The 113,103-nt window shown below is 63.1% G+C and carries 104 protein-coding genes and 3 pseudogenes (2 of these 107 only partly in view); 67 read left to right on the top strand and 40 right to left on the bottom strand.

Features of this window, described 5'->3' with window-relative positions:
- The 7 genes from FHP91_RS06960 to xseA all read right to left on the bottom strand — a co-directional run.
- Nucleotides 1-462, bottom strand: partial view of a sodium:solute symporter family transporter gene (locus FHP91_RS06960; RefSeq protein WP_144308887.1) — the 5' end (the start) only. 936 nt of this gene lie to the left of the window's left edge; only the first 462 of its 1,398 coding nucleotides appear in the window; the start codon lies at nt 460-462; the stop codon falls past the left edge of the window.
- Between the two features lie 24 nt (nt 463-486).
- Complete coding sequence (gene arsS / locus FHP91_RS06955; RefSeq protein ID WP_144308886.1) at nt 487-1,452, bottom strand: arsenosugar biosynthesis radical SAM (seleno)protein ArsS; 966 nt, start codon at nt 1,450-1,452, stop codon at nt 487-489.
- A 102-nt stretch (nt 1,453-1,554) separates the two neighbouring features.
- Nucleotides 1,555-2,316: a pseudouridine synthase gene (locus FHP91_RS06950; protein WP_144308885.1), complete on the bottom strand. Its 762-nt coding sequence runs from the start codon at nt 2,314-2,316 to the stop codon at nt 1,555-1,557.
- A 1-nt stretch (nt 2,317) separates the two neighbouring features.
- Nucleotides 2,318-2,515, bottom strand: a complete 198-nt coding sequence (locus FHP91_RS06945; RefSeq protein WP_144308884.1) for a zf-HC2 domain-containing protein — start codon at nt 2,513-2,515, stop codon at nt 2,318-2,320.
- Nucleotides 2,509-3,114 (bottom strand): sigma-70 family RNA polymerase sigma factor, encoded by a 606-nt coding sequence (locus tag FHP91_RS06940; RefSeq protein WP_246116242.1) that lies wholly within the window; start codon nt 3,112-3,114, stop codon nt 2,509-2,511. The genes FHP91_RS06945 and FHP91_RS06940 overlap by 7 nt, the downstream gene beginning before the upstream one ends.
- A gap of 146 nt (nt 3,115-3,260) precedes the next feature.
- Nucleotides 3,261-3,845, bottom strand: coding sequence for a superoxide dismutase (locus tag FHP91_RS06935; RefSeq protein WP_144308883.1), 585 nt, complete (start codon nt 3,843-3,845; stop codon nt 3,261-3,263).
- Between the two features lie 87 nt (nt 3,846-3,932).
- Nucleotides 3,933-5,303 carry an exodeoxyribonuclease VII large subunit gene (gene xseA, locus FHP91_RS06930; RefSeq protein WP_391527562.1) on the bottom strand — a complete coding sequence of 457 codons (1,371 nt, stop codon included), beginning with the start codon at nt 5,301-5,303 and terminating at the stop codon, nt 3,933-3,935.
- Nucleotides 5,304-5,660: 357 nt separating this feature from the next.
- Between xseA and FHP91_RS06925 the strand changes: the two genes are divergently transcribed.
- From FHP91_RS06925 to FHP91_RS06895, 7 genes are all read left to right on the top strand, one after another.
- Nucleotides 5,661-6,269, top strand: coding sequence for a MotA/TolQ/ExbB proton channel family protein (locus FHP91_RS06925; RefSeq protein WP_144172753.1), 609 nt, complete (start codon nt 5,661-5,663; stop codon nt 6,267-6,269).
- Between the two features lie 13 nt (nt 6,270-6,282).
- Nucleotides 6,283-6,699: an ExbD/TolR family protein gene (locus tag FHP91_RS06920; RefSeq protein WP_144308882.1), complete on the top strand. Its 417-nt coding sequence runs from the start codon at nt 6,283-6,285 to the stop codon at nt 6,697-6,699.
- 16 nt (nt 6,700-6,715) lie between these two features.
- Nucleotides 6,716-7,732 (top strand): tetraacyldisaccharide 4'-kinase, encoded by a 1,017-nt coding sequence (lpxK, locus tag FHP91_RS06915; protein WP_144308881.1) that lies wholly within the window; start codon nt 6,716-6,718, stop codon nt 7,730-7,732.
- A complete protein-coding gene (locus FHP91_RS06910) occupies nt 7,713-7,898 on the top strand; it encodes a Trm112 family protein (protein WP_144172759.1) in 186 nt (61 codons plus the stop codon). Before lpxK ends, FHP91_RS06910 begins: the two co-directional genes overlap by 20 nt.
- Nucleotides 7,895-8,671 carry a 3-deoxy-manno-octulosonate cytidylyltransferase gene (gene kdsB / locus FHP91_RS06905; RefSeq protein ID WP_144308880.1) on the top strand — a complete coding sequence of 259 codons (777 nt, stop codon included), beginning with the start codon at nt 7,895-7,897 and terminating at the stop codon, nt 8,669-8,671. The genes FHP91_RS06910 and kdsB overlap by 4 nt, the downstream gene beginning before the upstream one ends.
- Nucleotides 8,672-8,741: 70 nt before the next feature.
- Nucleotides 8,742-9,395 carry an adenylate kinase gene (gene adk, locus FHP91_RS06900; protein ID WP_144308879.1) on the top strand — a complete coding sequence of 218 codons (654 nt, stop codon included), beginning with the start codon at nt 8,742-8,744 and terminating at the stop codon, nt 9,393-9,395.
- An 82-nt stretch (nt 9,396-9,477) separates the two neighbouring features.
- On the top strand, nt 9,478-10,734 hold the full coding sequence (locus tag FHP91_RS06895) for a 6-phosphofructokinase (RefSeq protein WP_144308878.1): 1,257 nt from the start codon (nt 9,478-9,480) through the stop codon (nt 10,732-10,734).
- A 46-nt stretch (nt 10,735-10,780) separates the two neighbouring features.
- Here FHP91_RS06895 and FHP91_RS06890 read toward each other — a convergent pair whose 3' ends face one another.
- Together FHP91_RS06890 and murJ are read right to left on the bottom strand one after the other, a co-directional pair.
- Nucleotides 10,781-11,410: a YbhB/YbcL family Raf kinase inhibitor-like protein gene (locus FHP91_RS06890; RefSeq protein ID WP_144308877.1), complete on the bottom strand. Its 630-nt coding sequence runs from the start codon at nt 11,408-11,410 to the stop codon at nt 10,781-10,783.
- A 67-nt stretch (nt 11,411-11,477) separates the two neighbouring features.
- On the bottom strand, nt 11,478-13,013 hold the full coding sequence (gene murJ / locus FHP91_RS06885) for a murein biosynthesis integral membrane protein MurJ (RefSeq protein WP_144308876.1): 1,536 nt from the start codon (nt 13,011-13,013) through the stop codon (nt 11,478-11,480).
- Between the two features lie 137 nt (nt 13,014-13,150).
- Between murJ and rpsT the strand changes: the two genes are divergently transcribed.
- Nucleotides 13,151-13,417, top strand: a complete 267-nt coding sequence (rpsT, locus tag FHP91_RS06880) for a 30S ribosomal protein S20 (RefSeq protein WP_144172771.1) — start codon at nt 13,151-13,153, stop codon at nt 13,415-13,417.
- 84 nt (nt 13,418-13,501) lie between these two features.
- Here rpsT and FHP91_RS06875 read toward each other — a convergent pair whose 3' ends face one another.
- Nucleotides 13,502-13,795, bottom strand: coding sequence for a DUF3579 domain-containing protein (locus tag FHP91_RS06875; RefSeq protein ID WP_144172773.1), 294 nt, complete (start codon nt 13,793-13,795; stop codon nt 13,502-13,504).
- Between the two features lie 288 nt (nt 13,796-14,083).
- On the opposite strand from FHP91_RS06875, the gene FHP91_RS06870 reads away from it, so the two are divergent.
- The 11 genes from FHP91_RS06870 (at nt 14,084) to FHP91_RS06820 (ending at nt 22,486) form a co-directional block, all read left to right on the top strand.
- Complete coding sequence (locus tag FHP91_RS06870) at nt 14,084-15,256, top strand: aspartate aminotransferase family protein (RefSeq protein ID WP_144308875.1); 1,173 nt, start codon at nt 14,084-14,086, stop codon at nt 15,254-15,256.
- Nucleotides 15,257-15,275: 19 nt separating this feature from the next.
- Nucleotides 15,276-16,199 (top strand): ornithine carbamoyltransferase, encoded by a 924-nt coding sequence (gene argF, locus FHP91_RS06865; RefSeq protein ID WP_144308874.1) that lies wholly within the window; start codon nt 15,276-15,278, stop codon nt 16,197-16,199.
- 63 nt (nt 16,200-16,262) lie between these two features.
- Nucleotides 16,263-17,492: an argininosuccinate synthase gene (locus tag FHP91_RS06860; RefSeq protein ID WP_144308873.1), complete on the top strand. Its 1,230-nt coding sequence runs from the start codon at nt 16,263-16,265 to the stop codon at nt 17,490-17,492.
- Nucleotides 17,493-17,504: 12 nt separating this feature from the next.
- Nucleotides 17,505-17,735 carry a DUF2788 domain-containing protein gene (locus FHP91_RS06855; protein WP_144308872.1) on the top strand — a complete coding sequence of 77 codons (231 nt, stop codon included), beginning with the start codon at nt 17,505-17,507 and terminating at the stop codon, nt 17,733-17,735.
- Nucleotides 17,736-17,764: 29 nt separating this feature from the next.
- On the top strand, nt 17,765-18,088 hold the full coding sequence (ppnP, locus tag FHP91_RS06850; RefSeq protein ID WP_144172796.1) for a pyrimidine/purine nucleoside phosphorylase: 324 nt from the start codon (nt 17,765-17,767) through the stop codon (nt 18,086-18,088).
- 96 nt (nt 18,089-18,184) lie between these two features.
- Entirely contained in the window at nt 18,185-18,670 is a 486-nt protein-coding gene (locus FHP91_RS06845) for a YajQ family cyclic di-GMP-binding protein (RefSeq protein WP_144172799.1), read from the top strand.
- Nucleotides 18,671-18,674: 4 nt separating this feature from the next.
- Nucleotides 18,675-18,863 carry a putative motility protein gene (locus tag FHP91_RS06840; RefSeq protein ID WP_144308871.1) on the top strand — a complete coding sequence of 63 codons (189 nt, stop codon included), beginning with the start codon at nt 18,675-18,677 and terminating at the stop codon, nt 18,861-18,863.
- Nucleotides 18,864-18,979: 116 nt separating this feature from the next.
- Nucleotides 18,980-19,627, top strand: a complete 648-nt coding sequence (locus FHP91_RS06835) for a retropepsin-like aspartic protease family protein (protein WP_144308870.1) — start codon at nt 18,980-18,982, stop codon at nt 19,625-19,627.
- A gap of 89 nt (nt 19,628-19,716) precedes the next feature.
- On the top strand, nt 19,717-20,241 hold the full coding sequence (locus FHP91_RS06830; RefSeq protein ID WP_144173729.1) for a CoA pyrophosphatase: 525 nt from the start codon (nt 19,717-19,719) through the stop codon (nt 20,239-20,241).
- 112 nt (nt 20,242-20,353) lie between these two features.
- On the top strand, nt 20,354-21,280 hold the full coding sequence (locus tag FHP91_RS06825; protein ID WP_144308869.1) for a CobD/CbiB family protein: 927 nt from the start codon (nt 20,354-20,356) through the stop codon (nt 21,278-21,280).
- A gap of 21 nt (nt 21,281-21,301) precedes the next feature.
- Entirely contained in the window at nt 21,302-22,486 is a 1,185-nt protein-coding gene (locus FHP91_RS06820; RefSeq protein ID WP_144172806.1) for an acetyl-CoA C-acyltransferase family protein, read from the top strand.
- Between the two features lie 69 nt (nt 22,487-22,555).
- Here the strand turns inward: FHP91_RS06820 and rsgA are convergent, their stop codons facing one another.
- Nucleotides 22,556-23,446, bottom strand: coding sequence for a ribosome small subunit-dependent GTPase A (rsgA, locus tag FHP91_RS06815; protein ID WP_144308868.1), 891 nt, complete (start codon nt 23,444-23,446; stop codon nt 22,556-22,558).
- A 10-nt stretch (nt 23,447-23,456) separates the two neighbouring features.
- Nucleotides 23,457-24,710 carry a M48 family metallopeptidase gene (locus FHP91_RS06810; RefSeq protein WP_144308867.1) on the bottom strand — a complete coding sequence of 418 codons (1,254 nt, stop codon included), beginning with the start codon at nt 24,708-24,710 and terminating at the stop codon, nt 23,457-23,459.
- Nucleotides 24,711-24,804: 94 nt separating this feature from the next.
- Here FHP91_RS06810 and orn point away from each other — a divergent pair, with 94 nt between their 5' ends.
- A complete protein-coding gene (gene orn, locus FHP91_RS06805; protein ID WP_144308866.1) occupies nt 24,805-25,356 on the top strand; it encodes an oligoribonuclease in 552 nt (183 codons plus the stop codon).
- 40 nt (nt 25,357-25,396) lie between these two features.
- Here the strand turns inward: orn and FHP91_RS06800 are convergent, their stop codons facing one another.
- The 3 genes from FHP91_RS06800 to arsC form a co-directional block, all read right to left on the bottom strand.
- Complete coding sequence (locus tag FHP91_RS06800) at nt 25,397-26,986, bottom strand: ArnT family glycosyltransferase (RefSeq protein WP_144308865.1); 1,590 nt, start codon at nt 26,984-26,986, stop codon at nt 25,397-25,399.
- A 139-nt stretch (nt 26,987-27,125) separates the two neighbouring features.
- On the bottom strand, nt 27,126-27,344 hold the full coding sequence (rpmE, locus tag FHP91_RS06795; RefSeq protein WP_144172817.1) for a 50S ribosomal protein L31: 219 nt from the start codon (nt 27,342-27,344) through the stop codon (nt 27,126-27,128).
- 139 nt (nt 27,345-27,483) lie between these two features.
- Nucleotides 27,484-27,837, bottom strand: a complete 354-nt coding sequence (arsC, locus tag FHP91_RS06790; protein WP_144308864.1) for an arsenate reductase (glutaredoxin) — start codon at nt 27,835-27,837, stop codon at nt 27,484-27,486.
- Between the two features lie 54 nt (nt 27,838-27,891).
- On the opposite strand from arsC, the gene FHP91_RS06785 reads away from it, so the two are divergent.
- From FHP91_RS06785 to FHP91_RS06765, 5 genes are all read left to right on the top strand, one after another.
- Complete coding sequence (locus FHP91_RS06785; protein ID WP_222105129.1) at nt 27,892-28,872, top strand: tRNA dihydrouridine synthase; 981 nt, start codon at nt 27,892-27,894, stop codon at nt 28,870-28,872.
- A gap of 9 nt (nt 28,873-28,881) precedes the next feature.
- On the top strand, nt 28,882-29,559 hold the full coding sequence (trmB, locus tag FHP91_RS06780) for a tRNA (guanine(46)-N(7))-methyltransferase TrmB (protein WP_144308863.1): 678 nt from the start codon (nt 28,882-28,884) through the stop codon (nt 29,557-29,559).
- A 78-nt stretch (nt 29,560-29,637) separates the two neighbouring features.
- Entirely contained in the window at nt 29,638-30,276 is a 639-nt protein-coding gene (locus FHP91_RS06775) for a UPF0149 family protein (RefSeq protein WP_144308862.1), read from the top strand.
- A gap of 170 nt (nt 30,277-30,446) precedes the next feature.
- Nucleotides 30,447-31,676 carry an ABC transporter substrate-binding protein gene (locus FHP91_RS06770; RefSeq protein ID WP_144308861.1) on the top strand — a complete coding sequence of 410 codons (1,230 nt, stop codon included), beginning with the start codon at nt 30,447-30,449 and terminating at the stop codon, nt 31,674-31,676.
- Nucleotides 31,677-31,867: 191 nt separating this feature from the next.
- Complete coding sequence (locus tag FHP91_RS06765; RefSeq protein WP_144308860.1) at nt 31,868-32,227, top strand: YkgJ family cysteine cluster protein; 360 nt, start codon at nt 31,868-31,870, stop codon at nt 32,225-32,227.
- Here FHP91_RS06765 and FHP91_RS06760 read toward each other — a convergent pair whose 3' ends face one another.
- On the bottom strand, nt 32,228-33,076 hold the full coding sequence (locus tag FHP91_RS06760; protein WP_144308859.1) for an ATP adenylyltransferase family protein: 849 nt from the start codon (nt 33,074-33,076) through the stop codon (nt 32,228-32,230).
- 179 nt (nt 33,077-33,255) lie between these two features.
- Here FHP91_RS06760 and FHP91_RS06755 point away from each other — a divergent pair, with 179 nt between their 5' ends.
- Entirely contained in the window at nt 33,256-33,645 is a 390-nt protein-coding gene (locus FHP91_RS06755) for a response regulator (RefSeq protein WP_144308858.1), read from the top strand.
- On the opposite strand, the gene FHP91_RS06750 is transcribed toward FHP91_RS06755, so the two are convergent.
- From FHP91_RS06750 to acnA, 4 genes are read right to left on the bottom strand one after another with little or no spacing between them, the layout of a single operon-like run.
- Nucleotides 33,607-35,325, bottom strand: coding sequence for a potassium channel family protein (locus tag FHP91_RS06750; protein WP_144308857.1), 1,719 nt, complete (start codon nt 35,323-35,325; stop codon nt 33,607-33,609). The two genes, FHP91_RS06755 and FHP91_RS06750, sit on opposite strands and share 39 nt — an antisense overlap.
- A complete protein-coding gene (locus tag FHP91_RS06745; protein WP_144308856.1) occupies nt 35,322-35,705 on the bottom strand; it encodes a DUF6394 family protein in 384 nt (127 codons plus the stop codon). Before FHP91_RS06745 ends, FHP91_RS06750 begins: the two co-directional genes overlap by 4 nt.
- A 57-nt stretch (nt 35,706-35,762) precedes the next feature.
- Nucleotides 35,763-36,158, bottom strand: a complete 396-nt coding sequence (locus FHP91_RS06740; RefSeq protein WP_144308855.1) for a YchJ family protein — start codon at nt 36,156-36,158, stop codon at nt 35,763-35,765.
- A 29-nt stretch (nt 36,159-36,187) separates the two neighbouring features.
- On the bottom strand, nt 36,188-38,875 hold the full coding sequence (gene acnA / locus FHP91_RS06735) for an aconitate hydratase AcnA (protein ID WP_144308854.1): 2,688 nt from the start codon (nt 38,873-38,875) through the stop codon (nt 36,188-36,190).
- A 241-nt stretch (nt 38,876-39,116) separates the two neighbouring features.
- On the opposite strand from acnA, the gene FHP91_RS06730 reads away from it, so the two are divergent.
- A complete protein-coding gene (locus tag FHP91_RS06730) occupies nt 39,117-41,714 on the top strand; it encodes a bifunctional aconitate hydratase 2/2-methylisocitrate dehydratase (protein WP_144308853.1) in 2,598 nt (865 codons plus the stop codon).
- A 232-nt stretch (nt 41,715-41,946) separates the two neighbouring features.
- Here the strand turns inward: FHP91_RS06730 and aspA are convergent, their stop codons facing one another.
- Nucleotides 41,947-43,350: an aspartate ammonia-lyase gene (aspA, locus tag FHP91_RS06725; RefSeq protein ID WP_144308852.1), complete on the bottom strand. Its 1,404-nt coding sequence runs from the start codon at nt 43,348-43,350 to the stop codon at nt 41,947-41,949.
- A gap of 76 nt (nt 43,351-43,426) precedes the next feature.
- On the bottom strand, nt 43,427-44,347 hold the full coding sequence (locus FHP91_RS06720) for a LysR substrate-binding domain-containing protein (RefSeq protein WP_186301470.1): 921 nt from the start codon (nt 44,345-44,347) through the stop codon (nt 43,427-43,429).
- 87 nt (nt 44,348-44,434) lie between these two features.
- Between FHP91_RS06720 and FHP91_RS21105 the strand changes: the two genes are divergently transcribed.
- From FHP91_RS21105 to FHP91_RS06710, 3 genes are all read left to right on the top strand, one after another.
- A complete protein-coding gene (locus FHP91_RS21105; RefSeq protein ID WP_186301469.1) occupies nt 44,435-44,593 on the top strand; it encodes a hypothetical protein in 159 nt (52 codons plus the stop codon).
- 18 nt (nt 44,594-44,611) lie between these two features.
- Complete coding sequence (locus tag FHP91_RS06715; RefSeq protein WP_222105128.1) at nt 44,612-45,955, top strand: dicarboxylate/amino acid:cation symporter; 1,344 nt, start codon at nt 44,612-44,614, stop codon at nt 45,953-45,955.
- Between the two features lie 109 nt (nt 45,956-46,064).
- Nucleotides 46,065-47,528, top strand: coding sequence for an amino acid racemase (locus FHP91_RS06710; protein WP_246116240.1), 1,464 nt, complete (start codon nt 46,065-46,067; stop codon nt 47,526-47,528).
- 255 nt (nt 47,529-47,783) lie between these two features.
- Here the strand turns inward: FHP91_RS06710 and FHP91_RS06705 are convergent, their stop codons facing one another.
- Together FHP91_RS06705 and FHP91_RS06700 are read right to left on the bottom strand one after the other, a co-directional pair.
- Nucleotides 47,784-48,206 carry a hypothetical protein gene (locus FHP91_RS06705; RefSeq protein ID WP_144308849.1) on the bottom strand — a complete coding sequence of 141 codons (423 nt, stop codon included), beginning with the start codon at nt 48,204-48,206 and terminating at the stop codon, nt 47,784-47,786.
- A 102-nt stretch (nt 48,207-48,308) separates the two neighbouring features.
- Nucleotides 48,309-48,680 carry a cupin domain-containing protein gene (locus FHP91_RS06700; protein WP_144308848.1) on the bottom strand — a complete coding sequence of 124 codons (372 nt, stop codon included), beginning with the start codon at nt 48,678-48,680 and terminating at the stop codon, nt 48,309-48,311.
- Between the two features lie 315 nt (nt 48,681-48,995).
- Here FHP91_RS06700 and FHP91_RS21435 point away from each other — a divergent pair.
- A pseudogene (locus tag FHP91_RS21435) lies at nt 48,996-49,886 on the top strand (integron integrase); the annotation flags it as partial.
- A 300-nt stretch (nt 49,887-50,186) separates the two neighbouring features.
- On the opposite strand, the gene FHP91_RS06690 reads toward FHP91_RS21435, so the two are convergent.
- The 4 genes from FHP91_RS06690 to FHP91_RS06675 all read right to left on the bottom strand — a co-directional run bounded on the left by FHP91_RS06690 (nt 50,187) and on the right by FHP91_RS06675 (nt 53,289).
- Nucleotides 50,187-51,620, bottom strand: a complete 1,434-nt coding sequence (locus FHP91_RS06690; protein WP_144308847.1) for an aldehyde dehydrogenase family protein — start codon at nt 51,618-51,620, stop codon at nt 50,187-50,189.
- 147 nt (nt 51,621-51,767) lie between these two features.
- Nucleotides 51,768-52,169, bottom strand: a complete 402-nt coding sequence (locus tag FHP91_RS06685) for a tautomerase family protein (protein WP_144308846.1) — start codon at nt 52,167-52,169, stop codon at nt 51,768-51,770.
- 47 nt (nt 52,170-52,216) lie between these two features.
- Nucleotides 52,217-52,825 (bottom strand): glutathione transferase GstA, encoded by a 609-nt coding sequence (gene gstA / locus FHP91_RS06680; RefSeq protein WP_144308845.1) that lies wholly within the window; start codon nt 52,823-52,825, stop codon nt 52,217-52,219.
- A gap of 32 nt (nt 52,826-52,857) precedes the next feature.
- The gene (locus tag FHP91_RS06675; protein ID WP_144308844.1) at nt 52,858-53,289 is read right to left on the bottom strand and encodes a DoxX family protein; all 432 of its coding nucleotides are present in this window, start codon (nt 53,287-53,289) and stop codon (nt 52,858-52,860) included.
- A 107-nt stretch (nt 53,290-53,396) separates the two neighbouring features.
- On the opposite strand from FHP91_RS06675, the gene FHP91_RS06670 reads away from it, so the two are divergent.
- Together FHP91_RS06670 and scpB are read left to right on the top strand one after the other, a co-directional pair.
- Nucleotides 53,397-54,296: a LysR family transcriptional regulator gene (locus tag FHP91_RS06670; RefSeq protein ID WP_144308843.1), complete on the top strand. Its 900-nt coding sequence runs from the start codon at nt 53,397-53,399 to the stop codon at nt 54,294-54,296.
- A gap of 153 nt (nt 54,297-54,449) precedes the next feature.
- Nucleotides 54,450-55,202 carry a methylmalonyl-CoA decarboxylase gene (scpB, locus tag FHP91_RS06665; RefSeq protein WP_186301468.1) on the top strand — a complete coding sequence of 251 codons (753 nt, stop codon included), beginning with the start codon at nt 54,450-54,452 and terminating at the stop codon, nt 55,200-55,202.
- A gap of 56 nt (nt 55,203-55,258) precedes the next feature.
- Here scpB and FHP91_RS06660 read toward each other — a convergent pair whose 3' ends face one another.
- On the bottom strand, nt 55,259-56,752 hold the full coding sequence (locus tag FHP91_RS06660; RefSeq protein WP_144308842.1) for a CoA-acylating methylmalonate-semialdehyde dehydrogenase: 1,494 nt from the start codon (nt 56,750-56,752) through the stop codon (nt 55,259-55,261).
- 23 nt (nt 56,753-56,775) lie between these two features.
- A complete protein-coding gene (locus FHP91_RS06655; RefSeq protein WP_144308841.1) occupies nt 56,776-58,083 on the bottom strand; it encodes an aspartate aminotransferase family protein in 1,308 nt (435 codons plus the stop codon).
- 93 nt (nt 58,084-58,176) lie between these two features.
- Here FHP91_RS06655 and FHP91_RS06650 point away from each other — a divergent pair, with 93 nt between their 5' ends.
- On the top strand, nt 58,177-59,145 hold the full coding sequence (locus FHP91_RS06650) for a LysR family transcriptional regulator (RefSeq protein WP_144308840.1): 969 nt from the start codon (nt 58,177-58,179) through the stop codon (nt 59,143-59,145).
- 19 nt (nt 59,146-59,164) lie between these two features.
- Here the strand turns inward: FHP91_RS06650 and FHP91_RS21705 are convergent.
- A pseudogene (locus FHP91_RS21705) lies at nt 59,165-59,353 on the bottom strand (transposase); the annotation flags it as partial.
- Between the two features lie 95 nt (nt 59,354-59,448).
- Between FHP91_RS21705 and FHP91_RS06640 the strand changes: the two are divergent.
- The gene (locus tag FHP91_RS06640; RefSeq protein WP_186301467.1) at nt 59,449-63,144 is read left to right on the top strand and encodes an nSTAND1 domain-containing NTPase; all 3,696 of its coding nucleotides are present in this window, start codon (nt 59,449-59,451) and stop codon (nt 63,142-63,144) included.
- Nucleotides 63,145-63,181: 37 nt separating this feature from the next.
- Here the strand turns inward: FHP91_RS06640 and FHP91_RS06635 are convergent, their stop codons facing one another.
- The 4 genes and pseudogenes from FHP91_RS06635 to FHP91_RS06620 all read right to left on the bottom strand — a co-directional run bounded on the left by FHP91_RS06635 (nt 63,182) and on the right by FHP91_RS06620 (nt 66,817).
- Complete coding sequence (locus FHP91_RS06635; RefSeq protein ID WP_144308838.1) at nt 63,182-64,189, bottom strand: hypothetical protein; 1,008 nt, start codon at nt 64,187-64,189, stop codon at nt 63,182-63,184.
- Nucleotides 64,190-64,200: 11 nt separating this feature from the next.
- Entirely contained in the window at nt 64,201-64,683 is a 483-nt protein-coding gene (locus FHP91_RS06630; protein ID WP_144308837.1) for a glycine zipper domain-containing protein, read from the bottom strand.
- A gap of 284 nt (nt 64,684-64,967) precedes the next feature.
- A pseudogene (locus FHP91_RS21430) lies at nt 64,968-65,254 on the bottom strand (polyphosphate kinase 2); the annotation flags it as partial.
- Between the two features lie 333 nt (nt 65,255-65,587).
- Complete coding sequence (locus FHP91_RS06620) at nt 65,588-66,817, bottom strand: MFS transporter (protein ID WP_246116239.1); 1,230 nt, start codon at nt 66,815-66,817, stop codon at nt 65,588-65,590.
- A 103-nt stretch (nt 66,818-66,920) separates the two neighbouring features.
- Here FHP91_RS06620 and FHP91_RS06615 point away from each other — a divergent pair, with 103 nt between their 5' ends.
- Nucleotides 66,921-67,817, top strand: a complete 897-nt coding sequence (locus FHP91_RS06615; RefSeq protein ID WP_144308836.1) for a LysR substrate-binding domain-containing protein — start codon at nt 66,921-66,923, stop codon at nt 67,815-67,817.
- Nucleotides 67,818-67,883: 66 nt separating this feature from the next.
- On the opposite strand, the gene rho is transcribed toward FHP91_RS06615, so the two are convergent.
- Both rho and trxA read right to left on the bottom strand, forming a co-directional pair.
- Nucleotides 67,884-69,140, bottom strand: a complete 1,257-nt coding sequence (gene rho, locus FHP91_RS06610) for a transcription termination factor Rho (protein WP_144308835.1) — start codon at nt 69,138-69,140, stop codon at nt 67,884-67,886.
- 151 nt (nt 69,141-69,291) lie between these two features.
- Entirely contained in the window at nt 69,292-69,618 is a 327-nt protein-coding gene (gene trxA / locus FHP91_RS06605; protein WP_144172880.1) for a thioredoxin TrxA, read from the bottom strand.
- A gap of 268 nt (nt 69,619-69,886) precedes the next feature.
- Here trxA and fdxA point away from each other — a divergent pair, with 268 nt between their 5' ends.
- The 7 genes from fdxA (at nt 69,887) to ilvN (ending at nt 80,747) form a co-directional block, all read left to right on the top strand.
- Complete coding sequence (gene fdxA, locus FHP91_RS06600; protein WP_144308834.1) at nt 69,887-70,210, top strand: ferredoxin FdxA; 324 nt, start codon at nt 69,887-69,889, stop codon at nt 70,208-70,210.
- Nucleotides 70,211-70,219: 9 nt separating this feature from the next.
- Nucleotides 70,220-72,892 (top strand): PD-(D/E)XK nuclease family protein, encoded by a 2,673-nt coding sequence (locus FHP91_RS06595; protein WP_144308833.1) that lies wholly within the window; start codon nt 70,220-70,222, stop codon nt 72,890-72,892.
- A complete protein-coding gene (locus FHP91_RS06590; protein ID WP_186301466.1) occupies nt 72,885-76,124 on the top strand; it encodes a UvrD-helicase domain-containing protein in 3,240 nt (1,079 codons plus the stop codon). The genes FHP91_RS06595 and FHP91_RS06590 overlap by 8 nt, the downstream gene beginning before the upstream one ends.
- 101 nt (nt 76,125-76,225) lie before the next feature.
- Nucleotides 76,226-76,675: a CBS domain-containing protein gene (locus FHP91_RS06585; RefSeq protein ID WP_144308831.1), complete on the top strand. Its 450-nt coding sequence runs from the start codon at nt 76,226-76,228 to the stop codon at nt 76,673-76,675.
- A gap of 152 nt (nt 76,676-76,827) precedes the next feature.
- Complete coding sequence (locus tag FHP91_RS06580) at nt 76,828-78,504, top strand: long-chain-fatty-acid--CoA ligase (protein ID WP_144308830.1); 1,677 nt, start codon at nt 76,828-76,830, stop codon at nt 78,502-78,504.
- Between the two features lie 257 nt (nt 78,505-78,761).
- On the top strand, nt 78,762-80,426 hold the full coding sequence (ilvB, locus tag FHP91_RS06575; RefSeq protein ID WP_144308829.1) for an acetolactate synthase large subunit: 1,665 nt from the start codon (nt 78,762-78,764) through the stop codon (nt 80,424-80,426).
- Nucleotides 80,427-80,438: 12 nt separating this feature from the next.
- On the top strand, nt 80,439-80,747 hold the full coding sequence (gene ilvN / locus FHP91_RS06570; RefSeq protein ID WP_391525495.1) for an acetolactate synthase small subunit: 309 nt from the start codon (nt 80,439-80,441) through the stop codon (nt 80,745-80,747).
- 47 nt (nt 80,748-80,794) lie between these two features.
- Here the strand turns inward: ilvN and FHP91_RS06565 are convergent, their stop codons facing one another.
- From FHP91_RS06565 to FHP91_RS06555, 3 genes are read right to left on the bottom strand one after another with little or no spacing between them, the layout of a single operon-like run.
- Nucleotides 80,795-82,222 carry an efflux transporter outer membrane subunit gene (locus FHP91_RS06565; RefSeq protein WP_186301465.1) on the bottom strand — a complete coding sequence of 476 codons (1,428 nt, stop codon included), beginning with the start codon at nt 82,220-82,222 and terminating at the stop codon, nt 80,795-80,797.
- A complete protein-coding gene (locus tag FHP91_RS06560; RefSeq protein WP_144308827.1) occupies nt 82,215-85,412 on the bottom strand; it encodes an efflux RND transporter permease subunit in 3,198 nt (1,065 codons plus the stop codon). The genes FHP91_RS06565 and FHP91_RS06560 overlap by 8 nt, the downstream gene beginning before the upstream one ends.
- Before the next feature lie 2 nt (nt 85,413-85,414).
- Nucleotides 85,415-86,584 (bottom strand): efflux RND transporter periplasmic adaptor subunit, encoded by a 1,170-nt coding sequence (locus FHP91_RS06555; protein WP_144308826.1) that lies wholly within the window; start codon nt 86,582-86,584, stop codon nt 85,415-85,417.
- A gap of 130 nt (nt 86,585-86,714) precedes the next feature.
- On the opposite strand from FHP91_RS06555, the gene FHP91_RS06550 reads away from it, so the two are divergent.
- The 24 genes from FHP91_RS06550 to FHP91_RS06435 form a co-directional block, all read left to right on the top strand.
- Complete coding sequence (locus tag FHP91_RS06550; RefSeq protein WP_186301464.1) at nt 86,715-87,335, top strand: TetR family transcriptional regulator; 621 nt, start codon at nt 86,715-86,717, stop codon at nt 87,333-87,335.
- Between the two features lie 75 nt (nt 87,336-87,410).
- Complete coding sequence (gene aroC, locus FHP91_RS06545) at nt 87,411-88,565, top strand: chorismate synthase (protein WP_144308824.1); 1,155 nt, start codon at nt 87,411-87,413, stop codon at nt 88,563-88,565.
- Nucleotides 88,566-88,639: 74 nt separating this feature from the next.
- Nucleotides 88,640-88,888: a YdcH family protein gene (locus FHP91_RS06540; protein WP_144172904.1), complete on the top strand. Its 249-nt coding sequence runs from the start codon at nt 88,640-88,642 to the stop codon at nt 88,886-88,888.
- Nucleotides 88,889-88,986: 98 nt separating this feature from the next.
- Entirely contained in the window at nt 88,987-90,144 is a 1,158-nt protein-coding gene (locus FHP91_RS06535) for an MFS transporter (RefSeq protein ID WP_144308823.1), read from the top strand.
- Complete coding sequence (locus tag FHP91_RS06530; protein ID WP_144172908.1) at nt 90,137-90,955, top strand: M48 family metallopeptidase; 819 nt, start codon at nt 90,137-90,139, stop codon at nt 90,953-90,955. Before FHP91_RS06535 ends, FHP91_RS06530 begins: the two co-directional genes overlap by 8 nt.
- A gap of 89 nt (nt 90,956-91,044) precedes the next feature.
- The gene (leuC, locus tag FHP91_RS06525; RefSeq protein ID WP_144308822.1) at nt 91,045-92,457 is read left to right on the top strand and encodes a 3-isopropylmalate dehydratase large subunit; all 1,413 of its coding nucleotides are present in this window, start codon (nt 91,045-91,047) and stop codon (nt 92,455-92,457) included.
- 10 nt (nt 92,458-92,467) lie between these two features.
- Nucleotides 92,468-92,599 (top strand): entericidin A/B family lipoprotein, encoded by a 132-nt coding sequence (locus FHP91_RS06520; protein WP_144308821.1) that lies wholly within the window; start codon nt 92,468-92,470, stop codon nt 92,597-92,599.
- Complete coding sequence (leuD, locus tag FHP91_RS06515; protein WP_144308820.1) at nt 92,599-93,237, top strand: 3-isopropylmalate dehydratase small subunit; 639 nt, start codon at nt 92,599-92,601, stop codon at nt 93,235-93,237. The genes FHP91_RS06520 and leuD overlap by 1 nt, the downstream gene beginning before the upstream one ends.
- Before the next feature lie 51 nt (nt 93,238-93,288).
- Nucleotides 93,289-94,350, top strand: coding sequence for a 3-isopropylmalate dehydrogenase (gene leuB, locus FHP91_RS06510; protein WP_144308819.1), 1,062 nt, complete (start codon nt 93,289-93,291; stop codon nt 94,348-94,350).
- A gap of 32 nt (nt 94,351-94,382) precedes the next feature.
- Complete coding sequence (gene asd / locus FHP91_RS06505) at nt 94,383-95,501, top strand: aspartate-semialdehyde dehydrogenase (RefSeq protein ID WP_246116238.1); 1,119 nt, start codon at nt 94,383-94,385, stop codon at nt 95,499-95,501.
- A gap of 285 nt (nt 95,502-95,786) precedes the next feature.
- Nucleotides 95,787-99,056: a FimV/HubP family polar landmark protein gene (locus tag FHP91_RS06500; RefSeq protein ID WP_144308818.1), complete on the top strand. Its 3,270-nt coding sequence runs from the start codon at nt 95,787-95,789 to the stop codon at nt 99,054-99,056.
- A gap of 13 nt (nt 99,057-99,069) precedes the next feature.
- Nucleotides 99,070-99,684, top strand: coding sequence for an energy-coupling factor transporter transmembrane component T (locus FHP91_RS06495; protein WP_144308817.1), 615 nt, complete (start codon nt 99,070-99,072; stop codon nt 99,682-99,684).
- Nucleotides 99,684-100,514 carry a tRNA pseudouridine(38-40) synthase TruA gene (gene truA, locus FHP91_RS06490; RefSeq protein ID WP_186301463.1) on the top strand — a complete coding sequence of 277 codons (831 nt, stop codon included), beginning with the start codon at nt 99,684-99,686 and terminating at the stop codon, nt 100,512-100,514. The genes FHP91_RS06495 and truA overlap by 1 nt, the downstream gene beginning before the upstream one ends.
- Nucleotides 100,481-101,104 carry a phosphoribosylanthranilate isomerase gene (locus FHP91_RS06485; protein ID WP_144308815.1) on the top strand — a complete coding sequence of 208 codons (624 nt, stop codon included), beginning with the start codon at nt 100,481-100,483 and terminating at the stop codon, nt 101,102-101,104. Before truA ends, FHP91_RS06485 begins: the two co-directional genes overlap by 34 nt.
- Nucleotides 101,091-102,302, top strand: a complete 1,212-nt coding sequence (gene trpB, locus FHP91_RS06480) for a tryptophan synthase subunit beta (RefSeq protein ID WP_144308814.1) — start codon at nt 101,091-101,093, stop codon at nt 102,300-102,302. Before FHP91_RS06485 ends, trpB begins: the two co-directional genes overlap by 14 nt.
- 39 nt (nt 102,303-102,341) lie before the next feature.
- Nucleotides 102,342-103,157 (top strand): tryptophan synthase subunit alpha, encoded by an 816-nt coding sequence (trpA, locus tag FHP91_RS06475; protein WP_144308813.1) that lies wholly within the window; start codon nt 102,342-102,344, stop codon nt 103,155-103,157.
- The gene (gene accD, locus FHP91_RS06470) at nt 103,154-104,023 is read left to right on the top strand and encodes an acetyl-CoA carboxylase, carboxyltransferase subunit beta (RefSeq protein WP_144172930.1); all 870 of its coding nucleotides are present in this window, start codon (nt 103,154-103,156) and stop codon (nt 104,021-104,023) included. The genes trpA and accD overlap by 4 nt, the downstream gene beginning before the upstream one ends.
- Nucleotides 104,016-105,296 carry a bifunctional tetrahydrofolate synthase/dihydrofolate synthase gene (gene folC, locus FHP91_RS06465; protein WP_144308812.1) on the top strand — a complete coding sequence of 427 codons (1,281 nt, stop codon included), beginning with the start codon at nt 104,016-104,018 and terminating at the stop codon, nt 105,294-105,296. Before accD ends, folC begins: the two co-directional genes overlap by 8 nt.
- A gap of 7 nt (nt 105,297-105,303) precedes the next feature.
- Nucleotides 105,304-105,987: an SPOR domain-containing protein gene (locus FHP91_RS06460; protein WP_144308811.1), complete on the top strand. Its 684-nt coding sequence runs from the start codon at nt 105,304-105,306 to the stop codon at nt 105,985-105,987.
- 16 nt (nt 105,988-106,003) lie between these two features.
- Complete coding sequence (locus tag FHP91_RS06455; RefSeq protein WP_144172936.1) at nt 106,004-106,495, top strand: CvpA family protein; 492 nt, start codon at nt 106,004-106,006, stop codon at nt 106,493-106,495.
- 8 nt (nt 106,496-106,503) lie between these two features.
- A complete protein-coding gene (purF, locus tag FHP91_RS06450) occupies nt 106,504-108,042 on the top strand; it encodes an amidophosphoribosyltransferase (protein ID WP_144308810.1) in 1,539 nt (512 codons plus the stop codon).
- 13 nt (nt 108,043-108,055) lie between these two features.
- Complete coding sequence (locus FHP91_RS06445; protein WP_144308809.1) at nt 108,056-109,237, top strand: O-succinylhomoserine sulfhydrylase; 1,182 nt, start codon at nt 108,056-108,058, stop codon at nt 109,235-109,237.
- 384 nt (nt 109,238-109,621) lie between these two features.
- Nucleotides 109,622-112,927: an HzsA-related protein gene (locus FHP91_RS06440; protein ID WP_144308808.1), complete on the top strand. Its 3,306-nt coding sequence runs from the start codon at nt 109,622-109,624 to the stop codon at nt 112,925-112,927.
- Nucleotides 112,905-113,103: the start of a hypothetical protein gene (locus FHP91_RS06435; protein WP_144308807.1), read on the top strand. 323 nt of this gene lie beyond the right edge of the window; the window shows 199 of its 522 coding nt (coding positions 1-199); it begins with the start codon at nt 112,905-112,907; the stop codon falls past the right edge of the window. The genes FHP91_RS06440 and FHP91_RS06435 overlap by 23 nt, the downstream gene beginning before the upstream one ends.

Raw genomic sequence — 113,103 nt, 5'->3', positions numbered from 1 at the left:
GAAGGAGCCGGACTCGCCGTAGTAACCGCCGACCACCGCGGTGTTGCTCCACACTTCGTTGTAGAGGCGGATCAGAATGGCGGCCGAAAAGGCCATGGCAGCGAAGCGCCCGTATTTGGCCATCAGGAAGGGCACCATTCCGGTCGCGCCTTCGCGTGTGCGCAGGCGATAGATGACCCAGCCGGCAAAGGGGATCGACAGCCAGTAAGTAGCGTAGGCCAGCCCGCCGACGATGCCATAGGCAGCGCCGAGGTTGGCCGCGTTGGTCACCGACTTGGCGAAGATCCAGCTGATGAAGATGCTCATCATCAGGGCCCAGGAGGACGCCGGCCGGCCTTCGGTGTCAGTGCCGCGGAAGAATCCGCCCTCGTCCTTGACCTTGGGGGAGATGAGATACATCACCACCCCGAAGACCACCAGAAAGCCCCAGAAATACACGCCTTGTGTGTTGGAGAAGTCCATTGTCGGCCTCGCGTCTTTCCGGGTTCAACTCAGCGCGCCGCCGCAGCTCGAGCCTTGCCCGGCCGTGCAGCCGTAACAGTGACCGGCTACCTGAATGCGCCCGCCTTCGAGTTGCTGTGCGGTGATCTGGCGAATGTTCAGGCGCCGGCCGTCGGCGTCTTCGGTATGCATTTCAAGCATCTGGTTGAAGTCGCAGTCATACAGATTGCCCTGCCAGTCGATGCTGATCTGGGTGCGGCACATCACGCCGGGCAGATTGTCGTCGCGGTGCGCGGACTGGAGCAGATCCATGTAGCGGTTGAAACTGCCTTTGGAGAGCAGGGTCGAGCCAAAGCGCTGGATGGGCATGTTGGCCAGCGTGAATAGCTGGTTGAAGACGATGCCGAAGTGTTCGTTGAGGTGGGTCTTGTAGGCCGCTTCGAGCGGTGCTTGCGGCGGCGGCAGGACGGCGCCCTGGGGGTTGAAGACCAGGTTGAGCGTCAGCGCATTGCCCGGCTGGCCGTAGCCCAGGGCGTTGAGCTGTTTGAGGCCGTTGATGCTCGCTTCGAACACGCCCTTGCCGCGTTGCGCATTCACATTGTCTTCGAGATAACAGGGCAGCGAGGCGACGACTTCCACGCCGTGCTCGGCCAGAAATTCGGCGAGAGTCTCGTAGCCCGGCTCGCTGAGAATGGTCAGGTTGCAGCGGTCGATTACACGCAGGCCGCGGGCGCGGGCGGCGGTGACCAGACGGCGGAAGTGCGGGTTGAGCTCTGGTGCGCCGCCGGTCAGGTCGAGCATGCGCACATCGGGGTTGGCGTCGACAAAGCGCAGGATGGCGTCGATGGTCTCGCTGTCCATCTCCTCGGTGCGCTTGGGGCCGGCGTTCACATGGCAGTGCAGGCACTGCTGGTTGCAGCGGTAGCCGAGGTTGATTTGAAGGGTTTCGATGCGGCTGCGGGTCAGCGGGGGAAAAGCGGTCTTGCGAAGCAGGGGCAAGGTGGCGAGCATGCGCCGTCTCCTTTATTTGGCGTTGTTCTTGGCCGATTCGAAGGATCGTCGGCCTGCTGTGGAGTCAGACCATCGCGGGGGCGAAAAGCTTACAGCGCTTCGCTATTTTTGTAATGCGGCGGTCCAGCCGAATTGCGCCAGCAGCGCCATGAAGTCGTCCGCCGGCGCGGCCTGCAGGTGCAGGCGTTCGCCGCTGTGCGGGTGGTCGAGCCACAGGTCGGTGCTGGCGAGCAACAGGCGGCGGCAGCCGAAGTGCTCGGCAAACATCCGGTTGTGCTGCCCTTTGCCATAGGTGGCGTCACCGATGATGGGATGGGCAATATGCTTGAGGTGGCGGCGAATCTGGTGTTTTCGGCCGGTTTCGGGCTCGACTTCAAGCAGCGCGTAACGGCTGCTTGGGTAAGGATCAACGGCGATTGGCAATTCGATGGTGGCCAGGCGTCGGTAGGCCGTGCGTGCTGGCTGTGGCGCCGATTGTGCACGCGGATCAACCCACTCGCGGTCATCGCGCTGTTTGCTGAGTGGGTGGTCGATCAGGCCGGATTCTAGCGGATGGCCGCGCACCACCGCGATATAGCGCTTGGCGACCGTTTGTGCTTCAAACTGCCGCCCGATGCGGCCGGCGGTATCGGCGTTGAGCGAGAACACCAGCACGCCGGAGGTGCCGCGGTCGAGTCGATGAGCCGGCCAGACTTGCTGGCCGATCTGGTCGCGCAGCAACTGCACCGCGAAACGGGTTTCGTGGCGATCCAGTGCGGTGCGATGGACGAGCAAGCCGGCGGGTTTGTGGATGGCAACGAGGCTGTCGTCGCGATACAGGATCTCCAGCGGCGCGTCGTCCGCCGGCGCACCGACCTCCGGCATGTCAGCGGTCGACCGGGGTGTCGTCGGTGGCGGATGGATAGCGGCGAATCGCGCCGCGCAGAAAATCCATTTGCTTGCGCAGGTTGCTGCAGCCCTTGCACATGGCCAGGTGCAACTCGAGTTGCATGCGCTCGACGATGCCCAGCTCGCGATCTTGCGCTTGGGAGATGAGTTGAGAGGTTTCCTTGCAGCTCAGCATGCCGGCGATCCTTCCGAAAACCAGTTGGACTCAAGACAGCGGCGCAGGCCGTTGCGTGCCCGGTGCAGGATCACGTGGCAGTTGCTCATGCTGATCGACAAGGTGTCGCAGATCTCGTTGCTGTCGAGCTCAAGGAACTCGCGCATCATGAACACGCGTGCGGTATTTTCGGGCAGGCGGGTGAGGCAGGCGTCAAACACCTTCCAGAATTGCTGCTCGCGCAGCGCGTCTTCCGGGTCGCCCCAGTCGGTGGGGCGGGCGGCGGGCGTCCAGTGTTCGTTGGCCTTGAACAGGGTGTCGAAGGCGCTGTCCATGCTCTCGCCTTCGGCAATGTAGTCGCCCGCATTGACAGTGCGAGAGCGCTGCTTGATGGCGTCGAGCACGTTGTTGCGCAAAATCGCGAAGACCCAGGTCTTGACCGAGGAGCGGCCGCCGAATTGTTCCGCTTTGTTGAGGGCGGCGATCATGGTGTCCTGCACCATGTCTTCGGCCAGATGGCTGTCGCGCAACTGCAGGGTGGCAAAGCGCAGCATGTCGTTGCGCATGGCTGCCAACGCCTCGGGGGTCACTTTTGGGGTGTCAGGGGCGGGTGAAGTCACGGGACATCCTTGGGGCTGCCGGGCAGCGCGTTGGGGCAGGGGGCAGGATACACCAATGCCCCGGATGTCCGCCGCCCGCCATGGCCGGAAAACAAAAAAGCCGCGACACGTGTCGCGGCTTTTTCGCCGGGCGTTTCGACAAAAAATCAGCCGAAGTTCTTTGCCGCAAAGTCCCAGTTCGCCAGGCTCTTCAGGAAGGTGGCGACAAAGTCCGGACGACGGTTGCGGTAGTCGATGTAGTAGGCGTGTTCCCACACGTCGATACAGAGCAGCGCGGTGTCGGCGGTGGTCAGCGGGGTGCCGGCCGCGGTGGTGTTGACGATGTCGACCGTGCCGTCCGCCTTCTTGACCAGCCAGGTCCAGCCCGAACCGAAGTTGCCCACGGCCGAAGCGGTAAAGGCCTTGGCGAAGTCTTCGAAGGAACCCCACTTGGCCTTGATGGCCGCAGCCAGTGCGCCGCTCGGCTCACCGCCACCGTTGGGGGTCATGCTGTTCCAGAAGAAGGTGTGGTTCCATACTTGGGCGGCGTTGTTGAACAGACCGCCGGCCGGTGCCTTCTTGATGATGGCTTCCAGATCCAGGCTGTCGTACTCGGTGCCTTTGATCAGGTTGTTCAGGTTGGTGGCATAGGCTTGATGGTGCTTGCCGTAGTGGAATTCCAGCGTTTCGGCAGAAACGTGCGGGGCCAGAGCATCTTTGGCGTACGGCAGTTGGGGCAAAACGTGTTCCATGGTTTCTCCTTGTTGAAGCCTTGACTGAAGTCAATTAACCCGACAATTCTAGTCGGGAATGAGGGGAAATGACAACCGCGCCGCGGCTCAGTCGCTATCGATCGCCGGTTGTTGCTGGATGACCCGCGCGCTCAGCTTGCCGCGATGTAGTTGCACCGTGATGTCACGATTGGTGGCCGTGGCAGCGGCGTCACGCAGGATGTGGCCATGTTCGTCGCGAGTGATGCTGTAGCCGCGAGAGAGCACTGCCTCGGGATTCAGATGGTCCAGGTGGGCGGCCAGGGCGTCGAGCTGTGTGCGTCGCTGACTGAGTTGGCGGCGGATGTTGCGTTGCAGTGCGTTCTGCAGCGCGTCGATGGCCGGCCGGTAGCACGCTGGCGTCGGCCGCAAGGCGTTGAGTCGTGCGCCCAGGTGCATGTTCTGGCGCGCCAGGGTTTGGGTGTGGCTGGCCATCGCCATGCGCATGCGTCGTGCCAAGGCGGTCACGGCGGCGCGGCTGTCTGCCAGACGTTGACGGGGATGGGTCAGACGCAGGGCGATACGGTCGGTTTGCTGTTGCAGGGTGTTGAGGCGTCGTTGCATGGCACGTTGCATGGCGATGTGACGCCGGTCCAGCAGATCGGGCGCCGCGTAAAACCCGGCACTGGCCAGCTCGGCAGCGGCGGTGGGCGTGGTGGCGCGCAGATCGGCGGCAAAGTCAGCAATGGTGAAGTCGGTTTCGTGGCCGACGCCGCTGATCACGGGCAGCGCGCAGCGACGAATGGCCCGCGCAACGACTTCTTCGTTGAAGGCCCACAGGTCTTCAATGCTGCCGCCGCCGCGCACCAGCACCACCACATCCAGACCTTTGACGGGCGCGATGCGCGCCAGCCGGTCGAGCGCCGCGGCAATGCGCGCACCGGCGCCGTCGCCTTGTACGGGGGTCGGCAGCAAAACGAGCTTGAGGTGCGGCGCGCGGCGCGCGAAGCTGGCGCACACGTCTTTGAGCGCCGCCGCCTGCGGGCTGCTGATGATGGCCACGCCGCGCGGATAGTGGGGGGGTGACCGCTTTTTGTCGTTGGCGAACAGGCCTTCGGCCTCGAGCTTGGCTTTGAGGCGGACAAAGGCGTCGAACAGATGGCCAACGCCGGCCTCGCGCACCGATTCGACGCTGAGCTGGTAGTCGCCGCGCGGCTCGTACAGCGTGACCTGCGCGCGCAACTCGACTTGCATGCCGGCCCGCAAGCTGATGCTGAGGCGTTGCGCACGGCTGCGCCACAAGGTACAGCGCACTTGGGCGCCTGCGTCTTTGAGCGTGAAATAGATATGACCCGATGGCGCGTGCGTCACGTTGGAGAGCTCGCCGCGCACCCATAAAGGAGGAAAGCTGGTTTCCAGTGTCTCGCGGGCAATTCGATTCAAGTCACTGACCGATAAGGTCATTGGCGGGGTGTTGGCGGGTGTTGGCTGGGTTTCCATGGCCGCGATTGTATCGGCAATCCACACAGGACTGGTATTGTCAAGGCTTGCTGCGGTGCACCAGCAAAAATGTAATGGAATACTTCGGGTGTTTTTCAAGTAACTGATTTTATTGATTTTTTATCACTGCCTCATTTTTAATCTAAGTAGGAAAAGCCCTTTCATTTAGCGGGTTTAGGGGCGTCACACCAAACTCATCCACAAAGTTATCCACAGATTTTGTGGATGTCTTTGCGAAGCCCTTGTGGCGACACGGTTTGCACTGCCTTTGCAATGCTTTGAGGTCACCGCGCTGGACGAGATCGCCTGCCCGGCGCTACAGTTCCGCCTTTGAAAGATTCGCAGGGGATTGCGCGCGTGTTCGAGATCATCAAGGCGGCGGGCTGGCCAATCTGGCCGCTGTTGTTTGCATCTGTCATTGCCGTTGCGCTCATTATCGAGCGATCCATCACGCTGCGACGCTCCCGGATTGCACCGCGCGGCTTGCTCGACAAGGTCGTTGCCGACTTGCGTCGTCAGGGCGTGAGCGCGGAAATGATTCAGCGCGTGTCCGCGCATTCGCCGCTGGGCCAAGTGCTGGCGGCCGGCTTGCGCAATGTGAAGAGTTCGCGCGAGGTGATGAAAGAGGCGATTGAGGAGGCCGGCCGCACGGTGGTGCACGACCTCGAACGTTTCCTCACCACGCTGGGTACGATTGCGTCCATCGCGCCGCTGATGGGCTTGTTTGGCACCATCGTCGGCATGATCGAAATCTTTGGTTCGCAGACGCCGGGCGGCGCTAACCCGCAGCAGCTCGCGCACGGTATTTCGGTGGCGCTGTACAACACGGGTTTCGGCTTGATCATCGCCATTCCGGCCATGATCTTCTGGCGGCATTTCCGCGCGCTGGTCAATAGCTTTGTGCTCGACATGGAACAGCAGGCCGTCAAGCTGGTTGAGGTCGTGCACGGCGAGCGCCGCGGCTGATCGGGAACGCCCAATGCGATTTCAGACCAACCGCCGGCAGGAAGAGCCCGAGATCAACCTGATCCCCTTGATCGACGTGTTGCTGGTGATCATCATCTTTTTGATGCTCACCACCACCTATGCGAAGTTTTCGGGGCTTGAGTTGAATTTGCCGACGGCCAGCGCCGACGCCATTCAGACGCAGGCCAATGAAATCAATATCGCGGTGACCGCCGATGGCGACGTGCTGATTAACCGCGTGCCGGTGATCGGGCGGGACATCGACGCAATCGCCGCGGCGCTTGGGCGCGCTGCGCCGGCCGATGCCGAGCCGCCGCTGGTGGTGATCAACGCCGACGCCAAGGCGCAACATCAGCGTGTGGTGGATGTGATGCAGGCGGCTCAACGGGTCGGCTTGCCGCAGATTACCTTCGCGACCCGCGGCGAGTGAGCCCGGGCGCGCACGCATGACGGCGACAGCGCCGGCCCTCTGGCAGCGCCGTGGCTGGCGCGCCGTGCTTCTTCTCCCGCTCTCTTTGGTCTTTGCCGCGCTCTCTGGCGTGCGCCGGCTGGCGTATCGCGTCGGCGTACTGTCGTCGCAGGCCGCGCCCGTGCCGGTGGTGGTGGTCGGCAACGTGGCCGTTGGCGGGAGCGGAAAGACGCCCGTGGTGATCTGGCTGGCCGAGCAACTGATGGCGCAAGGCTACCGACCCGGCATCATCAGCCGCGGGTACGGCGGCCAGCGCACCGACGCGCGTTGCGTGGAGGGATCCTCCCTGCCTGAGGAGGTGGGCGACGAACCGCTGTTGATGGCCCGACGGACCGGTTGTCCGGTGGCCGTCGGCCGAGATCGTCCGGCCGCGGCGCGTGCGCTGTGCGAGGGCCATCCCGAGGTCGACATCATCATCAGCGATGATGGTTTGCAGCATTACGCGCTGGCGCGCACTGCGGAAATTGTGGTGATCGATGAGCGGGTGCTTGGCAACGGCTGGTTGTTGCCGGCCGGGCCGTTGCGCGAGGTTGTCGGGCGCGCCCGGCAGGCTGATCTGGTGCTGACGCATGGTCCGGTTTCGTCCGGTCTCGCGAGGCGTTTGAGTGGTGTCGAGTGTGCAGCGATGACGCTCGTCGGCGAGCGCTTTGAGCGCATCGGACAGGCTACGCAGACAGTGGTCGCTGCCGATTTCGCCGGGCAAACAGTGCATGCCGTGGCGGGTATCGGACGGCCGCAACGTTTTTTCGATCAGCTGGCCGAGATGGGGCTGACGGTGATTGCACATCCGTTTCCCGATCATCACGCCTTCACGCCGGCCGATCTGGCCTTTGGTGAGGGCGAAGCAATGATTCTGACCGAGAAGGATGCGGTAAAATGCGCCGCATTCGCGCCGGCGAACACATGGGTGTTTCCGGTGCGCGCCTCGATCCCCGACGCTGCCCTGCAGCCAATTCTGGAGAAGCTTTCCCGTCATGGACGCCAAGCTGCTTGAAATTCTGGTCTGCCCCTTGTGCAAGGGGCCACTCGACTACCGCAAGACCGAGCAGGAACTGGTCTGCAAACCCTGCCGGCTGGCCTACCCGATCCGTGACGGCATCCCCGTCATGCTCGAAGACGAAGCGCGGACGCTGTCCGTGACCGAGGACGGCGGGCCTTGAACGGCTTCAAACTGGTCATTCCGGCGCGGTTCGCATCGAGCCGTTTGCCGGGCAAACCGCTGGCCGATATTGCCGGCAAGCCGATGATCGTGCGGGTGCTGGAGCGGGTGCAGTCCTCCGGCGCAGATGAAGTCTGGGTGGCGACTGATCACGCCGGCGTGGCAGATGCCGTTCGCGCGGCGGGCGGGCAAGTGGTGATGACTCGTGCGGATCATCCCAGCGGCACGGACCGCCTTGCCGAGGTTGTGGCACTGCAAGGCTGGGCGGATGACGACATCGTGGTCAATGTGCAGGGCGACGAGCCGCTGATCGATCCGGCGCTGGTGCGGGGCGTGGCCGAGGCGCTGGCGGCGGATCCGGCCGCGGCGATGTCCACCGCGGCGCATCCGATCGACTCGGCCGAGGACATGTTCAATCCCAACGTGGTCAAGGTGGTGACCGATGTGCGCGGTCGGGCCATGTATTTTTCGCGGGCGCCGATTCCCTGGGCGCGCGACGCCTGGGCGACCGCGCGCGAGGCCGTGCCCGCCGGGCTGCCGGTGATGCGGCACATCGGCTTGTACGCTTACCGGGCATCCTTTTTGCGCCGTTACACACGTCTCGACGCGTGTGCGCTGGAGCAGTGGGAGGCCCTGGAGCAGTTGAGGGCGCTGTGGCATGGCGATGTGATTCAGGTGTTACGCGTGGATCATCCGCCGGCCGCCGGCGTGGATACGGAAGACGATCTGGCGCGGGTGCGCCAAGTGTTTGACCGGTCCGGGGTTTGCAGGTAACTTCACGCGTTGGTCGGGAGCGGCAGGTGGCCGCATCCCGGTCGCATATCAATACAGGGAGGGGGTATTCATGCGATTGATTCTTCTGGGGCCGCCGGGGGCGGGCAAGGGCACACAGGCCAATTTCATCAAAGAAAAGTTCGGTATTCCGCAGATCTCGACGGGCGACATGTTGCGCGCTGCGGTCAAGGCTGGCACGCCGCTGGGCATCGAAGCCAAGAAGGTGATGGACGCTGGTGGTCTGGTGTCCGACGAAATCATCATCGGTCTGGTCAAGGACCGGCTTCAGCAGCCCGATTGCCAGGCCGGCTACATGTTTGACGGTTTTCCGCGCACGTTGCCGCAGGCCGATGCGCTGAAAGATGCTGGCGTGAAGGTCGATGTGGTGTTGCAGATCGATGTGCCCGATGAAGAGATCATTGAGCGCATGAGTGGCCGCCGCGCACATCTGCCCTCGGGTCGCACCTATCACATCAAGTACAACCCGCCCAAGGTCGAAGGCAAGGACGATGTGACTGGCGAAGACCTGGTTCAGCGCGATGACGACCGTGAAGAGACCGTGCGCAAACGTCTCGACGTCTATCATTCGCAGACCAAGCCGCTGCTCAACTACTACAGCAGCTGGTCGGCCACGGGCGAAGCCGCGGCCCCGACGGTGAAAGTCATTTCCGGGCAGGGCTCGGTGGATGCGATCACCGCACGTGTGTTCGACGCACTCGGCTGATATACCCGCAGGACCCAAAGCGCGGCGGTGCCCGGTTTCGACCGGCCCGCCGCGTTTTTTTTGATCGACGGAGATTCGCCTGATGGCGCCCAGAACCCTGTTGTATGCCCAGTCCGGCGGCGTGACCGCGGTCATCAACGCCACGGCGGCGGGGGTGATCACCGAAGCCCGCAAGCATCCCGCGCAGATCGGGTGCGTGCTTGGCGCGCGCCAAGGCATACTCGGCGTGCTGGGAGAAGACTTGGTGGATACGGCGGGCCTGAGCGTCCCGGATCTGGCGGCGCTGGCCGGGCAGCCGGGGGGCGCGTTTGGCTCCTGCCGTTTCGATCTCGATGCGCCGGACGATAACCCCGCGCAGTTCGATCGCCTGTTTGAAGTGTTTGCCGCCCATGATGTGGGTTATTTTCTTTACAACGGCGGCAACGGTTCGATGGACACCGTCCTCAAGCTGTCGGCCGCCGCGCGTGCCCGCAACTATCCGCTGAGCTGTGTTGGTGTGCCAAAGACGGTGGACAACGATCTGGTGGGCACCGATGTGTCACCGGGCTATGGTTCCGCCGCCAAATATCTGGCCACTTCCATGCGCGAGGCCGGTATGGACCTGCGTGCCATGAGCGGTCGGCGCGGGCGCATTTTTGTGATGGAGGTGATGGGCCGCAACTGTGGCTGGCTCGCGGCCGCCACCGTCCTGGCCCGGCAGGCACCGGATGACCCGCCGCATCTGCTGCTGTTGCCGGAAGTGCCTTTTGACCCCGATGCCTTTCTCGCATGTGTCGAGGCCTGCGTCGAACGCCTGGGCTATTGCGCGATCACCGCTGCCGAGGGCGTGCGAAACCAGGCGGGCGTGCTACTGGTCGAGCAGGACGAAGATGTCCGCGGCCATGTCCAGTTGGGGGGCATCGGCCAGTGGCTGGCGCGGCTGGTGCACGACAGGCTCGGCTACAAGCATCACTGGGCGGTGCCCGACTACCTGCAGCGCGCAGCGGGTCATCTGGTATCGGCAACCGACCGGGCGCAGGCCGAAGCGGTGGGGCAAGCCGCGGTGCGCTATGCGCTGGCGGGGCGCGACGCGGTGATGCCGGCGATCGTGCGTGAAGGGGATGCGCCCTATCGCTGGCGCATTGAGCCGGCGCCCCTGGGGCCGATCGCCAATGCCGAGCGACGGCTGCCGGCAGACTTTATCGCCGGCGCGGGTTTTGATCTCACCGGTGAGGCGCTGCGCTGGTTACGCCCGCTGATTGCGGGCGAGATCTACCCCGCGTTTTTTGAAGGCTTGCCCGACTACCGTCCGCCGACCTTTGTTGCCGTGGGAAAAAAGCTCGGCCCCTACATCGGCTGACGCCATGCCGCGCCCGACAAGGGCGCCGCATTGAGGCGAGCGCGGATCAGGCGGGAACGGCGGGATTCAGGCTGTAGCGAACCGTCAGCGCGGCTTGGTCCAGGATGTGACCCGCCAGTGCGTCACGGACTTGCTGGCCGGTAAAGCGCTCGCTCATCGGGCAACTGACCAGATCCGTGGCGAACAGCGTGAATACGTAGCGATGGACGATGCTGTCGTTCCAAGGCGGGCAGGGGCCGTCGTAGCCGTGATAGTCACCGCGCATGTCGGGGTCGCCCGCGAACCAGCCGGTGTAGTCATTGATCCCTTGCCGGGTGCCGTGGGGCGCCGCCGGGCCGCGTTTGCCGCGCGCGGTGACGCCGGACGAAAAGGCGCCTTCGGCCAGCTCACCGAGGGCGGGGTCGATGTCGATGAGCACCCAGTGAAAGAAATCGACGCGCGGCAGATCGGCCGGCACCGAGCGGCCTTCCTGATTGACATCATCGCCCTGGCTCGGCACATCCGGGTCGTGGCAGATCAGCACCAGCGAGCGGGTGCCGGCGGGCAGATCGGACCAGGCGATGTGCGGGCTGAGGTTGTCGCTGAGTGCGACATGACCTTCGGCCGCGGGCACGCAAAAGGCGTAAGCACCGTCGATCGGCTGGCCGTCCTTGAGACTACGACTGGTTATTTTCACGGGCATCTCCTGATGGCGTGTCGGGAAAACGATGCCTGCATTCTAGGACGACTTGGCCGCGATGTGCTCAGGCGGCCCGACGGGAAAAGTCGCGCGGTCGGAAGCCCAGCACGAACAGCGTGACGAAATAGGTCGCCATCCCTGCCAGTACGACCAGCGACAGGCGGATTGCGCGCGCCCAGCCGCCTTCGGCCGTCCAGCTCAGGTCGGTGCCTTTGGCAAACCACATGACCCCACCCAGTGCGACGAGGGCGATGAGCAGCTTGAGGGCGAACATCCCCCAGCCGGGACGGGGCATGAAGACACCGCGTCGGCGTAGTCCGCGATACAGCAAGCCCGCGTTCAGGCAGGCGGCAACCCCAATCGACAGCGCCAGCCCGGCGTGTTTGAGCGGGCCGATGAAAGCCAGGTTCATCAATTGAGTGGCCGCCAGGGTGACCAGCGCGATCTTGACCGGGGTGCGGATGTCCTGCCGCGCGTAGAAGCCCGGGGCGAGCACCTTCACCAGGATCATGCCGGTCAGGCCGACGCTGTAGGCGATCAGCGCGCTGCGGGTGTGGAAGACGTCGGTGGCGCTGAAGGCGCCGTAGTGGAACAGTGTGGCGATCAGCGGTACCGCCAGCATGGCCAGGGCGAGCGCCGCGGGCAGGGTGAGCATCAGGGTCAGGCGCAGGCCCCAGTCCAGCAGTTCGGAGAACTGGGTCGGGTCTTCGTCGGCATGGCATTTGGACAGGCTGGGCAACAGGATGGTGCCCAGCGCGACGCCGAGCAGACCGGCCGGAAACTCCATCAGCCGGTCGGCAAAATACAGCCAGGACACACTGCCGCTGGCCAGGAAGGACGCGAAGATGGTGTTGATGAGCAAGGAGATCTGGCTGACCGATACGCCAAGAATCGCCGGTGCCATCAGATACAGAATGCGGCGCACGCCGGGGTCTTTGGTGTCGAGCCGGAAGCGCGGCAGCATGCTGATGCGTGCGAGTGGGCGTAGCTGCAGGATCAACTGCAGTGCGCCGCCAAGGAACACGGCCCAGGCCAGCGCCAGCACCGGCGGGTCGAACAGCGGCGCGGCAAACAAGGCCATCGCGATGAAGCTGATGTTCAGCAGTACCGGTGTGAAGGCCGGAATCGCGAATCGACTCCATGTATTGAGGACGCCACCCGATAGCGCCACCAGTGACATAAAGAAAATATAGGGGAAAGTGATGCGGGTCAGTTCGACCGTCAGCGCAAACTTATCGGCGTCTGCCGAAAAACCGGGTGCCGACACATAAATGATGAGCGGCGCGGCAAAGGCCCCGATGATGGAGATCAGCAGCACGATCAGGCCGAGCAGTGTGGCGACCTTGCTGACCAGTTGCTGCGCTTCGGTTTCGCCCCGGCGGTTCTTGTATTCGGCCAGGATCGGGACGAAGGCTTGCGAAAACGCACCCTCAGCGAACATCCGGCGTAGCAGATTGGGGAGCCGGAAGGCGACAAAAAAGGCATCGGTTGCGGCGCCCGCGCCGAACGCGCGCGCGATCACGAAATCCCTGGCGAAGCCGAGAATGCGTGAAATCAGCGTCATGCTGCTGACGGTGGCGAGGGCGCGAAGCAGGTTCATCGAAAGAGGCGTCCGGCAAACTGCGCATGATACTGTGTTGTATCTAAATCAGTGGAATGCGGTTTTGGCTTGCGCTGTAGCGGGCTGACGCGCTATCATCTCGCGCTTTCAGTATCTACCAACACGGACGAAGACTTATGGCCAATACGGCACAAGCCCGCAAGCGCGCTCGCCAAAACGACGCCGCGCGTGCTCACAACGCAAGCTTGCGCTCGCGTCTTCGCACTGCGATCAAGGCTGTGCGTAAGGCAGTCGATGCAGGCGATCAGGACGTTGCACGCACACTGTTTCAAAATTCGGTGAAAACCATCGACACCATCGCTGATAAGCGAATCATCCACAAGAACGCTGCCGCGCGCCACAAGAGCCGCCTGTCCGCAGCGATCAAAGGGATGGCCGCTTAAGCACTGCTTGCGATGCAAAAAAGGCGACCTTCGGGTCGCCTTTTTACTTTGGGGCGCCAGCGTGTGGCGGTGCCGCCTGTTTGATTAAACCGCGCTTTGTTCTGGATCGATGGTTTCGATGCTCAGATTGTTGTCGTCGGCGAAGTTGATCAGGAATTTGTATGCAAGCGGTTCGATGTCGTAGAGACGGGCATCAACCACGACGCTTTTGTCGCCGGTGAGCGTGCAGCCAGGGCGAACATAGGGTGAATACATCATGCGGTTGTCGGAGCCAAACGCCGACATGATGCCGCACAGGCGATCGGCCCAGTCGCTGGGGCGGAATTTCTTGCCGTCCCGTGTGACGCCGATGATGACAAAGCTATCGATCTTTTTCATGTAGTTGTGTTTTCGCGCGACCGTGTTTGAGTCGCAGCCCCTCCCGAAAGCGCGACGGCTGAGACTCTGTACGGTCTCTGGTGAACGTCCCGCGACAGGGCGGGATTCTAGCAGAAATCATGGCACTTCCGTCGGCGCCGAGTGCGTGGATGGGCGTGGGTTTGGCGGGCAATATGTACATCAAAGCCTGTTTCACTTACCATCGAACGCTTACAGTTCACGGCGGCGACGGCCGCCGTACGTGTTTTGAACGGATCAATTTCTGATTCCTGATTTTGGGGCTTTTGCATGTCGCATGTCATGAACACCTATGGCCGCCTGCCGGTCGCTTTTTCCCACGGTGAAGGGGCCTACCTGTTCGACACCGAGGGCAAGCGTTACCTCGACGCGCTGGCCGGAATCGCGGTGTCCACGCTGGGTCATAACCATCCGGATCTGGTCAAGGCCTTGGCCGACCAGGCCGGGCGTGTCTTGCATACCTCTAATCTGTACCGGATCCCTGCCCAGGAAGCGCTGGCCGATCGTTTGGCCGAGCTGTCGCAGATGGATGAGGTGTTTTTCTCGAACTCGGGCTGCGAGGCCAACGAAGCGGCGATCAAGCTGGCGCGCTATTACGGTCACAAGCGTGGCATCACTCAGCCGGCTATTGTGGTGATGGAGCAGGCGTTTCACGGGCGGACGCTGGCCACCTTGTCGGCCACGGGTAACCGCAAGGTTCAGGCAGGCTTTGAGCCGCTGGTGCCGGGTTTCATTCGGGTGCCCTTCGACGACATTGCAGCAGTGGAGCAGGTGGCCAAGGCCAATTCCGATGTGGTTGCCGTGATGCTTGAGCCGATTCAGGGCGAAGGCGGCATTCGTGTGGCTCACACGGAGTATCTCAAGGCGCTGCGGGCACTGTGTGATGCACACCAGTGGCTGCTCATCGTTGATGAGGTTCAGTGCGGCGTGGGTCGGACCGGCAAGTGGTTCGGGCACCAGTGGTCGGGCATCAAGCCGGACGTCATGACCCTGGCCAAAGGCCTTGGCTCGGGCGTCCCCATTGGCGCATGTCTGACCGCCGGGCGGGCAACTGGTGTGTTCGGCCCGGGTAATCACGGCTCGACCTTTGGCGGCAACCCGTTGGCGTGTACGGCGGGTCTGACAACGATTGACGTGATGCTGCGCGATGGCCTGCTCGACAATGCCGCGGCGCGCGGTGTGCAGTTGCGCGATGGCATGGCGGCCGCTCTCGACGGCGTGGCCGGTGTTGTGGAAATTCGAGGTGACGGATTGATGGTCGGCATTGAGCTCGACCGACCCTGCGCCGAACTGGTGGGTCAGGCTCTCGAGGCTGGCTTGCTGATCAATGTGACGGCAGAGCGCGTGATTCGCCTCCTGCCGCCGCTGACGTTTACTGATGCCGATGTGACAGCGCTGATCGATGCGCTGACGCCGTTGGTGCGTAAGTTTCTGTCGGCGTAACCTACTCCAAGAGCGTGTCATGAACGCCATAAAACACTATTTGCAGTTCAAGGATTTTACTCGCGACGAGTACGCCTACCTGTTTGAGCGTACGCGCTGGATCAAGGAAAAGTTCAAGCGTTACGAGCCGCACCACCCCTTGTTTGATCGCACCCTGGTGATGATCTTCGAGAAGGCCAGCACCCGAACGCGCCTGTCGTTCGAGGCCGGCATGCACCAGCTCGGCGGCTCGGCGATCTATCTCAACACCCGTGATTCGCAACTCGGGCGCGGTGAACCGGTCGAAGATGCGGCCCAGGTGATCTCGCGCATGAGCGATGCGGTGATGATCCGTACCTTCGAGCAGTCGGTGATTGAGCGCTTCGCTGAGAACTCGCGCGTGCCGGTGATCAACGGATTGACCAACGAGTATCACCCCTGCCAGATCATGGCTGATATCTACACCTTCATTGAGCATCGGGGCGATATCAAGGGCAAGACCGTGGCCTGGATTGGTGACTCGAACAATATGTGCAACACCTGGCTGCAGGCCGCCGAGTTGCTCGATTTCAACGTGCATGTGTCGACGCCGCCGGGGTACGAAATTGAGCCGGAGCGTGCCGGTTTGTATGGCACGAATCATTTTGAACAGTTTGCCGACCCGATGGACGCCTGCAAGGGCGCCGACCTGGTGACCACCGACGTGTGGACTTCAATGGGCTTCGAGGCGGAGAACGAAGAGCGGATGAAGGCTTTTGCCGACTGGTGTGTCGACGAGGACATGATGCAGGTGGCGGCACCTGATGCCGTGTTCATGCATTGCCTGCCCGCGCACCGTGGCGAAGAGGTCACCGCCGGCGTGATCGACGGCGCCCAGTCGGTGGTGTGGGATGAGGCGGAGAATCGCCTGCATGCGCAAAAAGCGCTGCTGGAATACCTCGTTATTGGCCGTGTGGATAGTTGATCACACGGGTGAATTTGAATCTGGCCGCGTGATCCGCGGCATGTTTTATCGTCAGGGAATGCTATGAGCGATGTGAACAAGGTAGTGCTGGCCTATTCGGGCGGCCTGGATACTTCGGTGATCCTGAAGTGGCTTCAAGATACTTACCAATGCGAAGTGGTGACCTTCACCGCCGACCTGGGGCAGGGCGAGGAGCTCGACCCGGCACGCGAGAAGGCGCTCAAGTTCGGCATCAAGCCGGAGAACATCTTCATCGACGACCTGCGCGAGGAGTTTGTCCGCGATTTCGTGTTCCCGATGTTCCGTGCCAATACCGTGTATGAAGGCGAGTATCTGCTGGGTACCTCCATCGCGCGCCCCTTGATCTCCAAGCGCCAGATCGACATTGCCCGTCAGACCGGCGCCGACGCGGTCTCGCACGGCGCCACCGGCAAAGGTAATGATCAGGTGCGTTTCGAGCTCGGTTACTACGCACTGATGCCGAACGTGAAAGTCATTGCACCGTGGCGTGAGTGGGATCTGCTTTCGCGCGAGAAGCTGCTCAAATACGCCGAAGATGCGGGCATCTCCATCGACATGAAGCACCGCCAGGGCGGCGCACCGTATTCGATGGATGCCAATCTGCTGCACATCTCCTACGAAGGCCGTCACCTCGAGAACCCGGCGGCTGAAGCCGAAGAGTCGATGTGGCGCTGGACGGTGTCGCCCGAGGCGGCCCCGGATGCGGCTGAATACCTGGATCTGGAATTCGAGAACGGCGATCTGGTGTCGATCAACGGCAAGCGCATGAAGGCGCATGAACTGCTGGCGACCCTGAACCAGGTCGGTGGCAAGCACGGCGTCGGTCGGCTCGATCTCGTCGAGAACCGTTACGTCGGCATGAAGTCCCGCGGCTGCTACGAAACTCCGGGCGGTACCATCCTCCTCAAGGCGCACCGCGCGATTGAGTCGGTGACGCTGGACCGTGAAGTTGCGCATCTGAAAGACGACATCATGCCGCGCTACGCCAGCACGATTTACAACGGCTACTGGTGGGCGCCCGAGCGCCTGGCCATGCAGGCACTGATCGATCAGACCCAAAAGACCGTCAACGGCTGGGTGCGCATCAAGCTCTACAAGGGCAATGTGATTGTCGTCAGCCGCGATTCGAAAACCGACTCGCTGTTCGATCCGACCATCGCGACCTTTGAAGATGACCAGGGCGCCTACGATCAGAAAGATGCGCATGGCTTCATTCGTCTCAATGCATTGCGCTTGCGTATTGCGGAGAATGCGCGCAACAAGCGCGGCTAAGGATGTAGTGGCGTGGAAAGTGATGTCATTCTGTTTGGTTTGACCGTTGCGGAGTTTGAGGAAATCTCGCTCAAGGTCTGCTTCAGCGGATTGATCCTTTACATGCTGTTCATCATTGGCAATCTGGCCAAGGAATCGAAGGCCGGCAAGTACGGCACCGTGTGGATGTTTGCTGCCTTGGGGCTGGGTTTTGTCGGCTTCATTGCCAAAGGGCTTATCGCCCGTTTGTTGGGTATCGAGTGACCCCGGGGAGGGGTTTCAGGGAGAGTGTCATGACAGAAAAAACGCTGATCGAAGGCGTGTCGGTAGCCAAGGAAGCCAATGTGTATTTCGGCGGAAAGTGCGTCAGTCACAACCTGACCTTGGCCGATGGTACGCGCAAGTCGGTAGGAGTCGTCCTGCCGGCTACACTCACCTTCACCACGGCATCGCCCGAGGTGATGGAAATCGTGGCCGGTGCGTGCAGTGTGCGCATGGGCGGCGACGCTGAATGGCGCAGCTTCGAGGCCGGACAGACCTTCAAGGTGGCGGGTTCATCCAGCTTCGATATTCAGGTGGTTGGTTCGCCGATGCATTACGTTTGCCATTTCGGTTGATCCGGCGCTGACGAGCCGAGGTGCGGCGGCTCAGGCCGCCGTTGCCTTGTCTGCCGTTCGTGTGGCTTGAATAAATCAGTACAGACAGGAGTGCTTATGCCGTCGTTTGATATCACCTCAGAAGTGGATATGCCGTCGCTCAACAACGCAATTGACAGCACCAACAAGAAGATTACCAACCGGTACGACTTTAAAGGCACTGACGCGCGGGTCGAGCACAAGGACAAGATGCTCACCCTGCATGGCGACAACGATTTTCAGATCGATCAGATGAAGGCCATCTTGCTGCCGGAACTGACGGCCAAGAAAATCGACGTGCGCTGCCTTGAAGAAGAAAAACTCCAGAAAGTCGGCGGCAACAAGGTGAAGCAGGAGATTCGCGTTCGCGTCGGCGTCGAGCAGGATCTGGCCAAGAAGATCGTCAAGCTGATCAAGGACGGCAAGGTCAAGGTGCAGGCGGCGATTCAGGGTGAGTCGATTCGGGTGACGGGCAAGAAGCGGGATGACCTGCAAGACTGTATCGCCCTGGTCCGCAAGGAAATTACCGACTATCCTTTGCAATACGAGAACTTCCGGGATTGAACGCATGGATGTTTCAGCGGTATCGGCCAGCGCATTGACCAACGTGCAAAGTCAGGCGGCCTTGCTGATGCAACGCAAGGCGCAAGATATCGCCGCGAGCAATGCGGCGCAGTTGATTGAGGCATTGCCTCAACCGGCGGCTGCGCCCGATCCAAACGCGACGGTGGGTGGAAAGATCGACGTATTTGTCTGAATTCGCTCCACGAAGTTTATGACGCTCGGCCGGGCACCTTCAGGGTGGCCGGCCGTTTCATTTTATGAACTGACGCCAAGCGTTATGATGGACACTGATTCGGTCAGGAGAGGGTGATGTTGCAGCAGACCCGGTGGGTATTTTTTTGCGCCGCTGCATTGGTGGCTGGCGCCGCTCAGGCGACTGATGTCGCGGTGGTGGGTCTGTTTCCCGGCAAAGCCGTGCTGGTCATCGATGGCGGGCGCCCCGCGACGCTGGCGGTAGGGCGCAGCACAAAGAATGGTGTGAAGGTGGTGTCGGTCCAGGGCGAGCAGGTGATCGTCGAGATCAACGGCACACGTGAAACTCTGCACCTTGGCCAGCGGGTGGTGAAATCGGCGGCATCCACCGAGGCACCGACCGTCAATCTTACCGCAGATTCGCGTGGCCATTTTCTTGCCGTAGGCAGCATCAACGGCGCCCCCATGCGTTTCCTGGTTGACACCGGCGCGAGCATGGTCGCGCTTGGGCGGGCGGATGCCGAGCGCGCGCGTATCGACTATCTCAAGCATGGCCGCCCAAGCGTTTCCCAGACCGCCAATGGCATGGTGCGAACCTGGGTCGTCAAGCTTGCGGAAGTCAATCTGGCGGGTGTGACCCTGCATCAGGTGGACGCCGCCATCCATGATTCCGACCTGCCGGTCGCCTTGCTGGGCATGAGTGTGCTCAACCGCATGGAAATGCAGCGCTCGGGCGACACCTTGACCCTCCGAAAACGGTATTGATCGTGTCCCGGCCCGACGCACTCTCTGATCGACTACTGACCGCCGCAGCCCTGCGCGAGCGGTTTGCGCAGTCACCAGCACCTGCGGTGATGCGCGATGATGCTGCGCCGGATCGTCTGCGACCCGCAGCGGTGCTGGTGCCACTTGTTGATCGCGATGAGGGCTTGACGGTTTTGCTCACCCGGCGGACGGACCACCTGCATCACCATCCGGGTCAGGTGAGTTTCCCCGGTGGTCGGGTCGAGGCCGGAGATCGGGATGCGGAAATGACCGCGCTGCGTGAAACCCACGAAGAGATCGGCCTGCATCCCGAACGCGTCGAGTTACTGGGTGCGCTCTCCGAATACCATACCGGGACAGGCTTTCGGGTGACGCCGGTGGTGGGGCTCATTCAGCCGCCCTTTGATCTGACGCCGGACAGCTTCGAAGTTGCCGAAATTTTCGAAGTGCCGCTCAGTTTTCTGATCGATCCGGCGAATCGTCGTCAGGAGCAACTCTTGATCGACGGGCGGGCGCGAACCTACTACGCCATGCCATGGCAGCATCACCATATCTGGGGGGCGACTGCAGGCATGCTGGTCATGCTCTCGCGTTTTCTCGGTGAGCCCGATTAGCGTCGCCCGGCATCGGACGTCAAATTGCCGCGGCTTGCGCTTTGGGACGCAGGCAATTGTGGTATGTTTCCCGTCGATTCCCGTCTGTCCAGACGCCACGTAGTTGGCCTGAATGAAACTCCTTGCGATCGTGTTGGCCTTGTTGGTCGAACAAGTACGTCCCCTGTCGGTAGAGCGCTGGGTTCACGCGCCCCTGCACCGATTGGCCGATGCCTGCGCGGGCCGGTTCTATGCCGGTCGCGGCGGCAGCGCGGTGTTTGTCTGGCTCGCTTTTGTCGGTTCCGCCAGTCTTGCAACGCTGGGCTTGTATTGGTTGTTGTGGTCAGTGCAACCGGTGCTGGCCTTCGCACTCAACCTTCTTGTGCTTTATCTGACTCTGGGCTTCCGGCACGAAAGTCACTATTTCACTGATATTCATGTGGCGCTCGGCATGGGCGAGCTGACACGTGCCCGTGCCCTGTTGGGTCAGTGGCGGGGCGCATCGTATTCAGAAGCGACTGACACTGAAGTGGCACGTCTTGCCATCGAAGAAGCCTTGCTGGCCGCCCACCGGAACGTGTTCGGGGTGATGTTCTGGTTCGTGGTGTTGCCGGGGCCGGTGGGTGCGGTGGCGTATCGCCTGTCAGATTTCCTCGTGCGCCGCTGGCGCAAGGCGAGTGCTGATGAACCGAATGCATTCGATCGCTTCGCGCGTCGGGCCTTCAACGTGGTGGATTGGGCGCCGGCGCGTCTGACCGGTATCTCATTTGCGATCGTCGGAAATTTCGAGGATGCAATCCTCTGTTGGCGGACCCAGGCAGCCCTATGGGCCGAACCGAGTTCGGGTGTAGTATTGGCCTGCGGAGGCGGTGCGCTCGGCCTGAGGCTGGGCTTGCCAATCCGTCAATCGGGCACTTTGCTTGAGCGTCCGGAACTGGGCGCAGGTGAAGATGTTCGTGTTGAATCCATGCAGGGCGCGATCGGATTACTATGGCGTGCCTTGCTCATGTGTTTGCTCATGCTGACTTTGGGTAGCGTGGTGGTATGGGTGGCACCTTGAGTTTTCCAGGAGGGAGTGTAGATGGCTAATCGTGAAGTAGTGGTTTTGAGTGCCGTACGTTCGCCGATCGGCGCGTTCGGTGGCAGCCTGGCCGATTTCGAAGCATCGGAACTGGCCGGAATCGTCATGAAGGAGTCGGTCGCCCGTTCCGGCGTCGATCCTCAACTGATCAATTACGTGACCGTCGGTAACTGCATCCCGACCGACGCGCGTTACGCCTACGTTTCACGTGTTGCGTCCATTCAGGCGGGTCTGCCGATGGAGTCGGTGGCCATGCAGGTCAGCCGTCTGTGTTCGTCGGGTTTGCAGGGTATCGTGACCACCGCTCAGAACATTCTCCTGGGTGATGCCGACTACGGTATTGGCGGCGGCGTTGAAGTCATGTCCAAGGGTGCCTACATGTTGCCCGCGCTGCGTTCCGGAGCACGCATGGGTGACACCAAGGCCTTCGACAGCATGGTCGCGGTGCTGACCGACCCGTTTGGCGTCGGCCACATGGGTATCACCGCCGAAAACCTGGCCGCCAAGCATGGCTTCAGTCGTGAAGAGCAGGATGCCTTCGCGGTCGAGTCGCAGCGTCGCGCCGCCGCGGCGCAAGAGGCCGGCTATTTCGAGTCCCAGATCGTCCCGATCGTCAAGCAGACGCGTAAGGGCGAAGTCGTGTTCGCCGCTGACGAGCATCTCAAGCCGGGCACCACCATGGAATCGCTGGCCAAGATGAAGCCGGCATTCAAGAAAGACGGTACGGTGACCGCAGGTAACGCGTCGGGCATCAACGACGGTGCTGCGTTCTTTGTGCTGGCCGACAGTGAAGTGGCTGCCAAGGCCGGCCACAAGCCGATCGCCCGTCTGGTGTCGTATGCCATCGCTGGTGTGCCGAACGAGATCATGGGTGAAGGCCCGATCCCGGCAACCCGTCTGGCACTCAAGAAAGGCGGCCTGACGCTGGATCAGATGGACGTGATCGAGTCGAACGAAGCCTTTGCCGCTCAGGCACTGACCGTCACCAAAGTGCTCGGTCTGGATCCGGCCAAGACCAACCCCAACGGTGGCGCGATTGCACTGGGCCACCCGGTCGGTTGTTCGGGCGCCTTCATCGCGACCAAGGCGGTTTATGAACTGCAGCGCACCGGCGGCCGTTATGCGCTGGTGACCATGTGTATCGGTGGTGGCCAGGGTATTGCTGCCATTTTCGAGCGCATGTAATCGGTTCAAGGCATCAAGAAAAACCCCGCTTCGGCGGGGTTTTTTATGTCTTGTTCGCGCCAGCTTGAACTACCAGCCCTGCGACAAGCGTTTGGCGTTGTGAATCTCGTTGTGAAGCAGCCGGTAGTGCGAGAAACGTCGCGCCGAGATGACGCCTTCTTCGACCGCCGTGAGCAGTGCGCAACCCGGCTCGGCATCGTGTTTGCAATTGCGGAACCGGCACTGGCCAAGAAAGGGGGCGAACTCACAGAAACCGGCGAGCAGATCGTCTTCGGTCAGGTGGGCCAGGCCAAAGGCCTGCAGCCCGGGGCTGTCGATCAGCGCGCCACCGCCTGGCAGGGCGTACAGGCGGGTGGATGTGGTGGTGTGTTTGCCGGTGTCCAGCGCTTCCGAAATCTCCCGCGTAGCTGCATTGGCGTCCGGTACGAGTGCATTGGTGAGCGTGGATTTGCCCATGCCGGACTGCCCGACCAGTATGCTGGTCTCGCCGCTCAGGACAGCCGCCAGCGTGCTGACGTCCTGCATGGCCGACAGTTCGATCAGTTCATAGCCAAGGGTGGTGAACATGGCCAGACGGCGGCGTGCGTCGTCCAGGCCGGCGGTGACGTCGGCCTTGTTCAGCACGATGCGCGCTTTGAGATTCTGGTGCTCCGCTGCGCACAGGCAGCGGGAGATCAGCTCATCACTGAAGCTGGGCTCGGTGGCGACAACGATGAGAATCTGAGTGACGTTGGCGGCCAGGAGTTTTTGGCGAAACGCGTCGGAGCGGTGAAGCAGGCTTTGGCGCGCTTCATTTTTCTGGATGACCCCGTGGCCGGCGCTGGTGGATTTGAACTCGACCTTGTCGCCGCAGGCGAAATCGATTCGCTTGCCCCGGGTGACACATAGCCAGCGTTCGCCGTCGGTGTCGAGAACTTCAAACTGACGGCCAAAGGAGGCAACGATGGTGCCTTGGTTCATCGGGTGTTTCTCAAAGCGTTTTTCCCTGAAGGTGGGCGATTCGGATGCTGGCCGGGGGGTGTGAGTCGTAAATACGCGAGTAGAGCGGATCGGGGGTCAGCGTGCTGGCGTTGTCTCGGTAGAGCTTGACCAGTGCGCTGACCAGCGCTTCGCCGCTCGATTGCTCGGTAGCGTAGCGGTCGGCTTCAAACTCGTGCTTGCGTGACCAGGCGCTCATCAAGGGCGAGAAGGGGAAACTGAAGACGGGCAGGGCGATCATGAACAGCGCCAGTGCCATAGCGGTGCTCTGCGCCGTTACGCCCAGGCCGGTAAAGAACCACGGGGTCGCCATCAATGCCGAGAGCAGCCATAGCAGGCCCAGCATCATGGCGGACATCAGCACCAGGCGTTTGGTGACATGACGATGCTTGAAGTGCCCCAATTCGTGGGCCAGCACGGCTTCGACCTCAATGGGCTCGAGCGTGTTGAGCAAGGTATCGAAGAACACGATCCGCTTGCTCTGGCCAAAGCCGGTGAAATAGGCGTTGCCGTGGGCCGAGCGACGTGAGCCGTCCATCACGAACAGGCCGTTGCTGCGAAAGCCGCAGCGGGCCAGCAAGGCGTCGATGCGGCCGCGCATGCGTTCGTCTTCAAGGGGGGTGAAGCGGTTGAACAAGGGCGCGATGAAGGTCGGCCAGACGAGCAGCACCAACAGGTTGAAGCCAAGCCAGAACAGCCACACCGCCCACCACCAGTGCGCGCCCATGGCGACCATCAGCCAAAGCACGGCGGCGATGACCGGAAGACCGATGATTGCGGCCAGTGCCAGCGTTTTGGCGGTGTCCGCCACAAATAGCGCGGGAGTCATTTTGTTGAAGCCGAAGCGCGCTTCGGTGACGAAGGTGCGATACAGCGTCAGTGGCAGGTCGATGAGTGCGCCAAGTACCCCGATCGATGCAAGAAACGCCGTGCCATGGAGGAGCGAGCCCTCGGCGAAGACACCGGCCCAGGCCGCGTGCAGCCACTGCAGGCCGCCGCCGAGGGTCAGCACGAGCACCCAGACAGCGTTGATCAGCAGATCGATGCGGCCGAGCCCCAGGCGAGCAAGGGTGTAGTCGGCCGCCTTTTGATGTGCGCCCAGGGTGATCTGTTGAGCGAACTCGCGTGGCACCTCGCTGCGGTGATCGGCGACATGCTTCTGGTGGCGATAGCCAAGCCAGAGTTTGAATGCGGCGGTGGCCACAAGGACGGCAAGAAACAGGCTGGAGAACAGGGTGTCGGTCATGCGCTGTCTGGAAATGGGAGAGGGCTGCGGGCGGGCCGAAAGGCGCACGAACTATGACACAATGCGCGATTATCAATCGGTTTTTGGCAAAATTATGGCACAGGATTCTACCTACCTGATCTGGATTGACATGGAGATGACCGGGCTCGAGCCCGACACGGATCGCATCATCGAGGTGGCGATTGTGGTTACCAATAGCCAGCTCGAAACGGTGGCCGAGGCCCCGGTGCTGGCGGTTCATCAATCCGATGCTGTACTGAACGGCATGGACGAATGGAACACCCGTACCCATGGGCAGTCCGGCCTGACGGCGCGTGTGCGCGCCTCAGCGCTGGACGAAGCCGCCGTCGAAGCACAGATGTTGGCGTTTCTGGCCGAGCATGTGCCGGAGCGTGCGTCGCCGATGGCGGGCAATTCGATCTGCCAGGATCGCCGTTTCCTCGCTCGGCACATGCCCAAGCTCGAGGCGTGGTTCCATTATCGGAACCTCGATGTGTCAACGCTCAAGGAGTTGGCCAAGCGCTGGCACCCCGAGGTGCACAAGGGCGTTCAGAAGAAAGGCAAGCACGAGGCGCTGGCCGACATTTACGAATCCATTGAAGAGTTGAAGCACTACCGGGCAAACTTCCTGCGCTTGCCGGAGTGAGTTTGACGGGCTGAGTCGAGGCCGCGCTATGCGGCCTGTATCACTCGCCCCGGGCGTACAGGCTGAGGACTTCCTTGCGACTGCCACCGCCGCGCTCATAGCGCCACAATGGCTCGCCCATGTCGCGCACCTCGGTGCCGGCAATCAGTAGCAGCGGGCAGGTTTTGTCCGCCACGGCGTGGGGGCGGATGCCGGCGCGATAGTCCAGACTGACCTGCTGGCTCGGCGACAGGCCGAGGCCCGAGAGGCAGCCCGCGGGCTGATCCTTGAGCGCTTCGCGCAAGGACAGCACGGCCGGATCGAGGCTCTTGCTGTAGTCAAACCAGGGTTGCAGGAGAATCACCGCCAGGCACCACAGCATGGTCATGCCGAGTGCGGAGTTCTGGGCGCCGCGATACGGGCTGCGCTTCGTGGTGGCGACCAGCCAGGTCCAGCCCGCGCAAAGTGCAAGACCCAGTAGCGATGGCCACAGCAGGCTGTCGAGCGTGAAGGCAGGCGTCACTTTGGCAAAATGCCGGCCGAGCCCCGGCGGCCACTCGAAAGCCAAGGCGCTCCATGCGAGCCATAGTAGTAGCGCGAACGCAGCAAACGTCATGCCGCCAAACCAGTCGAACGCGTTGGCCGCGCCACGTCGCAAGGTGGTTACGCCGGCGGAGGCCATCAGCGCCACCGGTAGCAGCAAGGGCAGAAAGCTGGCGGGGCGGAGTGCGCCGGTCAGGCTGGTGACCAGTAGCGCGAGCAGGGCCGCCGCGCAGATGATCTGCCATGTGCGGCTGCCCAGATGTCGGCGCTCACGCCATAGCGCCCAGCCGGCGATCGGCCACATTGGCCAGATGAACCAGCCGAGCAGACCGAAGAGCGCCGCGGTGTCAGTAAATTTTTTGCCGTGCGGCACGGACGCTGCGACGCTCATGTCCCACCACTGGGCAAGCATGTCAGGCGCGGTCGCCGCCAGGGGGAGCAGCCACAGGCCGGCGACCGCGGCGGCAGCTACAAGACCGATCAGGCGAGCGGCCATCGACGGCAGCAACAACAGCAATGGCGCGGTCATCAACAAGGCGTTCAGGCCGTTGGCGAGGCAAGCCAGACCCACACCGATACCGGCGATCAGCGCGCCTTTGCGGGCATGTTTCATGGCCACGGCCATGCCCCAGAAGGTGATCGCCTGAGCGACCATGACAGCGAGCATGGGTTGGGTTTCATGGGCGTGAACCACGAGTCCCAGGCTCGCGATCAGCATCAGCAGGGCCGGGGCATGGCCACGCTCACCGTGCATGCGACGTGCGGCATCTGCGGTCAGGAGTAACGCGATCGCGGTGAGCAAGCCGCTGGCCAGGCGTGCGGCGTCATGCAGGGGCAGGATCGCGCCGAGCGCGGTAGCCAGTGCTGCCGCGATCCAGTAATACAGCGGGCCGAAATCCAGAAAGGCTTCGCCGGCAAGATGCGGCACCAGCCACTGTCCGTCGCGCACCATGCCGAGTACCGGTCCGAAGAATCGGCCATCGTCGCCGCGCCACGGGGCGTGGCCGGTGAGGCCCGCCAGCAGGTATACGCCCAGCAGAACCGCAATGAGGATCGCGGGGGGCGGTGGCGCTAGTGTGGGGGCGAAGGGGTCAGGGCGTGTTGTCATCCGGGGCGGTTAGTGGCCGTCGTGGCGTGCGAATTTTACGCCAGTGCGTGTTTTGTGGTGCGTCGAGCGGCGTGGATGGGCAACAAAAAAGGCAGCCGGGGCTGCCTTTTTTGCTGGCGCAAGACTGCGCAGGGCGAAATCAACCCAGGCGCTGAACGTTGCCGAACTTCTTGTTGAAGCGCTCGACGCGGCCGGCGGTGTCGACGATCTTCTGCTTGCCGGTGTAGAACGGGTGGCATTCGGAGCACACTTCGATCGTCATGGCTTCTTTGCCAGAGGTCGAGCGGGTCACGAAGGCGTTGCCGCAGCTGCAGGTGATGGTGATGTCTTTGTACTTCGGGTGGATGTCCGCTTTCATGGCGTTCGTCTCGTCTGGTTCGCGGGCGGCGATTGTGACCGCCCTAGGCTGTAAAGCCGAGCATTATCCTTGATCATTCCATGAAAATCAAGAAGGTGGCCCGGTTGCGGTACATTCGCCAGGTTAGAATTCGCTTTGCTCAGTCGAGCAGTTCGAGCACCTTCTCCGGTGGCCGGCCAATCACTGCGCGCTCCCCTCGAATCGCGATGGGGCGTTCGATCAGTTTCGGGTGGGCTGCCAGTGCGTCCAGCGCCGCGTCGGCGTCGAGGGTTTTGCCCTGATAGTCGGTCTTGAAGATGTCTTCGCCGCGGCGGATCAAGGCGTCGGGCGTGATGCCCAGTTGCGCGACGATGCGCGCCAGGGTGTCGCGGCTGGGCGGCGTGTCGAGGTAGAGCAGCACGCTCACGTCGGCGCCGGCATCCTGCAGCAGGGCAAGGGCGGCGCGGCTCTTGGAGCAGCGCGGGTTATGGAGCAGGGTAATTGTGTCGGACATGTCTGACGGTTTTTTAGTGAGAGAGAGCATGAGTTTACTGTGTTGGGGCGCGTCGTGAAGCTTTTGCTGGCGCCAATGGAGGGTTTGGCCGACGAGGTGCTGCGTGATGTGCTCACCCGGCTGTCGCCCTATGACCAGGCGGTGAGCGAGTTTGTGCGCATCTCGGCGACGGTGCTGCCGCAACGCAGTTTTTATCGCATCAGCCCGGAGTTGGCTCAGGGCGGCCGAACGGCGGCCGGCACGCCGGTTCAGCTGCAATTGATGGGGTCTGACCCGGATCTGATGGCACAGAATGCGGCGCGGGCGGCTCAGTGGTCGCCTGCTGGCATTGATCTGAATTTTGGTTGCCCGGCGCAGCAGGTGAACCGTCATCGGGGAGGCGCGGTCTTGCTCGATGAGCCCGAGACCCTGCATGCCGTGGCGGCGGCGGTGCGCGCCGTCATGCCGCGCGGTGGCCCGAAGCTGACCGCCAAAATGCGCCTTGGCGTGCGCGATACTGGCCTGACCCTGGCCTGTGCCGAGGCGCTGACCGAGGCGGGTGTCGAGCGGATCGTGGTCCACGCCAGAACCAAACTCGAAGGTTACCGTCCGCCAGCGCATTGGGTCTGGGTCGGGCGGATCGCCGATCATGTCAAGGTGCCGGTGGTGGCCAATGGCGAGGTGTGGTCAGTCGCCGATTGGCAGCGTTGTCGGCAGGAAAGCGGTGTGGCAGACGTGATGCTTGGTCGCGGTGCTGTGGCGGATCCCTTTCTGGCGCGCGATATTCGCGCCGGCCGGGTTCGGGATGCGGCGGACCCGCGAGAGGCCGACTGGGCCGAACTGTTGCCGGCGATCGCCTTTTTCTGGGCGCGTGTGCGTGGCAAGCTGGCGGCGCGTCATGCACCGGGCCGGCTCAAGCAGTGGCTGGCTTTTCTGAGTCGGCGTTTCGTGCAGGCTGAAGCGCTTTACCAAGCCTTGCGCCCCCTGAATGATATTCATGCAATCGATGCGGCGCTGGCAGCCGCCGGCGCCGATTGTCTCGCTCGCGCTGCATAGGCCAAAACCATGAGCTACGCCAATTCCCGGATTCCGACCAGTGCCCAGGAGGCTGTGCATGGCGATCTGGTTCGTCAGGTCGAGCGTCATCGCGAGCGCCCTTTCGCCAAGCCGTTCGCGCAGTACAACCGCGCCGCGTTTGATGTGGCCATGTCCGGATGGGACGCGTCCGCGCCTTTGATTCTCGATGCGGGTTGCGGCGTGGCGCACAGCACCATTGCCCTGGCGCGTGCGTATCCGGATCACTGGGTGATCGGCGTCGATCAGTCGGCCGACCGGCTGGCGCGGCGCAAGCCCTATCCGGACGCGTTGATGCCGAAAAACATGGTGCTGGTACGTGCTGATCTGCTGGATTTCTGGCGCTTGATGGAGCAGGCGGGTTTGCGTCTGGCCCGGCATTACGTGCTGTACCCGAATCCGTGGCCGAAAATTGGCCACCTTGGACGTCGCTGGCACGCACATTCGGTATTCCCGACGCTGCCGCGTCTGGGGGGCGTGCTTGAATGCCGTACCAACTGGCGGGTGTATATCCAGGAGTACGCGATCGCGCTGAGCCTGCTGATTGGTCGGCCGGTGGCATGGGAAACCTTTGAAGCCAAGGCGCCGCTGACCCCGTTCGAGCGCAAGTACCGCGACTCGGGGCAGCCGCTGTACCGCGCCGTGGTTGATCTGGATGCCGCGGGCTGAGTTGTTCTTGCGGGCGTTGCTGTCTTGCGGCATGCTGTCGGGCGCCGGTGGCTACCGGCAATATCCTAGGAGAGGCGCATGAACACCACGCAACAGGACGCTGTTTGCCTGAGCGAATCGGAAATGGATGCCTTTGAGGCGCTGCTTGCGTCGGATTCCGTTCCCGATGACTGCATGAGCCTTGAGATGCTCGATGGCTACCTGGCTGGCGTGATCGTTGCGCCCACGCCCCTGAAGCCCGTCGAGTGGCTGCCGTCGGTGTGGTCGGAGTCCGATGTCGACATGCGCGGCTCCGGGGTGCAAAAAGTCCTCTCCCTGGTCTTGCGCTACCACGATGAACTGGTCGAAACCTTGGGCGATCCCGAAGGGTGGGCGCCGTTTTTCTATGGCAGCGACGAGGAGCCCGACGGCACGCGCCTGGGGGATGAATGGATGACCGGCTTTGAGCTCGGACTGAGCCTCTGGGCCGAAGACTGGGCAGACGGTCTTGATGGTCACGATGCCGCGACCTTTGAAGGCCTGATCGAACAAGCCATGGCACCGTGGGCTGACGATGAGGTGGACACCGCGGATGACGACACGCGCATCGAATGGCTGACCACCACGGCCACCGCCGTGCGCGCCATGCGTCAATTGCGTGAGGACTGCGGCCTGCCGCCAGTGCCGCATGCCACCGCGGCGGCCGGTGCGCCGTCGCCCAGATCGCTGGACGCTTGAGCGCCGCTCGCATCACTCAAGCCGGCTGCTGAGGGCCGGGTCTTCGAAAAGTTCGTGTTATCACGGGTTTTCCCTGATGGGGAAAATCCTGATCGGGTGTCGGTCCGTCGACCGCCTACACTCGACGACGACCGTCATGTCCACAAGTGGCGGCATGACGGAGACAATTCATGATCACACCGCTTTTCCCACGACACCGGGGCCGCCTGCTTTTGGCCCTGTGTCTCTCCTTCGGCCTCGCCGCGAGTCCTGTGCACGCCGAAGACACCATCAAGATCGGCCTGTCTGGCCCGTTCAGCGGCGGTAGTGCGCCCATGGGCAACAGCATGCGCCTTGGCATCCGCATGGCGGTCGACGAAATCAATACCTATGTTGGTGGGGTGCTGGGGCGCAAGATCGAACTGATCGAGCGCGACGATACGGCCAACCCGGCCAAGGGGCTGGAGATCGCGGAGGAGCTTGTCGGCAAGCTGAAGGTGGTGGCCACGGTGGGTATCGTCAATACCGGTGTGGCGCTCAAGTCCATCGATGTGTATCAGAACGCCAAAGTGCCGTTGGTGGTGGCGGTGTCGACCGGCTCTGAGGTCACTCAGCGTTTTGCGCCGCCCAATGCGCCAGCCAGTTACGTGTTCCGCATGTCGCCGCGCACCGGTGTGTCAAACGCCTTTCTGGCGAGGCATCTGGTTGAGGCGCGGGGTTTGCGTCAGATCGGCATCGTGGCTGACGACACCGGCTACGGCGAAGCCGAGATGGGCGACCTGGTCAAGGCGCTGGCCACGCATGGCGTTACCCCGGTGCGGGTCGAGCGTTTTGGCATTGGCGACCGCGACATGCGCGCCCAGCTCGACGCGGTGCGTGCCGCCGGTGCCCAGGCCCTGGTGATGTATGGCATCGGCCCCGAGCTGGCGGCGATTGCAAAAACCAAGCTCGAGATGGGTTGGACGGTGCCCACGTTCGCCAGCTGGACGGTGTCGATGCGCAATTTTCTCGATCAGGCCGGGCCGGCCGGGGATGGTGTCATGACCGTTCAGTCCTTCATTCCGGGCAGTGAAAACACCCGGCATCGGCAGTTTGTCAGCGAGTTCGCGACCCGTTTCGGAAAAGATGCCATGGAGTCAGCCATGTCGGCGGCGCAAGGTTACGACGCCATGCGGGTCTTGTTCAATGCCATGTCGCTGGCAGGCGATACCGATGGCAACCGGATCCGCCTGGCGCTGGAGCAACTGAACCGCGGCGTGGAAGGCGTGGTGACGACCTATATCCGCCCCTTTACGCCGGAGGATCATGACGCGATTACCGAGAACATGCTGGTGCTCGGCGTCGTGCGTGGGGGCCGGATTGACTATGCGTTCAAGGAAGACGCCAGGCGCAGTTTCGCCGTGCGCCGAAAAGAACCGTAAACAGGTCGGGAAGCCATTGTTTTTCAGGCAGAAATCGATATAATCCGCGCGCCGGAATCGATGGATCGCAGTCACAATTAGCCCCCCGTGGTGCCCGTCCGGGCGGCCACAGTCCAGCAGGCGCGAGGCGTCGTCGATTTGGCGGTGTGTACCCGTGGTGCATGCCGGCATTTCCATTGCGTGTGTTGGACATGACAGAACCGAACCCGTGTCTTGAGTGCGGCATTTGCTGCACCCACTTCCGTATCTCGTTCTATTGGGCCGAGGCGGATGACGCCCCCGGCGGCTTTGTGCCGGCCCACATGACCGAGAAGCTCAACCATCATATGCGTTGCATGAAAGGCAGCAATCAGATGCCGCGCCGGTGCAGTGCGCTCGAGGGCGTGGTTGGTGAAGCGGTGTCGTGCAGCATTTACGAGAACCGGCCCACGCCGTGTCGTGAGTTTCCGGTGTTTTTCGTCGATGGCACACCCAATCCCAAGTGCGACGAGCTGCGGGCCTTGATTGGTCTGCCGGCGATCGAACCCTGGATTCTGCCGACGGCCGCCTGATCAGTCTTGCGCTTCGGCGACGGCCCTGAGCACCTCAAGCGGGCCGGTCTCCGTCAGCGCTTGGAGTTGATCCCGGGATTTGACGAACAAGGACCCGGCAAAGCCGAGGGCATTGATCGACATGTGCTGCCAGCGCTCGACCGAGCGGGGGATCACGCACATCCATTCGCGGGTCATCAACAGGTTGTATGGCGGCAGATCCGCGCGCGCCGGTGCGATGCCAAGTTGCGTGAGCAGCGTGCGATAACACTGCCCCAGACCGGAGCCGAGCCCGTCGGACGACCAGAGGGCGGTGGGGAGTGACGCGAAAGCGTGTCGAAACCCGAACCGCGCGACGGTGTCGTCCGGCTGCTCGGAGACGCGCTGCGCCAGCGGCGGCAGGTCGGGAATCCATTGCAGGTGTTTATGGTCCTGACTGGCGCCGGCGCGCTCGCCTGCGTTGTAGAAACCCAGCCCGCCGTGCGCCGCGAGAATCGCGCCGAGCGCAGCAAAGTCGTCGTCGGAGATGGGCCGGGTCTGCGCTTCGAAGTCGCGCGTCACGATCAGCAGGTGGCGCGCCATCACCGGGTACTTGTTCAACAACACCAGATGATGCTTGCCGATGGCGCCGAGCGTCAGTGTGGCCTCGGGCGGCAGGAAGGGGTTGTGGGTGGCTGAGCGGGTGGGTTTGTGGCGGTGCACCTGGCCGTCGCGCCGGGCGATCCACTTGACGACAAAGGGCGCGCCGCGGTCGCGCAGCTGCACCTGATCGGTTTCGATCGGTTGCAGCGCGCCGCATGCGTATGCCTCGCCAAGACGACGGTCGATGGTATCAAGGCTCAGGTCGGATGGGGCGGGCGGGGCAGTCATGGCCGGCTCATGATCCTAGAAGCCGCAGTTGACCGCTTGTGCCCATGAGCAAGGTATTGAACATGCGAACCTTTTCGGTTTCTAGGATGATAGCGATTTGTGTCGAGGCGGCAAGCCGGTTACGGTCAACTTCAGGCAAACTGCAAATCTTCGAAGCGATCCATTCACGAGAGCGACGCATGCGAATCCTGATAGTCGATGATGATTATGTGAATCGCAAGCTGCCTGCGGTCGTCCTGGGGCGTGTCGGGCATGAGGTTGTCGAAGCGGCTACAGGCACCGAGGCGCTGACGTTCGCGGCCAGCGATGCCTTTGATGTGGTGTTGCTGGATCTGACCATGCCGGACATGAGTGGTTATGAGGTCTGCCGCCAGTTGCGCGCCGCCGACAGCGGCGGTTGGTTGAGGGTGGTGGCCTATACCGCTTACGGGGTGGACGGGCTGCGCGATCAGGTGCTGGCGTCGGGCTTTGATGCCCTGCTGCTCAAGCCGGTGACGCCCGCCGAGATTCTCGAGGCGCTGGTGCCGCGCTCAGCCGGCGTCGGCGGCACGCCGCCGGCGCTCGGCTAACCACTCCCATACCCAGCCGCCGGGCCGGTCAGCGCCGGTCAGTACATAGTCGAGCGTGTGGCTGTTGGCCACCGTCAGCGCGAAGTCGCGCCTTGCGGCCGGCAGGCCGACCAGCAACAAGCGGTCTCCCGGGCGGATGATTTCGTCCGGTGATGGCCGGATGATGTGGTCGTCGTCATCGCGGCGCAGGTATAACACTGCAGCTTCGAGTGCGGCGGCGCGGTCATGCGGATTTCGCAGCAGGTCGCCCAGGCACACGCTGCCGCTGTTGCGCATCAGGTGCCGGTACAGCGCCGGCGCACGCCGAAGATTGAGGCGCACACTCCAGACGGCGGGCACCGTCCAGCCAAAGCGGTCGGTCAGTTGCTCGACCAGCTCGGCGGACCATGCGTCGTCTTTGGTGGCGATCTCGGCCAGGAAGGGTTCGAGCAGCGGCGTGGTCAGCACCGCCAGGCACTCATGGCCGATGATCTCGCTCGGCACCACCGTGACGTCGGATTCAAAGGCGTCGAACAATGCGTGATTGGCATAGGCGTTCATGCGCAGGATCACGAACAGGTCCGGATTCAGCTCGCGTGCGGTGACGGCGATCGACAGGTTGTCGATGTCGTTGCCGGTGCTGGCGACGATGCCCACCGCCTGTTGGATGTTGGCCCGCTCCAGCGTGGCACCGCCGGTGGCGTCGCCGCGCACCACGCGGTGACCGTGGCCGTCGGGCGCGTCGCGGTCGATGATGATCACCGGCACGCCTTCCTGGTCGAAGGCCTCGACCAGAATCTTGCCGAAGCCGCCGTAACCGCACAGCACCCATTTGCCGAGCGGCGGGTCGCGATGGCGTTCGACCGCGCTGCCGGGCAGGCCGGTCAGCCAGGTGAGCAGGTGGTAGGTATTGGGCGCATGCAGCGCCAGGGCCAGGTATTCGGCGAACTTGGCGAAGGGGTTGATGATGTGGCGGGTGCCGAAGGAGGCCATGTTGGCCGCCACGTCAGCCGAGCTGGCGCGGCACAAGGCGGGCAGCTTGGGTGCCAGCAGGCGCGCCGAGATGGCGATGGCCAGGTTGGCGTTGTCGTCGTCGGTCAGGGCCAGTACGCCGCGGCAATTCCGGTTGGTCAAGCCGGCAAAGCGCAGCGTCTCGGGTAGGCGTGCATCGGCGGTCAGGCAGGGGATGTCGGTCACATAGCCGTGCAGCTCCTGCTCGCTGGCCTTGATCGGGTCATGCTCGACCACCACCGCCCGCTCGCCGAGCCGGTCGAGCGCCTTGCATACCAGGCGGCCGGTTTCTCCGTATCCGCAGACCAGATAGAAGGGTTCGTGGATGCGGCGCACCTGGCGGGCGAAGTGCGCCGTGTCGACGGCATTGCGGAAGGTCTGGTTCTGCAACAGCGCAAAGACCGAACCGATGGTGTAGGCCCAGCCGACCACCGCCATGTAGATGCAGATCGTCACCCACAGCCGCTGCTGCTCGGAGAACACCTCGGGCACTTCGCCGAACCCGATGGTGGTGGCCGTGTAGCTGATGAAGTAGAAGGCGTGGAAAAAGCTCATCTGCTCGCCGTCGACGCCCGGCACCAGGGTGAGCCCCAGTACCGATACCGAGAAGATGACAATGAGCGTGAGCAGCGGCGCGCGCAGCCGCCGCAGGGCGAGAAACAGCGTGCTCTGGTGGCCGGCTGGCGTCATCGACGCTGCATGATGGTTTCGGCGATCAGGATGATGACCGACACCACGTTGGCAAACAGCGCGCCGCCCGACAGCGACACGACCTTGGCGGTGATGTCCGGTGTCATGCCGGTGCCGACCACATGGGCGCCGTAGCCCCACACCATGGCCGCCGCGATCAGTTGCAGGTCGGCCACCAGTGAGGTGGATAGATGCACCGCGCCGATCTGGGTGCGATCACCGAACTTGAGCACCGTGGCAATCAGGTTCACCACGATGGCAGCGAACAGTTCGTAGATGTCGTGGTGTTCGGGGTTGCTCAGGTCGCCGACAAAGAAACCAAAGTTGAGCGTGGCGGCGAGGACGATGAAGAAGCCGAAGATGACCTTCTCGAGATTCATGCGCGGGCGCTCCGGATGGCGGCAAAGCCTGATTATAGGCACCGCTCGGGTGCGCTGTCAGTCGTCCTGAAACTCGCCATCAACATAAAACCAGCGTCCGTTTTGGCGGCGGAAGCGGCTTCGCTCGCGAATCTGCCCAGCGCGACCGCCGCTGCGATAGCGCGCGATGAAGGTCACCGTGCCCACATCGCCATCGGTTGGCGGGGCGGAAGCGATTGTGAGCCCGAGCCAGCGCATGGGGGGCTCATCGTTCAGGCTGAGGCTGTCGGGGCGGGTGTCCGGGTGCCAGCTGGCAAGCAGGTAGGTCGCGTCGCCGCGCGTGAAAGCCGTGTAGCGGCTACGCATCAGCGTCTCGGGCGTGTCGGCGGACCGCTCGCCTGCGAGGACCGGCCCGCAGCAGGCGTCAAAGGTGGCGGGACGCCCGCAGGGGCAGGGGGTGGGCTTTTTTTTCATGGCGCGGGCCGGGCGAAATGGCGAGCGCGTCAGTCTGCCAGAATCTCCCGCAGTACATAGGGCAGGATGCCGCAATGCTGGTAGTAGGCGACCTCCACCTCGGTGTCGATCCGCGACAGCAGGGGCACTTCGTCGGTGCCGCCCGCGGCGCGATGAATGCGCAGCGTGACGGTCTGGCGGGGGGCCAGCGCGTCGGTGACGCCGACGATGTCGAATCGGTCGTCCGCACCGATCTTGAGTGATTGCCAACTGGCGCCGTCGGTGAATTGCAAGGGCAGCACGCCCATGCCGACCAGGTTGGAGCGGTGGATGCGCTCGAAGCTTTGCGCCACCACCGCGCGCACGCCCAGCAGTTGCGTGCCTTTGGCCGCCCAGTCGCGCGAGGAGCCGGTGCCGTATTCCTCGCCAGCGAAGATCACCGTTGGCGTGCCGGCTTTCATGTAGCGCTCGGCGGCGTCGAAGACCGTGGTCTGTTCGCCGTCGAAGAGTGTGAAGCCGCCTTCGATCCGTCCACCGTCGGCGTCGGCGGGCAGCATCAGGTTCTTGATGCGTACGTTGGCGAAGGTGCCGCGCATCATCACGTCATGGTTGCCGCGGCGCGAGCCGTAGGAGTTGAACTCGGCGCGCTCGACACCGTGCGCGCGCAGCCACTGACCGGCCGGTGTCGGCTCGCCGAAGGCGCCGGCGGGCGAGATGTGGTCGGTGGTGACCGAGTTGCCGAGCAGCATCAGGGCGCGGGCGCCGGTGATGTCGGTGAGCGGCGGGGGTGTCATGTCGAAGCCTTCGAAGAAGGGCGGCTGAGCGATGTAGGTGGACTCGGGCCAGGCATAGACATCGCCGGTCGGGGCGGGGATGTCGGTCCATAGATCGACGTCGCCGGAGAAGTCGGCATAGCGCTTGCGGAAGGTGGCCGGATCGAGCGCAAAGGGCAGCACGGCGTTGATTTCATCCGAGGTCGGCCAGAGGTCTTTGAGGAATATGGCGGTGCCGTCTTCCGCTGTGCCCAGCGGTTCGGAGGTGAGGTCGATGTTGGCGCGCCCGGCTAATGCATAGGCCACCACCAGCGGCGGCGAGGCGAGGTAGTTGGCGCGGATGTTGGGGTGAATGCGTGCTTCGAAATTGCGGTTGCCGGAGAGCACCGCGGCGGCCACCACATCGTGCTCGGCGATGGCGGCGTTGAGCTCCGGCGCCAGGTCGCCCGAGTTGCCGATGCAGGTGGTGCAGCCGTAGCCGGCGAGCGCAAATCCCAGCTCGGCCAGCGGTTCGATCAGGCCGGCGCGGGTCAGGTAGTCGGTCACCACCCGCGAGCCCGGCGCCAGCGAGGTCTTGATATGCGGCTTGACGTGCAGCCCGCGCGCCACCGCTTTTTGCGCCAGCAGGCCGGCGGCGATCATCACTGCCGGGTTGGAGGTGTTGGTGCACGAGGTGATGGCGGCGATGAGGATGTCGCCATGGCCCAGGTCGACGCCGGGCAGGGTGGTCGGGTAGCGCTTGGCCAGCGCCTCGGAACTGCGGTTAAAGCCGTTGTCGGCGGCCGGGGCGACGAACAGCGCCTCGAAGCGCTCGCGCATGGCGGGCATGGCGATGCGGTCTTGCGGGCGCTTGGGGCCGGCGAGCGAGGGCACGATGCTGGTCAGGTCGAGCTGCAGCGCGCGGGTGTAGTCGATCTCGTCGTGGCCGGGGATGCCGAACATGCCTTGCGCGCGAAAGTAGGCCTCGAACAGCTCGCAGTCTTTGTCGCTGCGGCCGGTGGTGCGCATGTAGTCGACGGTTTTTTCGTCGACGGGGAAGAAGCCCATCGTGGCGCCGTACTCGGGGGCCATATTGGCGATGGTGGCGCGGTCGGTGACCGACAGGCTGGCGGTGCCCGCGCCGAAGAACTCGACGAATTTGCCGACCACTTTTTCGCGGCGCAGCATCTCGGTCACGGTCAGCACCAGGTCGGTGGCGGTGGTGCCTTCGGGCAGCGCGCCGGTCAGTTCGACGCCGATCACGTCGGGCGTGAGGATGTACACCGGCTGGCCCAGCATGGCCGCTTCAGCCTCGATGCCGCCCACGCCCCAGCCGACCACGCCGACGCCGTTGATCATGGTGGTGTGCGAGTCGGTGCCGACCAGGGTGTCGGGGTAATACAGGTCGTCACCGCTGGAGCGCACGCCGTGGAAGAGATGCTCCAGATTGACCTGGTGCACGATGCCGATCCCCGGCGGCACCACCTTGAAGGTATCGAAGGCCTGCATGCCCCACTTCATGAACTGGTAGCGCTCGGCATTGCGCTCGAATTCCTTGTCCATGTTCTGGCGCAGTGCGTTTGGGGTGCCGTAGAAATCGACCTGCACGGAATGGTCGACCACCAGATCGACCGGCACCATGGGTTCGATGAGCTTGGGTGGCTTGCCCATGGCCTCGGCCACGTTGCGCATGGCGGCCAGGTCAACCAGCAGGGGCACGCCGGTAAAGTCTTGCAGCACCACGCGAGCGACCACAAACGGGATCTCTTCGGTGCGCTCGGCAGTGGCCTGCCAGTTGACGAGTTGCTGCACATGCTCCGACGTGATCCGTTTCCCGTCGCATTGGCGTAGCACCGCTTCGAGCACGATGCGGATCGAGACGGGGAGACGATCGACCGGGCCCAGTGCACGAATGTCGTGGAACCGGGCCGTCTGGCCAGATGGGGTGGTAAAGCGCGAGAGGGTGTTGTGCAGCGGCGTGGCCATGACGGACTCCGATCGGTTGGCGGATGCAGCATTGGAGCAAGTCGGACCCGGGATACGCCCCGGTGTTCCCGCAGGCGTTACGCCGGCGCGGCAAGCGCGCTACAATTGCTGCAGGTGCGTAAGCGTGCCGTAAGTCGCTTCGTCCAAACTGAGTCTTATAAAAGATATATAATTCGATCGTTTGCCCCAAAGTCCGCTGTTTTGGGGCGCCCTGCCACTGTGTTACAGGAAGGATATCGCCGTGCTACAAGCCTACCGTCAGCATGCCGCCGAGCGCGAAGCGCTTGGCATTCCCGCTCTGCCGCTGGACAAGCAGCAGACCGAAGAACTGGTTCAACTGCTTCAGAACCCGCCCGCCGGTGAAGAAGCGTTCCTGGTTGAGCTCCTGACCTACCGTGTTCCTGCCGGTGTGGATGATGCCGCCAAGGTCAAGGCCGAGTTCCTGGCCCAGGTCGCCAAGGGCGAGCTCGCCTGTGGCCTGATTTCGCGCGCCAAGGCCGTCGAACTGCTGGGCACCATGCTCGGCGGTTTCAACATCAAGCCGATGATCGACGTGCTCGACGATGCAGACGTCGGTGGCATCGCCGCAGAGGGCCTGAAAAAGACCCTGCTGATGTTCGATTACTTCCATGACGTCAAGGAACTGGCCGAGAAGGGCAGCGCCAACGCCAAGGCCGTGATGCAGTCCTGGGCCGACGCCGAGTGGTTCACCAGCCGTCCGGAAGTGCCGGCCTCGATGAAGGTCACCGTGTTCAAGGTCACCGGCGAAACCAACACCGACGACCTGTCGCCGGCGCCGGACGCCTGGTCCCGCCCCGACATCCCGCTGCACGCGCTGGCCATGCTGAAGAACCCGCGCGAAGGCATCACGCCGGAAGAAGCCGGTGTACGCGGCCCGGTCAAGTTCATCGAAGACATGCGCGCCAAGGGCAACCTGGTCGCCTATGTTGGTGACGTGGTCGGTACCGGCTCGTCCCGCAAGTCCGCCACCAACTCGGTGCTGTGGTTCACCGGCGAAGACATCCCCTTCGTGCCGAACAAGCGTTTTGGCGGCGTGTGCCTGGGCTCCAAGATCGCCCCGATCTTCTTCAACACCATGGAAGACGCTGGCGCGCTGCCGATCGAGATCGATTGCGGCGACATGAACATGGGCGACGAGGTCGAGCTCAAGGTTGACCAGGCCACGGCCAAGGTCACCGCCTTCAAGAACGGCACGCAAATCGCCGAATCGCAGCTCAAGACCGCGGTCATTCTCGACGAAGTGCGCGCCGGTGGCCGTATTCCGTTGATCATCGGTCGCGGCCTGACGGCCAAGGCACGCGAAGCGCTGGGCCTGCCGGCTTCCAAGCTGTTCCGCCTGCCGCAAGACCCGGCCGACTCCGGCAAGGGCTTCTCGCTGGGCCAGAAGATGGTTGGCCGCGCATGTGGCCTGCCGGAAGGCCAGGGCGTGCGTCCGGGCACTTACTGCGAGCCGAAGATGACCACCGTCGGTTCCCAGGACACCACTGGCCCGATGACCCGCGACGAGCTCAAGGATCTCGCCTGCCTCGGTTTCTCGGCGGATCTGGTGATGCAGTCCTTCTGCCACACCTCGGCCTATCCGAAGCTGGTCGACGTCAAGACCCACCGCGAACTGCCGAGCTTCATGTCCACCCGTGGCGGCGTGTCGCTGCGTCCGGGTGACGGCGTGATTCACTCCTGGCTCAACCGTCTGCTGCTGCCCGACACCGTCGGTACCGGTGGCGACTCGCACACCCGCTTCCCGATCGGCATTTCCTTCCCGGCCGGTTCCGGCCTGGTGGCGTTTGCCGCCGCCACCGGCGTGATGCCGCTGGACATGCCCGAATCCGTGCTGGTGCGCTTCAAGGGCGAGCTGCAGCCGGGCGTTACCCTGCGTGACCTGGTCAGCGCGATCCCGCTGTACGCCATCCGCCAGGGTCTGCTGACGGTCGAGAAGAAGGGCAAGAAGAACATCTTCTCCGGCCGCATTCTCGAAATCGAAGGGCTGCCGAACCTCAAGGTCGAGCAGGCATTCGAGCTGACCGACGCCTCCGCCGAGCGCTCCGCTGCCGGTTGCACGGTGCATCTCGATAAAGCGCCGATCGTCGAGTACATGAACTCGAACATCACGCTCATGAAGTGGATGATCGCCAATGGCTACGAGGATGCACGCACCCTCAAGCGTCGCATCGCCTCGATGGAAGACTGGATCGCCAACGGCGAACTGCTGTCGGGTGACGCTGACGCCGAGTACGCCGCTGTGATCGACATCGATCTGGCCGACATCACCGAGCCGATCGTGGCCTGCCCGAACGACCCGGACGACGTCAAGCTGCTGTCGGAAGTGTCCGGCACCAAGATCGACGAAGTGTTCATCGGCTCGTGCATGACCAACATCGGTCACTTCCGTGCTGCGGCCAAGGTGCTCGAAGGCAAGTCGGACATCCCGACCCGCCTGTGGGTGGCCCCGCCGACCAAGATGGACGCCATGATCCTGACCGAAGAAGGTTACTACTCCACCCTCGGCAAGACCGGTGCGCGCATGGAGCCCCCGGGCTGCTCGCTGTGCATGGGCAACCAGGCGCAGATCCGCAAGGGTTCGACCGCCATCTCGACTTCGACGCGTAACTTCCCGAACCGTCTCGGTATCGACACCCAGGTCTTCCTCGGTTCCGCCGAGCTGGCCGCGGTGTGCGCCCTGACTGGCAAGATCCCGACGCCGTCGGAGTACATGGCGCAGGTTGAGTCGCTCAAGGCCCAGGCCGGCGAAGTGTACCGCTACATGAACTTCGACCAGATCGAAGCCTTCCAGGAAGTGGCTGATACGGTTGATGCCTGAACCGCAAGCCTGATCAGGTCAGCTTCGGCTGACCTGTAGCAACACCAAAAACGCCACCCGCAGTTCCCTGCCGGTGGCGTTTTTTTATGATGCGCGCGGCGAGCCTTTCTGGCGCGGTTTGAAGAAAGTGAGCCGGCCGGACACGCACAAGGCGCTCCCCGTCAGGCCGGCTCGAAAGACAGTGTAGTCGGCGCGAATGGGTCTCGCCGATGAGGTGTGGGTGAGTTTTAGATCAGTGCGATCGCGGTGCGGTCAGCACCTCGGGGCGCAGCGCGTCGTCGAGCTCGGCCTGTGTCATCAGCCCTTTTTCGAGTACCAGTTCGGCCACGCTGCGGCCGCTGCGCAATGCTTCGCGCGCTGCCCAGGTCGAGTGTTCGTAGCCGATATGCGGGTTCAGCGCGGTGGCCAGGCCAGCCGAGCATCGCACGCGCTCGGCCAGCATCTCAACGTTGGCGGTGATGCCGACCACGCAGTTGTCGGTCAGCGTCCGGCAGCCGGCGGCCAGGTGCTCGATGCTCTTGAACAGCGAGTGGGCAATGATCGGCTCGAAGGCGTTGAGCTGAAGCTGGCCGGCTTCGGAGGCCATGGTGATGGTCATGTCGTTGCCGATGACCTCGTAGGCGATCTGATTGACCACTTCGGGGATGATCGGGTTGACCTTGCCCGGCATGATGGACGAGCCGGCGGCGCGCTCGGGCAGGTTGATCTCGTTGAAGCCGGCTTGCGGGCCGGACGACAGCAGGCGCAGGTCGTTGCAGACCTTCGACAGCTTGCAGGCGACGCGCTTGAGCACGCCGGAGAGCTGCACAAACGAGCCGGTGTCCTGCGTGGCTTCGATGAGGTTGTGCGCGGGCACCAGACGCACGCCGGAGAATTCGGAGAGCAGCTCGGTGGCGAGCTTGGCGTAGCGGATGTCGGTGTTGATGCCGGTGCCGATGGCGGTGGCACCGAGGTTGACCTCCTGGATCAGCGCAATCGCTTCTTCGAGGCGGGCCATGTCTTCCTGCACCATGATGGCGTAGGTCATGAACTCCTGACCCAGCGTCATCGGCACGGCGTCCTGCAATTGGGTGCGGCCCATCTTCAACACGCTGGAGAACTCCGTCGCCTTGGCCGAGAAAGCGTCGTGGAGTGCGGCCATCGCGCTCAGCAAGTCTTGAATGGCAAACACAATTGCCAGCTTCAGCGTCGTCGGATAGACGTCATTGGTGCTCTGCGACATGTTGACATGGTTGAGCGGGTGCAGCGCGGCGTAGTCACCCTTGGCCTTGCCCAACTTCTCGAGCGCCAGGTTGGCGATGACTTCGTTGGCGTTCATGTTGGTCGAGGTGCCGGCGCCGCCCTGAATGACGTCCACCACGAACTGGTCGTGCAACTTGCCGTCCTCGATGTCGCGGCAGGCGGCGGTGATGGCGTCTGCGCGTTGCGGGTCGAGATGGCCGAGCTGGCAGTTGGCGACCGTGGCGGCACGCTTGACCAGGGCCAGTGCCTTGACGAGCTCGGGGTAGGAGCTGATGTGGCGGCCGGTGATCTGGTAGTTTTCGATGGCGCGCAGGGTGTGGATGCCCCAGTAGACGTCATTGGGGACGTCACGGTCGCCGAGCAGGTCGTGTTCAGTGCGGGTGGTGTTTGACATGGTGTGGTGTGCCGAGTGGTGGAGCGGCACATTCTGCGCACTTCGCGACAGGGAGTTGATGCTGTTTGCGAATTCGCTATGCCGGCGATGCATGGGGTGCGGAATCATCCGGCTTGCAGGCCGCCCAGATGCGTTCGACTTCGTTGCGTGCCGGTTCGGATTGCCGGAACAGGGTAATCGTGAGGGGCGCGGTGTGTGCGTCGGCACCGGCCTGGACGAGCAGCCCGGCGGCCAGTTCGTCGCGCACCGCGAGTTCGGGAATCCACGCAATGCCGGCGCCCGCCAGCGCGCCGCGCTTGAGTACGTCGGACATTGAGCACTCGTAGCTGAACTCGAGTTGCTTGCTCAGATCTTCGCGCTCAATCACCGCCGCGGTCACCCGGCCGAGGTAGCTGTTACTCGAGTAACAGAGGTAGGGCAGTGTCGCGCCGGTGCGCAGATCGTGCCGGGCGCGCCCCTTTTCGTCCGGTGCGCTGACCGGAATCAGGCGCTCCGACGCCAGGACGGCCGACGGGTAGCGGGCGATTTCGGTGAGGCTGGGAAAGGCGGGGCTGCTGTACGAGAGCATCAATTCGCAGGAGCCGGAGATCAGGGCTTCGACGCAGCCGGCGACGTGGTCGGCGATCACCCGCGCCCGGACCGCGCCGATCTGCGATTGCAGTCCGGCGTGCCAGTCCCCAAAGAAACTGACGGCGATCGTATGCGAGGCGGCAATCGAGACGACTTCACCGGCGCGGGGCACCAGTCCCTGGGCTTCTTCACGCCCGACACGCAGTGCGTCAAGCACCTCTTGCGCGGTTTTTCGGAAGGCCTCACCTGCCTGGGTGAGCCCCACGGGGAAGAGACTGCGGTCGATCAGCACGGCGCCGACCCAGTATTCCAGGTTGCGGATGCGGCGGCTGAAGGCGGGCTGCGTGACGTTGCGCAGCTCCGCCGCGCGCGAGAAGTTGCGCGTCACCGACAAGGTGAGGAAGTCCTCCAGCCAGTTCATTTCCATTCGGATCTCCCAGGGGTGTGCGCAGTACGATAGGGCGCAGATTACACCGTGTGAATCCGCGGGTGGACGCACCCATGCAAATTCAGCATGGCGCATCGAAAAGAAGAATTGGGCAAGGGCGGCGAGGCTCCGTATAACCACTCCTACCGGCAGATCGCCACCATGGTGCGACTTGCCCCACAAGAAGAAGGCGCCGCAAGTCGTCGCGCCGTTCGACAACAGATAGTGTTCGCCACGCTTGGGTGAGCAGATCAGGAGACAAGGATGACAAAACCAAACACGCCAGCAGCACGCGGCCCGTTCGCGTTCTGGACCGGCATGCAGTTGTGGAAGCAGATCTTCATCGCGCTCGTCGCCGGCCTGGTGATTGGTGTGCTGTTGAACCAGACGGGCAATGCGGATATGGCCAAGAGCGTCAAACCGCTGGGCGATCTGTTTATCCGTGGCATCAAGATGCTGATCGTGCCGCTGATCTTCGTGTCCCTGGTGACCGGGGTGGCCTCGCTGCAGAACCTCTCCACCATGGGCCGGCTCAGCCTCAAGACCGTCGTGCTCTATCTCGGCACGACCGCGGTTGCGATCTCGATTGGACTCGCACTGGCACTGGTATTTGAGCCGGGCGTGGGTGTCGATCTGGGCTCCGCCAAGGCAGTGGCAGCCAAGGAGGCGCCGAGCCTGGTCAACATTCTCATCGGTATCGTGCCGACCAACCCGATCGAAGCCTTTGCCACCGGCAATGTGCTGCAAATCATCGTGTTTGCGATCCTGTTCGGCCTGTCGATTACCCTGGCGGGCGACGCAGCCAAACCGGTGCGCGTATTTTTCGAATCCGCCGCAGAGGTCATCTACAAGCTGACCTCGGTGGTCATTTCCTTCGCGCCCTATGGCGTGTTCGCCCTGATGATCTGGGTGGCCGGCACTTACGGCATGGACGTGCTCGCCCCCTTGGCCAAAGTGATTGCCATGGTCTATCTCGGCTGCCTGGTCCATGCGGTGGTGGTGTATGGCGGCATGATTCGTGTGCTGGCGCGCCTGAATCCGGTGCGCTACTTCCAGGGCTGCATCGAGCCGGTGATGGTGGCTTTCACCAGCACCTCCAGCTCGGGCACCTTGCCAGTGACCATGATGGCGGCAGAGCGCAATCTTGGCGTGCCGCGCAGCGTGTCGAGCTTTGTCCTGCCGCTGGGCGCGACCATCAACATGGACGGCACGGCGCTGTACCAAGGCGTGTGCGCGGTCTTTATCGCTCAGGCTTACGGCGTGGATCTGAACTCGGGTCAGTACCTGACCATCGTGCTGACCGCTACGCTGGCCTCCATCGGCACCGCCGGCGTGCCGGGTGCTGGCCTGATCATGCTGTCGTTGGTGCTCGCATCGGTCGGCCTGCCGCTCGAAGGCATCGCGATCATTGCCGGTATCGACCGCATTCTCGATATGGCACGCACGGCATTGAACGTCGCCGGCGATACCGCGGTGAGCGTCACCGTGGCGCGCAGCGAAGGCCAGCTCGATCAGGCTGTGTACGACACCGCCCATGTACTGCGGGCGGATGATCTGAGCCCGACGGGTGTGGCACCGGCACCGGAGACCGCGCGCGCAGCCTCGTAAGAAAAAAAACGGAAAGTTCGGTTGTTTCGTCAGGGCCGGTTGGTGTTTGTTTGATTTTTGATCGAACATGCCCAACCGGCCCTTGATCATCATGAATGGAATGAAGCCAGTGGCGAATCACGCATCTCTCGATCCCAAGAAACGACGCTTCGGCATTGTCGGTGGCCTGGGCGCGCTCGGTGGCGCCGACGTCTTGCTCAAGATGATCCGGACCGCGCAACGCATGTCCAGCCTGTCGGGTACTGACATCGCCTTTGAGCAGCGCCATTTCGGCGAAGGCGCGATCGTGGCCGACGGCAATTACGATCCGACGCGACGCAAGTTCTATGTCTACAACGCGCTCAAGGACATGGAAGCGCGCGGTATCGACACTGCCCTGGTGCCGTGTTTTCTGTCGCACACCTTTCTGCGCGAGATCACGCCCGAGGTCAATCTCCAGGTGGTCAGCGTGTTCGACGCCTTGCGCCGGCATGTCACCACCGAACTGAGTGGCGTGCGCAAGATCGGTGTGCTGACCTCCACCTTCCTCAAACGCGCCGGCATGTTCGAGCGTGAGATCGGCCCCTTTGCGCAGATCATTTATCCGGATGAAGAGACGCAGGTCAATACGGTCATGCAGGCCATCTACGGGCCAAACGGCGTGCGGGCCGGTCACCACGGCGGCGAGTGTCAGCACCTGCTGCTCGAAGCCTGCTTGCGACTGATCGATGCGGGGGCCGAAGTCATCGTCCCCGGCATGACCGAAATCCCGGTGCTTATCGACTCGCTGCGCCCGCTGGTGCCGGTGCCCTTGCTCGACTCCAATCTGCTGTATGCCGAGTACGCGCTGGGCATCGATGCCGCCACGCCGAGCCGGGAGTTCAAGCTCGGTGTGGTGGGTGGCGTTGGCCCGGCTGCGACGGTCGATTTCATGCGCAAGGTCGTCAAACTCACCGCCGCCGCCCGCGACCAGGACCACATCAAGATGGTCGTCGAACAGAACCCGCAGATCCCCGACCGCACCGCCAACCTGATCGCCGGCGGCGACGACCCCACCATTCCGCTGCTCGCCACCTGCATGCGGCTCAAGGCCGACGGCGCCGACGCCATCGCCATCCCCTGCAACACCGCGCACGCCTATGTCGACCGGATCCAGCCGTATCTCGACATCCCCATCGTCAACATGCTCACCGAAGTCGTCCGCCACATCCGCGAGACCATGCCCGGCGTCACCCGGGTCGGCCTCCTCGCCACCTCGGGCACGGTAACCAGCGGCGTTTACAAAAGCGTGATCGAAGCCGCCGGGCTCCAGCAGGTAGTGCCGGACGAAGCCATGCAGGCGCGGGTGATGGAATCCATCTACGGTGCCAGCGGCGTCAAGGCCGGCTTCACCTCTGGCGAGTGCACCACGCATCTCACCGCGGCAATCGCGCATGTGCAAGCACACGGCGCCGAAGTCATCGTGCTCGGTTGCACCGAACTGCCGCTGATCGAGCTGGGCGATGCCGTCGAGCCGCGCGCCCCTTTGATCGACCCGACGGCTATTCTGGCGGGGAGTTGCGTGGCTCTCGCTGTCGGGAGCCACAAAAGGTGAGATCTGTGCCAAATAGGTGAGATGCTTTTGTCACCGATGATGAGAAGAAACGCTGAAGGGCTCCCTCGGGAGCCCTTCACACTGCTTGGCGACTCTCTTCACGGCAGCAAACGACCCGTTGCTGACATTGGAGAATTGAAAAAGCTGACGCTCAACGTTCGACGTAACCGGCCGGCGGAGGCCGAAGGCCGGAGCGAACCTGCAAGCGCAGCTTGCAGGCGGTCCGGTTGACGGAGGGGTTGGGCGTCTCCACCTTCATTCTTCAACCGCAATTTCAATGACGATCTCGGAATGTGTGCCCCGGGCGGCAGACGGTCTTTTCCAAGGATCGCGGACTAGCACGACGCGGGCCTTCTTTCCGACGACATACATCTTTACGTCGTGCTTGGTGTCAGCCACTGTGTCATACGCGTAGGTGCCACCGCTATCTAGGCGCATGACGAATTCCTGCGATTCGTTATGCATTCCCACTCGTCGCAAGGACGTGATCACACCGGAAAGCACCGTTTGGCCGAGCAGTCCGTTCTCGATGCTCTTCCACCATTCGTCTGAGCCGAAGAGCCCAAAAGTGCCATTCAAGCCGAAAGGGCGTGAAGCATCGAGGGTAAGAGCTTGTGCTGCGGCAACTTGGCCGGGATCAGCAGCCAGTTCGTTCTTCAAGGTGTAGATGGTCTTCATAGGATTGATGCGAGAAAGACGCCCAACGTTCGACGTAAGGGGCGGCCCGCTTGCGGGACGTCTCCTTGACGGAGGGGTTAGCCTTCGGGCGGTGCTGCGCGCTCATACTGGGCGGAGCTGCTCGACCAAGGAGCGAGTCTTCTCCGTGACCACATCACCCGTATGGAGCGTTGCCTTGCGCTCTACGAGCATGATCAAGCACTCTTGCTCAGCTACTGGATTGTGGCGAACGCCTTTGGGAACGACAAACATTTCGCCTTCATCAAGCTCGACGTTGCCGGCTTCCATTTCGATCCGAAGATGACCCTTGAGTATGAGGAATAGCTCATCTTCGTTTTCGTGACTGTGCCAAGCAAGTGAGCCTTGGACCTTGGCTACCTTGACATACGATTCGTCGAGCTCGGCGACAACGCGAGGAGACCAGAACTCTGTAAGCGAAGCTGCGATTTGAAGAGGTGATGCGACTTTGGACATGGCTGGGACTTCTTCTGAGGGCTAACAGTGTTTACACGGACACAGGGGTCCGTATATCAATTGATATTTTGGGTAGATTGCCTGTGTGGAAAAAACGCTATTTATCATAAAGTTAAGCGTTGCGCTGTCAGTTAAACAACCTTGTTATCGGGGCATGCTCGCTCTGGCCACGGCGGGCTAGACTGTGTGCTTTTTCCCCTCAGTCAAAAGGAGTGACCCTCATGGGGTGAGCAGAACGGACAACAGCCCCCGCGCCTTCTTGATCAACTCGTCACCGTTTGCCGACGGCGGCACTTCAGCCCGCGTACGGCAAAAGCATACCGTTATTGGGTACGCCAGTACATTCTCTTTCATAATCGGCGCCACCCTGCGCAGATGGGTTCCGCGCAGGTCGAACAGTTCCTGAACCACTTGGCTGTCCAGCGTCATGTCTCGGCTTCCACACAGTCCCAGGCGCTCAACGCGGTCGTCTTTCTCTATGAGTCCGTGCTCGGCCAATCTCTGGGCCAGATGCAGGGACTGAAGCGAGTTCAGCGCAGACATCGCGTACCGGTCGTATTGACCGTAAGCGAAGTCCAGCAGGTGTTTGCCCACATGGAAGGCACTACACGCGTAATGGCTCAGTTGATGTACGGTGCCGGGCTGCGCGTACACGAATGTGTGAGTCTTCGGGTCAAGGACGTCGATTTCACATCTCGCACGGTATCCGTGCGAAATAGCAAGGGCTCGAAAGATCGCACGACCGTTCTTCCGGAAGGTCTTGCGCCAGTCCTTCAGCAGCACTTGCTTCGTGTTGCGGCTCTTCACCGCGACGATCTTGCGCGAGGTGGAGGCCTGGCACCGATGCCCAATGCGCTTGACCGCAAGTACCCTTCAGCCTCGCAATCGCTCACGTGGCAATACGTCTTCCCGTCGGCAAAGCTTCGACCGTGGGGCAACAGCGGCCGGATGGTGCGATGGCACACCTCGGAGTCAACGGTGCAGCGCGCCTTCAAACAGGCCGTCCGTCGAGCGCAGATTCACAAGCACGCGAGCTTGCATTGTCTGCGACACAGCTTTGCAACCCACCTGCTGTCCGCTGGCACCGACATACGAACGATTCAACTCCTACTGGGCCATCGCAGCCTTCAGACGACGATGATCTACACACACGTGCTTGAGGCCACACGACAGGTCGTCAGCCCCTTCGACGCCCTCTCAAGCTAGTCGACTCCTCACCTTCCCGACGGCCAGAGCGTCCGGTAACCGGACGCGAGGCCGACCGTCTGCTTCTGGCCGATAGGTGCCGCAGGGGAACATAGCATTTCAGTCTGGGCGAAAATCTCACCTTCCAAGACATTCGGCGCGCGCTCTCGTGCCGTAGATGTTGAGATCTACCGTGCAGGCCATGGAGCCCTGTCTCCTCTTCCATGGCAGCCGACACTCGCTGCGGCAGCGCGCGGAAGCCGGTCCGAAGCTGTTAAGGTCGGGGCATCGTGATGTCGGCCTGCCCCGATCGTCAGCAGCTTATTGCCAGTCGCTGACCGCCTTCACCTCCAGAAAATCCTCCAGGCCCCACACGCCGCCTTCGCGCCCGTTGCCTGACTGCTTGTAGCCGCCAAACGGCGCGCCTGCGCCGAGCGGCTTGCCGTTGACCTCGACCATGCCGGCGCGCAGGGCGCTGGCGACGCGTTTTACGCGGGCCGGGTCTTGCGTTTGCAGATAGTGGGTGAGGCCGTAGGGGCTGTCGTTGGCGATGGCGATGGCGTCTTCTTCGGTATCGAAGGGGATGAGGCTGAGCACCGGGCCAAAGATTTCCTCGCGGGCGATGGTCATGGTGTTGGTGACGTCGGCGAACACGGTTGGGCGCACGAAGTAGCCGGTGTCGCGGCCTTCGGGTTTGCCGGGGCCACCGGCGACGAGGCGGGCGCCTTCGTCGATGCCGGTCTGGATAAGGCGCTGGATCTTGTCGAACTGGGCGGCGGAGACGACGGGGCCGATGTGCGGGCCTTCGCGTTCGGCGAGGTCGACGGCCGTGGCCTGGGCGACCTGCGCGGCGGTGGCGACGGCTTGATCGTAAATGGACCGCTCGACCAGCATGCGCGTCGGCGCGTTGCAGGACTGCCCCGAGTTGCCAAAGCAGCGGCGCACGCCGCGTACCACGGCTTTTTCGTCGGCATCGGCGAAGATCAGGTTGGCGCCTTTGCCGCCGAGCTCGAGGCTGACGCGCTTGACGGTGTCGGCGGCGTTCTTGGAGATGGCGATGCCGGCGCGGGTGGAGCCGGTGAAGGAGATCATGTCCACGTCCGGGTGGCCGGACAGCTGCGTGCCGACGCCGGGGCCGTCGCCGTTGACCAGGTTGAACACGCCGGCCGGGAAACCGGCGGCGTCGATCATTTCGGCAAACAGCATCGAGGACAGCGGCGCAATTTCCGAAGGCTTGAGCACCACGGTGCAGCCGGTGGCGAGCGCCGGGATGACCTTGAGCGTGACCTGGTTCATCGGCCAGTTCCATGGCGTGATCAGGCCGCAGACGCCGATCGGCTCGTAGCGGATGCGGGTGGTCGGCGCGTGCTCGCCGAGCGGGCGCTCGAAGGCGAAGCCGCGCGCGGCGCGCAGAAATGTCTTGATGTGGCCGGCGCCGGCGGCGCTCTGCGCCATTTTGGCAAGGTCGATGGGTGCGCCCATTTCGAGCGAGATGGTGGCGGCCATGTCGTCGGCGCGTTCGGTGTAGATGCGCAGCAGCGCGTCGATGTAGCTCAGTCGCTCGTCCAGCGTTTTGTCACGCCAGGCCGGGAAGGCGGCGCGGGCGGCGGCGACGGCGGCATCGGTGTCGGCCTGGTCGCCGAGCGAGATGACGGCGCAGGCCTGCTCGGTGCTCGGGTTGATGACCTCGAGATCCTTGGCGTGCTTGGGAGCGACCCACTGGCCGTTGATGTAGAACTGGCGTTTTTCGAGCATGGACGGACTCTCTGTGTTCGGGGTGATGCCTGAATGATGCCTGTTTTTGGGTTTCGCTGCGGTGGGCGCGAAGTGCTGCTCAGCGCTCGGCGCGCGACAAAAAATGGCCACCCGACGCGGGGTGGCCTTTGGGGGCGCGAGTGTGCGTTACAGCGTCTGGCTCTGGATGAAACGGGCTTCCTGTGTGCGTCCGCCGAAGCCCCAGGCGTCGGCACGTACATCGTCGATCACGATATAGCTGGTCGGGTCGCAAGCGGGGAGCAGCGCCGAGAGATCGTCGAAGACGCGCTGCACATAGCTCGCCTTCTGCGCCTTGGTGTTGGTGCCGTCGGTGATCTTGATGTCGAGATGAAAGGCGCCGCGACCGCTTTTTACCAGCGGGGTGCCGCCGATTCGCCAGTACTTTGGATCGACAAATTCGACGCGGATGGCGGTGACATCGGGCTTTTTGCCAAGCAGCGTGGTGGTGTGTTCGAGCAGCACGGCACTGGCCTTTTCGGCGAGCGTGTCCGATGCCGCTGCGGCGAGGCGCAGGTGCAGATAAGGCATGTTGCGGTCTCCGTTAAACCCGCCCCGGGTGGGGCGGGCAGGGGGGCTCAGGCGTTGAGGCCTTCGGCTTCGCGCGCGGCCTGAACACTCGGACGGGCGGCAACGCGTTCCAGGAATGCGGTGATCGCCGGCCAGCGATGGACATCCACATCGACGAACTGCCCCCAACCGAGCACGGTGTAGAGGTAGCCGTCGGCGACGGTGAATTGATTGCCGGTGAGATAGTCCTGGCCTTCGAGTCGCTTGGCGATGCTGCCGATGCGATTGGCGAGATGGGTTTTTGCAACGGCCTTGGCCGCCTCGACGGTGTCGGGCTTGAACAGTGGCGAGAAGCCTTTGTGGATCTCGGAGTTGATCAGGCCGAGCACCGATTGCAGTTGGTAGCGTGCGATGGTGCCGTTGGCTGGGGCGAGACCGCTCTGCGGCGCCTGGTCGGCGATGTACTGCACGATGGCCGGGCCTTCGGTGAGGATGGTGCCGTCGTCCAGTTCGAGTGCCGGCACATAGCCGTTGGGGCTGATGGCCAGGTAGTCGCGGCCGTCGGCGGTTTTCTTGGTCTTGAGGTCGACACGCACCAGCTCGAAGGGCAGACCCGCCTCGCGCAGGGCGATGTGCGGGGAGTGGGAGCAGGTGCCAGGGGCGAAATAGAGTTTCATGGGGGTCTCCGTGGGTTGGGGGGTGTTGCGTCTTATGCGGCCTGACCGAGGCGGGGCAGCTGGATCTGGCGCAGGTTGTCGAATGCAAAGGCGCCGCCGCCGAGCAGGGCTTGGGACAGCGCGGCAATGGCCAAGTAGACAGGGTATTCCCATCCACCGTTCGGCGCGCTGAACACCCAGCCGTTGCCAGCGTGGACACTGGCAGCGCCAATCAGAACCGGCAACAGGGCGAGGCTCACCCACCGGGTCTTCAGGCCAGCAACCAGTGCGATACCGCCGAGGAGTTCGACCGGGGTGACCACATAGGCCAGCGCGCCCGGCAGGCCGACCGACTCGAAGAAGCCGGCCGTGCCGGGGAGGGTGAAGACAAAAATCTTGAGCAAAGCATGGGCGATGAACATCACGCCCAGCGTGACGCGTAGCAGGGCGATGCCCAGTTCGGTGGTATTGGTTTGGGTTTGCATGATGAGCTCCTGGGGTGGGGATGCGATGAATGGAAGTCTATCCATCCCTTGATGTTGGATAAACTGGCCAATCATCAAATAACTGTTGCAGAAACGGGGATAGTCGAGTGGATCGAATCGAGGCGATGCGGGTGTTCTGTGCGGTGGTCGAGGCCGGCGGGTTTGCCGCTGCGGCCACGCAGTTGGGGGTGTCCACGTCGGCGGTGTCGCGGCATGTGGCGCAGCTTGAAACGCATTTGAATGTGCGCCTGCTCAATCGCACGACGCGCAAGGTGAGTGCGACCGATGCGGGACAGGCCTACTTTGAGCGTTGCGTTCAGTTGCTCGCCGACCTTGACGAGACGGAGGCGGTGGTGGCCGGTGAGGCCCACCGGCCAACCGGGCGCCTTCGGCTGTCGGCGCCGATTGCGCTGTCTATTCATCGTCTGGCGCCGGCATTTGCGGCATTTCAGCAGCGCTATCCCGAGGTGACGCTGGATGTGGCTTTGTCGGACAACGTGGCGGACTTCGTCGATGAAGGCCTGGATCTGGCGATCCGGGTCGGGCGGTTGGGGAGCGATAACCTGGTGGCTCGGCGGATCGACACGGCACGTCTGGTGTTGGCGGCGTCCCCGGCGTATCTGAAAGCGTATGGCGTGCCGGCGCATCCCGAGGCGCTGGCCGATCACAACTGTCTGGGTTACAGCTACGCCGCCACAGGCAACTTGTGGCAGTTCGAAGGCGCGCAGGGCGAGACCTGTGCGGTGCGCATCAACGGGGCGGTGCGTGCCAACAACGGCATGCTGCTCGCCGAGATGGCGGCCTGTGGCGACGGCATTGTGCAGGTGCCCGACTTTCTGGCGAGTCCCTTGCTCGATAGCGGTCGGCTGGAAGCCTTGTTGCCCGAGTGGTCGTACCGCGAGTTGCCCGTTCACGCGGTGTATCCGAGTCGGCGTTATCTGTCGGCCAAAGTTCAGGCGATGGTGAGTTTTCTGACCGAGTGGTTCGCCGCGGGCGACCCAACATAGCGGTATCGGTTATCACGGATGCCCGGCGCGTTAACTGTGGATGCTCACAATGTCGCGATTGTTGCAGCGTGCCAATACTGCGGCACGCAAATCGAATTTACGTTGCATGACGACTCAGGAGAAGCCGCATGGATAGCATTGAAGTCCGTCAGGATGGCCATCGGCATCATCACGCTAGACAATCCAAAGAAGCTCAACGCGCTCAGTCATGCCTTGGTCTCATCACTCATTCATGCGCTGAACCAGTTTGCCGAGCGCGATGTGCGGGTGGTCATTCTCCGTGCCCAGCCGGGAGTCAAGGTGTGGTCGGCCGGCCACGATGTGGGCGAGCTGCCGGAAGGCCGGCGGGATCCGCTGGGCTGGGATGATCCACTGCGCAATCTGGTGCGCAGCATCGAGAGCCATCCGACGCCGGTGATCGCGATGATCGAAGGCACGGTGTGGGGTGGCGCGGTCGAGCTGGTGCTGGCTTGCGACATCATCATCGCGGTGCCGGAATCGACCTTTGCCGTCACGCCCGCGCGCCTCGGCGTGCCCTACAACGTGAGCGGCATGATGACCTTCATGAGCGCGGCCAGCCTGCGCATCGTCAAGGAGCTGGCCTTCACCGCGGCGCCGGTCGACGCGGTGCGTGCCGAGCGGGTGGGCATGATCAATCATGTGGTGGCGGTCGATGCGCTGGAGGCTTTCACCCTGGCGATGGCGGCCACGATTGCCGACAACGCGCCGCTGAGTATCCGGGTGATGAAGGAGCAGTTACGGGTGCTCGCCGGCGCCAAGCCGGTCAGCCCCCGCGGATTCGAAAAAGTGCAGGGGCTGCGGCGCGTGGTGTATGACAGCTACGACTACGCCGAGGGTATCCGTGCGTTCAAGGAAAAACGCCGTCCGGCGTTTCTCGGGCGCTGACGGGCGCGCCGGCGGCCGGGAGGTGAGGGCCGGCCGTCGGCGCGTTCTGTCAGCCATCAGCCGTTGCTGGGAAAGGCGAACTGTGCCTTGCCGACAGTATCGACCGCCCAGCGCTGGGTCAGCGTTTTGCGCCGGGTGTAGAAGCGGATCGCATCCGGGCCGTAGGCACACAGGTCGCCAAACAGCGAGCGCTTCCAGCCGCCGAAGCTCTGGCAGGCGACCGGCACCGGCAGCGGTACATTGACCCCAACCATCCCGACTTGCACCGCGTCGCTGAAGTAGCGCGCGGCGGCGCCGTCGCGGGTGAAGATGCAGGTGCCGTTTCCGAATTCGTGCGCGTTGGTCAGGGCGATGCCTTCTTCCAGCGAGCCAACCCGAACGACGATGAGTACCGGGCCGAAGATCTCCTCGCGGTAGATGGTCATCTCGGGGGTGACGCGGTCAAACAGCGTGCCGCCGACGAAGAAGCCGTTCTCGCTGCCGGCGACTGTGAGGCTGCGGCCATCCACCACCAGCTCGGCGCCCTCGGCCGCGCCGGCGTCGATGTAGCCGACCACCTTGTCGCGATGCGCGGCGGTGACCAGCGGGCCCATGTCCAGCCCGCGCGTGCTGCCGTTGCCGATGTTCAGCTCGCGCACCCGCGGCGCGAGTTTGGCCACCAGCGCGTCGGCCACCGCATCGCCGACCGCGACCACTACCGAGATGGCCATGCAGCGCTCGCCGCAGGAGCCGTAGGCCGCGCCCATCAAGGCGTTGGTGGCGGCGTCGAGATCGGCGTCGGGCATCACGATGGCGTGGTTCTTGGCGCCACCGAGTGCCTGGATGCGTTTGCCGTGGGCGGTGCCGGTGGCGTAGATGTACTCCGCGATCGGGGTTGAGCCGACAAAACTGACGGCCTGCACTCGCGGGTCGGTGAGCAGGGTGTCGACCGCTTCCTTGTCGCCATTGACCACGTTGAACACGCCCGCTGGCAGGCCGGCTTCGGTCAGCAATTCGGCCAGGATCATTGATGCCGACGGGTCTTTTTCGCTCGGCTTGAGCACGAAGGTGTTGCCGCAGGCGATGGCCATGGGGAACATCCACATGGGCACCATGGCCGGGAAGTTGAAGGGCGTGATGCCGGCGACCACGCCGAGCGGCGGGAATTCGGACCAGGAATCGATGTCCGGCCCGACATCGCGCGAGTGCTCGCCCTTGAGCAGTTCGGGTGCGCCGCAGGCGTACTCGACCACCTCGATGCCGCGCGCCAGTTCGCCGTGGGCGTCTTCCCACACCTTGCCATGCTCCTCGACGATGGCCGCGACGATGCGGTCGGCGTGCTGTTCGAGCAGCGCCTTGAAGCGGAACAGCACGCGGGCGCGCTTGAGTGGCGGCGTCTTGCGCCAGGCGGGGAAGGCCTCGGCGGCCGCGGCGATGGCCGATTCGACCGTGGCCTTGCTCGCCATGGCGACCTGACGGGCAGGGCGGCCAAGCGCGGGGTTGAAGACGGCTTGCGGGCGGTTGCTGTCGCTGATGCGTTCGCCCTTGATGTAGTGACCGAGGATGTCCATGACTTGGGTTCCGTGTGTTGTGATCAGGCGGTGGTGGCGAGGGCCTGGCGCACCGTTGAGAAAATGTGGGACAACTCGTCGGGCGTGCTGTTGAGGAAGGGCGAGAACTGCAGCGTGTCGCCGCCATTGCGCACGACCACGCCCGCCTCAAAGCATTTGAGGAAGACCTCATAACCGCGCGCGCCGGGCGCGCCGTCGCGCGGGGCCAGTTCGACGCCACCCATTAGCCCGAGGTTGCGAATGTCGATGACGTGCGGCGCGTCGCGCAGGGCGTGGATGCTTTCTTCGAATACCGCCTCCAGCGCGCGGGCGGTGGCAAAGGTGTTTTCCTCAGCATAGACATCCAGCGTCGCCAGCGCGGCGGCGGCGGCCAGCGGGTGGCCCGAGTAGGTGTAGCCGTGCAGGAACTCGATGGTTTGTGCCGGGCCTTGCATCAGCGCTTGGTAGATGTTTTCGCGCACCAGCACCGCGCCCATCGGCACCACGCCATTGGTCAGTCCCTTGGCGGTGGTGATGATGTCCGGCGTGACGCCGAAGCGCTCGGCAGCAAAGGGCGCGCCCACGCGGCCGAAGGCGGTGATCACCTCGTCAAAAATCAGCAGAATGCCGTGGCGATCGCAGATCTCGCGCAGGCGCTGGAGATAGCCGATGGGGGGCACCAGAATGCCGGTGGAACCGGCGACGGGTTCGACGATCAGCGCGGCGATGTTGCTGGCGTCGTGCAGCGCGCAGAGGCGTTCCAAGTCGTCTGCCAGGTGCACGCCCCAGCTCGGCTGGCCGCGGGTGAAGGCCATGTCGGCCAGTGAGTGGGTGTGGCGGATGTGGTCGACGCCGGGCAGCAGCGCGGCGCTGAACACCTTGCGGTTGCCCGGAATGCCACCCACTGACATGCCGCCAAAGTTCACCCCGTGGTAGCCGCGCTCACGACCGATGAGGCGGGTGCGCTGGCCCTCGCCACGGGCGCGGTGATAGGCCAGCGCGATTTTGAGTGCGGTATCTGCCGCTTCGGAGCCCGAGTTGGTGAAAAAGCAGCGGGTGAAGCCTTCGGGCGCCATGTCGGCGAGCCGGGTGGCCAGTTCGAATGCCTTCGGGTGGCCGACCTGGAAGGCCATACCGTAGTCCAGCTCGGCGACCTGGGCCTGCACTGCGGCGACGATTTTCGGGTGGCAATGGCCCAACCCCGAGGTCCACAGGCCAGAGAAGCCGTCGAGCAGTTCGCGGCCGTCGTCGGTGGTGTAGTAGTGGCCACGGGCTCGGGTGATCATGCGCGGCGCCTGCTTGAAGGCGCGGTTCATGGTGAAGGGCATCCAGTAAGCGTCGAGCGGGTTCATACGTATCTCCACAATGCGTTGATGCATCCTAGTCGCGCAAAACGATGCATAAAACTACAATCAATGTCAGTAAAGTTTCGGATAACTGAAACAATGAAGCCGCGCGCACTGTTGAACAATCTGGCCGAAGCCGATCTGCGCCTGTTGCGGGTGTTTATCGCCATCGCCGAATCCGGTGGCCTGGCGGCGGCCGAGCTGCGGCTCAATATCAGCCGCTCGGTGATCAGCCGTCATCTCAAGGCGCTGGAGTCGCGGCTGGGTGTGCGCCTGTGTGAGCGCGGTCGGGCCGGCTTTGCGCTGACCGAGGAGGGCGCGACGGTGCTGGCGGCCGCGCGGCGTCTGCTGGCGCAAATCGACGCGTTCCGCACCGAGATTGGTGAGTTGCACGAGGGCTTGCGTGGCGAGCTGAACCTGGCGGTGTTCGACAAGTTTGTGACGAATCCGGGTTGCCGTCTGCCCCAGGCCATTGCGGCGTTTGATGCGGTCGCGCCGTCGGTGCGCATCAATCTGCATGTAGCGCACAGCGGCGAGATCGAGCCCGGTTTGCTCGACGGGCGCTTTCAACTCGGCATCCAGCCGATGCATCGCGCGAGCGACAGCTTCGACGCAGTGTGGCTGTTCGGTGAGCCGATGCAGCTCTATTGCGCCACTTCGCATCCGCTGGTGGCCGGGGGGCACGCGCCGGATGATGCCGACATTCGGGCGTCCCGGCTGGTCGGGCTGGGTTATCACTCACCCAATATGGAAACCTTCTGGCGGCTCGGGCTCCAGCCGACGGCGCGCGCGTTTGACCAGGAGGCGACGGTGGCGCTGATATTGTCGGGCGGTTACGTCGGATTTTTACCCGCGCATTACGCGCAGCGTTTTGTGGCGGATGGGGCGTTGTGTTGTATCGGTGCGTCGGTGTTTCACTACCATTGCGACTGGCATGCGTTCGTGCCGCGCAATCCGGCACCGTCGCGGCTCGCGCGCCGGTTTCTGGAGATCTTGTGCGCCTGCCATGACGCGGGAAATGCCGGCGACGGTTCGCCGCACTTCGCGAGGCCGCCTGAGGGGTCTTGATCGTCCCGAACATCGTGCGGGTGAGTGCGTGCTGCTCGAGCAGGTGCCGGAACCTGAGCCAGGTCGTCGTGTCCGGCGCGGTCTTCCACGCCGGCGCGAAGCCGGCCGAGCGGCGGATGGACTGACGGCCGTAGCGCGCGACTTCAATGCCTTTGTTGGAGCAGCCGAAACATTGCTGTGCGACAAGCCAGCGCCGCCTCCGGGTCATTCCTTGAGCGGCTGCTCGCGTCGCGGCGGGCTTTTCAATGCGTGCCGGGCAGTGCATGCTGGCCCCTGAGCGAGAACACCCGTGCGGGAGCGCCTGTGTCAGGGATCTTCATCAGCCACAGCAGTCGTGACAACACCGCGGCCGACGATCTGGCCAAGCGGCTGCGTGCGCAAGGCTACCAGTCGCTATTCCTCGACTTCGACCCGGCTGACGGTATTCCCGCCGGTCGCCACTGGGAGCGCGAAATCTACGCGCAGTTGCGCGCATGCAGCGGCGTGGTGGTGCTGTGCAGCGCACACTCGATGGCCTCCGACTGGTGCTTTGCCGAAATCACTCATGCCCGCGCGCTCGGCAAACAACTTTTTCCGCTGATCATCGACGCATGCGAGTTGCGCTCCGTGCTGCTCGATACCCAGAGCACCGATCTGCGCCCCGACGCGGAGGCGGGCTACGCACGTCTGTGGCGCGGTATGCGCAGCGCCGGCCTGGACCCGACCGACAGCTTTGACTGGGACGTGCATCGTCCACCGTATCCTGGCCTGACGCCGTTTCAGGTGGCCGATGCGGCGGTGTATTTCGGCCGCGATGACGACCAGCGGTGCTGTCTCGATACGTTGGCGCAGATGCGCCGGTATGGCGGCGACCGGCTACTGGTGCTGGTCGGTACGTCGGGCAGCGGAAAATCCTCGCTGGTGCGCGCCGGGGTAATCCCGAAACTGTCGCGCATGCCCGACTGGCATGTGCTGGCGCCGATGCGACCGCGCCAGCAACCGGTCGACGAACTGGCGCGCGCCTTGCCCGATGCCCCGCGCGCGCGGTTGATCGGCGATGCCAGCGAGCGGGCGCTCGCCGTTGCGGCGGCGGAGGTGGCGGCCGCATCGACTTCGGGCGCCGAGCGGCGCGCGGTGCTGCTCGTCGTTGACCAACTCGAAGAGCTCGTCACCATCAGCGACGCCGCGGCGGCGGCGCGCTTTGTCGATCTGTTGCGCACCGCGCTGGTCGGCGAGGGCGGGGATCTGTATTGCCTGGCCACGCTGCGCGCGGATTACCTGTCCGCCCTGCAATCGCACGCCGCTTGGGGGCAGATGCCGTTTCGTGAAATGTCACTCGGCCCGATGACGCCACGCCACTTTGCCGAGATCATCTGCAAACCGGCGCAGGTTGCCGGCATCGAGCTCGAGCCCGGGCTGGTCGAAACCATGGTGCAGGACACCGGCACGGCCGACGCGCTGCCCTTGCTCGCGTTCACGCTCAACCGCCTGTGGCGCGACTTTGGCGCCGACGGCAAGATCACGCTCGACGAATACACCGAGCGCATCGGCGGGCTCGAAGGCGCGATCCGGCAGGAGGCCGACGCCGTGCTCGCCGCGCTCAAACCCACGCGACCGCAGATTTCCGAGTTGCGCCGCGCCTTCCGGCACATGGTGCGGGTCGACCCGGAGGGGCAGTACACCCGGCGCTCGATGCGCTGGCAGGAAATCCCCGCCGAGATTCATCCGCTCATGGAAGCCTTCGTCAAGGCACGCCTGCTGGTGTCGGGGCAGGAGGATCCAGGCGCGGGCAGCGAGGGCGCGCGCACCCTGGAAGTTGCGCACGAGGCGCTGTTCCGTGCCTGGGACCGGCTCAAGCGCTGGCTCGACGAAGACCGCGCGTTCCTGCTGTGGCGCCAGCATCTGCGTCCCGAGGCCGACGCCTGGCAGGCGGCGCCGAAAGATCAGGGGCTGCTCTTGCGTGGCGGTCCGCTGGCCGAAGCACACCGCTGGCTGAACGAGCGCGAGAGTGAAGTCGACGACACGCTGCGCGCCTTCATTGCCGCCAGCACCCAGGCGGCGCGCCGAGCGCGCCGACGCTGGCGCGCGCTCGAGGCGGGCATCGCGATCGGCTTTGTGGCGGCGAGCTGGCTGGGCGTCAAACTGTGGCAACAGCGTCTGGAGACCCATACTCAGTTGATCAACAGCTACTGGAGCGGCGCCGTGTCGGCGCGTGACGCCACCGGCGACGCGCTCAAGGCCGCCCATTATTTCGCGCGCGTCGCGGATCTCAGCCCGCTCACCCAGGCCCGCGAAAGTGCGCTCATTGGCGTGGGCGTGCTCAGCGGAGGCGTGGCGCTGAACCGTATGATCGCGCTTCCTGCCGCACCTGAGGGCGTGCGCGTGCGCGCCGACGATGCGCTGCTGGTGTCGTGGTCCGCAGGAAACGCCACGCTGCATGATTTGCATAGCGGCGCCGCGCTGGTGCAAGCCGCACACGCCACGCCCGTGCAGGAGGCGCATATCGCAGCGCAACGCCATGTTGTCTCGCGTGACGCGGCCGGTGGCGTGTGGTTGTGGAGCCCCGGGCAAGCGGCGCGCGCGTTGGCATCGGACGCTATCGCCGGTATTGCGCTCGACGACGATGGGCGGCGCCTGCTCGGCTGGCATGAGGGCGGTGTGCGGATATGGTCGCTGCCGGAAGGCGACGTGGTGCACCGCCTCGCGCTTACGGCGTCGATTGCCGGCGCGCGTTTCCTTGGTCGCGAAGGCGTGTTGGCGTGGAGCAAGGACGGCCAGTTCTGGCAATGGCGCATCGGCGAGGCCGAGGTGTCATCGACCTGGCAAATGGCTTGCGCCGTGCGCGGCGTGGACATCGCTGCCGACGCGGGCAGTGTGCTGAGCTGGTGCGACGCCACATTGATGCGCCACGATTTCTCGCCGGACGGGGCGCAAGTGCCGCCGTGGGCGTCGCCGGAAACGGTTGACGGTGCCCGTATCGTGCCGGGTGGTGAAGTCATTGTTTCGTGGAACGCGGCGCGCGGGCGTTTGCGTCTATGGAACGCCGCGACCGGCCAGCCACGTTTCGATCAGCCGCTCGCACGCGACAGCGACGACAGCATCTCGCACGTGCTGGTCACGCCACAGGGGGCGCACATCATTACCAGCGGAGGCGGTGGCAACATCAACCTGTGGGACCTTGCCGAAGGCGCTGCCGCGGCGCGAGGCCGTCACGACAAGAACGAGGCGACGGTGTCGACCGCGATCGCCCCGGATGGCACACGCGTGCTCGCCTGGAGTGCCACGGCCGGCGCGCGCCTGTGGGACACCAACACGATGACGCCGCTCAGCCTTCCGCTGCGACACCGCGAACGCATTGCCGGCGCCGCGTTTTTCGACGACGGCGAGGGCATCGTGACCTGGTCCAACGACGCCGACCTGCGGGTGTGGCGGCGTCACCCGGCCGCCGAGTTGACCGCGCCGGTCTCAGTTTCGAGCAGCGCATCGAGCAAGGCTCAGGCCAAGACGACAGTGCCGGATACCGCCCTCAAGGCGCGCCTCGACGCGCTTGGTCTGCACGGCTATGAATTGCTCGATCAGCGCGATGACGCCACGCTGGTGGCTGCCGGACCGCTAGCGCGTCGTCTTGGCGCCGACGGTCTGCTCTCGCCACCGCTCACCCTTAACGAAGGTGTCAGCAGCGGCGCGCTGTTGGCCGATGGCCGCATCGTGCTGTGGGGCAATACCAGCGTACAACTATGGGACGCTATCGCCGGCCAGCCGCTCAGCGCGCGACTGCGTTCCGACGTGCTCTATCCAGAATCCACCCGCGTCGATGGCGGCTTGCTGACTTCCGACGGCAATCGCGCGCGTCAATGGCGTTGGCCCGTACCCGACACCGCAGGCGTGGCGGCGCAACAGTGGTTGGCCGCAATGAGTGCAACGCAGATGGACGCGCAGGGCGCAATGTCGGTGATGACGCGTGAGGCGTGGTGCGCACTGGTGGACGCGGTGCCTGATCGTGCGGTTTGCGCGAAATAGTCGGTGCCGGAGTCGATGCGTTTTTCAGCCTGCGTGCTTATCGCACCTGAACCAGCGAATCAGACCACGCGCCGATCCAGTCACCGCCGTCGTCCCAGACGCGCACCTGCAACTGGTGGCGGCCCCGTGAGACGCGGGCTTGTTCGTCCTGACCGTTCCAGCGTTGCGCCGGGGAGCTCTCCACACGACTGTTGCGCTGTACGCTGCCGATCCGCTGGCCATTGACATAGCGTTTGCGTGCGCCGTCCGGGCTTTGCGTGATGCGCATGTATTCGATTGCGGAGTTGTCAAAATCGGAGCGTGAGCGGAAGGCGAAGCTGGCGGTGTCGCCGTTTTGTACGCGCACTTCGCCGGGGTTGAATTCGAGCTGGTCGACGGCGATGGAGCCGACGGCGCGTGGGCCGCAGCCAATGCCGTATACGGTGAATCCGTCGATGGTTTCGGTGCCGGTTTGTGCGTCGGCGGCGGTGATGGCGAACACGGCAGGTCTGACGCTATCGCCCAGGAAAGGGGGCAGGTCGAAGCGCAGCAGATGACGCCCGAGGCCGAACTGGTCGAGCCGATAGGTGACGATTTCGGCACCGGGCACGCTGATGCGGAGCAGCACACGCCCCGGTTTATGCTGCGCATAATCGACCACGATCGGCCAGTCGCTGCGCACCAGCGCGCGGATGCCGAAGGCGCTGGTATTGAATTGGGTGGGGACTTGCGGTCCGGTCTGCAGCAGTTGCTGCATGCCTTCGTCGTCATTGCGTTGTTCGGTCGTCTCGGCCTTGAGGTGACGGTTCATGGCAAACAGCGCCACCGCGCCGACAATGAGCGCGGGGATGCCCCAGTTGCTGCCGCCGTCGCCGCCTTTGTCGCCGTTATCATAATTGCTCGGCGGGGTAGGGTAGGGTACGCGTGTCGGTGCTGAAGTGCCTGGAGGTGTATTGGGTGGCGAGTATGGGTTCGGCGACTGCGCCCAAGCCGATGTCGGCGAGATCGCGCACAGCACGAAGCCAAGAAAGACGCAAAGGCCGCGCTGCCATTGTCGCCTCATCATGACGGGCCTCCTTATACCTGCTGACCGTCGACGGCGAGCGCATCGCTACCCGGAGACTTGCAGGCCACACCCTCCATCACCTCGCGTTTGCCGTCGACAAAAACGACCTGGTCAAAACGCCGGCACTGCTGTTCGCCTTTGGCGTAGACGTCGGACGTTGGTGTGACCGCAAAGTCGCGATTGCTGTCATCGTTGTGCCAACGCACGGTTTGCCCAGTGGGTGCTTCGTTAATGGTCTCGGCGAAGCGTTTTTTGTCGGCCTCATCCATGTATTGACCGATCATGCGGCCGACTGCAGCGCCGACCAAGGCGCCGATGATCGTGCCGCCGGCGCCGCCGTCGTCGACTTGATTGCCGAGGATGCCGCCCAGAACACTGCCGATGATGGTGCCCGTATCACGCTTGTTGGTCGTTTCACAGCCTGTTGTGCTGACCAGGGTGAAGGCGACGGCGATGGACGACGCGATGGTTCGTGCTGCGACCAAATGACGCATCTTCTTTACCTCCGAAATGAGACGGGCCAAGCATGTGCAAGCGGCGCCGAGGCAGCGGTTGGCGCAGAATGGGTCGACTGTTTATTACAGTATAGGTAGGGATATCGCCCATGTAATTGTGGGCCTTGGCGCTGATGCGCTCAGTGCGATGCGCCACCGGCCCAGCGCGACGCAGTGCATTCTGGAGACAGCCCCTGACGACGCCAGTTTGTCTCGTGGTCGCGTGCAGGGGCTTTGTGGGAGACCAGCATTCGGTGCATTGCCCTTCGGCTATTGCATCCACACACCAGCATGCATTCCATCTGCGGCGTCTGCCGCATGAATTCCAGATATTCCTCCGTCGTGCAAAAACCCGTCACGTGCTCAACGTCGGTCCGGCTGTACCAGGAGCGATCGAAGAACACCATTTCGCCGGCGGTGGGCTGGCGTTCGATGTGGCGCTGGAAGTACCACGGGGGCGCTCGATTTCGATCGGCTTTTCCAGTGCCACAAAGCGCGCGCCGCGCGGGTTCAGATGCTCCATGAAGCGCTTGATCGTGCCGCCCTTGCCGGCCGCGTCGCGGTCTTCAAACCCTTGAGCAGTTCGATCGGCAATGCTTGTTTGGCCGCTTCGGATTCCTTGCGACCCATGCGCTGGGCGTAGGCTTAGTCGACGGGCAGGGGGGGGCTTGCCGCGATCTTCATGGAGGCCGTGTGATGCCTTGGCCACCGGCAGCGCGTTTGGGCCGTGACTGATTTCGGCGATTTCTTCGGCGGCATCGGTCTGGTGCATTGCGGTGTGGTGCGACGCGTACACCACCGGTGCCGCGTCGCCCTGATCGGGTATGGCCGGCGGGGCGAGCTTGTGTGGCGACGGGTGTTGCTGTCGCGCAATAATTGCGGTCGGCGGATGGGTCGCCGTGCCCTATGCCGCAGCGGATCTCGGAAGCTGCGACAGGTGGAACGCGATGGCGAGCATTGCGATCAACAGCAGGCTCAGGCTGATGACGACGCCGATCCACAGACCGGCGTCCCAGGCAAAACCCACCGCGGTGCCAAGCAGGCTGCTGCCGAGGTAGTAGCTGGAAAGATAGACCGCCGCGGCGAGTGCTCGGCTGGGCCCGGCGCGCCGGCTGACCCAGCCGCTGGTGGTGGTGTGGGCGCCAAAAAAACCGAAAGTGAAGATCGCGATGCCGATGATGACGGTGGCCAGGTTTGTGGGCAGCGTGACGAGCACACCGAGTAGCATCAGGGACGCCATCATCCACAACACCTGGCGGCGGCCGATGCGGTCCACCAGTTGTCCGACCCAGGCCGAACTCCAGGTGCCAACCAGGTAAAGCAAAAAGATGCCGCCAATGGCGGTCTGGCCGAGTTCGAAGGGCGGTGCGACGAGGCGGAAGGTGACGAAGTTGTAAAGCCCGACGAAGCAGCCCATCAACAAAAAGGCGCTCAGAAACAGCCAGGGCAGGCCGGCGTCGTGCATCAGGTTCTTGGCGTCCGCCAGCACTTTGGCGGGAGAAATGGAGCGGCGCTGGAAATGGCGGGAGGCGGGCAGGCCAAACCAGAAGGCCAGCGCGGCGATGGCGCCGAGGACGCCGAGCACCAGCAAGCCGGTCTGCCAGTCGAAGTGGTCTGTGACCCAGGCGGTCAGAAAGCGGCCACTCATCCCGCCAAAGGCGTTGCCGGCGATGTAGAGCCCCATCGCGCGGCCCTGAGCGTTCGGCGCCACTTCTTCACCCAGGTAGGCCATGGCGGCGGCGGGCAGGCCCGCCAGTGCGACACCCAGCAGCGCGCGCAGCACGAGCAGCTCATTGAAGGTGCTGACCCAGGGGCAGAGCAGCGACAGCACGGCGGCCAGAACCAGCGAGAACGTCATCATGGTGCCGCGGCCAAAGCGGTCCGAGAGGAGACTGGCCGGGATCAGCGCGAGGGCCAGCGCCCCGGTGCTGACCGACACCGACAGGCTGACCTCGGTCGCCGAGGTATTGAAAACTTGCGACAGCAAGGGCAGTAGCGGCTGAGTGCCATAGAGCATTGCAAAACATGCAAAGCCGCCCAGAAACATGGCCAGATTCGCCAGGCGATAGGGGCGGGTGCCGGCATGAAGAAACTCATCATTGCCTGGGGTGTCGGTGTGATTGCGAAGTGACATGAAGGCGGTGTTACTCGCGCGTGAGAGGAGGCGCCATCCTAAGTCGGCAGAAAATCGACGTCCAATATATATTTAAGGCGTAATTGATACGCTGGAGATATGAATGGATCTGCGTCGCCTGCGCTACTTCGTGGCCGTGTCCGAAGAGCTGAACTTCACCCGTGCAGCAGCGCGCCTGCATATGGCACAGCCTCCGCTGTCGATGCAGATCCGCGCGCTGGAAGATGAGTTGGGCGCGGCTTTGTTCATTCGCAGCAAGCGCAAAGTCAGCTTGACCGATGCAGGCCAACGCCTGCTTGAGCGCGCACGGCGTCTGCTGGATGACGCCGATAGCGCGGCCGAGGAGGTGCGTCGGGTGGCGCGCGGCGAGGCTGGCTGCTTGCGGGTCGGCTTCACTGCGTCAATGCCGTACAGCGCGGTGTTGGGCGATGTGCTGCGCAGCTATCGTGCGCGCTTTCCGGCAGTGGATCTGCAACTGCGCGAGATGTTCACCCGCGAGCAATTTGTGGCAATCGGTCAGGGTGGGCTGGATGTGGGCTTTGTGCGCCACACGGCAAGCATGGCGAGCGATGGCGTGGTGTTGAGAGAGATCGGGCGCGATCCGCTGCGTCTGGTCATGCACGCCGGGCACCCCGCCGTGACTGGTGATGCGGTGAACATGGCCGATTTACGCGATGAGGGCTTCATCGTTTTCCCGCCGGATGTCGGCACCGGCCTGCCGGGGGTGCTTCAGCAGCTGTGTCGTAACGCGGGGTTCGCGCCGCGCATTGTTCAGACCGCGCGTGAGGCCACCACCCAGATCGGGCTGGCTGCGGCGGGGCTGGGCATCGCCTTGCTGCCGGCGCAGCTCGAATGTGTGCATATTCCGCGCGCGCGCTATGTGCCGATTCGGGATCCGGCGGCGGTGTTTTCGCTGTCGGTGGCCGTGGCTGAGGGGCCGGTCAGCCCCTTGCTGGCGGGATTTCTGGACGTGTTGGCGCAGGTCAGCGAGGGCGCGTGATCGGCGGGCTGGCCAATAAAAACGCCACCCGAAGGTGGCGTTTTGCGCGGCGATGGCAGCGAAAGATCAGCGACGCATGGCGTCGAAGAACTCGCCGTTGCTCTTGGTCTGGCGCACTTTGTCGAGCAGGAATTCCATCGCGTCGATGTCGTCCATGCCGTAGAGCAGTTTGCGCAGCACCCAGATTTTTTGTAGTACGTCGGCTTTCATCAGCAACTCTTCGCGGCGCGTGCCGGAGCGGTTGACGTTGATGGCCGGATAGACCCGCTTCTCGGCCATGCGGCGGTCGAGGTGCAGTTCCATGTTGCCGGTGCCCTTGAATTCTTCGTAGATCACATCGTCCATACGGCTGCCGGTGTCGATCAGCGCGGTGGCGATGATGGTCAGCGAACCGCCTTCTTCGATGTTGCGTGCGGCGCCGAAGAAGCGCTTGGGCTTTTGCAGCGCGTTGGCGTCCACACCCCCGGTGAGCACCTTGCCGGAGGCGGGCACCACGGTGTTGTAGGCGCGGGCGAGGCGGGTCAGCGAGTCGAGCAGGATGACCACATCTTTCTTGTGCTCGACCAGGCGTTTGGCCTTTTCGATGACCATCTCGGCCACTTGTACGTGACGCGAGGCCGGTTCGTCGAAGGTGGAGGCGACCACTTCGCCTTTCACCGAACGCTGCATCTCGGTCACTTCTTCGGGGCGCTCGTCGATGAGCAACACGATGACGACGACGTCGGGATGGTTGGCGGTGATGGCGTGGGCGATGTGCTGCAACATCACCGTTTTACCGGTTTTTGGCGGGGCGACCAGCAGACCGCGCTGACCTTTGCCGATGGGCGCGATCATGTCGATGATGCGAGAGGTGACGTTTTCGCCCCCCTTCATGTCGCGTTCGAGTTCCAGGCAGGCCGTCGGGTGCAGCGGCGTGAGGTTCTCGAACAGGATCTTGTGCTTGCATGCCTCGGGCAGCTCGCCGTTGATCTTGTCGACTTTCACCATCGCAAAGTAGCGCTCGCCATCCTTTGGAGTGCGAATCTCACCCTCGATGGTGTCGCCGGTGTGCAGGTTGAAGCGACGTACCTGCGAGGGCGACACGTAGATATCGTCCGTCCCGGCCAGGTAGGAAGCCTCGGGTGAGCGCAGGAAGCCGAAGCCGTCGGGCAGCACTTCGAGCACGCCGTCGCCGAAAATCGGCTCGCCTTTCTTGGCGCGGTTTTTCAGTAGCGCGAATACGAGTTCCTGCTTGCGCAGGCGATTGGCGCCGTCAATGCCATTCTCTTGAGCCATCTCAAGCAATTGGCTGACGTGGAGGTTCTTGAGCTCCGAAAGTTGCATGGTGATCTACTGGATGGGGAAGGAGAAAAACGACGGGCCGGAAGCCGTGATAACGGAGGACCGCAGAAGGGAATGTGCAACCGCGACGCCGGGGGAGGGGCTGGGCGCCCGAATTCAGGGCGTCGCGGGAAGTGAGCGGAATCTAGCCCGATCAGAGGTTGCTGTCAATGAAGGCCGTCAATTGCGACTTGGACAGGGCGCCGACCTTGGTGGCTTCAACGTTGCCGCCCTTGAACAGCATCAGCGTCGGGATGCCCCGGATGCCGAACTTGGCGGGGGTGTCCTGGTTCTCGTCGATGTTGAGTTTGGCGACTTTCAGTTTGCCTTCGTATTCCTTGGCCACCTCGTCAAGAATCGGCGCAATCATCTTGCAAGGGCCGCACCATTCGGCCCAGTAGTCCAGCAGGACGGGGGTCGCGGATTGCAGGACCTCGGCATCGAAGGTGCCGTCGGTGACGTAATGGATATGCTCGCTCATGGTTCCTCGCATCAGGGAGTGATGACTGGTTTGATCAGACAGGGCCGTTCAGGCCGATTCAGACGAAACGACACGCGCAGATGGCGTATCGAGTGCGGTTGTGAGAAGAAAGTTATGCCAAGCCACGGCGAACGTCAAGCAAACTGCCCGCATTGTCCGTCGCGTTTCGTGACGTAGGGGGTACGTGCCGCGCTATAGTTCGCGCTGAGGGATATCTGCCCCCGGTCAGCCGCTGTGGCGCAATTGCAACAATGGAGAGATTCGAATCATGACTTATGTAGTGACCGAAGCCTGTGTCAAATGCAAATACACCGACTGCGTGGACGTGTGCCCGGTCGATTGTTTTTGCGAAGGCCCCAACTTTCTGGTGATCGATCCGGACGAATGCATTGACTGCACCTTGTGTGTCGCCGAGTGCCCCGTAGAGGCGATCTACGCGGAAGACGATGTGCCGGACGATCAGCAGGAATTCATCGCCATCAATGCCGAACTGTCCAAGCAGTGGAAGCCGATCATCGAGCGCAAGGACGCGTTGTCCGACGCCGAGGAGTGGGCGAAGGTAAAGGAAAAGCGTCACCTGCTTGAGCGCTGAACTCGCACCATGACCGGTTCCGGGCTCACTCATTATCGTTTTGCGCCGGGGCCGGATTTCATTGACCGTTGCGCCCGATCCCTGATTGACCGTGTGCCGGGGCCGGATCTGACTGGCTGGCGGGTGGTCGTTCCCAATCTGATGATGGCGCCGGCCTTCAAGCAGGCGCTGCGTCGCGCAGCGGGCCGCAGCCTGCTGTTGTCGCCGGTCGAAACCCTGCAAGTGCATCTGGCGCCTTGGGCGGCCGCGTTTTCGCCGCTGTCGGACACCCGCCGTCAGTTCGCGCTGTATCAGCAACTGCGCGCGCGCGGCTGGTTTGAGCAGGGCAATTTGTGGGCGCTGTGCGAAGAATTCATCGCGCTCTTTGATGAGCTGACGGAACAGGGCGCCGGTCTGGCCGCCAGTGAGGATGCGCTGGCGGCGCAGCTTGCTGCGGCCTACGGTGCCCGCAATACCGAGGTGCTGCGCTTTGAAGCGGCCGTAGTGCACCAGCTCTGGTATGCCGAAACCCAGGGTGCCCCATCGCGCCGGGCGGCGCGTTTGCTCGGTGCGGCGCAATGGACGGCCACCTCACCCACGCCCTTGCTGGTGATCGCCGAGGGGGCCTTGTCGGCCCCCCTCCATGCCTGGCTCCAAAGCCATGCCGAACGGGCCGCGGTCGTGCTGTGTCAGGCGGATCGCAGCGTGGCGGCCACGCCGCTGCTAAGCATGCTCGACGCCGCCTGGCCGTCGACCGGGACGTTGCCCTTGCAGACACGGGTGGCTGCGGTGACAGAGGAAGGTGCGCTGGATGCGCGGGTGCAGATCATTGGCGTCGATGCGCTGGAGCATGAGGCGCACACCGTTGCGCATCATGTGCGCAAGGCATTGGCAGAGGGCGCCGAATCGATTGCGCTGGTGGCGGTAGACCGCATGGCGGCACGACGTGCGCGTGCGCTGCTCGAACGCGACGGCATTCTGGTTGAGGATGAATCCGGCTGGAAACTCTCCACCACGCGCGCCGCCGCGCTGGTCGATGTCGCGCTCGAAGTGCTGGCTCGCTCGGCGTATTGGCGCGATGTGCTCGATCTGTGCAAATCGCCTTTCGTGTTCTCGGCCATGCCCGCCGAACAACGGCAGCGCGCCGTGCTGGCGATCGAACGGGTGATCCTCGACGAACACGTGGTCACCGGCCTGGCGCCGATTGCCGCCAAACTCAGTGCGCAGCCTGACGCGCTCGCGCTGATCTCCATTTTGAGCGACGCCTGCCGCGGCTTTTCCATGCAACCGGCGGCGCCGCAAGTGTGGCTGAAGCGCCTGCGCGCCTTGCTGACAGCGCTCGACGCTACCGATGCTTTATTGGCGGACGCCGCCGGTCAGACCCTGCTGGAGAGTTTCGTCGACCATGTCGAGGCCTTGCACGACGAAGGCTGTGAGCTGAGTTTCGAAGAGTGGCGCGACTGGCTCGATAGCGAGCTGGACGCGGCCTTGTTCCGCGATCGCAGCATCCGCAGCCCGGTGGTGATGACCCACTTGCCGGCTTGCCGCCTGCGGCATTTCGATGTGGCGATAGTGGTCGGCGCCGACGCCGTTCAACTGGCGGCAGAAGATCGCCGCGCCATTTTTGTGCACGACGGCGTCCGTCAGGACCTCGGCCTGCCCGGCCGTGCCGACGGCCTGCAACGCCTGCGCGACGACCTGACGATGTTGATCGCCGGCTGTGGGCGGGTGGTGTTTTCGTGGCAGCAGTTGCGCGATGGCGACCCGGGGCCGCTGGCCGCCGAGCTGGAGATTCTCGATCTGGCGCACGCGATGCGTTTTGGCCGGCCGCTGATTCAACCCGCGCCGCCCATGCCGCCGGTCCACGCGACACACCAGGGCCAAGCGGTGCCGGGGCCCGTCGTGCCGCGCGCGCAACGCCCGGCGTCCATCACCGCCTACGGTTATGCCTCGCTGGTGAGCTGCCCGTATCAGTATTTCGCGCGCAACGTGCTCGGGCTGGACGAGGCGGGCGAGGTCAGCGAAGCCATGGAGAAGCGCGACTACGGCCAGTTTGTGCACTCGGTGCTCGAGCGCTTTCACACGCGCTTCCCGGTGATTTCCGACGTGGACGACGACACTTTGCTCGCCGCACTGGAGGCCGAGACCCAGGCCGTGTTCGGCGAGCGGGTGAAGGCCAACTTCCTTGAAACCGCCTGGCTGCTGCGCTGGCGAAAACGCATGGGTGACTACCTCGCCTGGCAGCGCAGCCGCGAGCAATCGGGTTGGCGCTACGCCGAATCCGAACGCAGTCTGCGCCGCGCGCTCCTATTGGCCGATGGCGACACATTGACGCTCAAGGGGCGGCTTGACCGGATCGACCGCGGGGCAGATGGCGCGCTGGCGGTGCTCGACTACAAGGCCCGCGACACCGCCTCGCTACGTCGGGCGGTGAAAGACCCGGAGGACGGGCAGTTGGCAATTTACGCCGCCTTGATGGACGAAGCCGTCGCACAGGCTGGCTATGTGGCGCTTGATGGCGATCGCGTTGACACCTGGGCGCTTGACGACCCGGCCGCGGCCGCGGCAGCCCATGTGGCGCGGCTCACCGATCTGTTTGAACGCATGGGCGAGGGCGCGGCGATGACGGCCAATGGCGTCGGCAGCGTTTGCGACTACTGCAGCGTGCGTGGCCTGTGCCGCAAGGACTATCACGATGACTGAGCCCTTCGTTCGTCAGGCGCTCGACCCGGCGCGCAGCGTGGTTGTCGAAGCCTGTGCCGGCAGCGGCAAGACCTGGCTGCTGGTGTCGCGCATCTTGCGCATTCTGCTCACCGGCGCGCGCCCGGGCGACATCCTCGCCATTACCTACACCCGCAAGGCGGCGCGCGAGATCGAGGCGCGGCTGCGCTTGTGGCTGCGCGAACTGGCGCGGCTGGATGATGCGGCGGCCTGCGCCTTCCTCGAAGCGCGGGGGCTCGATGCTGCCGAGGCACTCGCCGTGTTGCCGCGGGCGCGCGGGCTGATCGAAACGGTCGAGCAGGCCAGCCCGGCAATCACCATTACCACTTTTCACGGCTGGTTCGGTCGCATCCTGTCGGGTGCCAGTTTCAACGCCGGCTTGGCGGGCTTTACCCTGGCCGAGGCCGAAGGCCCGCTGATGGACGAGGCCTGGGCCCTGTTCGCGCGGCGCTGCGCCGAGGCCCCGGACGGCCCGGCGGCCATGTCGCTTGGTCAGCTCTACATGCTGTTCGGCAGCAACAACACCCGAAGCCTGCTCGACGCCTTTGTGTCGCGGCGGGGCGAATGGCAAGTGTTTGCCAACGGCGCGCCGCTTGAATCCGTGTTGGCCGACATGCACGCCGCGGCAGACGTGTCGTCCGACGCCGAGGCGCTGGCGATGTTCTTTGCCGCGCCGGATCTGGTGGCGCGGCTCCAGCGCTATGCCGCGCACCTTGGCAAGAACACGGCGTCTGATCAGAAAGTGGCCAACGCCTTGATCGATGCGCTCGCAATCGTGGACGACGCGGCGCGCTTCGAGGCGCTGGTGCCGGTTTTTCTGACCGAGAAAGGGACGGTGCGCGCCCGCAAGGCGTCCAAGGCACAGGCGGGGCGGCTGGGCGAGGCGGGCGAGATGGATCTGCTGGGTCTGCATGAATCGCTCGCCACGGTCGTGCTTGATTGTGTTGCCGCCCGGTTGGAGTTGCGCGTGCTGGCGTTCAACGTCGCGGCGCTGACCGCCGGCACCGCGCTGCTGACCGAGTTTGAAGCCTTCAAGCGACAGCGCAGGGTGATGGACTACGCCGATCTGGAGATCGAGGTCGATCGTCTGCTCGACGATGTGGACCGCGCGCCGTATCTGCAAGCGCGACTCGACGCGCGCTACCGGCACCTGCTGCTCGACGAGTTCCAGGACACCAACCCGGTGCAGTGGCGCATTTTGCTGGCCTGGCTGGCAGCCTATGAGGCGGATACGTATCGGCCGTCGATTTTTCTGGTCGGCGACCCGAAGCAGTCCATCTACCGTTTTCGCCGTGCCGATTACCGCATTTTCAACCACGCGGCCGAGTGGCTGGCGGCCGGCTTCGACGCGGTCCGTCTGCCCAACAACCACACCTGGCGAAATGCGCCGGCGGTGGTGGAGGTGGTCAATGCATTGTTCGTCAAAGAGCCCGCGTTTGTGGGCTTTGCCGAGCAGGCGGCGCGGCGCACCGGGCGCGAAGGGATGGTGTGCCTGCCCGCGCTGGTGAGCGCTCCCGGGCTGGCCGATGAGATTGATGACGGCAGCCTGCGCGACCCGCTGAGGGTGGCTCGGCGCGTGCGCGAGAACCTTGCCCGTCGCCAGGAAGCGCAGGTGATGGTGTCGACCTTGTTTGACTGGGTGGGCGATCGCGCCATCGACGGCAGCGCTGGCGCGCGCCCCATGCAGTGGGGCGATGTACTGATCCTGACCCGCACGCGCGGCATTCTGCCCGAGTACGAGCGGGCACTGCGCGAGTCGGGCGTGCCGTATCTGAGCGTCAGCCGTGGCCAGTTGCTGTCCACGCTGGAGGCGGCTGATCTGACCGCACTGCTGCGCTTCCTGACCACGCCGTCGGACGATCTGGCGCTGGCGCATTGTCTGCGCGCCCCCTGGTTCGATGTCAGCGACGCGGCCTTGCTGGCGCTGGCGGCCGAGCCGGACGGCGATTGGTGGGCGCGGCTGCGTGCCGTGGCGGCCAGCGCAGGGCCGCACGCGGCCGTGCTGGCGCCGGTGGTCGAGCTGCTGTCGGACTGGATGGCTTTGGCGGCGCACTTGCCGGTGCATGATCTGCTTGACCGGATCTACCATCAGGCCGACGTGATGGCCGCCTATCGCCGCCGCGTACCGCCGCCGATGTGGGCGGGCGTGGCCGCCAACCTCGAGGCCTTTCTGGCGCTTGCACTGAGTGTGGATGGCGGGCGTTACCCGAGCCTGCCGCGCTTTGTGGATGAACTGCAGCGCCTCGGTCGCGCCGGCGATGACGAGGCGCCCGATGAGGGCGCGCTGATCGATGGTGCCTCGCAGGGGCGGGTGCGCATCATGACCATCCACGGTGCCAAGGGGCTTGAAGCGCCAGTGGTGTGGCTGATCGATGCCAACAATACACATGTGCGGCCCGACAGTTATCAGCCGCTGATCGACTGGCCGGCCGGGGCACCGCGGCCGACGCACTTCTCGTTGCACGCCACCACGGCGTTGGCCGGGCGGGCGAGGGCGGCAATATTTGAATCCGAAGCGGCGGCCCGCGAGCGTGAAACCCTGAATCTGCTGTATGTCGCGATCACCCGCGCCGAGCAGATTTTTGTCGCCAGCGGCAGCGAAGCACGGGGCGACGCGTCGCAGACCTACTACGGTCGCTTGCGTCGGGCGCTCGACGATCTGGACGCTGGTGAGGTTTACGGCAGCGTTGCGCGCATTCAGGCGCCGGTGGTGGAGACGCCGGTGGGCGCCGTTGAGATCCCGATCGCGCCGGCGGTGACACCGGTGGGTGAGCGGGTTCCCGTGCCTGAGGCCAGTCAGGCGATGGATTTTGGCACGGCGATGCATGCGCTGATTGAGGCGGCCACCACCCCTGGTGCGAACTTGCCGGAGGCGGTCGATGAGGCCGTGCGCAGCGCCGCCGAGGCGATTCTCAAGGCGCCGGATCTGCAGTGCTTTTTCGACCCCGCGCAGTTCGATCAGGCCTATAACGAAGTAGAGATCATCGACGACGCGGGGCGTCTCGGCCGGATCGACCGGCTGGTGCTGCGCGGCGGTGATGCTTGGGTCATTGACTACAAGAGCGGGCACCCGGAGCCGCAGCTGATGGCGAAGTATCGACAGCAAATGCAGGATTACTGCCGCGCGGTATCGGCGATGTTCCCGGCGTGCGCGGCCAGGGCGATGCTCGTGTTCTCCGACGGCAGTCGTGAGCGCGTTGAGCTGGCAACGTGATGGATAGGGGGTTCCCGCTTCCCCCGTGCCACGCAATCGACTACCATCCCGAACAAACAAGCGCACCTAAAGAGTGCAATCCGTCAGGCAAGGGGTAAATCATGCAGGTGAGTGAAATCCTGGCGATCAAGGGCAAGGTGCTCTACACGATCGCTCCGAACCGTAGTCTTTCCGAAGCCGTTGCCATCATGACCGAGCAGGACGTCGGCTCGCTGGTGGTGTTCGATCACGGCAAGATGGCCGGTATGCTCACTTTCCGTGAAGTGCTCAAGCATGTGCATGTCGCGGGCGGCAGCTGGCAGGATCTGTCGATTGCCGACGTCATGGTCCGCGATCCGCTGACCGCGGGTGCCAACATGGAAATGGACGAGTTGCGCCGCCACATGGTTGACCATCACCAGCGCTATCTGCCGGTCATGGACGATGACACCCTGTTGGGCGTGATCTCCTTCCATGACGTGGCCAAAGCCGTGCTGGAAGAACAGAGTTTCGAGAATCGCATGCTGAAAAATTACATTCGCAACTGGCCCGAAGAATCCAACGAGGCCTGAGTCGAGTGTGACCAGCTCGACGCCTCAGGGGGGGCGGCGAGCCGGTAAAGAGTCGTTGGAAATGCGCGTCGTCGATTGACGGCGCACTTGCCTTGGGAGGGCGGGGTTCGGTTATTTCCGGATCAAATTCCGACGCAAAACAAGGAGACACCATGGATAAAGTCTGGCTCAAAAGCTACCCCCCTGGCATTCCCGCTGAAATCGATCTGTCCGAGTTCGATTCAATCGGTGACATGTTTCTTCAAAGCTGCCGGCAGTTCGGTGAGCGCACAGCCTATGTCAACATGGGCAAGTCGATGCGCTTCGATGAACTGGCGCAGCTCAGCGAGCAGTTCGCCGCCTATCTTCAGGGTGAATTGAAGCTGCCCAAGGGCGCGCGTGTCGCCCTGATGATGCCCAACGTCATGCAGTACCCGATCGCCATGTACGGCGCCTTGCGCGCTGGCTACACGGTGGTCAACTGCAATCCGTTGTACACCGCGCGTGAGCTTGAGCATCAGCTCAAGGATTCCGGCGCGGTGGCGATCGTCATTCTTGACAACTTTGCCCACACGCTTCAGGACGTGCTTGCGCACACCGAGATCAAGCACGTGGTGGTCACTCGGCTGGGTGACCGACTCGGTGGCCTCAAGGGCGGTATTGTCAATTTCGTGGTCAAGTACATCAAGAAGATGGTGCCGGCCTGGGATCTGCCCGGTCACAAACGCTTCAACGACATCCTTGCCGTCGGTGCGCGGCATACGCTCAAGCCAGTGCAGGTTGGCCACGACGACATCGCCTACCTGCAATACACCGGCGGCACAACCGGTGTGGCCAAGGGCGCGATGCTGACCCACCGCAACATCATCGGCAACCTGCAGCAGGCACACGCATGGATCAAGCCCTTCCTGGGCGACAAGCCCGAGGTGATCATCACCGCGCTGCCGCTCTATCACATCTTCTCGCTCACCGCGAACTGCCTGACCTTTTTCAAGCTGGGCGCGACCAACGTCCTGATCACCAATCCACGCGATATTCCCGGCTTCATCAAGGAGTTGGGCTCGGTACGTTTTTCGGTCATCACTGGCGTCAACACCTTGTTCAATGCACTGCTGAACAACCCAGAGTTCGAGAAACTCGATTTTTCGTCGCTGCGCATCACGCTCGGTGGCGGCATGGCGGTGCAGCAGGCGGTGGCTGAGCGTTGGAAGAAAGTCACCGGTCGCCCGTTGATCGAGGCGTATGGCCTGACCGAAACATCGCCGGCGGTGTGTATCAACCCGCTGGACCTGGTTGAGTTCAACCACGCGATTGGTTTGCCGGTCAGTTCCACTGAGGTCAGCATTCGCGACGACGACGGCGTCGAACTGGCGGTGGGGCAGCCCGGCGAGCTGTGCGTGAAGGGGCCGCAGGTCATGGCGGGCTACTGGAAGCGCCCGGACGAAACCACCAAGGTCATGACCGCCGACGGCTTTTTGCGGACGGGCGATGTGGCAACCATCGATCCCGATGGATTCGTGCGTATCGTCGATCGCAAGAAAGACATGATTCTGGTGTCGGGCTTCAACGTCTATCCGAACGAAGTCGAAGACATCGTGGCCAGCCACCCGGGTGTCATCGAGGTTGCTGCGGTTGGCGTGCCGGATGATCGATCGGGCGAGGCCGTGAAGGTGTTTGTGGTGCGCAAGGACCCGAATCTCACCAAGGAGGCCTTGACCGCTTATTGCCGTGAAAACCTGACCGGTTACAAGGTGCCGCATCTGGTTGAATTCCGCGAGGAATTGCCCAAGACCAACGTAGGCAAGATTCTCCGTCGGGCCTTGCGCGATGAGGATGGAAAAGCCTCATGACGACACAGGGCTTGCCTTTTTATTTCGATCGTGGTTTTATCGCTTCGTTACTTGAACCCAAGATCTGTTGACCCGATGAACCGTTTCGCCCTAGCCCTCGACGTAGTTGTCGTAGTACGCGTAGTCAGCGTAGGCAAGGTCGCGTCGTAACGGGTCACCCAGACACATAGATTCTGAAACCCCCGCCGGCGCGAAGCTGGCGGGGGTTTTGTTTTTCTCCCGCCGGTTTTTACCCGGATTGAAACCTGGAGAGAAACATGATGCAGATGACTGGCGCCGAATTGATCTTGCGCCTCCTTGAGCGACAAGGCATTGAGACCGTGTGCGGCATCCCCGGCGGCGCGATCCTGCCGTTTTACGATGCCCTTGGCCAGTGCGACACCATTCACCATGTGCTGGCGCGCCACGAGCAAGGCGGTGGTTTCATGGCGCAGGGCATGGCCCGTGTGTCGGGCAAGCCCGAGGTGTGCCTTGCTTCGTCCGGCCCCGGCGCGACCAACCTGGTCACCGCCATTGCCGACGCCAAGCTCGACTCGATCCCGATGGTGGCCATTACCGGGCAGGTGCCGCTGGGCATGATCGGCACCGACGCTTTCCAGGAAGTGGACACCTACGGGATGACCATCCCGCTGACCAAGCACAACTTCCTGGTGCGCGACGCCAACGATCTGCTTGAAGTCATCCCCGAAGCCTTTCGCATCGCCATGTCCGGTCGTCCCGGTCCGGTGCTGGTCGACGTGCCCAAGGATGTGCAGTGCCAGATGGTGAGTTTCGAAGACTACCCGCCGGTGGCCGTGCCGAATGCGCTGCCCGAGGTGGATCTGCTGGCGATCGAAAAGGCCGCCGAAATGATCAACGCGTCCGAGCGTCCGGTGCTTTACCTGGGCGGTGGCGTGATTCACTCCGGCGCTTCGCATCTGGCCGTGACGCTGGCCGAGCAGGGCGGCTTGCCGACGACTATGACGCTGATGGCGCTGGGCACCATGCCGATCGACCACCCCTTGTCCATCGGCATGCTCGGCATGCACGGCGCACGCTACACCAACTATGTGCTCGAAGAAGCCGACTTGCTGATCTGCGTCGGCGCGCGATTCGATGACCGGGCCATCGGCAAGGCGGCTGAGTTCTGCCCGCGGGCGAAGATCATCCATGTGGACATCGACCCGGCCGAGCTGCACAAGATCAAGACCGCGCACGTCGGAATTACCGGTGACGTCACGCAGGTGATCGAGGCGCTGCTGCCGCTGGTGCAGGTCAAGCTGCGCGAGCCGTGGCTGGCGCAAGTGGCCGATCTGAAGCAACGTTTTCCGCTGGCAAAGCCCGACCTAGACAACCCGCGCTCGCACTACGGGCTGGTGCAGGCCGTGGCCGACGCGCTCGATGACGAGGCAGTGATTGCCACCGACGTGGGCCAGCATCAGATGTGGGTGGCGCAGGCCTACCCCTTCCGCCGGCCTCGACAGTGGCTCACTTCCGGTGGCCTGGGCACCATGGGCTTCGGCCTACCGACCGCGATCGGTGCTGCGCTGGCTGCGCCTGAGCGCACGGTGGTGTGCTTTACCGGTGACGGCAGTCTGAAGATGAACATTCAGGAGATGGCGACACTCGCCGAGGAAGCGCTGAACGTCAAGATCGTGTTGATGAACAACAACTCGCTCGGGCTGGTGTATCAGCAGCAGAGCATGTTCTACGGCAAGCGGCCGGTGGCGTCGAAGTACAAGCGCGCGGTGAACTTCCTGAAGATCGCCGAGGGCTTCGGCCTTGACGCGGTGGATCTGGATACCGCCGAGAACCCCGCGGCCACGCTGGCCGAGGCGCTGCAGCGTCCGGGCCCGTGCCTGATCCACTGCTCGATCGACCGGGAAGAGTTTGTTTATCCGATGGTGCCGCCGGGTGCCGCCAACACTGAAATGATCGGCTAAGGAGTCAATCGCATGTCTATGGTTATTGAACGCGAAACGGCCGCAGTGACGAAGGTCGTGCTGGAACTGGAGGTGGCCAACCACGCCGGGGTGATGTCGCACATTTGCGGCCTGTTTGCGCGCCGCGCCTTCAACGTGGAAGGTATCTTGTGCATGCCGCTGGCCGACGCCTCGCGCAGCCGTATCTGGCTGCTGGTATTTGAAGACGAGCGTCTGGAGCAGATGATCAAGCAGGTCGAAAAGCTCGAAGATGTGATCAGCGTGGTCCGGCATGGTGCCGAGCACGCGGTGTTCGAGCGTCTGGAAACCTTCTTCCGCTAAAGCGAGCGGGCGAAGGCAACGGCCGGCATTACGCCGGCCGTTGCCGTTTACTGCACCGTGGCGCCTGCTTCGGAGGGGGGTTGCCAACCGCCGCCGAGCGCGCGGAACAGATCTGCAATTGCGGTCTTTTGAGCGGCCGACGCGTTGGTGAGCGCCACCTGCGCGTCGAGCAGGCTGCGTTCGGTGTCGAGCACCTCAAGCCGGCTCACCAGCCCGGCGTCGAAGCGCTGTTGCGACTGGTTCAGCGCAGTTTGCAAGGCCTCGACGCGTGTGGCCTGTGCCCTGCGGCTGTCGGTCGCGCCGCGTTGGGCCGCCAGTGCGCGACGCACATCGGCAAAGGCGCCGGCCACGGCCTGGGTGTAGCGCAGGCGGGCTTGCGTAGCGCGGGACTCGGCGATGTCGACATTGCGCTTCAGGCGACCGGCGTCCCAGATCGGCTGGGTGAGGCTTGCGGCCAGCGAGAACACGCCGGCGTTGGCATCGAGCAGATTGGAGAGGTCGGTCGATTCGCGCCCCAGCGCGGCGGTCAGCGCGATCGCCGGCAGGCGTTGCGCCTGCGCCTCGCCAATGCGTGCGGTGGCGGCGACAAGCGCCTGCTCGGCCTCGATCAGATCCGGCCGGCGGCGGAGAAGTTCGGCGGGCAGACCGGCCGGCACCACCACGGCGGTGTCGGCTTTTGCGCCGCGGGTCAGCGTCTCTTCGAAGATCGCGCGCGGCGAGCGCCCGAGCAGCACGGCCAGCGCCGCTTCGGTGCTTTGCTGCGCGCTCAGCGTTGTGGCCAGGTCAGATTCGACCTGGGCGACGGCGGCATCGGCTTGCAATACGTCGAACTGCGAGGCGCTACCGGCGTCCATGCGTTGGCGCAACAGCGCGGCGGTGTTCTTGCGGGCGCTCAGCGTTTGCCGAAGCACGCGCAGGCGTTCGTCGGCCGCTTGCAGGTCGAAGTAGCGCGTGGCCAACTCGGCGCTGAGCGACAGCGCCACCGTGCGCCGGGCGGCTACGGCACCCAGCAAGTCAGCCCGTGCGGCGTCGCTGGCCTGGCGGTAGCGACCCCACAAATCGAGCTCGTAGCTCGCGCTCAGGCCCAGCGTATGGAGGTTGCCGGTGCGCGGATTGGTCGGAATGCCTTCCAGGCTGCTGCGCGCGCGCTGGCTGCCGGCGTTGGCGCTGACGCTTGGATAGCGGTCGGCGTCGGCGATACCGGCACGGGCGCGGGCTTCTTCGAGCCGGGCTGCGGCCAGTTGCACGTCGGCGTTGTGCGTCAGCGCTTCGGCCATCAGCTGGTCGAGCACCGGGTCCTGGTAGTGCAACCACCAGGCGTCGCCAAGTTGGGTGGCCAGCGTGGCACTGACCGGTGCCGCCTCGAACTGGCCGGGCAGGGCGATGGCCGGTGCTTCATACACCGGGCCGACGGCGCAGGCGCTGAGCACCAGCGCGGCGAGGAGGGGGGCGAGGCGCGTCAGGGGCTTAGTCATGGCCGTGCCCCTTGCCATTGGCTTCCGCTTGTGCGACCAGTTTTTCGTGGGTGATGTCATGGTGAATGCGAATTTCCTCGAACATCTCATCGCGGGAGCGTTGCTCCGAGAGTTTGTGTTCGGTGATGAAACGATAGAACAAGGGCACAAAGAACACTGCCAGGAAGGTCGCCGCGAGCATGCCGCCGACCACCCCGGTGCCCACCGCATGCCGTGCACCGGCGCCGGCGCCGCTCGACAGCACCAGCGGCGTTACACCGAGGATGAAGGCCAGCGAGGTCATCAGAATCGGGCGGAAACGCAGGCGGGCTGCTTCGATGGCCGCGGCGGCGGCACTCATGCCTTCGCGGTGTTTATAGATGGCGTACTCGACGATCAGAATCGCGTTCTTGGCGGCGAGGCCGAGCAGCGTGACCAGACCGATCTGGAAGTACACATCGTTGGTCATGCCGGTCAGCCACACCGCGGCGAGTGCGCCGAAGGTGCCAAAGGGCAGGGCCAGCAGCACCGCCAGCGGCAGTGACCAGCGCTCGTACTGTGCGGCCAGGATGAGGAACACCATCAGGGCGCCGAGCACCAGCGCCAAACCGGAGGAGCCGCTGGATCGGCGCTCCTGGTAGGCCGCGCCGCTCCAGTCCAGGCTGAAGCCGGGGGGCAGGGTTTTGGCGGCGAGCTCTTCCAGCCGGGCGATGGCTTGCCCGGTCGAGAAGCCTGGCGCGGCGCTGCCGAGGATCTTGACGGCCGGCAGGTTGTTGAAGCGTTCCAGCGTGTCGGGGCCGGCTTCGTTGCGGATGGTGGCGAGCGACGAAATAGGCACCAGGGCGCCGCCGTCGGCCCGCACATAGGCGGCTGCGATGTCCTGCGGCTCGTTACGGAAGGCCGGATCGGCCGACATCAGCACCTGCCATGTGCGACCGTATTTGTTGAAGTCGTTTACATAGTAGCTGCCGAGATTGGCGCCCAGCGTGGCAAACAGGCCGTCGAGCGGCACGCCCAGGCTCTTGGCCTTTTCGCGGTCGACATCGACAAACAGCTGCGGCGTCGAGGCGCGCCACAGGGTTTGCGCCATGGCGAACATCGGATCCTGGTTGACTGCACCGAGGAACAGGTCCTTGGCGGTGGCCATGACCTTCGGATCGTTGTCGCCGCGATTCTGCAGGTAGAACTCGAAACCGCCCGCATTGCCCAGGCCAAAAATGGCCGGCGGGTTGAAGGACAGGATCAGCGCCTCCTGAATGTGGCCGGTGGTGGCGTAGGTTTTGCCGACCAGTTCAGCCGCCGTGGTGGTCCGCTCGTCCCAATGCTTGAGCGTGACGAAGAAGGTTGCCGCGCTGTTTTTGAAGCTGCCGCCGAGGAAGTCGAAGCCGGTAAAGGCGATGGTGTAGGCGACGTTCGGATCGCTGCGGATGATCTTTTCGACCTCGGCCACGACCTTGTCGGTGCGCTCCAGCGAGGCGCCATCGGGCAGGAAGACCGCGGTGATGAAGTAGCCCTGGTCTTCGTCCGGCACCAGGCTGCCGGGCGTGGATTGCCACAGCTGCGCGGTGATGGCGACCATGCCGACAAACAACAGCAGCCCGACCATGCCGCGGCGGATGAGCCACGCAACACCATGGGTGTATTGGCGCGTGACGACATCGAATGCGCGGTTGAAGCCGCGGAAGAACCAGTTGGTGGCCTTGTGCTCATGACGCAGGATGAGCACGCAAAGTGCCGGCGTCAGCGTGAGCGCAACGACGCCTGAAATGCTCACCGCGATGGCGATGGTGACCGCGAACTGCCGGTACAACTCGCCAGTGAGTCCGCCGAGGAAGGCAATCGGCACAAACACCGCGCACAGCACCAGCACGATGGCGATCACCGGGCCGGTGACTTCGCGCATGGCCTGAATGGCGGCCTGGCGAACCGTCAGGCCTTCCTCGTGCATGATGCGCTCGACGTTCTCGAGCACCACAATGGCGTCGTCCACCACGATACCGATGGCCAGCACCATGCCGAACAGGGTCAGCGTGTTGATCGAGTAGCCGAGCATCATCAGCCCGGCGAAGGTGCCGATCAGCGACACCGGCACGGCCAGGGTCGGGATCAGCGTGGCGCGCCAGTTCTGCAGGAACAGGTACACGACCAGAAACACCAGCGCCATGGCCTCGGCCAGTGTCTTGATGACCTCGCGGATCGACACATTGACGAAGTCGGTGGTGTCGTAGGGAATGGTGTAGCTCAGGCCGTCGGGGAAACGGGAGCCCAGGTCCGCCAGTGTGGTTTTGACATCCTGCGCGACATCCAGCGCGTTAGCACCGGGCTTGAGGAAGATGCCGACCAAGGTAGCCGGCTGGCCGTTGATGCGGCCGATGAAGTCGTAGTCGCGGGCGCCGAGTTCGACGCGCGCGACATCCTTGAGGCGCAGCTGGGCGCCGTTGGCGTCGGCACGCAGGATGATGTTCTCGAACTCGCTGGCCTCGGCCAGACGGCCGCGGGTATTCACCGTCAGTGACAGGGCCTGACCGGTGGCGACCGGCGGCTGGCCAATGCGACCCACGGCGTACTGCGCGTTTTGCTCCTCAATGGCGCGGATCACGTCGGTGGTGGCGAGATTGTGGTGGCGCAGACGATCCGGATTGAGCCAGACCCGCATTGCGTAGTCCTTGGCGCCGAAGATCTGGACGTTGGTGGTGCCCGGCACGCGCTTGAGCACATCGAGTACGTTGAGCGTCACATAGTTGCTGGTGTAGACGTCATCGAAACGACCATCCGGCGAGTTGAATGCCACCACCTGCAAGAAGGCGGACGAGCCCTTCTCGACGCTGATGCCCTGGCGGCGCACCTCCAGCGGCAGGCGCGGCTCGGCCTGCTTGACGCGGTTGTTGACGTTGATCACCGCCTGGTCGACATCGGTGCCTATGTCGAAGGTGACCTGAATCTCGACGCGGCCATTCGAGGCCGAGGTCGAGCTCATGTAGAGCATGTTCTCGACACCGATGATCTGGGTCTCGAGCGGGGCGGCGACGGTCTTTTCGATCACGTCGGCCGAGGCGCCGGGGTAGGTCGCAGCGACGGTGACCACCGGCGGTGCGATTTCGGGGTATTGCGCAATCGGCAGGCCGCGCATGGCGGCCAGGCCGGCGATCATGATGAACACCGAGAGGACCGTCGCGAAGATCGGACGGTCTATAAAGAAGCGCGAGAACATGGTCAGGCTCCCGGCTTGGCGGCGGCATCAGCCGGCGGCGTGACCGACACCGGCGCGCCCGGTCCGATCTTGAGAACGCCGTCGGTAATTACCTGGTCGCCGGCACTCAGGCCGTCGACGACCATGGTGTTGCCGCTCCAGTCCAGCGGCGTGACCGGACGTACAGCGGCCTTGCCCTCGCTCACGATGTACACGAATCGACCGCTCGGCCCTTCCAGCACCGCGCGCTGGGGCACGGCGATGGCGTTGGGGCGGGTGGCGCCTTCAAGGCGTACGCGCACGAACTCGCCGGGTCGCAGGCGACGGTCGGCGTTCGGTAGATCGGCCTGGGCTTCGCTGCTACCGGTTTTCGGGTCGATGCGCACATCGGTGAAATCGAGGCTGCCGGTGGTATTCGTGGCATCGTGGGCGGCGCCGATCAGTCGAACCCGGAAGCGGCCGTCGGCCAGGCTCAGGCGGCCCGCGGCGATGTCATTGTCGATGCGGGCGCGGTCGGAGTCTGGCAGGCCAAAGCGCACCTGAATCGGGTCGGTCTGGGTGACTACCGCGAGCAGGGTTTCGGGGCCAGCCAGCAAGCTGCCTTCGGATTGCAGTGCGCGCGAGGTGATGCCGTCGATGGGCGATTCCACCCGGGTGTATTTGAGCGACAGTCGCGCTTCGGTCAGGCGGGCGCGCGCGGCCAGCACGTCGGCGGCGGCAATGGCCTGGTTTGAGGTGGCATCGTCAAAGTCGCGCTGTGCCACGGCCTTGGAGGCGACCAGCGGTTTGAGCCGTTCGGCTTCGCGGCGGGCTTGCGCAAGGCGGGCATCGGCGGCGGCCAGATCGGCTTTTGCGCGGGCGACGGCAGTCTCGCTGGGCACCGGGTCGATCTGGAAGAGCGACTGGCCGGCTTTGACGCGGGCGCCTTCCTCATACTTGCGCTTGAGCAGGATGCCGCTGACGCGGGGGCGGATCTCGACCTCGCGGGCGCCGTGCAGGCGGGCGGGGTATTCGAAGCTCACCTCAATCGAGGTTGGCGTTGCTGTCATGACGCTGACTGAGGCGGGGGGCGGCGCGGCGTTCTGAGATGCGGGGGCGTCGCTGCCGCAAGCGCTGACCACCAGGGCGGCGGCAGCAATCAGGGCGGCGACGGGGTGTGATGCCGTTCGCGTGAAAGGGATGAGGGCAGGCATTGGGGCGTGTTCCGGTCGTTATTGGTATGAGCGCAATTGTAGAAACATTCATGAATGTATGTAAAGTGACATCTTCGATTTTGTGTGCTTCAATCCGTGGCAACAGATGTCAGCAAGGACTGCGAGAGCGATGGTAAGAAAGACCAAAGAAGAGGCGCTCGAGACGCGGCATACGATTCTCGATGCGGCCGAAGCGGTGTTCTACCGCAAGGGCATGGCGAGGACGACCTTGGCGGATATCGCGGAAGCGGCCAGTGTCACGCGCGGGGCGATCTATTGGCATTTTGCCAACAAGGGCGAGGTGTTCGAGGCCATGATGCGCCGCGCCATCGATCCACTTGAGGCGATCTCCGAGGCCGATTACTCGACCAGCGAACGCCCGCTGGAAGAACTGCGTGAACGGGTGCTGGGCGTGATTGAGCGCATCAATTCCGACCCGCGTTACATCCGCGTGTTTGCCATCGCGATGCACAAGAGTGAGTACGTGGATGAAATGGTGCCGGTGGTGGATCAGTGCATGGAGTGCTGTGATCGCCATCTGCTGCGACAGGAACAGGCCTTTACGGTGGCCAAGGCGCGGGGCGATTTGCCGGCCTCGGTTGACCCGCATCGTGCGGCCTTGTCGTTGTCCGTCATGATCGATGGACTGATCGCCAGCTGGAGTCTCCAGCCGGAGGTGTACTCGCTGGATCTGGCGGGTGGGCTGATCAATTGTTTTTTTTACGGGCTCAAGCACGACGCCTGTCACTGAACGCCGCGGTCGCCATTGGGCGCCGGGCGCGCCATTTGATAAACTCGCAAGCTTTCCTCGCTCGCGGTAGATCCCATGTCCGGTAATCGTTTAGGCAAGTTGTTTTGCGTGTCGTCCTTTGGCGAGTCGCATGGGCCGGCGATCGGCTGTGTGGTTGACGGTTGTCCGCCGGGGCTGGCCATCAGCGAGGCGGATATTCAGGCCGAGCTGGATCGACGCAAGCCCGGCACTTCGCGCCATGTGACGCAACGCCGCGAGCCCGACACGGTCGAGATTCTCTCGGGCGTGTACGAAGGTCTCACGACCGGCACGCCGATCGCGCTGCTGATCCGCAATCAGGACCAGCGCAGCAAGGACTACTCCAATATTGCCGAGACCTTCCGTCCCGGTCACGCCGACTACGGCTACTGGCAGAAATACGGCATTCGCGACCCGCGCGGTGGCGGTCGCTCCTCGGCGCGTGAGACGGCGGTGCGTGTGGCGGCGGGTGCGATTGCGCGCAAGTGGCTGACCGAGCGCTACGGCATCGTGATTCGTGGCTACATGGCGCAGCTCGGCCCGATCGAGATCCCGTTCAAAGCCTGGGAAGACCTCGACGCCGAAGGCAATGCCTTCTTTGCGCCGAATCTTGCGATGGTCCCCGAGCTGGATGCCTACATGGACGAGCTGCGCAAGTCGGGTGATTCGATCGGCGCGCGGATCAATGTGGTCGCCACGGGCGTGCCCGTGGGCTGGGGCGAGCCAGTGTATGACCGCCTCGACGCCGATATTGCCCACGCGATGATGAGCATCAATGCAGTCAAGGGCGTCGAAATCGGCGCCGGTTTTGACAGCGTCGTGCAGCGCGGGACGGAGCATTCGGACGAAATGACGCCCGCCGGCTATTTGTCGAACCACGCTGGCGGTGTGCTGGGTGGTATCTCCAGCGGGCAGGATGTGATGGTCAGCATGGCGATCAAGCCGACCTCCAGCATCCGGCTGGATCGACGCTCGATCAACAAGGCGGGTGAGCCGGTGATCGTCAATACGCATGGCCGGCACGACCCGTGTGTGGGTATCCGTGCCACGCCGATTGCCGAGTCGATGCTGGCGCTGGTGCTGATGGATCACGCATTGCGCCATCGTGCTCAGAATGCCGATGTGGTCTGCGCGACGCCGAAGATCGCCGGTCTGGCTCCTGAGGGCGCGCAGGCGGTGCCGTCGCCGACACTCGGTGCACGAGGCGATTGACCTGAATCAACTCAATGCAGAGGGGCGGGGCGTAGGCTGAAGTCAACGAAACGGCAACAAAGAGAGGACCAAAGATGAGCTTGCAAGCCCATGATCTGCATACTGAATTCCCCGAATACCGCGACGCGATTCATGCACTGAAGGTGTCCGATAACCACTTCTCGCGTCTGTTCGATCGCTACCATGAAGTCAATCGCCATGTGGTGCGCATCGAAGTCGAAGCCGAGGTGGCGACCGATCCGGAGCTTGAGGATCTGAAAAAAGAGCGTCTCAAACTCAAGGACGAGTTGTTCGGCCTGCTGCAACGTTTCAGCCCGGCCTGAACCGGTTCGCGACATGACGAAAGCGCCTGCGGGCGCTTTTTTCATGCCTGTCGTGCGTGCGTCGTCTGCGGTGGCGGGCTGTCGGTACAATGCCGGCCATGCTTCCTTACTGGCGCCTGTCGGGCTACTACTTCTTTTATTTCGCGTTCATCGGCGCCTTTTCGCCGTACTTCACGCTCTACCTGCAGTCGCTCAGCTTTTCGGCCACCGATATCGCCATTCTGATGTCGCTCATGCAGGTCATGCGGGTGGTGGCGCCCAATCTGTGGGGCTGGCTGGCCGATCGCCTCGGTGCGCGGATGCCCATCGTGCGCCTGTCGGCTTTCGCGTCGCTGGCGGGCTTCGCGGTGTTCTTTCGGACCACCAGTTTCGAAGGCATCTTTGTCGGCATGGCGATCATGGCTTTCTTCTGGAGCGCCGCCTTGCCCTTGGTCGAGAGCCTCACGTTCAGCCACCTGGCGGGGAAGTCGGGGCGCTATGGCAACATCCGGCTGTGGGGCTCGATCGGATTCATTGTCGCCGTACTCGGCATCGGTCATGCCTTGAGCTGGTTGCCCGTGGATAGTCAGTTGTGGATGACCGCCGCCTTGCTGGCGGGGATCGCGGCGTTTGCGCTATGCGTGCCCGAGGCGCCACGGCCGCCACATCATCACGACACGCCCGGGCTGTCGGCGGTGCTTCGGCGGCGCGATGTGCGCGCCATGCTCGGGGGCGCGTTCTTTATGTCGGCGGCGCATGGCGCCCTGTATATTTTCTACTCGATCCTGCTGGTTGATGCGGGCTACTCGAAAGCCTTTGTGGGCTGGATGTGGACGCTCGGCGTGGTGGCGGAAATCGGGGTCTTCATGGTCATGCCGCAGCTGACCCGACGCTTTGGTCTGCGTCAGATTCTGCTCGTTGCGTTTGCTGCGGCGGTGCTGCGTTTTGCGATGATTGGCTGGGGCGTGTCTTCGCTGGTGGTGCTGGTACTTGCCCAGTTGCTCCATGGGGCAACGTTTGGTGCTTATCATGCGGCCTCGATTGCGGCGGTGAATCAGTGGTTTCCGGGGCAGCTTCAGGCGCGTGGGCAGGCGATCTACGGCAGTTTGAGTTTTGGCGCGGGTGGGATGCTGGGCGGTTTGATCAGCGGTTACACTTGGGACTGGATGGGCTCTGGCTGGACATTTACCCTCGGCTCCGTGTTTGGACTGATGGGCTGGTTCTTGATCTGGCGGGGCTGGCGGAATGACTTGCATCAGGAGGTGCAACATGCGTAAAACTTGGAGTCGCTGGTGTGGCATGGCATTGGCCGCGCTGGTGCTGGCGGGGTGTCAGACGATTCAGACAACGCAAGGCGGAGCTGTCGGTGTGGATCGCGGCCAGTCGATGCTGGTCTCGGCCTCGGAAGTGGAGCAAGCCTCGGCGCAGCAATATCAGCAGGTGATCGCCGCGGCGCAGAAGAAAGGTCAGCTCAATCGTGACCGACGCATGCTGACGCGGGTGCGTGGCATCGCCAACCGGCTGATTCCGCAGACCTCCGCCTTCCGTGCCGATGCGCCGGGTTGGCGTTGGGAGGTCAACGTGATCGAGTCGAACGAGCTCAACGCCTGGTGTATGGCCGGCGGCAAGATTGCGTTCTATCGCGGTTTGATTGACCGCTTGAAACTGACTGATGACGAAATCGCGGCGGTGATGGGGCACGAAATTGCTCACGCGCTGCGTGAGCACGCCCGCGAGCGCGTGTCGCAAGCCATGGTCACCAACATTGGTGTGTCGGTATTGAGTGCGGCAGTCGGTCTCGGGCAGCCGGGCGCGGAGTTGATGGGCACGGTCGCCAAGGTCAGCTTCGAACTGCCCAACTCGCGCCTGCACGAGACCGAAGCCGACAGCATGGGGGTCGAACTTGCCGCTCGCGCCGGCTACGATCCGCGCGCGGCGGTGGGGCTGTGGGACAAGATGGCCAGCCAGAGCAATGGTGCGCAGCCGGAATGGCTGTCGACCCACCCCTCGCATGCGACGCGCAAGGCCGAGCTGGCACGCGATGCCGCGCGGGTGATGCCGATCTACGAGGCCACCCGGCGCCGCTGAAAATGCGGATGGCGCACTGCAGCATATCGGCTATCCAGCAGGGAATAGCTGTGGTTTAATCAAACGTTCACGGTGTGTTGGAAGACAAGATGCAACAAGCACAGACACTTTACGAAAAGTTGTGGTCCAGCCATGTGGTTCGCCAGGATGCGGACGGCACGGCGCTGATCTATATCGATCGTCACCTGGTGCACGAAGTCACCAGTCCGCAGGCCTTCGAAGGGCTCAAGCTGGCCGGGCGCAAGCCGTGGCGGGTGAGCTCCATCGTGGCCACGGCCGATCACAACACGCCGACCGATCACTGGGAGGAGGGGATCAAGGATCCGATCTCCCGCCAGCAGGTCGAGACGCTGGATGCCAACATCCGCGAGGTCGGGTCGCTGGCCTATTTCCCGTTCAAGGATGAGCGTCAGGGCATCGTGCACGTGATCGGACCGGAAAACGGCGCCACGCTGCCGGGCATGACCGTGGTGTGTGGTGATTCGCACACCTCGACGCATGGTGCGTTTGCCTGCCTGGCACACGGCATCGGTACCTCCGAGGTCGAGCATGTGCTGGCCACGCAGTGCCTGATGCAAAAGAAATCGAAGACGCTGCTGATCCAGGTCGATGGCGATCTGGCCCCGGGTGTGACCGCCAAGGACGTGGTGCTGGCCATCATCGGCCGTATCGGAACGGCTGGCGGGACGGGCTACGCGATGGAATTTGGCGGCAGCGCGATTCGTGGGCTGTCGATGGAAGGCCGGATGACCATCTGCAACATGGCGATCGAAGCTGGCGCTCGCGCGGGCTTGATTGCTGTGGATGAGACCACGATCGAGTACCTGAAAGGGCGCCCGTACGCACCCGCTGGCGAAGAGTTCGAGCGCGCATCCGCTTATTGGCGCACGCTCACCTCCGACGCCGGCGCGGCGTACGACAAGGTCGTCCAGATGGACGCCGCGTCGATTCGCCCGCAGGTGACCTGGGGCACGTCGCCCGAAATGGTGTCCGACATCAACGGCGTGGTGCCCGATCCGGCGGCCGAGAAGGACCCGGTCAAGCGCGAGGGCATGACTCGCGCACTTGCCTACATGGGCCTGGAAGCTGGCACGCCGATCAAGCGCATCCCGGTGGACCGCGTGTTTATCGGCTCGTGTACCAACTCGCGGATTGAAGATCTGCGTGCAGCGGCCGCAGTGGCCAAGGGGCGCCAGAAGGCCGATTCGGTCAAGCAAGTGCTGGTGGTGCCGGGTTCCGGGCTGGTCAAGCGTCAGGCGGAGTCGGAAGGCCTGGATAAGGTGTTTGTTGCTGCCGGTTTTGAGTGGCGTGAGCCGGGCTGTTCGATGTGCCTGGCCATGAACGCCGATCGTCTCGAGTCGGGTGAGCGTTGCGCGTCGACCTCGAACCGCAACTTTGAAGGGCGCCAGGGCGCCGGTGGCCGGACGCATCTGGTGAGTCCGGCGCTGGCGGCTGCGGCGGCGATTGCCGGTCATTTTGCCGATGTGGCCGAGTTGAACTGAGGAGCGTGAGATGAAACGACTGATCGCTTTGATCATGGCCACGATGGCCTTGGTGAGCCTGTCGGCATGCAATACGGTGCGCGGCGTGGGTCAGGATATTGAAAAGGGTGGCGAAGCCATCCAGAAGGCGGCGAAAAAGTAATGCGAGCTTTTACAACTCTCGATGGATTGGTCGCGCCACTCGACCGTGCGAACGTCGACACCGACGCGATCATCCCGAAGCAATTCCTGAAGTCGATTCAGCGCAGTGGCTTCGGTCCCAACCTGTTCGACGAATGGCGCTATCTGGACCACGGCGAGCCGGGCATGGACAACAGCACCCGCAAGCTGAATCCGGACTTCGTGCTCAACCAATCGCGATACACCGGTGCGCAGATTCTGCTGACCCGTGACAACTTCGGCTGCGGCAGCTCGCGCGAGCATGCGCCCTGGGCGCTTGACGATTACGGCTTCCGCGCGCTGATCGGCACCAGCTACGCCGACATCTTCTTCAACAACTGCTTCAAGAATGGCGTACTGCCGATTTGTCTGCCGGCAGATGTTGTTGATCGCCTGTTTGCCACCTGTGTGGCGAACGCGGGTTATCGTCTGAAGATCGATCTGGCCGCGCAGCAAGTGATTGAGCCCGACGGAACGGCCCACGGCTTTGACGTGGACGGGTTCCGCAAGGAATGCCTGCTCAATGGCTGGGACGAGATCGGGCTGACGCTGCGCCATGCCGACGAGATCCGCGCATTCGAGGCGAGCCGCAAGGCTGAGCATCCTTACTACTTCCGCTAATCGCGAACCCATTTGCTGTCGGCGTGCGTGGCGCGCCGGCCGGAGAATTGAATGAAAATCTGTGTGCTGCCCGGCGACGGAATCGGTCCCGAGATCATGGCTCAGGCGCTGCGCGTGCTGGACGCGTTGCGCACCGATGGCTTGCCGTTTGAAACCGAAACCGCGCATCTGGGCGGCTGCGCCGTCGATGCGACCGGTGTCCCGCTGCCCGACGAAACGCTCAAGCTCGCCAAGGCGGCTGATGCGGTGCTGCTCGGTGCCGTGGGCGGCCCGCAGTGGGATGCGCTGCCGCGCGAGAAGCGTCCAGAACGCGGGCTGCTGGGCATCCGCAAGGAACTGAATCTGTTTGCCAACCTGCGACCGGCGATTCTGTATCCCGAACTGGCCAACGCCTCTTCGCTCAAGCCCGAGCTGGTGGCCGGGCTGGACATCATGATCGTGCGCGAACTGACCGGCGACATCTACTTCGGTCAGCCGCGCGGCATCGAGGTGCGCAATGGCGAGCGCGTGGGCTACAACACGATGATCTACAGCGAATCCGAGATTCGCCGCATCGGCAAGGTGGCCTATGAGATTGCCCGCAAGCGCGGCGGCAAACTGTGCTCGGTGGACAAAATGAACGTCCTCGAATGCACCCAGTTGTGGCGCGATGTAATGATCGAGATGGCGCCGGACTACCCGGATGTAACCCTGAGCCATATGCTGGTCGACAACGCGGCCATGCAGCTGGTGAAGAATCCCAAGCAGTTCGATGTGGTGGTCACCGGCAACATCTTTGGTGACATCCTGTCGGATGAAGCGGCGATGCTCACCGGCTCGATCGGCATGCTGCCGTCGGCCTCGCTCGACGAGAACAACAAGGGCATGTACGAGCCCTGCCACGGTTCGGCGCCTGATATCGCAGGCAAAGGCCTGGCCAACCCCTTGGCAACGATCCTGTCGGTGGCGATGATGCTGCGTTACACCTTTAGCCAGGAAGCGGCCGCGCAGCGTATCGAAACGGCGGTCAAGTCCGTGTTGGCGCAGGGCTATCGCACTGGCGATATCTTTGAGCCCGGCACGCGCAAGGTGGGCACGATTGAAATGGGTGACGCGGTGATCGCGGCGCTCTGATCCGGAAATCTTTGAAACCAGGAATCAAGACGATGGCAACGATGCGAGTAGGTCTGGTGGGGTGGCGCGGCATGGTCGGCTCTGTGCTGATGCAGCGCATGCGCGAAGAAAACGATTTTGCGCTGATCGACCCGGTGTTTTTCAGCACCTCCAACGCCGGTGGCGCCGCGCCCGATGTGGGCAAGGCCGCACCGGCGTTGCAGGACGCGAACAGTATTGACGCACTCAAGGCCATGGATGTGATCCTGACCTGCCAGGGCGGTGATTACACCAATGAGGTCTTCCCCAAGCTGCGTGCGGCGGGCTGGAAGGGCTACTGGATTGACGCGGCCTCCGCGTTGCGCATGAAGGATGAGGCAATCATCGTTCTCGATCCGGTCAACATGGATGTCATCCGCAACGGCCTGCACCGTGGCGTGAAGGACTACATCGGCGGCAACTGCACGGTCAGCCTGATGCTAATGGCGCTGGGTGGCCTGTTCCAGAACGATCTGATCGAGTGGGCCACCTCCATGACCTATCAGGCCGCGTCGGGTGGCGGTGCGCAGCACATGCGCGAACTGCTCAACCAGATGGGCTACCTGAATGCCGCAGCCGGCGATGCGCTCAAGGATCCGGCAGGTGCCATTCTTGATATCGACCGCAATGTCGCCGCGGCGCTGCGCAACAGCGACTGTCCGACGACGCAGTTCGGCGTGCCGCTGGCCGGGTCGCTGATCCCCTGGATCGACAAGGATCTGGGCAACGGTCAGAGCAAGGAAGAGTGGAAGGGCCAGGCCGAAACCAACAAGATTCTCGGCCGCAGCGGCAGCCCGATCGTGATCGACGGACTGTGCGTTCGCATGGGCGCCATGCGTTGTCATTCGCAAGCTTTGACAATCAAGCTAAAGAAAGACGTTCCACTTGACGAAGTAAACGACATGCTGGCCAAGGCAAACGGTTCGGTCAAAGTGGTGCCCAATGAGCGCGAGCTCTCCATGCGGGATCTCACGCCGGCCGCCGTCACGGGAACATTGACGGTTCCGGTGGGGCGTCTGCGCAAGATGGGCATGGGCGGGGAGTATCTTTCCGCCTTTACCGTCGGCGACCAACTGCTGTGGGGTGCTGCCGAGCCCTTGCGTCGTATGTTGCGCATCTTGCTCGAACAGTAATTTGCGATGGCCCGGTGCTCAGGTACCGGGCCATGTCATGACCGCCGAATGCGGAATATGACGCTTGTAAGACCGCGATTGTCATTGGCTGGCAGACCGGAGAAGGAAATTTTCCTTCCGTTTTAAGGTTTTGCGGATAATACTTAATGTGGATACTTGCTTGATACACCCTATCCATAATGATATGTTCGCAATCCTGTATTGCTCCAGCGCGAGGATGCGGTTTTGAATACCTTCCAGAAGACCTCTCTCAGGGCCACGGTTATTGCGGCCACGATCGCGGCGATGCCGTTCAGTGCTCAGGCCGCCGGCCTGGGCCGCATTTCCGTACTCAGTGCGCTCGGGCAGCCACTCAGGGCAGAGATCGAACTGAACGCGACCGCCGACGAAGTCAAGTCAATGACGGCTGCCGTCGCCGCGCCAGATGCGTTCAAGGCAGCCAAGCTCAGTTACGCGCCGGCACTGACCAGCGTGCGAATGGCCGTTGAGCAGCGCGGAGGTAAATCCTACGTTCGCCTGAGCAGCGTCAAACCCGTCAATGATCCGTTTGTCAGCTTGCTCGTTGAGCTCAACTGGCAGTCGGGGCGGCTCTTGCGCGAATACACCTTCTTGCTCGATCCGCCGTCCATGCCGGCGCCCAAGGCGTCAGCCGGTGTGGCCGCAGCGCCGATCGTCAAGCCGCAGGCAGCAAGCGCGCGTCCCATTGGCGGTCAAGCCGGCGGGACTTACAACGTTCGCCGTGGCGACACCCTGGGCAAGATCGCCGAACAGCATCTGCCGCAAGGTGTTGCGGTCGATCAGATGCTGGTGGCGCTCTATCGCGCCAACCCCGACGCCTTTGTTGGCAACAACGTGAACCGGCTGCGCTCGGGCGTGATTCTTAATGTGCCCGATGCCGCCGAGGTCAGCGCCATTCCGCGCGCCGAAGCGCGCCGCGAAGTTGTTGCCCATGCGGCCGACTTCGCTGACTACCGTCGCCGCGTTGCGGCGCGCATTGCGCAGACCGCACCCGAGCCAGAAACGGCGCCGTCGGGTCAGACCAGTAGCGGCAAGATTACCGCCAAGGTGGAAGAGCCCGCCTTGCCGAGCGCTGCGAGCAAGGATCAGGTCAAGGTTTCCAAAACAGTCGACGACGCCACGCCTGTGGTCGCTGACAATGGCACGGCAATGGCCGCCGCCACCGAGCGGTTAAAGTCACTCGAAGAAGATCTGGTCGCACGCGACAAGGCGCTGCGCGAGGCCACGGATCGTCTGGCTGCGCTTGAAGCCAATATCGCTGAGTTGCAAAAACTCATCGCGCTGAAGAACGAGAATCTCGCCGCACTTCAGACGCAAGCGAGCACGCCTGCACCGGCACCCACCGCGGCGGCACCGGCACCTGAACCTATAGCGTCCGCGCCTGAGGCGTCCGCGCCCATGGCCGCGCCGAAAGCCGAGACGCCGCCTGCCAGCGCTGCTGAGCAGGACGCGATCGACAAAGAACTCAAGGCGCTGGTGGCGCCCGAGCCTGCAGCCGAACCGGCCGTGGCGCCGGCGCCGCCCGTTGAGGCACCAGCCCCCGTCGCAGCGGAGCCGACGCCGACGCCGACGCCAGCTCCCGCTCCTGCACCGACGGCGCCGCCACCGGCGGAGCCCAGCTTCCTCGATTCATTGATCGCCAATCCGACGACGCTTTACGGTGGCGGCGGCATTCTCGCCTTGTTGCTCGGCTACGGCCTGCTTCGCAGCCGCAAGAATCGCGCTGCATCGCCCGAGGCGACCGCGATGGCATCGGTTTTCCCGCCGGACCAGAATTCGGTGTTCGGTGAAACGGGTGGCCAGAGTGTCGATACCGGTAGCAGTAGTCTGATTCAGACCGATTTCAGTCAATCCGGCTTGTCGGCCATTGATGCCGACGAGGGTGTTGATCCGGTGGCCGAGGCCGATGTCTATATGGCCTACGGCCGCGACGCGCAGGCTGAAGAGATTCTTCTGGATGCGCTCAAGGGCGATCCGAACCGTTCGGCGGTTCATGTCAAGCTGCTCGAAATCTACGGCCAGCGCAAGAACATGAAGCAGTTTGAAACCACGGCGACCGAGTTGTATTCGGTGACCGGTGGCAATGGCCCGGACTGGGCGAAAGCGGCCGAAATGGGCCGCAAGCTCGACCCGGAGAACCCGCTTTTCCTGCGCGGACCGCAGAGCGAAATCGATCTGCCGCTTGACGAAGCGCTTCCGGACGCGGCCGGCTTCAAGGCGGATGACGACACGACGGATGACAAGGCCGCGTTTTCTGCGCCTGTCGCCGAAGCAGTCGTGGAAGCGGCGCCTTCGGATATCGATGCGGCCATTGACGGTGACGAGTCAGCCGAGATGCCGCTCGACTTCTCCTCGTCCGTGCCGAATCCCGATGCGCCTTCCCCGTCTCAACTGAAAGATACTTGGGCAATCCCCGGCGACCTGAACCAATACACCGACTCCGATCTTGAGGCGGCGGCTGTGGCTCAGATCGAAGAGGAGGCGGCGCCTGCTGCTGAGGCGCCTGACGCGCTTGATTCGGGCGATCTTGACTTCAATCTGGATCTCGATGAGGCCGAAGCGCTACCCACGGCGGACGCAGCCTCCATGGAAGCCACCGAAGTGGCGGGCCGTCGTCTGGACGAGAGCTTCACCACGACCGATGCCGGGCTTGAGTTCAACCTTGATCTGGCCGATGCCGACGGGGTGGCGGATGCATCGCTGGATGCGACGCGTGTCGATGGGGTCGAGCCAAATGCGGATGCCGATGTCGGCCAAGCCAGCGATCTGGATTTCGATGCCGAGATCACCCTGCCGGAAGTGGATGCAGACGCCGAGCCTGACGTCGATGCCGATGTGAAGGTCGCGCCTGAGGCAGAGATCGCGGCAGAACCGGAAGCAGAAGCCGAGGCGGATCTGGACCTGGATCTGCCAAAAGAAGATGAGACCAAGGCGACTGCAGACGCCGCAGGTGTGTCGGTCGTTGATCTCGAGAAAACAAATTTCGATGGCAGTTTGCTGGATTTCGATTTTGATCTTGATGAAGGCCAACCTGGCGCAGGCAACGATGATCGGATGATGGCAACCTCTCTCGACTTGTCGGATATCAGCCTGGATCTGGAAGGTGCCGATGATGAGGTCAAGCCGGCCGACGCCGGGCCAGAAAATGCAGCGGCTGAACCGCCGCCTGAAATCGCTGATGATGCAGTTGGGGGTGAACTCGATATCGATGTTGGTGACGAGTTGGACGATGAAGCGCCAGTGTTTGACGAACCTGCCCCCACGGCTGCTGAAGCCGACGAGCAGGCTCAGGAAGACGACATGATGGCATCGCTGTCCAAGAGCGTTGTCACCTCGCTCACCGATAGCCGCAGCATGCCGGACCTTCCCGATGACGAGGATCTGAATCAGGAAGTCGACACTAAGCTCGAACTGGCGCGGGCCTATGAAGAAATGGGTGATGCTGAAGGTGCTCGGGAACTGCTTGACGAGGTCATTCGCGATGGCAACGACGCTCAACAGGAACAGGCCCGTGCGGTGTTTGCACGATTGGGGTAAGTCTGCATGATACGTGCTGGCTGACGTGATGGTCTTGCATCCGGCGGCGATGCTCACCCTTTGGGCGGGCGTCGCCGTTTTCGTTCAGACCTTGCCGGCCCCGACGCTGTGGTTCGCGGCCTTAGGTGTGTTGGCGGTCGCGTTGTGGGTGAATCGTCTGCGGACGATAAAGCTGATTCGCCGCATCCGCATTTTGCTGGTGATGATTGCGCTGATGTTCGCCTTCGCGACGCCCGGGACAGCCGTATTCGCCGATGGGGCCTCGTGGAGTCCGACTTACGATGGGTTGCGGCTCGGTGCAACACATGCGGCACGGCTGCTGGCCATGGTGTCGCTGGTGTCCATTTTGTTGTCGAAGATGCCGGTGGCTCATCTTGTTCTTGCCTTGCATGTGCTGGCGTCGGCACTGCGGCCTTTGGGCGTGAGCCCGGAGCGCGCCGCCGTGCGCTTGAGTCTGGTGCTGGCCGAGCTTGATGGTCCGCGCATGCGGTGGCGCGACTGGCTTGAAACAGTGGAGGCGCCCGCAACACAAGGCGCGCTGAGGCTTGAGGCCTTGCCTTGGCGTGTGCAAGATCACGGTGCTGTTGCCCTTGTCTTTTTTGCTGGCCTTGTTTGGTGGTGGGTTTGATGCGTACCGTATTGAGTGTCGAATACGCTGGCGAATCCTTTGAAGGTTGGCAGACGCAGCCGCATGGCAGGACGGTTCAGGATGCACTCGAACTGGCACTGGCGCGGATCGCCGATGCGCCTGTACCGACAGTGTGTGCCGGCCGCACGGATACGGGGGTTCACGCCACGACGCAGATTGTCCATTTCGATGCCCCGGTGGCACGACCCCTCAGCGCGTGGGTAAGGGGCGCCAACAGCCATTTGCCGGATGGCGTGTCGGTACGATGGGCGCAAGGGGTCTCCGATGATTTTCATGCGCGTTTCAGCGCCACGGCCCGTCACTATCGCTACGTGCTGTTCAACGGCCCTGTACGCCCGGCCTTGTTGCATGCTCGCGTGGGCTGGTTCCATCGCCCGCTGGATGCAAACGCAATGGCAAAAGCGGCGCTGGCCCTGGTTGGCGAGCACGATTTCACCGCCTTCCGTGCTGCGAGCTGCCAGGCGCATTCGCCGGTGCGTACCATACGATACGCCCGGGTTCAGCGCCATGGTGAGTATGTTGTTTTCGATTTTTGCGCCGACGCTTTCCTGCACCACATGATCCGAAATCTGGTGGGTGCCCTGGTGTATGTCGGCAAGGGGGCTCAGCCCGTTGACTGGCTGGCGGTGCTATTGTGCGGACGCGATCGCACGCTCGCGGCGCCGACTTTCTCGGCGTCGGGCTTGTATCTGTGTGGTGTCGAGTATCCGGATCAATGGTCCTTGCCGGGGCAGGGGCGTATCATTTGCACTCCGCAACTTGCCCTGCCTGAATCGTGCATCGAACCCGAATCAAAATTTGTGGACTGACCCGCACACAAGACGTTGACGCGGCTGTCGCGTCGGGCGCCGATGCTGTGGGTTTTGTTTTTTATCCCCCCAGTCCGCGTAATGTGACGATCGAGCAGGCGGCGGGCTTGATGGCGCGGGTGCCGCCTTTCGTGACCATCGTGGCCTTGTTCGTCAACGCGGACTCGGCCTGGGTCCGCGAGGCGCTGGCGCGGTTGCCGATCCAGCTGCTGCAGTTTCACGGCGATGAAACCGAGGCGGACTGCCTGCAGTACGGCCGCCCCTACATTCGTGCCGCGCGGATGCGGGCGGGGGTCGATCTGGTAGAATACGCAGCTGGTTTTCCGTCTGCGCGTGGCCTGTTGCTGGACGCCTTTGTCGAAGGGTATGGCGGCGGCGGAAAGGTGTTTGATTGGTCCTTGATCCCCCCGGGTTTTGATCGGCCCCTGATTCTGTCGGGCGGCTTGTCGGCGGACAACGTTATCGATGCCGTGCGGCGCGTTCGCCCATGGGCGGTGGACGTGTCCAGCGGTGTTGAAGCGGACAAGGGAATCAAGGATGCCGAGGCGATCGCCCGGTTTATTTCCGGAGTTAAAGATGCAGATGGCTGACACGCCGTATCAGATGCCCGACGCGCAAGGCCATTTTGGGCCGTATGGTGGCGTGTTTGTGGCCGAGACACTGATCCCCGCCCTGGACAGTCTTCGTGAGGCCTATGCTGCCTGCCAGAAGGATCCGGCCTTCATGGAGGAGTATCGCTACGAGTTGCGCCACTTTGTTGGCCGACCGAGCCCGATCTACCTTGCTCGGCGTTGGTCCGAATTGCTGGGCGGCGCACAGATCTACCTCAAGCGCGAAGATCTCAACCACACTGGCGCGCACAAGGTGAACAATTGCATCGGTCAGGCGCTGTTGGCCCGTCATATGGGCAAGCCGCGCGTGATTGCTGAAACCGGTGCGGGTCAGCATGGCGTGGCGACGGCTACTGTCGCGGCCCGTTACGGGCTGGAGTGTGTGGTGTACATGGGTTCTGAAGACATCCGCCGGCAAGCCGCAAACGTCTATCGCATGAAATTGCTGGGCGCCAGCGTTGTCCCGGTTGAGTCGGGCTCGCGCACGCTCAAGGATGCCCTGAACGAAGCCATGCGCGACTGGGTGACCAACATCCATGACACGTTCTACATTATTGGCACGGTGGCCGGCCCGCACCCCTATCCGCAGATGGTGCGTGATTTCCAGAAGGTCATCGGTGAAGAATGCCTGACTCAGATGCCGGAGATGACCGGGCGTCAGCCTGACGCTGTCATTGCGTGCGTCGGCGGTGGATCCAATGCAATGGGTATTTTCTACCCCTATATTCCGCATGCGGATGTGCGATTGATTGGTGTTGAGGCCGCCGGTGATGGTCTCGATTCCGGGCGGCATGCGGCCTCCTTGAGTGCCGGGCGTCCTGGGGTGCTGCACGGCAACCGCACCTATCTGCTGCAGAACGAAGACGGCCAGATCATCGAAACGCATTCGATCTCTGCTGGCCTGGACTATCCGGGGGTGGGGCCCGAGCACGCCTGGCTTAAAGATTGCAATCGCGCCGAGTATGTTGGGGTGACTGACGCCGAAGCATTGCAGGCGTTTCACGATTTGTGCCGCTACGAAGGTATTATCCCGGCCCTCGAGTCCTCGCATGCCCTAGCATACGCTGCAAAGCTTGCGCCGACGCTGGGCAAGGACAAGGTGCTGCTGGTGAATTTGTCCGGACGTGGCGACAAAGACATGCATACGGTGGCCGAAAAGTCCGGCATTCAGTTCTGATTTTTGGTCGGGTGCAGTCAGCCCGGCGCGTAGGTGTTTATGTCACGAATTCAATCTTGTTTTCAACAGTTGCGTGCGGCCGGTCGGTGCGGGCTGATTCCTTTTATCACCGCGGGCGACCCGTCGCCCGAGGCATCCTTGCCGCTGATGCATGCGCTGGTCGATGGCGGCGCCGATATCATCGAACTGGGCGTACCGTTTTCAGACCCGATGGCCGATGGCCCAACCATTCAGCGCGCCTCCGAGCGGGCGCTCGCCGCAGGCATGTCCTTGCGCAAAGTGCTTGCACTGGTCGAGGCGTTTCGCAAGACCAACACCACCACGCCGGTGGTGCTCATGGGCTACGCCAACCCCATTGAAGCCATGGGGGCCGAAACCTTCGTTGCTGCGGCGGCTGCCGTGGGCGTCGATGGCGTGCTGGTGGTGGACTACCCGCCGCAGGAGTGCGTGGCTTTCGCCGACATCGCCAAGGGCGCCGGGATTGATCCCATCTTTCTGTTGGCGCCCACTTCGCTCGAGTCGCGATTTGACGATGTGGCGAAGGCCGGTAGCGGCTATATCTACTATGTCTCCCTGAAAGGGGTGACCGGCTCAGCCAAACTGGATCTCGACGAGGTCGCCCAGCGTATTCCGTTGATTCGCGAGCGTGTCGGCATGCCGGTAGGCGTTGGCTTCGGCATTCGTGACGCCGAAACGGCCAAGGCGGTCGGCGCCGTGGCTGACGCGGTTGTGATTGGCAGCCGGATTATCGAAGAAATTGAACACGCTGGCCCCGACGCCGCGGTCGCGCGCGTGACGGCTTTTCTGCGCTCGATTCGCGAGGCGCTAGACAGTCTTGGAGAACCCCGCTTATGAGTTGGCTTCAGAAACTGCTGCCCCCGAAAATCAAGCGTGATGACAGCGCCGCCCGCAAGTCGATTCCCGAGGGTTTGTGGAGCAAGTGTCCGGCCTGCGAAGCGGTGCTGTACCGCTCCGATCTGGAAAGCAACCACAGCGTTTGCCCCAAGTGCAGCCATCATCAGCGCATTCGTGCGCGCGAACGCCTGAATCTGCTGCTCGATCCCGAAGGCCGGTTCGAGATCGGCGCCGACGTGACGCCGATGGACTTGCTCAAGTTCAAGGATTCGAAACGTTACCCTGATCGGCTCAAGGCCGCTGCACGTGAGACGGGCGAGCAGGACGCGATGGTTGTCCTGCAAGGTGCCATTTTGAGCGTGCCGGTGGTGGTGGCCTGCTTTGAATTCGACTTCCTTGGCGGCTCGATGGGCTCGGTGGTGGGCGAGCGCTTCGTGCGAGGTGTCCACGCAGCCATCGAACAGCGCGTGCCGTTTATCTGCATCACCGCCACGGGCGGGGCGCGCATGCAGGAAGGGCTGTTTTCGCTCATGCAGATGGCCAAGACCACGGCGGCCATCAATCAACTGGCCGTACGCAAGCTGCCCTTCATTTCGATTCTGACCGATCCGACGATGGGCGGGGTATCTGCGAGTTTCGCCTTTATGGGCGACGTGGTCGTTGCCGAGCCGAATGCGCTCATTGGCTTTGCCGGCCCGCGGGTGATCGAACAAACGGTGCGCGAGAAACTGCCCGAGGGCTTCCAGCGCGCCGAATTCCTGCTCGAAAAAGGCGCCATCGACATGATCGTCGATCGTCGTGAAATGCGTCGCCGCCTTGCCGATCTGATGACTCTTTTGACACGCCAGCCCGCCACGAATGCCTGATTCCGTTTTGCCCGGTGATCTCGCCGGATGGTTGGCCCTGATCGAAGCCCGACACGGCCAACGTATTGAGCTTGGCCTTGAGCGAGTTGCCGCTGTGCGCGACGCCATGGGGCTGTCTTCTGACGCGGTTGTCATCACCGTTGCCGGCACCAATGGCAAGGGTTCGAGCTGTGCAATGCTCGAAGCGATCTGCCTGGCCTCCGGCTATCGGGTCGGGCTGTACACCTCGCCTCATCTGATGCGCTATAACGAGCGGGTTCGTATCAACGGATTCGATACCGACGATGCCACGCTCGCCGCTGCGTTCGCACAGGTTGAGCAGGCCCGCGGCGACATCTACCTGACCTATTTCGAGCATGGCACGCTGGCCGCCTGGGCTTGTTTCGCCGATGCCGCGCTGGATGTGATCATCCTTGAGGTCGGATTGGGCGGCCGGCTGGACGCGACCAACGTGTTCGACTCGGATTGCGCCATCGTTACCAGTATCGCCATGGATCACATGGAATACCTCGGTGATACCCTCGAAGCGATCGGGCGCGAGAAGGCCGGTGTTTTCCGCCCCGGGCGCCCCGCGATCTGCGCAGACCCGCAACCACCCACGACAATCGAAGCCGTCGCCGCAGAGGTGGGCGCGCAATTGCAGATCAGTGGGCGCGATTTTGGTTTTTCTGGCGATCGCACGCAGTGGAGATTCTGGGGGCCTGGTGTCCGCCGCGGCGGACTGGCCTATCCGGCGCTGCGTGGCGCCAATCAGTTGCTCAATGCCAGCGCGGTCATGGCGGCGCTCGAAGCGATTCGCGACCGCCTGCCTGTGCCGATGCAAGCCATCCGCGAAGGCATGATGCTGGTCGACTTGCCGGGGCGTTTCCAGACCTTGCCGGGGCAGCCCGCCGTCGTGCTGGATGTGGCCCATAATCCGCAGGCGGTCGGCGTGCTGGCCGAGAACCTTGCCAACATGGGTTACTACCCGGAAACCTGGGCGGTAATCGGCATGATGGCCGATAAAGCCGTTGAGGCATCGCTGGCGCGAATCAAACACCGGGTTGATCACTGGCTGCCGGCCAGTTTGCCCGGACCGCGGGGATTGTCCGCCGATGATCTCGCGGCGCGCATGACGGCTGCTGGCATCGACGTGGGTGATCATCGCCATGCGTCGCCCGCCGACGCCTATCGGGCTGCTCGGGCGGCGGCGCAGGACGGTGATAGAATCATCGTCTTTGGTTCTTTCCTTACGGTGGCCGACGCATTGGTCGCCATTCGCGCTGAACGCTGAGCTTGCCATGGCGACCGACGACGCCCAGACCGATCTGAAAAAGCGCGCCCGCCGCCGCCTGGTAGGTGCCGCTGCGCTGGCGCTGCTTGCCATCATCATTTTGCCGATGGTGATGGATCCAGCGCCCAAGCCCCTGGGTGAGGATATTCAGGTGCGCATTCCCAGCCAGGATGGCGAAAATTTCGCGCAACGAAAGATCGAGTTGCCGTCGCCACCCGCGATGTCGCCAATGGCGGCGCCTGCCGATGCGCCAAAGATCGAGCCGTCGCCTGAACCAGTGGCGGCTGCGCCGGTCAAGCCGGTCGCTGCGGACAAGCCAGAACCGAAGCCTGTCACACAGAAAGCGCCCGAGGACCAGAAGCCGGCGCCGACGACTACGACTACGACTGCGACGACTACGACTGACGAGCGTGCCCGCGTCGAGGCGATTCTGGCCGGAAAATTGCTGAAGCCCGAAGCCCCGGCGACGGGTGAGGCCTTTGTGGTGCAGCTGGGTGCCTACAGCAATGCGGATAGCGCGACGAATCAGGCGAACAAGGTGCGCGAAAGGGGCTTCAAGGTATTTACCCAGAAGGTTGGGACGAGCACGCGCGTGCGTGTGGGGCCGTACGGCAGTCGGGACGCCGCGGAAAAGGCCGCAGATCAATTGGAAAAAGCCGGTTTCAAAGGCGTGGTAATGGCTCGCGGCTGAGTAGCCGGGCACTGTAATGACAGTTTTCGACTATGCGTTTCTGGGTTTGCTCTGCGTCATGGCGATTCTCGGCTTTTGGCGCGGATTGATCAGTGAAGTCCTGGCCCTGGCGGGTTGGATTCTCGGCTTTATTGTGGCGCGCATGTTTGCCGGTCAGGTCGCGTTTTTGTTTGCCGACTGGATCAGCGAGCCCGCGTTTGCTTATCTTGCCGCGTTCGCGTTGATCTTCCTGGCGGTGCTTGTGTTGGTGGCGGTCGTCCGGTATGCCCTGCGCGCGCTGATCCACGCGGTCGGTCTGGGCTTTGTCGATCGAGGATTTGGTGCGCTGTTCGGAACGGCCAAGGCGGTTGCGATTGCGTGCCTGCTGGTAGCTTTTGGGGGTGCGAGCGGACTGTCTCGGGCCCCGTGGTGGGAGGCGGCGATGTTCTCTCCGCTGCTTGAGACAGCCGTGGTTGCGGCGAAACCCTGGATGCCCAATGTGGTGGCGGAACGGGTGAGTTTTCGATAGGTGATGGCATGTGCGGGATTCTAGGGGTTGTCGCTACAACGGCGGTCAATCAGTTGCTTTACGACGGACTGCAGGTGCTGCAGCACCGCGGCCAGGATGCGGCCGGGATCGCGACCACCGAGGGTGGGCGCTTCCTGATGCACAAAGGCTCGGGTCTGGTTCGTGATGTGTTCCGTACGCGCAACATGCGCAACCTTCAGGGCAACTGGGGGATCGGTCATGTGCGCTATCCGACGGCGGGTTCCGCGTATAACCCGGCCGAGGCGCAACCGTTTTATGTGAATTCACCGTTCGGGCTGATGCTCGCTCATAACGGCAATCTCACCAATTCGGAAGAGCTCAAGCGCGAGATGTTTCTCGCTGACCTGCGCCACATCAACACCAACTCCGACTCTGAGGTGCTGCTCAACGTGCTCGCGCACGAGCTGCAGGCTGCCTCCAATGGATGCAAACTGGACGAGAAGGCCATTTTCCAGGCCGTCGCGGCGGTGCATCGTCGTTGTCGCGGCGCGTATGCCGCGGTCGTGATGATTGCCGGGTATGGTCTGCTGGCGTTTCGCGACCCCTACGGGATCCGACCGCTGGTGATTGGTCGCAATGACGCGCCGGCGGGCACAGAGTGGATCGTCTCTTCAGAGAGTGTTGCTGTCGATGCGCTCGGTTTCAAACTGTTGCGCGACGTCGAACCTGGCGAGGCGATCGTCATCGACATGGAAGGCAACTTCCGCAGCCACGCCTGTGCCGAGTCAACGGTACACGCACCGTGCATGTTCGAGTATGTGTACCTGGCACGACCGGATTCACTTATCGATGGCGTGTCGGTGTATGAAGCCCGCCTGAAAATGGGCGAGTATCTGGCAGCCAAGTTTCGACGCACCATGCCGCATGTCGAGGTCGATGTGGTGATTCCCATCCCGGACTCGAGCCGGCCCGCTGCGCTTGAAATGGCCAACCAGATGGGGGTGCCGTATCGCGAGGGTTTCGTCAAGAATCGCTATATCGGTCGGACTTTCATCATGCCTGGTCAGGCGGTACGACGGAAGTCAGTACGCCAGAAGCTCAATACGATCCATCAGGAATTCAAAGGCAAGCGGGTGCTGCTCGTCGATGATTCGATCGTGCGTGGCACCACCAGCCAGGAGATCGTGAGCATGGCCCGCGATGCGGGAGCGACCAAGGTGTATTTCGCCTCGGCGGCGCCTCCGGTGCGTCATGCCAACGTGTATGGCATCGATATGCCCACCCGCGCCGAATTGATCGGCTCAGATCGGGACGAGGCCGAAATTTGTGCAGCCATCGGCGCCGATGGCCTGCTGTATCAGGATCTTGAAGACTTGCGCGCGTCGGTGCGGGCCATCAATCCGTCGCTCCAATACTTCGAAACTTCCTGTTTTGACGGCAAGTATGTGACCGGCGATGTGACCCCGGACTATCTCTTCGGCATTGAGAATCGTCGTAGCTCGCCGCCGGTGACGCTGGAAGACACCGACAGCGAACCGGTCGCCAATCAGCTCGACCTGAATCTGGCGTCGGACAACTCGGACTAGCAAGGACTTTCGCGTGGCAGATCATTCCGGGCTCTCGCTCGATTTCGATACCCTGGCAGTGCGCGCAGGGATAGAGCGCAGCCAGTTCAACGAGCACAGCGAGGCGATGTACCTCACCTCGAGCTTCGTGTTTGACAGCGCAGCGCAAGCGGCGGCACGTTTTTCCGGCGAAGAGCCTGGCAATGTGTACGCGCGCTTCACCAACCCGACGGTCTCAGCCTTGCAGACCCGCCTGGCCGCGCTCGAAGGCGGCGAGGCCTGCGTGGCCACGGCGTCCGGCATGGCGGCCATTCTGTCGACCGTGATGGCCTTGCTCAAGAGCGGCGATCACATCGTTGCCTCGCAGGGATTGTTCGGGTCGACGCAGCAGTTATTTGGGAATGTATTTTCGCGCTTCGGGATCGAAACCACCTTCGTGCCCGCCGCGGACATCGCGGCGTATGATGCGGCGGCGCGTCCGAACACCCGGCTGTTCTTCGTCGAAACCCCGTCCAACCCGCTCACCGAGCTGGTCGATATCGCTGCCGTGGCCGAAGTCGCCCATCGTCACGGTGCATTGCTGGCCGTTGATAACTGTTTCTGTACGCCTGCGCTGCAAAGACCTTTGGCGCTGGGTGCCGACCTGGTCATTCATTCGGCCACCAAGTATCTGGATGGACAGGGCAGGGTACTCGGCGGCGCCGTGGTCGGCGGCGCGACCCTGATCGAAGAAGTCTTCCGCTTCCTGCGCACTGCTGGCCCATGTCTCTCCCCGTTCAACGCTTGGGTCATTCTCAAAGGCCTGGAAACGCTGCGCATCCGCATGGAAGCCCAGAGCGCCAGTGCGCTTGCCCTGGCTCAGTGGCTGGCGGATCAGCCGCAAGTCGAACGGGTCTACTACCCAGGTTTGCCGTCTCATCCGCAACATCAACTGGCATTACGCCAGCAGGGCTCGGGTGGTGCGATCGTCAGTTTTGATGTCGTCGGCGGTCGTGCCGCGGCGTGGCAACTGATTGATGCGACGCGCCTGATATCAATCACGGCCAACCTGGGCGACACCAAGACCACCATCACTCATCCGGCTTCGACCACGCACGGTCGCATTTCGGCGGAAGCGCGCGCGGCAAGCGGGATTGGCGAAGGTCTGATTCGTGTGGCCGTCGGGCTGGAGTCGGTGGCAGATTTACAGGCGGATCTGGCGGGGCTGACTCGCTGACATCGTCGTGATACATCTCGAAAGGCGCTGACGAAAGTCCGCGCCTTTTTATTTTGGAAGTCAGTATGTAAGAGTCTGTAGCAAAGATTCCTGCGGATGACTTTCTTCCGTGGCCGGCTTTGCCTTGCTGCTCACCGGATCGAGCATGGAAGTGTACTTCTGGCGTGTGCTTCAAGCCCATGGCGCCAGCGTTTCACTGTGAGTTTGTATGGCGCAAGATTGGGAAATGCGTCTACTTCTGACGATGAACCGTAACGTCGCGCTGACTGGCTGCGTGCGGTCGCTCCAACTGATCCGGTGTGTCCGCCTCGTCGTCCAGTCACGGTTCTGCCGTGCTCTTGTTGTGTTGCACTGAAGAGCTCGTCGCTGACATGGGGGTTGCACATGCGCTGGATGCTGGCTTTGCTTTTAGTCGCGCTCGCAAGCATTGCTTTGGCTGACGAGGACACGACGACGCCATTGATCTGGGTCGAATTCGATATTGATCGCACGCCTTCGCAGTACCAGGGGGAGGTGTTCGACCACCCGGACGTATGCATCTCGTTACCGGAAGTGAACAATCGGGTGCACAACCAGAAGGCCGCCGGCAATGCACCCAACGGTATCAGCGGCCCTGGCCGCCTCATGCGCCGTGACAAGACCGGGCGGGTGACTGTTCTCTACGACTGTGCCGCTGCCGGGAAGATTTGTATGCCCACGGATCCTCGCCTGTCGTTTGATGGCACGAAAGTGGCGTTCACGCTTTATCACGGTAGTCAGTGGGAACCGGTGTGTGGTTCAAGGAACAGGGTGCTGGCGGGGGTGTCTGGCGCCAGCGTCGCCATTCATGATTTGGTCAGTGGGACCACTACCACTTGGCCCTATAAGCCAGGGCAGCATGACCTGACGCCGGCATTCGTGAATCAGAACGGTCGTTTGCGGGTGACGTTTTCATCGGATCGCGATCGCGAGTACGAGCCATTGTTGCCGCGAATGTCTGTTCAGGGGTATGCAAACCTGCAGACCTATTTTGCCGATCTCGATGGCTCGAATGTCGTCAAGACGGGTTATCACGACATGGCCAGTTTTTACGGTGCGACTCAGATTCGGGATGGCCGATTGATTGGCTCGTGCGCCCAGTGGGGCCATGATCTGGCCTATATCGGCTATGGCCCGGTTTACACCAATTACCCGGGAACCCTTCTGAATCAATGGTGGATATGCGCGACCGATCCTTGGGGCGGCTCTCAGGAGTCGTCGTTCGGTGCGCATTATCGTGGCCGTGCCTTGCACTGGGTCAGCCAGCTCCAGGACGGCAGGCTGGCGGTGGGGGAGTACTACCGAGGCAATAATAATCAGGGAGCTGGCAAGATTTTTCTGTGGTCGCCCAAGCCGTTCACCGTCGAGGGAATCCCGGTTCGTGAAGCGAAGGGCCGCTTCGCTGCGCTCAACCCCCGCGATCTACTTGATGTTGCGAGCTGGGCGAACGGCAACGATGAAAAGGCACATTTCGATTTTTCCAATGCACGCTACAAGGGCAAGATCCGCGATCCGTTCGGGTTGCCTGGTAATGCCTTGGGTTTTGTGTGGTGCCAGGGCATGTGCAACAAGCAGATGGGACTGAAGCCGGATGGCAATGACCGTTTTGTGGAGCAAGGCCCCGACCCCAACCGGCGCCCGGCAAATATCGTCAATCCAGTCGGGATCGAGATCGGTATCTACAAATTGCCAGCGGACAAAATTCCGTCGGACGATTACCTGCGCGACCCGGTGCGTTTGATTGACCGGCCGGGAGTGGCTGAATACGGTGCCATTTACGGCGGGCCGTATATCGACGTGCATGGTCAAGCCACACCCGACAACGTGGCACAGCCGCGCTCAGATGATGGAAAGTGCTATTTGCATATCGCATCCCAGCAGTCTGAGACGAAGGCCTATCCGGTGCTGCATGGCAACTACCGCTGGGGGCATCAGGAGTTGTCGCCCTTGTTTGGCAAGGAACTGGTCGGGGTCAAAGATGCCGATGTGAAATACATCCGGATTACCCAGGTGATTCCGAATACCGAGCGAGTGCGCAATTTCGCCGGGGAAGGTCGGCAGTGGTGGTCGGTGTGGGGGTATCGCGCTGCGATTCTCGGGGACGCGCCGGTCGAGCCGGATGGTTCGGCCAAAATCGAGCTTCCCTGCGATGTGCCTTGGGTCTTGTCTGGATTGAACGCTGACCGCGAGGTCATCCGTCGGGACATGATGCCGCAGTCCTTGCGGCCCGGCACCGTGTTGACCTGTGGTGGGTGCCATCAACACAATGATGTCGATGCCACGCCGGACTTCTCCGAAAGCCTGGCCGCGAAACGCTCGCCGACGCGTCTTCTTGCTTTAATGCGTCAGCCGGAATACAACGCGGACATTGTGCCGATTCTCAACCGTCGTTGCGCGAGCTGTCACAGCGGACGGGCGCCGGCGGGCGGGATCGACTTCGGTAATCACACCGCGCCTCAAGGCGTGCGCACGTGGATGATGATCCTGAAAGATTACAAACAGGAGACCAATCCAAGGCCGGTGCAGGTGCATGAGCGCGCTGAAGGTTATTCAGAAAAGGCGGTCTACTGGCTCGATAGGCCACATGTTTCATGGCTCGTGAATGGCAACTATGCTGCTGGCTCGGCGCTGTACTGGTATTTCAAGGGGCGTCGGGCCGACTATCAGACGAACGATGCCTATCTTAAGGACATCGATTACAACAATGGCCACCCCGATGTGAAGGTCACTGCGGCGGAGTTGGCGACGGTGCGCGACTGGATCGATAGTGGCGCGTTCTTTGATCCACGGGTCCGACCCGAGGCCTTTCGTGGTGATGGGCCTGTCTCAAACACGTCAGTCTCGCGGGCCGGGGTGACGAGTAGCGCAGGTCAGGGTGGCGGCGGTGGGGCGGTGGTGCGACTGCAACCGGCGGGCTATCTCACGGCACCGGATCACCCTGCCCAAACTGGCGGTGGGCCTGCCGGACGCTGGGCATGGTTTCCAGGCGTTTGGGATATTGCATCGGAGCACTACTTCGATCCGCATGGTGTCGACTTTCAGTGGGCGTATTCGCGAACCGATCCGGTACCTGTGCGGATGCGACTGTTTGTGCACTTGCACGGATCGTCAGCGGGTAGTGGTGCCGGCATGCACCAGGCGTTTTCTCCGCCACAGCCACGGCTGGGGCAGATCGAATTGCGCAATCAGGATGCCGAAGCCCACGACGGTCGGTGGCGGGAATGGTGGGCCTATGGGGCCGATGGCGCGCCCTATCCGGGGCGCCGTCTGGCCGGATCGATCGAATATCTGGTCGCACGCTATCCGCAGATCGATACCGAACGGCAAGGAATCATACTCAAGGGCGGCTCAATGGGCGGTGGCGGGGCGGTCATACAGAGCATGATTCTTCCGGCGCCGTGGCGCCAGCGGATTGCCTATGTGACAGGAGCCATCGGTGTGATCATGCCGCGCCGAATCGCCCAGCGTAACCCCGGGCAATATGGCACCCTGCCGCCCGACCGGGGGCACAAAGATGGTGTGGGAGCGTATCGACTTCGCCCTTCAGGCGGCCAGCGATCCGATAGTACGCGGCATTCATTATCGCCACGCCTTTTCAAGCAACGATGGATTCAGCGCCGGACCGGATGGAAATACCCAATTGGAGTTCGTGAACCTGATCGAACAGCATAGGATCGGCGGAGCGTTTTCATGGGGGCGCGATGGGCACAACGCGGCAGAGAAGGGCGTTCGACTGCCGAATCTCTCTGCTTTCGAGAGCCCGGACCAGGACGTGACGCTGGATCGGGCGCATTCGGCGTTTACCCACTCGAGCGGAAACTATCCGCTGTTGGCAACGGATCGTGTTG

This window comes from Denitromonas halophila (genome assembly GCF_007625155.1).
In the GTDB taxonomy this organism is placed as follows: Bacteria; Pseudomonadota; Gammaproteobacteria; order Burkholderiales; family Rhodocyclaceae; genus Nitrogeniibacter; species Nitrogeniibacter halophilus.
Note: the sequence above shows the minus strand (reverse complement) of the source record. Positions and strands in the feature narration are given on the sequence as shown.

Bases quoted from the DNA above. Each gene is read 5' to 3' on its own strand.
- arsS (WP_144308886.1), bottom strand. From the start codon at position 1,452: ATGCTCGCCACCTTGCCCCTGCTTCGCAAGACCGCTTTTCCCCCGCTG.
- FHP91_RS06950 (WP_144308885.1), bottom strand. From the start codon at position 2,316: ATGCCGGAGGTCGGTGCGCCGGCGGACGACGCGCCGCTGGAGATCCTG.
- FHP91_RS06945 (WP_144308884.1), bottom strand. From the start codon at position 2,515: ATGCTGAGCTGCAAGGAAACCTCTCAACTCATCTCCCAAGCGCAAGAT.
- FHP91_RS06935 (WP_144308883.1), bottom strand. From the start codon at position 3,845: ATGGAACACGTTTTGCCCCAACTGCCGTACGCCAAAGATGCTCTGGCC.
- xseA (WP_391527562.1), bottom strand. From the start codon at position 5,303: ATGGAAACCCAGCCAACACCCGCCAACACCCCGCCAATGACCTTATCG.
- FHP91_RS06920 (WP_144308882.1), top strand. From the start codon at position 6,283: ATGCGATTTCAGACCAACCGCCGGCAGGAAGAGCCCGAGATCAACCTG.
- lpxK (WP_144308881.1), top strand. From the start codon at position 6,716: ATGACGGCGACAGCGCCGGCCCTCTGGCAGCGCCGTGGCTGGCGCGCC.
- FHP91_RS06910 (WP_144172759.1), top strand. From the start codon at position 7,713: ATGGACGCCAAGCTGCTTGAAATTCTGGTCTGCCCCTTGTGCAAGGGG.
- adk (WP_144308879.1), top strand. From the start codon at position 8,742: ATGCGATTGATTCTTCTGGGGCCGCCGGGGGCGGGCAAGGGCACACAG.
- FHP91_RS06895 (WP_144308878.1), top strand. From the start codon at position 9,478: ATGGCGCCCAGAACCCTGTTGTATGCCCAGTCCGGCGGCGTGACCGCG.
- murJ (WP_144308876.1), bottom strand. From the start codon at position 13,013: ATGAACCTGCTTCGCGCCCTCGCCACCGTCAGCAGCATGACGCTGATT.
- rpsT (WP_144172771.1), top strand. From the start codon at position 13,151: ATGGCCAATACGGCACAAGCCCGCAAGCGCGCTCGCCAAAACGACGCC.
- FHP91_RS06875 (WP_144172773.1), bottom strand. From the start codon at position 13,795: ATGAAAAAGATCGATAGCTTTGTCATCATCGGCGTCACACGGGACGGC.
- FHP91_RS06870 (WP_144308875.1), top strand. From the start codon at position 14,084: ATGTCGCATGTCATGAACACCTATGGCCGCCTGCCGGTCGCTTTTTCC.
- argF (WP_144308874.1), top strand. From the start codon at position 15,276: ATGAACGCCATAAAACACTATTTGCAGTTCAAGGATTTTACTCGCGAC.
- FHP91_RS06860 (WP_144308873.1), top strand. From the start codon at position 16,263: ATGAGCGATGTGAACAAGGTAGTGCTGGCCTATTCGGGCGGCCTGGAT.
- ppnP (WP_144172796.1), top strand. From the start codon at position 17,765: ATGACAGAAAAAACGCTGATCGAAGGCGTGTCGGTAGCCAAGGAAGCC.
- FHP91_RS06845 (WP_144172799.1), top strand. From the start codon at position 18,185: ATGCCGTCGTTTGATATCACCTCAGAAGTGGATATGCCGTCGCTCAAC.
- FHP91_RS06840 (WP_144308871.1), top strand. From the start codon at position 18,675: ATGGATGTTTCAGCGGTATCGGCCAGCGCATTGACCAACGTGCAAAGT.
- FHP91_RS06835 (WP_144308870.1), top strand. From the start codon at position 18,980: ATGTTGCAGCAGACCCGGTGGGTATTTTTTTGCGCCGCTGCATTGGTG.
- FHP91_RS06830 (WP_144173729.1), top strand. From the start codon at position 19,717: ATGCGCGATGATGCTGCGCCGGATCGTCTGCGACCCGCAGCGGTGCTG.
- FHP91_RS06825 (WP_144308869.1), top strand. From the start codon at position 20,354: ATGAAACTCCTTGCGATCGTGTTGGCCTTGTTGGTCGAACAAGTACGT.
- FHP91_RS06820 (WP_144172806.1), top strand. From the start codon at position 21,302: ATGGCTAATCGTGAAGTAGTGGTTTTGAGTGCCGTACGTTCGCCGATC.
- rsgA (WP_144308868.1), bottom strand. From the start codon at position 23,446: ATGAACCAAGGCACCATCGTTGCCTCCTTTGGCCGTCAGTTTGAAGTT.
- FHP91_RS06810 (WP_144308867.1), bottom strand. From the start codon at position 24,710: ATGACCGACACCCTGTTCTCCAGCCTGTTTCTTGCCGTCCTTGTGGCC.
- orn (WP_144308866.1), top strand. From the start codon at position 24,805: ATGGCACAGGATTCTACCTACCTGATCTGGATTGACATGGAGATGACC.
- FHP91_RS06800 (WP_144308865.1), bottom strand. From the start codon at position 26,986: ATGACAACACGCCCTGACCCCTTCGCCCCCACACTAGCGCCACCGCCC.
- rpmE (WP_144172817.1), bottom strand. From the start codon at position 27,344: ATGAAAGCGGACATCCACCCGAAGTACAAAGACATCACCATCACCTGC.
- arsC (WP_144308864.1), bottom strand. From the start codon at position 27,837: ATGTCCGACACAATTACCCTGCTCCATAACCCGCGCTGCTCCAAGAGC.
- trmB (WP_144308863.1), top strand. From the start codon at position 28,882: ATGAGCTACGCCAATTCCCGGATTCCGACCAGTGCCCAGGAGGCTGTG.
- FHP91_RS06775 (WP_144308862.1), top strand. From the start codon at position 29,638: ATGAACACCACGCAACAGGACGCTGTTTGCCTGAGCGAATCGGAAATG.
- FHP91_RS06770 (WP_144308861.1), top strand. From the start codon at position 30,447: ATGATCACACCGCTTTTCCCACGACACCGGGGCCGCCTGCTTTTGGCC.
- FHP91_RS06765 (WP_144308860.1), top strand. From the start codon at position 31,868: ATGACAGAACCGAACCCGTGTCTTGAGTGCGGCATTTGCTGCACCCAC.
- FHP91_RS06760 (WP_144308859.1), bottom strand. From the start codon at position 33,076: ATGACTGCCCCGCCCGCCCCATCCGACCTGAGCCTTGATACCATCGAC.
- FHP91_RS06755 (WP_144308858.1), top strand. From the start codon at position 33,256: ATGCGAATCCTGATAGTCGATGATGATTATGTGAATCGCAAGCTGCCT.
- FHP91_RS06750 (WP_144308857.1), bottom strand. From the start codon at position 35,325: ATGACGCCAGCCGGCCACCAGAGCACGCTGTTTCTCGCCCTGCGGCGG.
- FHP91_RS06745 (WP_144308856.1), bottom strand. From the start codon at position 35,705: ATGAATCTCGAGAAGGTCATCTTCGGCTTCTTCATCGTCCTCGCCGCC.
- FHP91_RS06740 (WP_144308855.1), bottom strand. From the start codon at position 36,158: ATGAAAAAAAAGCCCACCCCCTGCCCCTGCGGGCGTCCCGCCACCTTT.
- acnA (WP_144308854.1), bottom strand. From the start codon at position 38,875: ATGGCCACGCCGCTGCACAACACCCTCTCGCGCTTTACCACCCCATCT.
- aspA (WP_144308852.1), bottom strand. From the start codon at position 43,350: ATGTCAAACACCACCCGCACTGAACACGACCTGCTCGGCGACCGTGAC.
- FHP91_RS06720 (WP_186301470.1), bottom strand. From the start codon at position 44,347: ATGGAAATGAACTGGCTGGAGGACTTCCTCACCTTGTCGGTGACGCGC.
- FHP91_RS21105 (WP_186301469.1), top strand. From the start codon at position 44,435: ATGGCGCATCGAAAAGAAGAATTGGGCAAGGGCGGCGAGGCTCCGTAT.
- FHP91_RS06715 (WP_222105128.1), top strand. From the start codon at position 44,612: ATGACAAAACCAAACACGCCAGCAGCACGCGGCCCGTTCGCGTTCTGG.
- FHP91_RS06705 (WP_144308849.1), bottom strand. From the start codon at position 48,206: ATGAAGACCATCTACACCTTGAAGAACGAACTGGCTGCTGATCCCGGC.
- FHP91_RS06700 (WP_144308848.1), bottom strand. From the start codon at position 48,680: ATGTCCAAAGTCGCATCACCTCTTCAAATCGCAGCTTCGCTTACAGAG.
- FHP91_RS06690 (WP_144308847.1), bottom strand. From the start codon at position 51,620: ATGCTCGAAAAACGCCAGTTCTACATCAACGGCCAGTGGGTCGCTCCC.
- FHP91_RS06685 (WP_144308846.1), bottom strand. From the start codon at position 52,169: ATGCCTTATCTGCACCTGCGCCTCGCCGCAGCGGCATCGGACACGCTC.
- gstA (WP_144308845.1), bottom strand. From the start codon at position 52,825: ATGAAACTCTATTTCGCCCCTGGCACCTGCTCCCACTCCCCGCACATC.
- FHP91_RS06675 (WP_144308844.1), bottom strand. From the start codon at position 53,289: ATGCAAACCCAAACCAATACCACCGAACTGGGCATCGCCCTGCTACGC.
- scpB (WP_186301468.1), top strand. From the start codon at position 54,450: ATGGCCATCGGCATCATCACGCTAGACAATCCAAAGAAGCTCAACGCG.
- FHP91_RS06660 (WP_144308842.1), bottom strand. From the start codon at position 56,752: ATGGACATCCTCGGTCACTACATCAAGGGCGAACGCATCAGCGACAGC.
- FHP91_RS06655 (WP_144308841.1), bottom strand. From the start codon at position 58,083: ATGAACCCGCTCGACGCTTACTGGATGCCCTTCACCATGAACCGCGCC.
- FHP91_RS06650 (WP_144308840.1), top strand. From the start codon at position 58,177: ATGAAGCCGCGCGCACTGTTGAACAATCTGGCCGAAGCCGATCTGCGC.
- FHP91_RS06635 (WP_144308838.1), bottom strand. From the start codon at position 64,189: ATGATGAGGCGACAATGGCAGCGCGGCCTTTGCGTCTTTCTTGGCTTC.
- FHP91_RS06630 (WP_144308837.1), bottom strand. From the start codon at position 64,683: ATGCGTCATTTGGTCGCAGCACGAACCATCGCGTCGTCCATCGCCGTC.
- FHP91_RS06620 (WP_246116239.1), bottom strand. From the start codon at position 66,817: ATGTCACTTCGCAATCACACCGACACCCCAGGCAATGATGAGTTTCTT.
- FHP91_RS06615 (WP_144308836.1), top strand. From the start codon at position 66,921: ATGGATCTGCGTCGCCTGCGCTACTTCGTGGCCGTGTCCGAAGAGCTG.
- rho (WP_144308835.1), bottom strand. From the start codon at position 69,140: ATGCAACTTTCGGAGCTCAAGAACCTCCACGTCAGCCAATTGCTTGAG.
- trxA (WP_144172880.1), bottom strand. From the start codon at position 69,618: ATGAGCGAGCATATCCATTACGTCACCGACGGCACCTTCGATGCCGAG.
- fdxA (WP_144308834.1), top strand. From the start codon at position 69,887: ATGACTTATGTAGTGACCGAAGCCTGTGTCAAATGCAAATACACCGAC.
- FHP91_RS06595 (WP_144308833.1), top strand. From the start codon at position 70,220: ATGACCGGTTCCGGGCTCACTCATTATCGTTTTGCGCCGGGGCCGGAT.
- FHP91_RS06590 (WP_186301466.1), top strand. From the start codon at position 72,885: ATGACTGAGCCCTTCGTTCGTCAGGCGCTCGACCCGGCGCGCAGCGTG.
- FHP91_RS06585 (WP_144308831.1), top strand. From the start codon at position 76,226: ATGCAGGTGAGTGAAATCCTGGCGATCAAGGGCAAGGTGCTCTACACG.
- FHP91_RS06580 (WP_144308830.1), top strand. From the start codon at position 76,828: ATGGATAAAGTCTGGCTCAAAAGCTACCCCCCTGGCATTCCCGCTGAA.
- ilvB (WP_144308829.1), top strand. From the start codon at position 78,762: ATGATGCAGATGACTGGCGCCGAATTGATCTTGCGCCTCCTTGAGCGA.
- ilvN (WP_391525495.1), top strand. From the start codon at position 80,439: ATGTCTATGGTTATTGAACGCGAAACGGCCGCAGTGACGAAGGTCGTG.
- FHP91_RS06565 (WP_186301465.1), bottom strand. From the start codon at position 82,222: ATGACTAAGCCCCTGACGCGCCTCGCCCCCCTCCTCGCCGCGCTGGTG.
- FHP91_RS06560 (WP_144308827.1), bottom strand. From the start codon at position 85,412: ATGTTCTCGCGCTTCTTTATAGACCGTCCGATCTTCGCGACGGTCCTC.
- FHP91_RS06555 (WP_144308826.1), bottom strand. From the start codon at position 86,584: ATGCCTGCCCTCATCCCTTTCACGCGAACGGCATCACACCCCGTCGCC.
- FHP91_RS06550 (WP_186301464.1), top strand. From the start codon at position 86,715: ATGGTAAGAAAGACCAAAGAAGAGGCGCTCGAGACGCGGCATACGATT.
- aroC (WP_144308824.1), top strand. From the start codon at position 87,411: ATGTCCGGTAATCGTTTAGGCAAGTTGTTTTGCGTGTCGTCCTTTGGC.
- FHP91_RS06540 (WP_144172904.1), top strand. From the start codon at position 88,640: ATGAGCTTGCAAGCCCATGATCTGCATACTGAATTCCCCGAATACCGC.
- FHP91_RS06535 (WP_144308823.1), top strand. From the start codon at position 88,987: ATGCTTCCTTACTGGCGCCTGTCGGGCTACTACTTCTTTTATTTCGCG.
- FHP91_RS06530 (WP_144172908.1), top strand. From the start codon at position 90,137: ATGCGTAAAACTTGGAGTCGCTGGTGTGGCATGGCATTGGCCGCGCTG.
- leuC (WP_144308822.1), top strand. From the start codon at position 91,045: ATGCAACAAGCACAGACACTTTACGAAAAGTTGTGGTCCAGCCATGTG.
- FHP91_RS06520 (WP_144308821.1), top strand. From the start codon at position 92,468: ATGAAACGACTGATCGCTTTGATCATGGCCACGATGGCCTTGGTGAGC.
- leuD (WP_144308820.1), top strand. From the start codon at position 92,599: ATGCGAGCTTTTACAACTCTCGATGGATTGGTCGCGCCACTCGACCGT.
- leuB (WP_144308819.1), top strand. From the start codon at position 93,289: ATGAAAATCTGTGTGCTGCCCGGCGACGGAATCGGTCCCGAGATCATG.
- asd (WP_246116238.1), top strand. From the start codon at position 94,383: ATGGCAACGATGCGAGTAGGTCTGGTGGGGTGGCGCGGCATGGTCGGC.
- FHP91_RS06500 (WP_144308818.1), top strand. From the start codon at position 95,787: ATGCCGTTCAGTGCTCAGGCCGCCGGCCTGGGCCGCATTTCCGTACTC.
- truA (WP_186301463.1), top strand. From the start codon at position 99,684: ATGCGTACCGTATTGAGTGTCGAATACGCTGGCGAATCCTTTGAAGGT.
- trpB (WP_144308814.1), top strand. From the start codon at position 101,091: ATGCAGATGGCTGACACGCCGTATCAGATGCCCGACGCGCAAGGCCAT.
- trpA (WP_144308813.1), top strand. From the start codon at position 102,342: ATGTCACGAATTCAATCTTGTTTTCAACAGTTGCGTGCGGCCGGTCGG.
- accD (WP_144172930.1), top strand. From the start codon at position 103,154: ATGAGTTGGCTTCAGAAACTGCTGCCCCCGAAAATCAAGCGTGATGAC.
- folC (WP_144308812.1), top strand. From the start codon at position 104,016: ATGCCTGATTCCGTTTTGCCCGGTGATCTCGCCGGATGGTTGGCCCTG.
- FHP91_RS06460 (WP_144308811.1), top strand. From the start codon at position 105,304: ATGGCGACCGACGACGCCCAGACCGATCTGAAAAAGCGCGCCCGCCGC.
- FHP91_RS06455 (WP_144172936.1), top strand. From the start codon at position 106,004: ATGACAGTTTTCGACTATGCGTTTCTGGGTTTGCTCTGCGTCATGGCG.
- purF (WP_144308810.1), top strand. From the start codon at position 106,504: ATGTGCGGGATTCTAGGGGTTGTCGCTACAACGGCGGTCAATCAGTTG.
- FHP91_RS06440 (WP_144308808.1), top strand. From the start codon at position 109,622: ATGCGCTGGATGCTGGCTTTGCTTTTAGTCGCGCTCGCAAGCATTGCT.